Source organism: Burkholderia sp. BCC0097 (assembly GCF_902832985.1).
GTDB classification, from domain to species: Bacteria; Pseudomonadota; Gammaproteobacteria; order Burkholderiales; family Burkholderiaceae; genus Burkholderia; species Burkholderia orbicola.
Map to the genome: position 1 here is coordinate 684273 of NZ_CADFDM010000003.1, position 113479 is coordinate 797751.

Here is a 113479-nt window from a genome sequence, read left to right on the forward strand (position 1 = left end):
GACGACAGCGTGAAGGTGCTCGAAGGCCTCGCGGAGTCGGTGAAGGCACGGCGCGTCGCACGCGGCAGCGGGAACTGACCGATCGCCTGCGTCGCAACGAAAAAGCCCGGCTCGCGCCGGGCTTTTTATTGGCCGGAAATCGTCCGTGCGCGCGTCACTCGAGCGCGCCCGACCCGAAGATCTCGGTATTCACGCGTTCCGGCGCGACGCCGAGCGCGACGAGCGCGTCGCGCTGCGCCTTCATGAACGCGACCGGCCCGCAGATGTAGTAATCGGCATCCGGCACCAGCGCGTACTGCCGCACGCGCTCCGGCGTGAGGCGCCCTTCGAGGTCGTGGTCGATGCCGACGCGATCGTTCGGACCGACCAGCTCATACAGCACCGTGCGCTTGACGTTCGCGTGCTCGCCGACGGTATCGTTCAGCCAGTCGCGAAACGCGTGCGCGGCGCCCGAACGACATGCGTGGATGAACCGCACGTCGCGCGGGCTGCCCGCCGCGATCAGCGTCGACGCCATCGACATCATCGGCGTGATGCCGACCCCGCCCGAGATCAGCACGACGGGCGTATCCACGTCGCGCTTCAGCGAGAAGTCGCCCATCGGCGCGGTCATTTCGACGATCGCGCCCTCTTCGACGCCGTCATGCATCAGCGTCGATACCTTGCCGGCCGGAATCGCTTCCGGCTTGCCGGCCTCGCGCTTCACCGAGATGCGCAGCCACTTGCCATGCGGCGCATCCGAGAGACTGTACTGGCGCGGCTGGTCGACACCGAGATCGCCGACGAAGCGCTTCACCGTGATGTACTGGCCCGGCTCGAACGACGGCGCCGCGCCGCCATCGGCAGGCGTCAGGTAGAACGACGTGATCTCGTCGCTTTCACGCACCTTGCGCGCGACCTTGAACGGGCGAAAGCCGCTCCAAGCGGCGTTCGCGTACAGATCGGCCTCGGCGCCGATCATGATCCGCGCAAGCTGGCCGTACGCGACGCGCCATGCCTCGAGCGTGTCGGCATCTACCGCGTCGCCGAGCACTTCGACGATCGATGCGAGCAGGTTCTCGCCGACGATCGGGTAATGCTCGGGACGGATGTTCAGGCTCGCGTGCTTGTGCGAGATGCGCGACACCGCGCCGCCCAGCGCGCCAAGGTTGTCGATGTTCGCCGCATACGCATAGACAGCCTTCGCGAGCGTCTCGGGCTGGCTGCCGGTCTTCTGGTGCGTCTGGTTGAACAGGTTCTTCAGTTCCGGATGACGCGCGAACATGCGCTGGTAGAAGTGCTTCGTGATCGTCGCGCCGTGCTCGGCGAGGACGGGGGCGGTGGCCTTCACACGGGCCCTCTGGTCAGCGGTGAGGTGGGTCATGTTCGTTCTCCGTTAAACATGCACACACAATACATGTTTAAAAACAAACGCTCACCCGGCAAATTGTCGCAGTGCGCAAAAACGCGACGGCAGGCTAGCGGACGCGCCCGCGCTCCCATAGCACGTCGGTGCCGCCGTCGGCGCGGTTCAGCACGCGCGCCAGCACGAACAGCAGGTCGGACAGCCGGTTCACGTACCGCCGCGGTGCATCATTGAGCGTGTCGCCACGCCCGAGCGCGACGATCGAACGCTCCGCGCGGCGGCACACGGTCCGGCAGACGTGCGCGAGCGACGCCGCGCGCGAGCCGGCCGGCAGGATGAACTCCTTCAGCGGCGGCAGCGTCGCGTTGTAGTGGGCGAGCCACTGGTCGACGCGCGCGAGGTGCGTGTCGTCGATCACCGTATGGCCAGGAATGCACAGCTCGCCGCCGAGATCGAACAGGTCGTGCTGAATCGTGACGAGCGCCGTGCGCACGTCGTCCGGCAGCGTCTCGGCCAGCAGCACGCCGAGATTCGAGTTCAGTTCGTCGACGTCGCCGATCGCGGCGATCCGCGCGTCGTCCTTGCCGATCCGCCGCCCGTCGCCGAGGCCGGTGGTGCCGTCGTCGCCCGTGCGCGTCGCGATCTTGCTCAAGCGGTTGCCCATGCGAATGTCCTCTCGTGCGCGGCCGCCATGCGGCCCGGTTGGCTGGAACGCGATTATCGCAGCCCGCGGCGGGAGGCGCAGCGGACGTTACAGCGTAGAATGGGCCGACAGTTCGACAAGCAGTCAGGAGACATTCGTGAATCACCCTGCCCCGCCGGCCGCCACGCGCCGCCCGCTGCCTCCCGCCATGCTCGATGCGCTGCGCGCCGCCTTCGGCGAGCGCGTGTCGACCGCCGACGCGGTCCGCACCCATCACGGCCGCGACGAATCCCCGTTCGATCCGCAACTCCCCGACGCCGTCGTGTTCGCGCGCAGCACCGACGACGTGCGCGAAGTCGTGTCGCTGTGCTCGCTCTACAGCGTGCCGCTGATCCCGTACGGCGCCGGCTCGTCGCTCGAAGGCCACCTGCTGGCGGTGCGCGGCGGCGTGTCACTCGACCTGTCGGAAATGAACCGCGTGCTGTCGATCAACGCCGAAGACCTGACCGTGACGGTCGAGCCCGGCATCACGCGCAAGGGGCTCAACGAAGCGCTGCGCGACACCGGCCTGTTCTTCCCGATCGATCCGGGCGCCGACGCCAGTATCGGCGGGATGACCGCGACCCGTGCATCGGGCACCAACGCCGTCCGCTACGGCACGATGCGCGAGAACGTGCTCGGCCTGACCGCGGTGCTCGCGGACGGCCGCGTGGTCAAAACCGGTTCCCGCGCGCGCAAGTCGTCGGCCGGCTACGACCTCACGCGCCTGTTCGTCGGGTCCGAAGGCACGCTCGGCGTGATCACCGAAATCACGCTGCGCCTGCACCCGCTGCCCGAAGCCGTGTCGGCCGCGATCTGCACGTTCCCGACGATGGGCGACGCGGTGCGCACGGTGATCGAGACGATCCAGATCGGCGTGCCGATCGCGCGCGTCGAATTTGTCGATGCGCTCGCGGTGCGCTCGATCAACCGCCACTCGAACCTGACGCTGACCGAAGCGCCGACGCTGTTCTTCGAATTCCACGGCACCGAGGCCGGCGTAAAGGAACAGGCCGAGCTCGTGCAGGCGCTCGCCGGGCAGAACGCCGGTCAGGGCTTCGAATGGGCGACCCGCCCCGAGGATCGCACGCGGCTCTGGTCCGCACGTCACAACGCGTACTTCGCGATGCTGCAGCTGAAGCCCGGCTGCCGCGCGGTGACGACCGACGTGTGCGTGCCGATCTCGCAGCTCGCCGCGTGCGTCGAGGAAACCGAGGTCGACCTGCGCGCGTCGTCGCTGCCCTGCCCAATCGTCGGCCACGTCGGCGACGGCAATTTCCACGTCGCGATCCTGATCGATCCCGACAAGCCCGAGGAACTCGCCGAAGCCGAACACATCAACGACCGGATCGTCGAGCGCGCGCTGCGGCTGGGCGGCACCTGCACGGGCGAGCATGGCGTCGGGCTGCACAAGATGCGCTTCCTGCCGAAGGAGCACGGCGACAACGCGATCGACACGATGCGCGCGATCAAGCTCGCGCTCGATCCGCGCAACCTGATGAATCCAGGCAAGATTTTCACGTGCTGACCCGGCGGCGCGAGCACGCGCCGCACGCAGGAGACCTCATGAACGCTCCCGTCGAACTGTCGAGCGCCGCACGCGCGCAGCGTCAGCGCGAAGTCGTGCAGGCGCTGATGGCCGTACTGCCCACGCACTGCCTGCTGTACCGCGACGAGGACACCGCGCCGTACGAATGCGACGGCCTGTCGGCGTACCGCCGGCTGCCGCTCGCGGTCGCGCTGCCCGAGACGGAATCGCAGGTGCAGCGGATCGTGCAGATCTGCCGCCGCATGGAAGTGCCGATCGTGCCGCGTGGCGCCGGCACGAGCCTGTCGGGCGGCGCGCTGCCGATCGCGCTCGGCGTCGTGCTGTCGCTCGCGCGCTTCACGCGCATCGTCGAAGTCGATCCGTACGCGCGCACGGCGACCGTGCAGCCCGGCGTGCGCAACCTCGCGATCTCGGAGGCGGCCGCGCCGTACGGCCTGTATTACGCGCCTGATCCGTCGTCGCAGATCGCCTGCACGATCGGCGGCAACGTCGCGGAAAACTCCGGCGGCGTCCACTGCCTGAAATACGGCCTGACCGTGCACAACGTGATGCGCGTGCGCGCGGTGACGATCGATGGCGAGGTCGTCGAATTCGGCTCGCTCGCGCTCGACATGCCGGGCCTCGACCTGCTCGCCGTGATGATCGGCAGCGAAGGGATGTTCGCGATCGTCACCGAGGTCACGGTACGGCTGATTCCGAAGCCGCAGACCGCGCAGCTCGTGATGGCGAGCTTCGACGACGTCGTCAAGGGCGGCGAGGCGGTGGCGGCGATCATCGCGTCGGGCATCATCCCGGCCGGGCTCGAGATGATGGACAAGCCCGCCACGCAAGCGGTCGAGGCGTTCACGCACGCGGGCTACGACCTCGACGCGAAGGCGATCCTGCTGTGCGAATCGGACGGCACGCCGGAAGAAGTCGCCGAGGAAATCGTCCGGATGACGGCCGTGCTGCGCGAACACGGCGCGACGCGCATCCAGGTGTCGCGCAACGAACACGAGCGGCTGCGCTTCTGGTCCGGCCGCAAGAACGCGTTTCCGGCCGCCGGCCGCATTTCCGCCGATTACTACTGCATGGACGGCACCGTGCCGCGCCGCGCGATCGGCCCGCTGCTCGCACGCATCGAGCAGCTCGAAACGCGCTACGGGCTGCGCTGCATCAACGTGTTCCATGCGGGCGACGGCAACATGCATCCGCTGATCCTGTACAACGCGAACGACCCGGACGAGTTGCACCGCGCCGAGCAGTTCGGCGCGGAAATCCTCGAATGCTGCGTGGAATTCGGCGGCAGCGTGACCGGCGAGCACGGTGTCGGCATCGAAAAACTCAATTCGATGTGCGTGCAATTCTCGCCGCAGGAGCGCGATGCGTTCTTCGCGGTCAAGCGCGCATTCGATCCGGCCGGGCTGCTGAATCCGGACAAGGGCATCCCGACCCGCGCGCGCTGCGCCGAATACGGTCGCCAGCACGTGCGCGGCGGGCTGCTGCCGCACCCCGACCTGCCGCGCTTCTGAGCGGCGCGCGCGGGTCGCGCCCCGCACCGGCGGCCGTGGTGCGGGGGTCTGCCGTGCCCGCGCGGCGCGTTCGGGCGCCGGCGCCGGCAGGCCGCATCCGATACGGGGCTTAGGGATAGTCGCGATGTGGAATCGCGCCACCCCGGTACAATCGACCGAACAACGAGACGAGAAAGCAACAGGACATGGAAGAGGACGACATCGTCGCCGGATGGGCCGAGCGCATCCGCGCCGCCAGTGCCGACGGCCGGCCGCTGCGGATTCGCGGCGGCGGCACCAAGGACTGGTACGGCCAGGCGCTCGAGGGCGAAATACTCGATACGCGCGCATTTCAGGGCATCGTGTCGTACGACCCGGCCGAACTCGTCGTCACGGCCCGCGCGGGCACGCCGCTCGCGCAACTGGAAACCGTCCTCGCCGAGTGCGGCCAGATGCTGCCGTTCGAGCCGCCGCACTTCGGCCGCACGGCCACCGTCGGCGGCTGCGTCGCGGCCGGCCTCGCGGGCCCGCGCCGCGCCACCTGCGGCGCCCCGCGCGATTTCGTGCTCGGCACCACGCTGATGAACGGCCGCGGCGAAATGCTGCGCTTCGGCGGGCAGGTCGTGAAGAACGTCGCAGGCTACGACGTGTCGCGGCTGATGGCCGGCGCGCTCGGCACGCTCGGGCTGATGCTCGACCTGTCGATCAAGGTGCTGCCGATGCCTGTCGCCGAGGTCACGCTGAAGTTCGAGATGACCGCGACCGACGCGGTGCGCAAGCTCAACGAATGGGGCGGCCATCCGCTGCCGGTCAGCGCGAGCGCGTGGCGTAACGGCACGCTCGTGCTGCGCCTGTCGGGCGCGGAAGCCGCGGTGAAATCCGCGAAAACGCTGCTCGGCGGCGAAGTCGTCGACGCGGTCGAGGCCGAGCGCTTCTGGTCCGGCCTGCGCGAGCATACCGACCCGTTCTTCAACGGCATCCCGCCCGGCTATGCGCTGTGGCGCCTGTCGCTGCCGTCGATCACCGAACCGATGCACCTGCCCGGCACCCAGTTGATGGAATGGGGCGGCGCGCAGCGCTGGTGGATCACCGACGCCGACGCGCAAACCGTGCGCATGAGCGCGAAGCAGGCCGGCGGCCATGCGACGCTGTTCCGCGCGGGCGACACCTACGACCGCAGCGCGGGCGTGTTCACGCCGCTGCCCGCGCCGATGATGAAAATCCACCGCGGACTGAAGAGCGCGTTCGATCCCGCGCGCATCTTCAATCGCGGTCGGCTTTACCCAGAGCTCTGAGGGCTGGATGCAAACGAATCTCGCCGATTTCATCCGCAATACGCCCGACGGCGACGAGGCCGACGCGATCCTGCGCAAATGCGTGCACTGCGGGTTCTGCACCGCGACCTGCCCGACCTATCAACTGCTCGGCGACGAACTCGACGGCCCGCGCGGCCGCATCTACCTGATCAAGCAGATGGTCGAAGGCGCGCCCGTCACGCGCAGCACGCAACAGCATCTCGACCGTTGCCTCACGTGCCGCAGTTGCGAGACGACCTGCCCGTCCGGCGTCCAGTACGGCCGGCTCGTCGAGATCGGGCGCAAGCACGTCGAGGCGCAGGTGGAGCGCCCCGCGCAGCAGCGGCTGATGCGCCGCGTGCTCGCGAGCGTCGTGCCGAACGCGGCGCTGTTCTCGCCGATGATGCGGCTCGGCCAGCACGTGCGGCCACTGCTGCCGAAGCGGCTGCGCGACAAGGTGCCGCCGCGCACGCGGCTGCTCGAATGGCCGCACCGCACGCATCCGCGCAAGATGCTGATGCTCGGCGGCTGCGTGCAGCCGTCGATGCTGCCGAACATCAACATCGCGACCGCGCGCGTGCTCGACGCGCTCGGCATCGAGACGGTCGTCGCGCCCGACGCGGGCTGCTGCGGCGCGATCCGCCTGCACCTGAACTATCACGACGACGCGCTCGACGACGCACGCCGCAACATCGACGCGTGGTGGCCCCACGTCGAACAGGGCGTCGAGGCGATCGTGATGAACGCGTCGGGCTGCGGCGCGACGGTGCTCGAATACGCGCACCTGCTGCGCGACGATCCCGCCTACGCGGAGAAGGCGCAGCGCATCGTGTCGCTGACGCGCGACATCTCCGACGTGCTGCTCGCGTTCGAGGCCGAACTTGCGACGATCGCGCGGCGCCGCGCGATCCATACGGTCGCCTATCACCCGCCGTGCACGCTGCAGCATGGCCAGCAGTCGCGCGGCAAGGTCGAGCGCCTGCTGGAGACGCTCGGCATCGACGTGCGGCTGCCGGCCGACAGCCACCTGTGCTGCGGCTCGGCCGGCACCTACTCGCTGACGCAGCCGTCGCTGTCGTACCGGTTGCGCAAGCAGAAGCTGCTGAAGCTGCAGGCGCTCGAGCCGCAGATGATCGTGTCCGGCAACATCGGCTGCATCGCGCACTTGCAGAGCGGCACGCAGGTGCCGGTCGCCCACTGGGTCCAGCTCGTCGAGCATTTGCTGTACGGCTAGGGCCTGTTCCCGCGTAACGGCCGGGAGCGCGGCGTCCGTATAATGAGCGGATCGATGCGCCGCGTGTCGCGGCGCATCGGCTTCATGCCCGCTTCCCGTGCTGCTTCCGTGCCTGCTTCCGTGCCCGTCATGTCCGATCTCGCCGCCCGCCTCGCCTCCGTTCACCGCCGCATCGCCGACGCCGCCCGCGCGGCCGGCCGCGATCCCGCCACCGTCTCGCTGCTCGCCGTGTCGAAGACGTTCCCGGCCGACGACGTGCGCGCCGCGCATGCGGCCGGGCAGCGCGCGTTCGGCGAGAACTACGTGCAGGAGTCGATCGACAAGATCGACGCGCTCGCCGACCTGCGCGCGAGCCTCGAATGGCATTTCATCGGGCCGCTGCAATCGAACAAGACGCGCCCCGTCGCCGAGCGCTTCGACTGGGTCCATTCGGTCGACCGGCTGAAGATCGCGCAGCGCCTGTCGGAACAGCGCCCCGCGCACCTGCCGCCGCTCAACGTGTGCGTGCAGGTCAACATCAGCGGCGAGGCGTCGAAGAGCGGCGTCGCGCCGGCCGACGTGGCCGAGGTCGCGCGGGCGGTCGCCGCGCTGCCGTCGCTGCGGCTGCGCGGCCTGATGGCGATTCCCGAACCGGCCGACGACACCGATGCGCAACGCGCGCCGCATCGCGCACTGCGCGCGTTGTTCGACACGTTGCGCGCCGACGGCCTGCCGCTCGACACGCTGTCGATGGGCATGTCCGCCGATCTCGACGCGGCCGTGCTCGAAGGCGCGACGATCGTGCGCGTCGGCACCGCGATCTTCGGCGCGCGCGATTACGCGCACTGAACGCCGCGCCCTTTTCCGCCTTTCCGTTCACTCACTCGCTCATTCCCGACATCATGAAAATCGCATTCATCGGCGGCGGCAACATGGCCGCGGCCCTGATCGGCGGCCTGATCAAGCGCGGCGTCGCCGCGGACGGCCTGTATGCCATCGACGTCAACGAAGACGTCCGCGCGCGCGCCGCGCAACAGTTCGGCATCCGGACCGGCGCGGCCATCGACGCGACGCTCGCCGACTACGACGCGATCGTGCTCGCGGTGAAGCCGCAGGTGCTGCACGACGTCGCGCAGGCGCTCGCGCCGCACCTGAAGTCGCAGCTCGTGATCAGCATCGCGGCCGGCATCCGCGGCACGGATCTGGCCCGCTGGCTCGGCGGCTACGCGCGCGTCGTGCGCACGATGCCGAACACGCCCGCGCTGGTCGGCATGGGCGTGACGGGCCTGGCCGCGCTGCCGGGCGTCGACGCCGCCGGCCGCGAACTCGCGTCGAGCGTGCTCGGCGCGGTCGGCGAGATCGTGTGGTTCGACGACGAAGCGCAGCTCGACGCGGTCACCGCGATTTCGGGCAGCGGCCCTGCGTACGTGTTCTATTTCATCGAAGCGCTGCAGGAAGCCGCGCGCCGCCTCGGCATGAACGACGAGCAGGGCCGCGCGCTCGCCGTCGCGACGTTCACCGGCGCCGCGCAACTCGCCGCGCAGTCGGGCGAACCGGCGAGCGTGCTGCGCGAACGCGTGACGTCGAAGGGCGGCACGACGGCCGCCGCGCTCGCGGCGTTCGACGCGCAGGGCGTGAAGGAAGCGATCGTGCGCGGCGCCCTCGCGGCCGAAGCGCGCGCGAAGGAAATGGGCGACGAGCTCGGCCGCGCGTAAGCGTGACGGCGGCGCCGGTCGTGCCGGCGCGAGACGTAAAAAAAGCGACCGTCAGGTCGCTTTTTCGTTGGCGCCGCGCGCAAGCACGCGCGGTGTGCCGTTCAGTTGCCGGCCAGCAGGTAATGCGCGGCAATCCCCGCGAACAGCACGCCGCCGAGCCAGTTGTTGTGGCGGAACGCCGCGAAGCACGGCATCCGTTCGCGATCCTTGATCAGCGTGTAGTGATAGAGCGCGCAGCCGACCGCCGCCGCCCAGCCCGCCCAGTACGCGAGGCCGAAGCCGAGCGTCACGCCGATCCACACGTAGATGCCGAGCGTCACCGCGTAGCACGCCATCACGGCCGCGACGTCGAAACGGCCGAACGTCAGCGCGGACGTGCGGATGCCGATCTTGATGTCGTCGTCGCGATCGACCATCGCGTATTCGGTGTCGTACGCGACCGACCAGAAGATGTTCGCGACCAGCATCACCCACGCCAGCATCGGCACCGTGTCCTGCACGGCCGCGAACGCCATCGGGATGCCGAAGCCGAACGCGATGCCCAGATACGCCTGCGGAATCGCGAAGAAGCGCTTCATGAACGGGTAGGAGCCGGCGACGAACAGCGCGACGACGGACAATTCCTTCGTCAGCGTATTGAGCGGCAGGATCAGCAGGAACGCGATGAACGACAGCCCGACCGCGATCGCGACGGCTTCCCATGCGCGGATCTTGCCCGATGTAAGCGGCCGGTCGGCCGTGCGCTTCACGTGGCGGTCGAAATCGCGGTCGGCGTAGTCGTTCATCGCGCAGCCGGCCGAGCGCATCAGCAGCGTGCCGAGCGTGAAGATCACGAGCAGCGGCCAGCGCGGGTGGCCGTCCGACGCGATCCACAGCGCGTTGAGCGTCGGCCACAGCAGCAGCAGGCTGCCGATCGGCTTGTCCATCCGGACGAGCCGCAGATACAGGGGAAAGCGGGCAAGCATGGCGAAGCACCGGGAAGAGAATCCCGGCATTTTAGAGCCGAGCGGTGCTTCGCGTCATGTCGGCGCGACCCTCAGCCGGCGGCCGCGGCGGGCCGGCGGGCCGCCGCAGCCCGCTATGCTCGGCCGGCAGCGACGTGCATTAATCAGGGGACAGATTCAGTGCCGCCGCCAATCGGGCCGGCCTGCCGTCCCCGGCCGCACCGGGCTTACGCGAGCAGCGACCGCAACATCCATGCGGTCTTTTCATGCGTCTGCAGGCGCTGCGTCAGCAGGTCGGCGGTCGGCTCGTCGCTCGCCGCATCGGCGATCGGGAAGATTTCGCGCGCGGTGCGCACGACCGTCTCGTGCCCTTCGACGAGCTGGCGGATCATCTCCTCGGCGGCCGGCACGCCCTTCGCTTCCTGCACCGACGACAGTTTCGCGAATTCGCCGAACGTACCGGGCGCGACGACGCCCAGCGTGCGAATGCGCTCGGCGACGGAATCGACCGCGAGCCATAGCTCGTTGTACTGCTCCTCGAACATCAGGTGCAACGTGTTGAACATCGGTCCGGTCACGTTCCAGTGGAAATTGTGGGTCTTCAGGTACAGCGAAAACGTATCGGCGAGCAGGCGCGACAGGCCGTCCGCGATGTTCTTGCGGTCCTTGTCGCTGATACCGATGTTGATCTGCGTGGCGTTGCCTTTCTTGGCCATCTTCGGGACTCCTCATTCGAAATGTTGAACCGGCGAAAATGTGTCCAGCAATCCGCATGCCGCGCCGTGCGGCATCCGTTCGCGACTCGCCAGTCTAGCGCCGCGAATCCATCGTCGCACTACGCGAGCGCGTGCAGCGCCTGCGAGACCAGCTCCACCGCCCCGCCGACGACGATCGCGAAGCCGACGGCGTAGCGCGCCAGCTCGCCCGGCGAGCGCAGAATGGGCGATGCGGCCGCGCGCATGTCGAGCATCATTTGCGTCATGGTCGTCACTCCTTTGACAAGACATCGTTCAGAGAAGAAACGGCCGGTCGCTGGACCGGCCGTTTTACGTTACTGCGTTACTGCATCACCGCGCCGGGATCCGGCCCGGTTCATGCGAGGTCGAAGCGGTCGAGGTTCATCACCTTGTTCCAGGCGGCGACGAAGTCGCGCACGAACTTCTCCTGCGCATCCGCGCTGCCGTACACCTCGGCCAGCGCGCGCAACTGCGAGTGCGAGCCGAAGATCAGGTCGACGCGCGTGCCGGTCCACTTGACTGCGCCCGTCGCACGATCGCGCCCTTCGAACACGTCGTTCGCGGCCGACACCGGCTTCCACTCCGTGCCCATGTCGAGCAGGTTCGCGAAGAAGTCGTTCGACAGCGTGCCCGGACGGGCGGTGAACACCCCGTGCTTCGAGTCGCCGACGTTCGCGCCGAGCACGCGCAGGCCGCCGACCAGCACGGTCATCTCCGGCGCCGTCAACGTCAGCAGTTGGGCCTTGTCGACCAGCAGCGCCTCGGCCGGCGTCTTGTACGCGCTCTTCAGGTAGTTGCGGAACCCGTCCGCCACCGGCTCGAGCACGGCCATCGCGTCGACGTCGGTTTCTTCCTGCGACGCATCCATCCGGCCCGGCGCGAACGGCACCGTGATCGCGATACCCGCGTTCTTCGCCGCCTGCTCGACGCCGGCCGCACCGGCCAGCACGATCAGGTCGGCCAGCGACACCTTCTTGCCGTCCGTCTGCGCATCGTTGAACGCCTTCTGCACGCCTTCGAGCGTTTCGAGCACCGCCGCGAGCGCCGCCGGCTGGTTCACTTCCCAGTCTTTCTGCGGCGCGAGGCGGATGCGCGCACCGTTCGCGCCGCCGCGCTTGTCCGAGCCGCGGAACGTCGCCGCCGATGCCCATGCGGTCGACACGAGCTGCGACACCGTCAGGCCGCTGGCCAGCACCTTCGCCTTCAGCGCGGCGACGTCCGCGTCGTCGATCAGCGGGTGATCGACGGCCGGGATCGGGTCCTGCCACAGCAGGTGTTCAGCCGGCACTTCCGGGCCGAGATAGCGCGCACGCGGACCCATGTCGCGGTGCGTGAGCTTGAACCAGGCACGCGCAAACGCGTCGGCGAACTCGGCCGGGTTCTCGTAGAAGCGGCGCGAGATCTTTTCGTAGGCCGGGTCGAAGCGCAGCGACAGGTCGGTCGTCAGCATCGTCGGACGATGCTTCTTCGACGCGTCGTACGCATCGGGAATCACCTCGTCCGCGTCCTTCGCGACCCACTGGTGCGCGCCGGCCGGGCTCTTCGTGAGCTCCCACTCGTAGCTGAACAGGTGCTTGAAGAAGTCGTTGCTCCACTTCGTCGGCGTCGAGGTCCACGTGACTTCGAGGCCGCTCGTGATCGTGTCCTTGCCCTTGCCCGTGCCGAACGTGCTCTTCCAGCCGAGACCCTGCTGCTCGATGCCCGCGGCTTCCGGCTCGGGGCCGACGTTCGACGCCGGGCCGGCGCCGTGCGTCTTGCCGAACGTGTGGCCGCCCGCGATCAGCGCGACCGTTTCCTCGTCGTTCATCGCCATCCGCGCGAACGTCTCGCGGATGTCGTGCGCGGCGGCGACCGGATCAGGGTTGCCGTCCGGGCCTTCCGGGTTCACGTAGATCAGGCCCATCTGCACCGCGGCGAGCGGGCTTTCGAGCTCGCGCTTGCCCGTGTAGCGGCTGTTCGGGCCGCCGCGCAGTTCCAGCCAGATCTTTTCCGAGCCCCAGTAGACGTCGTCCGGTTCCCACGTGTCGGCACGGCCGCCCGCATAGCCGAACGTCTTGAAGCCCATCGATTCGAGCGCGACGTTGCCGGTCAGGATCAGCAGGTCGGCCCACGAGATGTTGCGGCCGTACTTCTGCTTGATCGGCCACAGCAGGCGGCGCGCCTTGTCGAGGCTGACGTTGTCCGGCCAGCTGTTGAGCGGCGCGAAGCGCTGCTGCCCGCCGCCCGCGCCGCCGCGGCCGTCGGCCGTGCGGTACGTGCCGGCGCTATGCCATGCCATGCGCACGAACAGGCCGCCGTAGTGGCCGAAGTCGGCCGGCCACCAGTCCTGCGACGTCGTCATCAGCGCGTGCAGGTCCTGCTTCACCGCGGCGAGATCCAGCTTCTTGAACGCCTCGGCGTAGTCGAAATCCGGGTCCATCGGATCGGACAGCGCCGAATGCCGATGCAGGACGTTGAGGTTCAGCTGATTCGGCCACCAGTCCTTGTTCGTCGTGCCGCTGCCTGCGGTGTGGTTGAACGGGCACTTCGTTTCGTTCGACATGCTTTTTCTCCTTTACTTGCTCGTAGGCCCCCACGTGCCGGGCGCGGTTCGTGGAGCATTGCGGGGGTAAGAAACGGAACAGGCGGGTCCTCCTGTCGTACTACGGGACGTCGTGCGCGGCGATCGGCACGCGTTCCCGCTGCGACGCGCCGCAGGGGGGGCGCTCGGGGAAGCGGCGGCCGGCGGTCGTCGTACCGGCGAGGCGGGTGGTTTTGCGTGTATCGGACATGCAATGCTCCCTCATGGCTCGACGGCAGGTGAATCGGGGGAACACAGGACCGGTGCGGCGGCACTCACCCGCCATACACACGGTCCGCCAAGTACGCGAACGCAATCGGACGCAGGCTGCGAACCGCCGCCCTGGCGCGATGTACGACCGTATCGCGCGACGGGACGTTCCGCTGCGCGTGCTGCAATACCGACCGCATCATGACATCCTCCTTTGACGCTTGCATTCATCGTGCATCCCGCACGTCGACTCGACGCCGATCCATGTAGAGGATTCTATCTATATCTATCAATTATTTGAATTTGATAAATTTCATCTATGCGATAGGAAAAAATAAACGGGGTCGCAAGACCCCGTTCATCACGCTGCCACGTGTACATACGCGGCCCCGTCAGTGTCAGTTCATCGTGGCCGGCATGTCGAGCTTCGCGACGCCCGGCAGCTCGCATGCGGCAATCGCGTCGCTGATCGCGTCGATCGCGGGCATCCGCGTGAAGCTCTTGCGCCATACCAGCACCACGCGGCGATCGGGCACCGGCTCGTTGAACGGCACGTACGACAGCAGCTCGGCATCCGGGCCGTTCGCGCGCGGGCCGACTTCGGCGACCGACATCCGCGGCAGCACGGTGATGCCGACGCCGCTCGCGACCATGTGGCGAATGGTTTCGAGCGACGAGCCCTCGAAGGTCTTCTGGATGCCGTCGGCCGTCTGCGAGAAGCGCATCAGTTCCGGACACACGCCGAGCACGTGATCGCGGAAGCAGTGACCGTTGCCGAGCAGCAGCATGGTTTCCTGCTTCAGGTCCTCGGCGTCGATTTCGTCGCGCTTCTCCCACGGATGGCCGGCCGGCAGCGCGACGACGAACGGCTCGTCGTACAGCGGCCGCACCATCAGGCCGGTTTCGGGGAACGGCAGCGCCATGATCGCGGCGTCGATCTCGCCCTGCTTCAGCAGTTCGAGCAGCTTCAGCGTGTAGTTCTCCTGCAGCATCAGCGGCATCTGCGGAACACGCTGGATCATCTGCTTGACGAGCGTCGGCAGCAGGTACGGCCCGATCGTGTAGATCACGCCGAGGCGGAACGGGCCGACGAGCGGGTCCTTGCCCTGCTTCGCGATCTCCTTGATCGCGAAGGTCTGCTCGAGCACGCGCTGCGCCTGGGTCACGATCTGGTCGCCGATCGGCGTCACGCTCACTTCGCTCGCGCCGCGCTCGAAAATCTGCACGTTGAGCTCGTCCTCGAGCTTCTTGATCGCCACCGACAGCGTCGGCTGGCTCACGAAGCATGCTTCGGCCGCGCGGCCGAAATGCCGCTCGCGCGCAACCGCGACGATGTATTTCAATTCAGTCAGCGTCATTGTGGGTCAATCAGAGATATACAGGCGATAGGTTTAATTTATACACCTGTTGGCACCGGTTCGCCAAGTTTCTCTGCATCGGGATGCGTCGATTGGCGTCGAATTGGCGTCGACTGGCGGCTTTCGATCCGGCCCCGAGCCGGTCGATCAGGCCTTCAGATACTGTTCGCGCGCACCGAGCCAGCGCGCGAGATGCTGCGTGACGACCTCGGGGTACGCGGCAATCAGCCGCGCCGCGGCCTCGCGGGCCGGGTCGATCAGCCAGCCGTCGGTCTCGAGGTTCGCAAAGCGCAGCATCGCCGCCCCCGACTGGCGCGCGCCGAGGAATTCGCCGGGGCCGCGGATTTCGAGGTCGCGCCGGGCGATCTCAAAGCCGTCGGTCGTCTCGCGCATCGTCTTCAGCCGCTCGCGGCCGGTGAGCGACAGCGGCCCGGTATACAGCAGCACGCACACCGACGCCGCGGTACCGCGCCCGACCCGGCCGCGCAACTGGTGCAACTGCGCGAGGCCGAAGCGCTCCGCGTGCTCGATCACCATCAGCGACGCGTTCGGCACGTCGACGCCGACCTCGATCACCGTCGTCGCGACCAGCAGCTGCACTTCGTTGCGCGTGAACGCCTCCATCACGGCCGCCTTGTCGGCCGGCGACAGCCGGCCGTGCACGAGCCCCACCTTCAGTTCGGGCAACGCCGCGGCGAGCGTCTCGTAGGTTTCGACGGCCGTCTGCAGCTGCAGCGTCTCGCTCTCCTCGATCAGCGGGCACACCCAGTACACCTGACGCCCGGTCAGCGCGGCCTCGCGCACGCGGGCGATCACTTCTTCGCGCCGCGCGTCGCCGACGAGGCGCGTCAGCACCGGCGTGCGGCCGGGCGGCAACTCGTCGATCGTCGACACCTCGAGATCGGCGTAGTACGTCATCGCGAGCGTGCGCGGGATCGGCGTGGCCGACATCATCAGCTGGTGCGGCTGAAAGTCGCGTGCGCCGTTGGCGGTGTTCGCGGCCTTCGCGCGCAGCGCGAGACGCTGCTCGACGCCGAAGCGGTGCTGCTCGTCGACGATCACGAGGCCGAGCCGCGCGAATTCGACCGTGTCCTGGATGATCGCGTGCGTGCCGATCACGAGTTGCGCGGTGCCGAGCGCGGCCGCCTCGATCGCCGCGCGTTTCTCCTTCGCCTTCAGGCTGCCCGCGAGCCACGCGACCGTGACGCCGAGCGGCTCGAGCCACGCGCGCAGCTTGCGCGCATGCTGTTCCGCGAGGATTTCGGTGGGCGCCATCAGCGCGGCCTGGTAGCCGGCGTCGATCGCCTGCGTGGCGGCCAGCGCCGCGACGACCGTCTTGCCGCTGCCGACGTCGCCCTGCAGCAGCCGCTGCATCGGATGCGCGAGCGTGAGGTCGTGCGCGATCTCGTCGACGACGCGCGCCTGCGCGCCCGTCAGCGTGAACGGCAGCGCCGCGTACAGGCGCGTGGTCAGCGCGTCGGCATCGCTCGCCGCGCGGCGCGGCATCGCGGGCGCGGCGCGCGTGCGGCGCTCTTCGTGCGCGCGCTTCAGCGACAACTGCTGCGCGAGCAGTTCCTCGAACTTGATGCGCGTCCACGCCGGGTGCGAGCCGTCCATCAGCGCCGCTTCGTCGGAATCGACGCGCGGGTGATGCAGGATGCGCACCGCCTGTTCGAGCGTCGGCACGTCGAGCGGCTTCAGGTAATCGCGCTGGATCTCGGGCGGCAGCAGTTCGGGCAGCGGCGTGCGCTCGACCGCGTTCTCGATCGCCTTGCGCAGGTAGGCCTGCGACACGCCGGCCGTGCTCGGGTAGACGGGCGTGAGCACCTGCGGCAGCGGCGCATCGGCTTCGACGACGCGCACGGCCGGATGCACCATCTCCATCCCGAAGAAGCCGCCGCGCACGTCGCCGCGCACGCGCAGCCGCTGGCCGACGGCCATCTGCTTGACCTGCGATCCGTAGAAGTTCAGGAAGCGCAGCACGAGCTGCTCGCCGTCGTCGTCCTGGATCTTCACGACGAGCTGGCGGCGCGGCCGGTACGCGACCTCGTTGTCGAACACGACGCCTTCGGTCTGCGCGATGCCGCCCGGCAGCAACTCGCCGATCGGCGTGAGCGTGGTTTCGTCCTCGTAGCGCATCGGCAGATGCAGCACGAGATCGATCGAACGCGTGAGGCCGAGCTTCGCGAGCTTGTCGGCGGTTTTCACGGGCTTGTCGGCGGCCGGCTTCTTCTTGCGCTTCGTGCCGGATGCGCCGGGTGCGCCGGCTTCGTCGCCGTCCGCGCCCGGTTCGACGCCGGGCGCGGCGGCCGCGGGCTGCGCGAGCCGGCCGTCGGCGCCGCGCTTCGGGCCGGCGCGGCGCGCGCCGGCGCCCGACGCGGACGGCGCGGGCGACGTGGGCGCGGCGGCATCGTCCGCGTCGAACGGATCGGCGGAATCGGCAACGGCAGCGGGGGAACGGCGTGGTGACACAGGCATCGGATCGTCTGGGTGCTTCGCAAGGCAAGTACAATAGCGGCTTTCACGTCGTCCGAACGAACGACGCCGGCCAGGCCGCGCATCCCGTCATCATAGCGGCTCGCGCGCCCCGATTACGCGTTTCCGCCCTGCCGGCGACGCCCGCCGGCCGCTTCGAACCAGCCCGCATGTTCACGCTTTCCGATTTCGATTTCAATCTGCCGCCCGAGCTGATTGCCCAAACCGCGCTGCCCGATCGCACCGCGAGCCGCCTGCTCGAGGTCGACGGCAGCGTCGCGCCCGCACGCCTCGTCGACCGCCATTTCGCCGAGCTGCCGTCGTGCATCGCGCCCGGCGACCTGCTCGTGTTCAACGATACCAAGGTGCTGAAGGCGCGTTTCTTCGGCCAGAAGGCCAGCGGCGGCAAGATCGAGGTGCTGATCGAGCGCGTGATCGGCACGCACACGGCGCTCGCGCAGATCCGCGCGAGCAAGTCGCCGGGCGCCGGCACGACGCTGCGCCTGGCCGATGCGTTCGACGTGACGGTCGGCGAGCGCGTCGAGCCGTTCTTCACGCTGCACTTTCCCGCGCCGTGCCTCGACCTGATCGAGCAGCACGGCCGGCTGCCGCTGCCGCCGTATATCGAGCACGACGCCGATGCGACCGACGAGACGCGCTACCAGACCGTCTATGCGAGCAACCCGGGCGCGGTCGCCGCGCCCACGGCCGGGCTCCATTTCGACCAGCCGCTGCTGGAGAAACTCGACGCGATGGGCGTCGAGCGCGCGACGCTGACGCTGCACGTCGGCGCCGGCACGTTCCAGCCGGTGCGCGTCGAGAACATCGCCGAACACAAGATGCACAGCGAGTGGTACGACCTGCCGCAGTCGCTGGTCGACAAGATCGCCGCGACCCGCGCGCGCGGCGGCAACGTGATCGCGGTCGGCACGACGTCGATGCGCGCGCTCGAAGCCGCGGCGCGCAGCGCCGACGAAGCCGGCCGCCCGCTCGCGGCGACGCAGGCCGAAACCGACATCTTCATCACGCCCGGCTACCGTTTCCGCGTGGTCGACCGGCTCGTCACGAATTTCCACCTGCCGAAGTCGACGCTGCTGATGCTGGTGTCCGCGTTCGCGGGCGTCGAGACGATCCGCGCCGCGTACCGGCACGCGATCGAGGAACGCTACCGGTTCTTCAGCTACGGCGACGCGATGCTGCTCACGCGGCGCGACACGCCGGAGGCGTCGGGCGCGTAAGCGCAGTCGACGGCCTCGGCTCGATGCGCACGATGGCCGGCGCGTCGCACTGCCGCCGTGCCGTTTTTTACGTTGTGCGCGCTACGCTGGCGCGCACCCGCTTTTCCCCGCCGCCGATTTCCCGGGCGGCGTTTCCAACATGCGCCGGACTGTTTTCCGGTAGCAAGGAGCACGACACGATGACCGAAGGTTCATCCCACGATCCGCACGCCCCCGTGCAGGACCGCCCGGCCAACGGGCTCGAATTCGAATTGCTGACGACCGACGGCCACGCGCGCCGCGGCCGCGTGAAGCTCAACCACGGCACGGTCGAGACGCCGATCTTCATGCCGGTCGGCACGTACGGCACCGTGAAGGCGATCCAGCCGCGCGAGCTGCACGAGATCAAGGCCCAGATCATCCTCGGCAACACGTTCCACCTGTGGCTGCGCCCGGGCCTCGACACGATCGACGCGCACGGCGGCCTGCACGGTTTCATGGGCTGGAACAAGCCGATCCTGACCGATTCGGGCGGCTTCCAGGTGTTCTCGCTCGGCGACCTGCGCAAGATCACCGAGGACGGCGTCACGTTCGCGTCGCCGATCAACGGCGACAAGCTGTTCCTGTCGCCGGAAGTATCGATGCAGATCCAGAAGGTGCTGAACTCGGACATCGTGATGCAGTTCGACGAGTGCACGCCGTACGCGACCAACGGCGTGCCGACGACGCACCAGGAAGCGGCCGACTCGATGCGCATGTCGCTGCGCTGGGCGAAGCGCTCGCTCGACGAATTCGACCGGCTCGGCAACCCGAACGCGCTGTTCGGGATCGTCCAGGGCGGGATGTTCGAGGACCTGCGCGACGAATCGCTCGCGGGCCTCGCGGAACTCGGCTTCCACGGTCTCGCGATCGGCGGGCTGTCGGTGGGCGAGCCGAAGGAAGACATGATGCGCGTGCTGCGGCACGTGGGCCCGAAGCTGCCGGCCAACAAGCCGCACTACCTGATGGGCGTGGGCACGCCGGAGGATCTGGTCGAGGGCGTCGCGAACGGCATCGACATGTTCGACTGCGTGATGCCGACCCGCAACGCACGCAACGGCTGGCTCTTCACGCGCTTCGGCGACGTGAAGATCCGCAACGCGACGCACAAGAACTCGCTGAAGCCGCTCGATTCGACCTGCACCTGCTACACGTGCCAGAACTTCTCGCGCGGCTACCTGCATCACCTGCACCGGGTCGGCGAAATCCTCGGCGCGCAACTGAACACGATCCACAACCTGCACTACTACCTGCAGTTGATGAGCGAGATTCGCGACGCGATCGAAACGCATACCTTCGACGCATTCCGCCAGCGCTTCGCGGAGGATCGCGCGAGAGGGGTCGACTGACGGGCGGGACGCACCGCCGAATAGGACAAGTACTAAATAATGCGTCCCAAGTGCCGGTCACGACCGCCAAACATTACAATTGCCTTTCCAAACAAGTCGCAACGGTATCGGTTCGTGCTTTAACAGCTTGATCCGAAAGCGCATTTGCCGATCCGTTCGCGCATGGGGCCGGTGGTAGAATAACCGGCTTATTTTTCGATCTTCCCCTACGGAGAGACCAACGTGCCGTTCATTTCCAATGCCTTCGCGCAAGGCGCCGGTGGCGCCGAATCGAGCCTGATGAGCTTCCTGCCGCTCATCCTGATGTTCGCGGTGCTGTACTTCATCATGATCCGTCCGCAGATGAAGCGTCAGAAGGAACACCGCAACATGCTCGCGGCCATGGCGAAGGGCGACGAAGTCGTCACGAGCGGCGGCCTCGTCGGCAAGGTGACGAAGGTCACCGAAGGCTACATCGGCGTCGAAATCGCCGAAGGCACCGAAATCACCGTGCAGAAGGCTGCCGTCACGACCATTCTGCCGAAGGGCACGATCAAGTCGCTGTAAGGCTTTCACCGAGCGTCCGGCTCCCCGCGCCGTGCCCGCCTGAGAGAGCGGGCCGCCGCGGCGCCGGACGCGACGCTTTCACGCCAACCACCCGTTCGGCCCCCTCATGAATCGTTATCCACTCTGGAAATATGTCGTGATGGTCGTGGCGCTCGCCATCGGCCTTCTGTACACATTGCCCAACTTCTTCGGCGAAGCGCCGGCGGTGCAGGTGTCGAGCGGCAAGGCCACGGTCAAGCTCGACTCGACCACGCTGACCCAGGTCGAATCGGCACTCGCGTCCGCGCAGATCAAGCCGGACGACGTCACCTTCGAGAACACGGCGACCAGCGCGAACATCCGCGTGCGCCTGAAGGACACCGATACGCAGCTGCGCGTCAAGGACCTGCTGCAGAAGTCGCTGAATGCCGACCCGAACGATCCGCAGTACGTCGTCGCACTGAACCTGCAGAGCGCGTCGCCGCGCTGGCTGACCGCCCTGCACGCGCTGCCGATGTATCTCGGCCTCGACCTGCGCGGCGGGGTGCACTTCCTGCTCCAGGTCGACATGACGGGCGCGCTCACGAAGAAGCTCGACTCCGACGCCTCCGACGCGCGCTCGCTGCTGCGCGACAAGAACATCCGCGACGGCGGCGTGAGCCGCGTCGAGCAGTCCGTGGTCGTCAACTTCAGCGATGCGCAGACGGCGGAAGACGCCCGCAAGGTGCTCGCCGCGTCGATCACCGAGCTGCAATGGGCGACCCAGCCCGGCGGCGGCGGCACGCAAGTCGTCGGCACCTTCACGCCGGCCGTGCAGAAGTCGGTCGAGGACGCCGCGCTCAAGCAGAACCTGACGACGCTCCACAACCGTGTGAACGAACTCGGCGTGTCCGAGCCGATCCTGCAGCAGCAAGGCAGCGACCGCATCGTCGTCGAACTGCCGGGCGTGCAGGACACCGCGAAGGCGAAGGACATCATCGGTCGCACCGCGACGCTCGAGGCGCGCCTGGCCGACCCGATCAACACGCACCCGAACCCGAACGACCCCGTGCCCCCGGGCGAGGAGCTGTTTACGCAAGGCAACCAGGCGCCCGTGCTGCTGAAGAAGGACGTGATCTTCACCGGCGACCGCATCATCGACGCCTCGGCCGGCTTCGACGAACACCAGCGTCCGTCGGTCAACATCCGCCTCGATTCGGCGGGCGGCCGCGCGGTGCGCACGGTGTCGCGCGACAACATCGGCAAGCCGATGGCGATGGTGCTGTTCGAGAAGGGCAAGGGCGAAGTGCTGACGGTCGCGACGATCCAGTCCGAACTCGGCGACCGCTTCCAGATCACGGGCCAGCCGACGCCGCAGGCCGCGGCCGATCTCGCGCTGCTGCTGCGCGCCGGCTCGCTCGCCGCGCCGATGGACATCATCGAGGAACGCACGATCGGCCCGAGCCTCGGCGCCGACAACATCAAGATGGGCGTGCACTCGGTGATCTGGGGCTTCTGCGCGATCGCCGTGTTCATGGTCGCGTACTACATGCTGTTCGGCGTGGTGTCGGTGATCGGGCTGTCGGTGAACCTGCTGCTGCTCGTCGCCGTGCTGTCGCTGATGCAGGCGACGCTGACGCTGCCCGGTATCGCGGCCATCGCGCTCGCGCTGGGTATGGCAATCGACTCGAACGTGCTGATCAACGAGCGCGTGCGTGAAGAACTGCGTGCCGGCCAGCCGCCGCAGCTCGCGATCCAGGCCGGCTACGCGCATGCGTGGGCGACGATTCTCGACTCGAACGTCACGACGCTGATCGCCGGCCTCGCGCTGCTTGCGTTCGGTTCGGGCCCGGTTCGCGCGTTCGCGATCGTGCACTGCCTCGGCATCCTGACGTCGATGTTCTCCGCGGTGTTCTTCTCGCGCGGGCTCGTCAACCTCTGGTACGGCGGCCGCAAGAAGCTGAAGTCGCTCGCGATCGGCCAGGTGTGGAAGCCGGAAGGCGCCGCTGCCGCCGCGTCGTTCACCGACGAGGACGAATCGACCGACACCGCGCGCGCCGCGAAGCTCGCCGCCCCGGCGAAGGGCAACGCGCCGCGCGCCGGCAAGCCTCAGTTGCGCAACCGCGCGCAGCAAGGCGTGTCGCCGAAGAAACCGGGCTCGACCCAATAAGGCCCCGGAGACGAAGCCATGGAATTTTTCCGCATCCGTAAAGACATTCCGTTCATGCGGCACGCGCTGGTGTTCAACGTGATCTCGCTGGTCACGTTCCTCGCCGCCGTGTTCTTCCTGTTCCACCGCGGGCTGCACCTGTCCGTCGAATTCACCGGCGGGACGGTGATCGAGGTGCAGTACCAGCAGGCCGCGGAGCTCGAGCCCGTGCGCGCGACGCTCGGCAAGCTCGGCTACGCCGACGCGCAGGTGCAGAACTTCGGCACGTCGCGCAACGTGCTGATCCGCCTGCAGCTGAAGGAAGGCCTCACGTCCGCGCAGCAGAGCGACCAGGTGATGGGCGCGCTGAAGGCGCAGAGCCCGGACGTCACGCTGCAGCGCGTCGAGTTCGTCGGCCCGCAGGTGGGCCGCGAGCTCGCGACCGACGGTCTGCTCGCGCTCGCGTGCGTCGTGATCGGCATCGTGATCTACCTGTCGTTCCGCTTCGAATGGAAGTACGCGGTGGCGGGCATCATCGCCAACCTGCACGACGTCGTGATCATTCTCGGCTTCTTCGCGTTCTTCCAGTGGGAGTTCTCGCTGGCGGTGCTCGCGGCGATCCTCGCGGTGCTCGGCTACTCGGTCAACGAGTCGGTCGTCATCTTCGACCGGATCCGCGAGACGTTCCGCCGCGAACGCAAGATGAGCGTGCAGGAAGTGATCAACCACGCGATCACGACCACGATGTCGCGCACGATCATCACGCACACGTCGACGGAAATGATGGTGCTGTCGATGTTCTTCTTCGGCGGCCCGACGCTGCACTACTTCGCGCTCGCGCTGACGGTCGGCATCATGTTCGGCATCTACTCGTCGGTGTTCGTCGCGGGCTCGCTCGCGATGTGGCTCGGCATCAAGCGCGAAGACCTGGTCAAGGAAAAGAAGACCGCGCACGATCCGGACGATCCGAACGCGGGCGCGCAGGTTTAAGCGCCACGCCGTTTCGGCATCGAAGCAAAGCCGGCCCGTCTGGGTCGGCTTTTTTTATGTGCGGGTCGCCGCCGGGCGGTACGCAAACGGCTCGATCGGCGCCGCCGCGGGTGTCGGCTACAATCGTCACCGCCCTGCCCCGTCGCATGCCGGCCGCGCGCCGGCCGGGCAAACCCCTCCCTCGCCATCCGTCCGAACGTGCGGTCCCGATGATGCTTCCCATGCGTGTCGTTCGTCGCCTCGCCGCCTGCGCAGCCGTCGCGGCCGCGTTCCCGTATGCGTCGCTCGTCGGTGCGCAACCGGCATCCGCGCCGCCCGCCGCTTCGCCGCCTGCCGTTGCACCTGCCGCCGCTTCACTGCCCGCCACCCAGCCACCGTCGCCCTGCCCGCCCGACTGGGAACCGCAGCTCTGCGAACTCAAAGCGGCCGTCGAAGTGCTGAAGCGGCAACATCTGACCGACGTCGACATCGGCGCGCTGCTCGACGCCGCGACCCACGAAGGCATCAAGACGCTGCCGTACGCGCGCTTCTTCAACGCGAAGGAAGAGCAGGAACGGCGCGACGACGAGCGGCGCGCACGCGACGGCACGCCGGGCATCGGCATCGTGTTCGAGACGCGGCCCGACGGGCTGCACATCATCGACGTGATTCCCGATGCGCCGGCCGAAAAGGCCGGTGTGCGGCCCGACGATCTCGTCGTCGCGATGAACGACAGGAGCGTCGTCGGCATCGACGGCGGCGAGTTGATGAAGCTCGCGAAGGGCGACACGGGCGTGCCGCTGAAACTCACGGTGCAGCGCGGCCCGCAGCATGCGGTGCTGACCTTCGCGCCCGTGCGCGCGATCGTCAAGCCGCATCCGGCGACCGCGAAGCGGCTCGACGGCGACATCCTGTACACGCGGCTGTCGAGCTTTCCGGAGCCGGCGGTCGGCGACTATATCGACGCGGTGCAGACCGCGCGCCGCGCGGGCCCGCCGGTGAAGCAGATGATCCTCGACCTGCGCATCAACGGCGGCGGCGCGCTCAATGCGGCGATCGGCATCACCGCGCTGTTCGCGGGACGCGACCGCACCGCGATGGTGACGGTCGAGCGCGGCGACACGCACCGCCGCCGCTACACGACCAACTGGCCCGACTACGAACTGCCCGTCATGCACGGCCAGGACCCGCTCGCGCCGCTACAGGCCGACGACTGGTGGCGCACCGTACCGCTCGTGGTGCTCGTCGACGGCCAGAGCGCGTCGGCCGCCGAAGCGACCGCGGCGGCGCTGAAGGATCTCGGCCGCGCGACACTGCTCGGCATGCCGACCTATGGGAAAGGGCTCGCGCAGACGGGCGTCGACCTGCTCGACGGCACGCGCCTGAATTTCACGTTCGCGCGCAACCTGCGGCCGAGCGGCTGCCCGATGGACGGTTACGGCGTCGTGCCGGACTGGCTCGTGCCGCCGCGCCGCGATGCGGACGTCGACGGCGTGCTGCTGTGGTACCGGGAAGTCGATCTCGCCCGCGCGCCCTATGCCGACCGGCAGGCGCCCGACCCGTTCGCGCAGGTGCGCAAGGCCCGCCAGAAGCTGCGCGAAGCGCGCGTGCGCGCAAAGGTCGATACGGCGAGAAGCGCGGCGCTGCCGCAGCGCGCATTCGGCACGGCGGCCGACTGGCAGCTCCGTCAGGCGCTCAATGCCCTCGCCGGCCGCCCGGTGCAGACCATCGCCGCGCCCGCGCAACTGATGCCGGCGCAGCCGGTCTGCGAGCGCGGCGGCAACTGACGCGCGGCCCGCCCCTCACCGAAACCCGAACCGCCGCCGCAGCACGACCAGCGCCGCGAGGCTCAGCACGGCCGCGAACATCAGATAGAAGCTCGGCGCGGTCTTCATCCCGGTCTCGCGGATCAGCCACGCGATGATGAACGGCCCGAAGCCGCCGAAGATCGTCACCGCGACGTTATACGCGAGCGACATCCCGGTCGTGCGCGTCTGCACCGGAAACACCTCGGACAACAGGCCCGGCAGCGCCGCGAAGTAACCGGTCATCAGGAACGCGAGCAGCACCTGCAGCGCGATCAGCGTGCCGAAGCCCGGATGCGCGACGAGATACGCGAACGCCGGATAGATCAGCACGAGGATGCCGACGGCCGGCGCGATCATCACGCGCACGCGGCCGTAGCGATCCGACCAGTGGCCGACGAGCGGCGCGAACGCCATCTGGATCACGCCGACCACGAGGATCGCGGCGAATGCGGCGGAAGGCGCGAGGCCGAGCTGCTTCACGCCGTAGGTCGGCATGAACAGCACGAGATAGGTGGCGACGGTGCCGAGCACGACCACGCCCATGGCGGCGACGAGGCGCACCTTGTGCGACGCGAACGTATCGCGCAGCGGGTTCGCGGTGCCTTCGGCCGCGAGGAATTCGGGCGTCTCGTCGACCTTGGTGCGGATGTAGTACGCGACGGGCCCGAGCAGCAGCCCGAAGAAGAACGGCACGCGCCAGCCCCACGACGCCATCTGGTCGGCCGTAAGCTGCGCGTTCAGCACGGTGCCGAAGCCCGCGGCGAGCAGTGTCGTGAGCCCCTGGCTCGCGACCTGCCAGCTCGCGAAGAAGCCGCGCCGGCCCGGCACGTGCTCGGCGAGGAACGCGGTCGCGCTGCCGAACTCGCCGCCGGCCGAGAAGCCCTGCATCAGCCGCGCGGCGACGAGGATCACCGGCGCGGCGACGCCGATCGTCCCGTAGGTCGGCAGCACCGCGATGATCAGCGTGCCGGCCATCATCAGCAGGATCGACAGCGTGAGCGCGGCCTTGCGACCCGCGCGGTCGGCATACGCGCCGAGCACGATCGCGCCGAGCGGGCGCATGAAGAACGACACGCCAAACGTGCCGAGCGTGAGCAGCAGCGACACGGTGTCGTTGCCGGCCGGGAAGAAAAGCTTCGAGATCGTCACCGCGAAAAAGCCGTAGACGACGAGATCGAACCACTCGAGCGCGTTGCCGATCGACGCGGCGACCACCGCGCGCCACACGCGCGGCGACGAGGCAATGGAGCTGGACTGCGTGACGGCATGCATCGGCGATCTCCTTGTCGTTGTACGTTCTGTTCGAGGCGGCCGCCGTCGCGCCGTCGGCCTGCCCGGCGCCGCATGGCCACATGCGGCGCTCGGGCGATTATAGGCGCGCAAAAAAAACCGCCGCGCCCCGGTCACGGGAGCGCGGCGGTTTGCCCGCGGGGCCGGCGCGAGCGCCGGCCCCGCCGGGGAGTCTTACTGCTGCTTGACCGCTTCGGCCGTGATCAACAGCTTCGTCTTCATCTTGAAGCCGTACTGCTTGCCGTAGTCGAGGCCGAAGTCGTCGCGGCTGAATTCGCCGACCGCGTCGACGCCGCACACTTCACGCTTGAGCATCGGGTGCGGCATGCACTTGAACGAATCGATCTTCAGCGTGAGCGGCTTCGTGACGCCGTGCAGCGTCAGGTTGCCGACCACCGACACCGGCTTGTCGCCGTCGAACTTGATCGTGCCCTTGTAGTTCGCCTGCGGGAACTTCGCCACATCGAAGAACTCGGCCGTCTGCAGGTGCTCGTCGAGCTTCGCGCTGCCCGTGTGGATCGACGCGATGTCGGTCGTCACGTCGACCGTGCCCGTCTTCGCCGCGCGATCGAGCGTCACGGTGCCGCTCGACTTGTCGAACTTGCCGCGCCAGACCGACAGGCCGCCGAAGTGGTCGGCCTCGAAGCTCGGGTACGTGTGGCTCGGATCGAACTGGTAGGTTGCGCTTTCGGCGAAGGCCGAGAACGACAGCGAAGCGGCCAGCGCGCCGGCAGCGATGATCAGATGCTTTTTCAAACTTTTTCTCCTGGAAACGGCGCCGCGCCCTCGCGCGGCATTCAGTTGAGGCGGCAACCTGCCGCTTACTTCGTGGCGACGAGATGGAACTTGATCTGCACTTCGTCCGCGACGACCGACGTGTCCTTCCATTCGCCGGTGCCGACGTTGAAGGTCGAACGCTTGATCGGCAGCACGCCGTCGAACGTCTGCGTCGCGCCGTTCTGCGCGACCGTGACGGGCACCGTGACGGTCTCGGCCTTGCCCTTGATCGTCAGCTTGCCGGTCACGTTGTACTTGTTGCCGCCGGCCGGCGCGATCGCCGACGACACGAAGGTCGCCTGCGGGTAGGTCTTCGCGTCGAACCAGTCCTTGCCGGCGACCTGGTCGTTGTACATCTTGTCGCCGAGGTCGAAGCTCGCGACGTCGATCGTCATTTGCGCGCTGCCCTGCGCGGCTTTCGCCGGGTCGAACTTCACCTGCGCGGAAAACTTCTTGAACGCGCCTTCGGTCGGCACGTTCATCTGCTTCGACACGGCGGACACCTTGCTCTTCGCGAGATCGACGTCGGCATGCGCCGCGCCCGTCGCGACGAGCGCCGCCGCGGCGAACGCGGTCAGCATGGAGCGGGAGAAAGACACTTTCATGGGATCCTTCATTTGGCAAAGGGAAGCATGCGCGACAGCAGGCCGTCGCGGTCCAACAGCTGATGCTTGAGCGCCGCGAGCACGTGCATCGCAACGAGCGCAAGCAGAATGTAATTCAAGGAGACGTGCAGCGTCTTGAAGGTTTCCTTGAGCGCCGGATCGGGGTCGATCAGGCGCGGCAGCGGCACGATGCCGAGATAGACGACCGGAATGTTCGACGCCGAGCTGTACAGGTAGCCCGTCACCGGGATCGCGATCATCAGCAAGTACAGCAACATGTGCACGCCGTGCGACGCCGCGCGCTGCCACGCCGGCGTGCCGCCCGGCAGCGGCGGCGGCACGTGGGTCGCACGCCAGAGCACGCGCACGACGGCCAGCGCGAACACCGTCACGCCGATCCACTTGTGCCACGAGAAGTACTTCAGCTTGGTCGGCGTGAAGCCGGGAATGTCCGTCATCACCCAGCCGAGCGCGAAACCGCAGATGATCAGCAGCGCGATCAGCCAGTGCAGTGCGATCGCGGTGTGCGCGTAGCGTGCCGGCACGGCCGGCGGCGATTTCGATGCCATCTTGGATTCCTCAGTTCAGCGAACGGCCGCGCCGGTAAATTCGTCCGACGCATGTCAAGGGCGCCATGCTACCGCAACCTTTTGACGTGCGCGGACTCTGAGGACAGGCGCGCCAGCCGGCTGACGGCTTCCCGCCATGTTACCGATCGGTCACGAAACTCACGATCCTTGACGCATCGAAAAAGCCCTTTTGGTAAGATTGGCGCGGGTTCCGGCCCCGTCGACGTGTTCCCCCAGCCGTCGCAACACCGCCTTTTCCATGCAACGATACGACCTGATTGCCTGCCACGAATGCGACGCACTGTTGCATAAACCGCGCCTGAGCGGCCGCCAGATCGCGCGCTGTCCGCGCTGCGACGCGCTGCTCTATCGCAACAGCACCACGCAGATCGAGCGCATCACCGCGCTCGCGGTCGCCGCGCTCGTCACGTTCATCATCGCGCAGACGTTCCCGATCCTCGAAATGGACCTGAACGGCACGCGCGTGCAAACGACGCTGATCGGCGCGATCGACACGCTGTGGCATCAGGACATGGAGATCGTCGGCGTGATGGTGTTCTGCTCGACCGTGCTGTTCCCGCTCGTCGAGATGGCCGCGCTGCTGTACGTCCTGCTGCCGATCCGCCGCGGCGTCGTGCCGCCCGGCCTCAACCTCGTGCTGCGCACGATCCAGCTCGTGCGGCCGTGGGGGATGATCGAGGTGTTCATGCTCGGCATCCTGGTCACGATCGTGAAGATGGTGAGCCTCGCACGCGTCGTCCCGGACGCGGCGCTGTTCGCGTTCGGCGCGCTCACGCTGATGACCGCCGTCGTGCTGATGTTCGACCCGCGCACGGTGTGGGACATCGCCGACGACCTGCGCGCCGGCCGCGCGCCGGCGCGGCCCGACCCCGCCGCGCCGCTGCCGGACGCACCCCGCCGATGACGAGCCCCACGCCGACCGCCGCCCGCGAGGGCTATGCCAGCTGCCACGCGTGCGGGCTCGTGCAGACGATCGACCAGCCGCACGCGCATTGCGCGCGCTGCGGCAGCGCGCTGCACGTGCGCACCCCGAACAGCATCATGCGCACGTGGGCGCTGCTGCTCGCGGCCGCGATCCTCTACATTCCGGCGAATCTGCTGCCGATCATGCGCACGTCGTCGATCGTCGGCTCGCAGCAGGACACGATCATGAGCGGCGTCATCTATTTCTGGACGTCCGGCGACTGGCCGCTCGCCGTGGTCGTGTTCGTCGCCAGCATTCTCGTGCCGATGCTCAAGCTCGGCGTGCTGACGATCCTCGTCACCAGCGCGCAGCGCCGCGCCGCCTGGCGGCCGCTGCAGCGCACGCGCCTCTACCGGATCGTCGAGCGTATCGGCCGCTGGTCGATGCTCGACATCTTCGTCGTGACGCTGACCGTCGCGCTCGTCCATTTCCGTTCGCTCGCCGTCATCACGGCCGGCCCCGGCGCACTCGCGTTCGGCTCGGTCGTGATCCTGACGATGCTCGCGTCGATGCAGTTCGATCCCCGTCTGATCTGGGATCCAGTCGAAACCTCAGGGAATCACCATGAATAGTCCACAAGGCCCGCAGCACGACGCGCCCCGGCCGCCCGATCCGACGATCTCGACGAAAAGCGGCTGGCTGCCGTCGCTCGTCTGGCTCGTGCCGCTGATCGCCGCGCTGATCGGCATCGGCCTCGTGATCAAGTCCGTGCGCGAGCGCGGTCCGGAAATCACGATCAGCTTCCACAGCGCCGAAGGGCTCGAGCCGGGCAAGACCCAGGTCAAGTACAAGGACGTCGAGATCGGCACGGTCAAGACGATCAAGTTGTCGAAGGACCTGTCGCGCGTGCTGGTCCAGGTGCAGCTCAAGAAGGAAGCGGAAGACTTCGCGGTCAAGGGCTCGCGCTTCTGGATCGTGCGGCCGCGCGTCGGCGCGACGGGCGTATCGGGGCTCGGCACGCTGCTGTCCGGCGCGTACATCGGCGTCGACGCCGGCCACGGCCAGGACACGCTGACCGACTTCACCGGCCTCGAAACGCCGCCCGCCGTCACGGGCGACCAGAAAGGCACGCAATACGTGCTGCGCGGCGATTCGCTCGGCTCGGTGGACATCGGCTCGCCGGTCTACTACCGCCGCGTCCAGGTCGGCCAGGTGGTCGGCTTCTCGCTCGACAAGGACGGCACGGGCGTCACGTTCAACGTGTTCGTCAATGCGCCGTACGACCAGTACGTCGGCATGAATACGCGCTGGTGGCAGGCGAGCGGCGTCGATCTGCGGCTCGATTCGAGCGGCCTGAAGCTGAACACGCAGTCGCTCGCGACGGTGATCCTCGGCGGCATCGCGTTCCAGACGCCGCCGAACCAGGGCAGCGGCACGACCGCGCCGAACAACACGACGTTCCGCCTCGGCTCCGACGAGGGCGACGCGATGCGCGACCCGGACGGCCAGCCGCTGCAGGTCGTGATGAACTTCAACCAGTCGCTGCGCGGGCTCGCCGTCGGCGCGCCGGTCGACTTCCGCGGCATCGTGCTCGGCGAAGTGACGAACATCGGCATCGATTTCGATCCGAAGACGAAGAACTTCCTGATGCCGGTGACGATGAACGTCTATCCGGAACGCCTCGGCCGCCGCTTCCGCGAGACGATCGAAAGCAAGGGCGAACCGGCGCGCCGCGAGATCGTCGAGCGGCTCGTCCAGCACGGGCTGCGCGGCCAGTTGCGCACCGGCAACCTGCTGACGAGCCAGCTGTACGTCGCGCTCGACTTCTTCCCGAAGGCGCCGCCCGTGAAGATCGACACCGCCCACCTGCCGTTCGAGCTGCCGACCGTGCCGAACACGCTCGACGAGCTGCAGCTGCAAGTCGCCGACATCGCGAAGAAGCTCGACAAGGTGCCGTTCGACCAGATCGGCGCGAACCTGAACAGCGCGCTCGCGAACGCCGACAAGCTGTTCAAGCAGCTCGACACGCAGGTCGCGCCGGAAGCACGCGACACGCTGTCGGCCGCGAAGCAGACCTTCTCGACCGCCGAGGCAACGCTGCAGCAGGATTCGCCGCTGCAATCCGACGTGCGCGGCGCGCTGAAGGAGCTCACGCGCACGCTGCAATCGCTGAACGCGCTCGCCGACTATCTGGAGCGCCACCCCGAATCGCTGCTCAAGGGCAAGCCAGGAGATAAACAATGACGACACGCGTGAACGGTTTCGCGAGCGGCGCGGCGGCGCTGCTCGCCGCACTCGCGCTCGCCGCGTGCAGCTCGCCGCCCGCGCGGTTCTACACGCTCAGCCCGGCCGACGCCGCGGCGCCGCTGCGCACCGCGCCGGCCAACCCGGCGTTCCTCATCGAGGTGCCGTCGGTCGGCGTGCCCGAGCAGGTCGCGAAGAGCCAGCTGGTCGTGCAGAAGAACGCCGCGCAGGTCGACGTGCTCGAGCAGGAACGCTGGGCATCGCCGCCCGCCGACGAGATCCGCCGCGCGCTGTCGGACGATCTGGCCGCGCAGCTCGGCACGATCGACGTCGCGAATTCCGCGTATCCGGCCGGCGTGCCCGTGTACCGCATCAGCGTGAACGTGCAGCGCTTCGAATCGTGGCCGGGCAAGCGCGCCGCGGTCGATGCCGTCTGGAGCGTGCGCTCGCTCGCCACGCAGGCCGTGATGACCTGCCGCACGAGCGTCGCGGAACCGGTCGCCGACGGCTACGACGCGCTCGTCGCCGGCCACCGGCGCGCGCTCGACGTGATTGCCACGCAGGCCGCGGCCGGCGTGCGCGCGATGGCCGCCCGCCGCGGCGCGCCGGCGCCCGCTGCCGGCGGCAAGACGGCCGCCGCGCCGGTCGTGCCGTGCCCGGCCAACCCGACGTCCGGCGGCGACGCCGGCGCGACGGGCAAGTCCGGCGCCTAAGCGAACGCGCACGGCGCGCGGACGAACGTTCGACACGACGTTCGCCTGCGCGGTGTGGAATGGCGCCGTGCGGGCGGCAGCATGCGCCGCCCGTCGTCGGCTACACGCCGCTGCAACCGGCCGCGCTCGCCAGCCATAGTCGGCAGGACACCGCCTTTACCGGCCGAACGGCCATGACATTCTTTGTCAAAGCTGCCGGAACCCGCGCCATGCAATGCGGTCGGCTTGCGTTTTCCGGCCCGATTGACGATCCTACGCACTTTCAGGCTCGCGCCGTTCGTCGTGCGCGCGAGCCAGCGGCGCCGGGCCGCGCTCGGCCCGACCGCCGTGGCTCCCGGCGCCCGCACGCGAATCGCGTGCACCGCGGCGGGGCAGCCGCATCGCGGGTCGCCGTGCCCGTCCGGCACCGGCCCCGTCTCACCCGTTCTCACCGGCGCCGCGCCGTTTCCCCGGCCGGCATCCCGAACCCGCCCGTCCCGGGCTTTCGCTATCCCGTTTATGTTTCGTTCCCTGACGACCCTGATCAAGAAGTGGCGCGCGTCGCGCAATGCCGGTCACCAGCTCGATGCGCTGCTCGCCAACGCCGACGCCGACGCGTCGTATGCCGAGCGCAGCGAATGGCTGATCGAGCTCGCGCACTGGCTGCGCCGCAACGGTACGGTGCAGGACACGCCGGCCGAGCGCGACGCCGACACGCGCACGTATCCGGCCCATGCGCGGCTGCGCTACCTGTTCCACGTGCTCGACCGCAACCCTGCGTGGAAAGCGCACGCGGCGCGCATCCTGCGCGGCATCCTGCGCGAGTGCGACGGCATCTCGCTGCTGTGCGACGCCGGCATGCCGGTGCATTCGGGCTTCTTCGGCGCGCTGTTCGAGCGGATCGATTCGTCGCTGATCCCGCCCGCACCGAACCGCCGCGAGCTGTCGGCGCTGTTCACGCTGATGTTCCCCGCGCCCGAGGACGCGAAATGGATCGACGCGCTGCCCGACGACCTGCTCGCGCGCCTCGCCGCCCTGATCTCGTTCGACGTCACCGAGGAAGAGCGCCACGAGCCCGGCTCGTTCTCGCGCGACCTGCTGGCCGCGCTGCACAACCTGACTTGCCAGATCAGCTCGACCGGCCTGTCGCAGACGGTGCGCAGCCGGCTGTCCGACGACGATGCGCGCAAGCCGCTGGAACGCCAGCCGCTCGAATCGCAGCCGTTCTACCGCCTCACCCGCGCGATGCTCGCGGTCGAGACCGCGCATGCGGCCGTCGAGGACGGCGGCGACCCGAGCAAGCTGCTGCACGAGGTGAACTACCTGCGCGTGCTGCTCGACGAATGCCGGACCGCCGTCGACGACGTGTTCGCCCACCTGTACCGCAACGGCGTGTCGGTCGACATCGTGTTCCAGGTCGAGCGGATGCGCATGCGCATCCTGCGCGCGGAAACGCTGCTGAACGCGTGGATGGCGCGCGACGACCTGCACGGGATGGCGCACCTCACCGCCGAGCTGGTCGACGCGAACCAGAACAGCCAGAGCGTCGCGCACCTCGTGCGCAGCAACTTCTCGCTGTTCGCGCGCAAGCTCGTCGAGACCAACGCGGACACCGGCGAGCACTACATCTCGCGCGGCCGCACCGAGTACCTGAAGATGCTGCGGATGGCCGCGGGCGGCGGCCTCGTCACCGTCGTGACCGTGTGCGTGAAGTTCGCGATCACGGGCGCGCACCTGCAGTCGATGCTCGAAGGGCTGCTCGCGGGCATCAACTACGCGGCCAGCTTCATGCTGATGCACTTCCTGCACTTCACGCTCGCGACCAAGCAGCCCGCGATGACCGCGCCGACGCTCGCGCGCGAGCTCGACGACACCGGCCACGAGGAAGGCGTGAAGACGTTCGTCGCGTCGGTGATCGCGCTGATCCGCACGCAGGCGGCCGCGATTTCCGGCAACGTGCTCGTCGTGCTGCCCGTGTGCCTGCTCGTGCAGCTGTTCGCGAGCAACGTGCTGCACGCGAACCTGATCTCGCCGGAGAAGGCGCACGCGACGCTGCATTCGTTCTCGCTGCTCGGCCCGACGCCGTTCTATGCCGCGCTCACCGGCGTGCTGCTGTGGGCGTCGAGCCTGCTCGCGGGCTGGGCCGACAACTGGTTCGTGCTGCACCGGGTCGGCGACGCGCTCACGTACAACCGCCGGCTGCGCCTGACGCTCGGCGCGGCCGGCGCCGCGAAGCTCGCGCATTTCTGCCGCTCGAACGTCGCCGGCGTGGTCGCGAACGTCGGCCTCGGCCTGATGCTCGGCCTCGTGCCGGCGATCGTCACCGTGTTCCTGTTCCCGTTCGAGGTGCGGCACGTGACGCTGTCGGCCGGCTCGATCGGGGTCGCGCTCGGCGTGCTGGGCAAAGGTGCGCTTGGCACGCCGGAGCTGTGGTGGGCCGCCGCCGGCGTGCTCAGCATGGCGATCCTCAACGTGCTCGTGAGCTTCGCGCTCGCGTTCACGATGGCCGTGCGCTCGCGCAGCCTGCGTCCGACCAAGGTGCGCGCGCTCGTCGCGGCGATCGTCCGCACGGTGCTGTCGAACCCGCTCGCGCTGTTCTGGCCGGCGGCCAACCCCGCCGCGCGCGCCGGCCAGCCGGGCACGCATTGACCGGCGGCGGGGTGGCGGCGCCTGCCCGGCCGCCCCTCGCCACCCTTCTCGCCCCTCCAGGCCTTCCGGCACGCGCGAGCGGCGGCCGCGCCGGCGCTTCCGCGCCGAAACGCCGGCCCCGGTCGCCCGCGCCGCGTACAATAGTGGACTTTTGCACGTCCTCACCCGCCTTATGTCCTCGCCCACCCTGTTCGAATTCTTCGCCCCCTGCCCGCGCGGCCTCGAAGCGGCGCTTGCCGCCGAGCTGGCCGAAATCGCCGGCCGCCACCTGAACGGCGCGCCGTTCACCGCGGGCGCGCAGGTGCCGGGCGGCGTCCATTTCAGCGGCGGCTGGGCCGCCGGCATGGCCGCGAACCTCCATTCGCGCATCGCGAGCCGCATTCTGCTGAAGATCGCGCACGGCCCGTACCGCAACGAACAGGACGTCTACGCGCTCGCGCTCGAGCAGCCGTGGGAACGCTGGTTCGCGTCGACGCAGACGCTGCGTATCGACATCACCGCGATCAAGTCGCCGCTGAAAAGCCTCGAATTCACGACGCTGCGCGTGAAGGATGCGATCTGCGACCGGATGCGGGAGAAAACCGGCTCGCGCCCGAGCATCGACACCGGTGCGCCGGACGTGCGCGTGTTCGCGTTCCTGACCGTCAACGAGTGCACGCTGTATCTCGACACGTCGGGCGAGCCGCTGTTCAAGCGCGGCTGGCGTCTCGACAAGGGGGCCGCGCCGCTGCGCGAGAACCTCGCGGCCGGCATCCTGCGCCTGACGGGCTGGACGCCCGGCACCGCGCTGTACGACCCGATGTGCGGCAGCGGCACGTTCCTCGCGGAAGCCGCGCAGATCGCGCTCGGCGTGGCGCCCGGCGTCGAGCGCCGGTTCGGCTTCGAAAAGCTCAAGCAGTACGACATCACCGCGTGGCAGGGGCTGAAGGTCCCGGCACTCGACGCGAAGCGGGCGGCGCGTGCCAAGCGCGGCGAAGCGCTCGGCGTGTACGGCAGCGACATTTCCGGCGACATGCTCGAAAAGGCGCGCGCGAACCTCGAGCGCGCGGGCGTGCCGTCGGTGTGGCTCAAGCAGGTCGACGCGCGCGGGATGACGCCGCCGTGCGACGGGCCGGGCATCCTCCTCGCGAACCCGCCGTACGGCGAGCGGATCGAAGTGCGCGGCCGCAGCGCGCGCGGCGAGGTGCGCGAAACCGGCCGCAACCGCGGCAACGACGACGCATTCCGCCGCACGCACACCGACGCGCCGGACAGCGAGTTCTTCAACGCGCTCGGCGATGCGCTGAAGCAGCGCTTCACGGGCTGGCAGGCGTTCCTGCTGACGTCCGACCGTTCGCTGCCGGGCCAGTTGCGCCTGCGCGAATCGGCCAAGACGCCGCTGTTCAACGGCGCGCTCGAATGCCGGCTGTTCCGCTTCGACCTGATCGCCGGCAGCGTGAAGGCACGCCCGGCGGCAGCGGAAGGCGACGACGCGTAAGCCAGCCGTTCGCTTTCACGCGCAACGACTTCCAGGGGCCGCCATCGCGGCCCCTGTGCTTTTCCGGAGCCGGTCAGGGCTTCGAGTGCAACCAGCGCGCCATCGTGAACGGCAGCGCGTGCCCCGTCTCGAGCAGCGGCTTCAGGCTCGACGGCACGACCGGCCAGCCGCCGCGAATCCCGCGATCCCTCTCCGAACCGGGCGCGAGCCCGTCCTGCGCGACGGTCAGCTTCACGACGCCCTCGAGCGGCTCGACCCGATAGATGACAACTCTACTGACAATACGGTGTCAGCAGCCCGCGATCACACTGCAATCCCGGCGCAATGCAGGCTGGTTTCCACACCGAATCCGCATAACAACGCAAACAACGCAACAAGGAGCTCGTCATGACGTCAGCAACCGCCACTGCCATCCCGGAACGCGCGATCGCCTGGTTCGACATTCCGTCCCTCGATTTCGACCGCGCGATCCGCTTCTACGAAACCGTGCTGCAAACCACGTTGCAGCGCGCGGTCATCGGCGGCGTGCCGATGGCGACGTTCGATCGCGACGCGTCGAGCACGGGCGGCAGCATCGTGTTCGATCCGCAGCAGATCAAGCCGAGCGCGAACGGCGTGCTCGTCTACCTGAACGCCGGCGAATCGGTCGTCGCGGCGCTCGAACGCGCGAAGCGCGCGGGCGGCGTCGTGCAGGGCTCGGTCGTCGAGCTGCCGAACAACTACGGCTACGTCGGCTACCTGATCGACACGGAAGGCAACCGCGTCGGCCTGCACGCGCCGAAATGCCACTGAGCGCAGCAGTCAGCGCGCCGGCGCGGCGCTATCATCGCGACGTCCCCGTCGCCAGAGGAATCGAGGTGCTGTCATGACCCGCCGTGCCGACCGCCTGTTCCAGATCGCCGAGCTGTTGCGCGGGCGTCGTCTCACGACCGCGCAGCAACTGGCCGACTGGCTGTCGGTGTCGCCGCGCACGGTCTATCGCGACGTGCGCGACCTGCAACTGTCAGGGGTGCCGATCGAAGGCGAAGCCGGCATCGGCTACCGGCTGAACCGCAACGCGAGCCTGCCGCCGCTCACGTTCACGGCCGAGGAGCTGGCGGCGCTCGCCACCGGCGCGCGCATGCTCGAGACCTGGGGCGGGGCGCGCTTCGCGAGCGGCGCGCGCTCGGCGCTCGCGAAGATCGCGTCGGCGATGCCGGCCGACAAGCGCACGGCGCTCGACCGGCTGCCCGTGTTCGCGCCGTCGTTCCACATCGACGAGACGTTTTGCGCGAAAGTCGACGCGATCCACCAGGCGATCGACACGCGCCACATCGTCAGCTTCGACTATCGCGACCGGCTCGGCGCGCATTCGCAGCGCCGCGTCTGGCCGCTCGGGCTCGTCTACTGGGGCGGGCGCTGGACGATCGGCGCGTGGTGCGAGCTGCGCGGCGATTTCCGCACCTTCGACATCGCGCGGATGGGCGACATCACCGTGCACGAGCAGTTTCCGGACATGGAAGGCCGGCGGATCGCCGACTACATGCGGATCGCGGAAGCGCCGATGCGCTGACGCGGCAAGGCGGTGGGCGTACGCCGCCGCCCTTCATGTTCCGGGCGCCGTATGGCGCCCGGCCCTGCTTTCGTCACCCGCCGAACACCACCGGCCGCTTCGGCCGCTCGTCGACGTGCAGTGAAAACACGTCCGCACGCGCGTAGTGGCCGACGACGTCGAAGTCGTAGCGCGCCTTCACGAGCTCGTCGGTGTCGATGCACGCGGTCACGAGCCCGGCCTCGCCGATCAACGGCTCCGTCAGCAGGTCGCCGAGCGGCCCGACGATCACGCTGCCGCCGCGAATCAGCGGCCGCTCGGGGTCCCAGCCCGGCACGTCGATGCCGAGCGCGCGCGGCGACGGCTGCACCTGGCACGCGCTCACGACGAAGCAGCGCCCCTCGTGCGCGATGTGCCGCATCGAGCTCTGCCACACCTCGCGCTCGTCGACGGTCGGCGCACACCAGATCTGCACGCCTTTCGCGTACATCGCGCAGCGCAGCAGCGGCATGTGGTTCTCCCAGCAGATCGCGGCGCCCGCGCGGCCCGCGGCCGTGTCGACGACCGGCAGCGTCGAGCCGTCGCCCTGCCCCCAGATCAGCCGCTCGGTGCCGGTCGGCATCAGCTTGCGGAGCTTCGCGACGAGCCCGTCGCGCGGATCGAAGAACAGCGCCGTGCAGTACAGCGTGCTGCCGCCGCGCTCGATCACGCCGACCACGAGGCTCGCGCCGGTGCGCTGCGACAGCGCGGCCAGCTCGTCGGTTTCCGGCCCCGGCACGTCGATCGCCTGCGCGGCGTAGCGCGCATACGCGTCGCGCCCCTCGGGCAGCCGGTAGCCGAGCCGCGTGCCGAAGATTTCGCCTTTCGGATAGCCGCCGAGCACGGCCTCGGGCAGCACGACCAGCGACGCGCCGCTGTCGCGGATCGCGGTTTCGTAGCCGAGGATCGTGTCGAGCGTGGCGCGTGTGCCGGCGGGCGATGCGCCGATCTGCAGCGCGGCGATGACTGAGGTGGACATGGTGGCGTCTCCGGTAAATGCGGTGAATGGGATGCCATCTTTGTCGATATCATTTCATCGATCAAATCGATATAACGATAACTGACATGAATGCGGATGATATCGCCGGCCTCGACCTGAACCTGCTGAAGGTGTTCGAGGCGCTGTACGAGGAAGGCGGCGCGAGCCGCGCGGCGCTGCGGCTCGACCTCACGCAGTCGGCGGTCAGCGCGGCGCTCGGGCGGCTGCGCGTGATCTATGCCGATCCGCTGTTCGTGCGAACCGGGCGCGGGCTCGCGCCGACGCCGCGCGCGGACGAACTGAAGCCGATCCTGTCCGATGCGCTCGACCGCTGCCGCGAAAGTCTCGCGATTGCCGCCGACGGCGGCGACCGCGTCGGCCGCACGATCTCGATCGGGCTGTCCGACGATTTCGAGATCGCGCTCGGCCGTGCGTTGATCGACGCGGTCGCGCACGAAGCCGCCGGCATCCGGCTGATCTTCCGGCAGACCCACAGCGGCATCGCCGGCGACGCGCTGCTCCGGCACGGCGTCGACCTCGCGATCGCGTCGGGCGGATTCTCGGCGAACGGGCTCAGCCGGCGCGCGGTCGCGACCGGCGGCTATGCGTGCCTGATCGATCCGGCCGGCCGCGCGCGGGCGCCGCGCACGCTGACGCTCGCCGATTTCCTGCGGCGCGACCATTTGCTCGTGTCGTCGGGCGGCGTGATCGGGATCGTCGACGAGGCGCTGGCCGCGCTCGGCCACAAGCGGCGCGTCGCGGCATCGACCACGCATTTCGCCGCGCTGCCGTACCTGCTCGCCGGCTCCGACGCGGTCGCGACGATTCCCGCGCATGCGGCGCATGCGATCGCGCAAGCAACCTCGCTGCGTGCGCTCGCGTGCCCGGTCGACCTGCCGCGCTATCCGGTCGAAATCGGCTGGCGCACGAGCACGCAGCGCGACCCGGCGATCGTGCGCGTACGCGACGCGATCGCCGCCTGCGTCGCACGCCTCGTCGCCCCATGAAAAAGGCCCGACCGGCTTCTTGTACCGGTCGGGCCTGTCCGGAGGCACGGCGCCCGCGCATCGAAGCGGGCGCCGCGTAGCCGGTGCCTGCGTTACTCGACGGCCTTCACCATGTCCTCGATGACCTTCTTCGCATCGCCGAACACCATCATCGTCTTGTCCATGTAGAACAGGTCGTTGTCGAGGCCCGCGTAGCCGGCCGCCATCGAGCGCTTGTTGACGATCACCGTGCGCGCCTTGTACGCCTCGATGATCGGCATCCCCGCGATCGGCGATTTCGGATCGTTCTTCGCGGCCGGGTTCACGACGTCGTTCGCGCCGAGCACGAGCACCACGTCCACCTGGCCGAATTCGCCGTTGATGTCCTCCATCTCGTGCACGATCTCGTACGGCACTTCCGCTTCCGCGAGCAGCACGTTCATGTGGCCCGGCATCCGCCCCGCGACCGGGTGGATCGCGTACTTCACGTCGATGCCTTTCTCGACCAGCTTGTCGGTCAGCTCCTTCAGCGCGTGCTGCGCACGGGCGACGGCGAGCCCGTAACCGGGCACGATCACGACCGATTCCGCGTTGCCGAGCATGAACGCCGCGTCGTCGGCCGAGCCCGACTTCACCGGCCGCTGCTCCTGCGCGCCCGCCGCGCCGCCGGCCGCCGCTTCCCCGCCGAACCCGCCGAGGATCACGTTGAAGAACGAGCGGTTCATCGCGTGGCACATGATGTACGACAGGATCGCGCCCGACGAGCCGACCAGCGAGCCGGCGATGATCAGCATCGCGTTGTTCAGCGAGAAGCCGATGCCGGCCGCGGCCCACCCCGAGTACGAGTTCAGCATCGACACGACCACCGGCATGTCCGCGCCGCCGATCGGGATGATGATCAGCACGCCGAGCACGAACGCGATCGCCGTCATGATGATGAACGGCAGCCACGCCTGCGTGATGAAGAACAGGATGCCGAAGCCGAGCATCGCGATCGCGAGCATCAGGTTGATCAGGTGCTGGCCGGCATACACGACCGGTGCGCCCTGGAACAGCCGGAACTTGTACTTGCCCGACAGCTTGCCGAACGCGATCACCGACCCGGAGAACGTGATCGCGCCGACGAACGTGCCGATGAACAGCTCGACGCGGTTGCCGTACGGGATGAAGCTCGACGACACCGCGTCCTGCGGCACGAGCCCGAAGGCTTCCGGCTCCGACACCACCGCATACGCGATGCACACGGCCGCGAGACCGATCAGCGAGTGCATCGCCGCGACGAGTTCCGGCATCTTCGTCATCTCGACGCGGGCGGCGACGAATGCCCCGACGCCCCCGCCGACGATCAGCGCGCCGAGCACCAGCGCGAGGCCGAGCGGCAGGTTCGCGCCGAGCCACGCGGCCTGCTTGACGATCAGCGCGATCGTCGTGAGGATCGCGATGGCCATCCCGACCATCCCGAACAGGTTGCCGCGCCGCGCGCTCTTCGGGTTCGACAGCCCCTTGAGCGCCTGGATGAAGCACACCGACGCGACGAGGTACAACAGCGTGACGACGTTCATGCTCATCGCGCGCCCTCCTTGCCGCCCTCGACACGCTTGGGCTCCTTCTTGCGGAACATCTCGAGCATTCGCCTCGTCACGAGGAAGCCGCCGAACACGTTGACGGCCGCGAGCGCGACCGCGAGCGTGCCGAAGAACTTGCCGGTCGCACCGACGGTGAGCGCCGCCGCGAGCATCGCGCCGACGATCACGATCGCCGAGATCGCGTTGGTCACGGCCATCAGCGGCGTATGCAGCGCCGGCGTGACGTTCCAGACGACGTGGTAGCCGACGTACACCGCCAGCACGAAGATGATCACGTTGATCACCGTGTGATTGATGACTTCCATGGTCTCCTCCGTTATTTGCGCGTGAGCTCGCCGTCGCGGCACAGCAGCGTCGCGGCGACGATGTCGTCGGTCAGGTCGATGTTCAGCGTGCCTTCCTTCGTGACGATCAGTTTCAGGAAATCGAGCAGGTTGCGTGCGTACAGTGCCGACGCGTCCGACGCGACCATCGAGGCCAGGTTCGTGTAGCCGGCGATCGTCACGCCGTTGTGCACGACCACCTGGTCGGCGACGGTCAGCGGGCAGTTGCCGCCCCTGCGGCCGTCGATTTCGGGGCCGCGGCCGGCCGCGAGATCGACGAGCACCGAGCCCGGCTTCATCGACTGCGCGGTGTCGACCGAGATCAGCGTCGGCGCCGGGCGGCCGGGAATCAGCGCGGTCGTGATCACGATGTCGGCCTGCTTCGCGCGCTCGTGCACGAGCGCGGCCTGGCGGCCGAGCCACGACGGCGGCATCGGGCGCGCATAGCCGCCGACACCCTGCGCGGCTTCGCGCTCTTCGTCGGTTTCGAACGGGACGTCGAGGAATTTCGCGCCGAGCGACTCGATCTGCTCCTTCACGGCCGGCCGCACGTCGGATGCCTCGATCACGGCGCCCAGCCGCTTCGCGGTCGCGATCGCCTGCAGGCCCGCGACGCCCGCGCCGAGAATCAGCACGCGTGCCGCTTTCACGGTGCCCGCGGCCGTCATCAGCATCGGCATGAAGCGCGGATACAGCGACGCGGCCACCAGCACGGCCTTGTAGCCGGCAATGTTCGCCTGCGACGACAGCACGTCGAGACTCTGCGCGCGGGTCGTGCGCGGCGCGGCCTCGAGCGCGAAACCGGTCACGCCGGCCGCGGCGAGTTTCGCCGCCTGCTCGCCGTTGAACGGCTCGAGCATGCCGACCAGCACGGCGCCGCGCTTGAGCAACGGCAGTTCGGCGTCGGTGGGCGCCTGGACCTTCAGCACGAGATCGGCGGCAAAAGCGGCCGACTGGTCGGTCAATTCGGCGCCGGCGGCCACATAGGCTTCATCGGGATAGCTGGCGGCACTGCCGGCCCCTTTCGCGATACTGACCCGATGGCCGGCCGCCGCGTATTTCTTCACGGTTTCCGGCGTCGCGGCCACGCGCGCCTCGTTGGCCCGCGTTTCAGCAGGCACTCCAATATGCATCGTCAGTTCCTCCAGTCATTGTCAGTATTTCTTTTCTTGCATTCTTTACTGTGCAACGAGCCGGACAGGCTGACTTACCGGCTCACGAGCAACGGCTTTCACGCTGCACTTTAACCGAAAGCGATGCCCCCGCCAGCACTTTCCGCACGACCGTGCTCGAATGCGACATCCGTTTGGTCCGTGCCGTCGCGCCGCGCCGGGACGGATGAATTCCGAGGGTCGGATTCGTCTAACCAGACAGCCGGCAGCGTTCGGGCGCAACCGGTAAAATGCCGGCCATGAAACCCGAACTCTGGACCCCGCATGTGACGGTCGCCGCGCTCGTCGAGCGCGCCGGCCGCTTTCTCGTGATCGAGGAAGAAACCTCGACGGGCCTGCGCATCAATCAGCCGGCCGGTCATCTCGAAGCCGGCGAGACGCTGGCCGACGCCGTGATCCGCGAAACGCTCGAGGAAACCGCGCATCCGTTCACGCCCGACGCGCTCGTCGGCGTCTATCTCGCGCACTACGATCGCCCCGGCAGCGCCGGCGCGACCTACCTGCGCTTCACGTTCTGCGGCACGGCCGGCGAACCGGTCGCGGGCCACGTGCTCGACGACGGCATCGTGCGCACGCTGTGGATGACGGCCGACGAACTGCGCGCATGCAGCGAACGCCATCGTTCGCCCGCGGTGATGCGCTGCGTCGACGACTATCTCGCCGGGCGGCGCGTTCCGCTCGATTTCGTGCACACGCATTCGGTCGCTCCGCGCCCCGAGGCATTCGAACGTCAGGCGGTCGGCAAATGAGCAAGCGTCGTGTAGTGGTGGGCATGTCGGGCGGCGTCGATTCGTCGGTGACCGCATGGCTGCTGAAGGAACAGGGCTACGACGTGGTCGGCCTGTTCATGAAGAACTGGGAAGACGACGACGACGGCGAATACTGCTCGACGCGCCAGGACTGGATCGACGTCGTGTCGGTGGCCGACCTGATCGGCATCGATGTGGAAGCCGTCAACTTCGCGGCGGAATACAAGGATCGGGTATTCGCCGAGTTCCTGCGCGAATACTCGGCCGGCCGCACGCCGAACCCCGACGTGCTGTGCAACGCCGAGATCAAGTTCAAGGCGTTCCTCGATCACGCGATGTCGCTCGACGCGGAAATGATCGCGACCGGCCACTATGCGCGCGTGCGCGAGCGCGACGGGCGTTTCGAACTGCTGAAGGCGTTCGATCACACGAAAGACCAGTCGTACTTCCTGCACCGGCTGAACCAGGCGCAATTGTCGAAGACGATGTTCCCGCTCGGCCAGATCCCGAAGACGAAGGTGCGCGAGATCGCCGCGCAGATCGGGCTGCCGAATGCGAAGAAGAAGGATTCGACCGGCATCTGCTTCATCGGCGAACGGCCGTTCCGCGATTTCCTGAATCGCTACCTTCCGACGAAACCGGGCCCGATGAAGACACCCGACGGCAAGGTGGTCGGCGAGCACATCGGCCTCGCGTTCTACACGTTCGGCCAACGCAAGGGCATCGGCCTCGGCGGCAGCAAGAGCGGCAGCGGCGAGCCGTGGTTCGTCGCCGCGAAGGACATCGCGTCGAACACGCTGTACGTCGTGCAGGGCCACGATCATCCGTGGCTGCTGTCGCGCGAGCTCGTCGCCGGCAACGTGAGCTGGGTCGCCGGCGAGCCGCCGGCGGACGGCTTCGCGTGCGGCGCGAAGACGCGCTACCGGCAGGCCGATGCGGCGTGCGTGGTCGGCGCCGCGGCAGCCGGCCCGGCAGGTGAAGCGCGCTTCTCGCTCGCGTTCGACGATGCGCAGTGGGCGGTCACGCCCGGCCAGTCGGCCGTGCTGTACGACGGCGAGATCTGTCTCGGCGGCGGCATCATCGAATCCGCGGTAACCGGCCAACCCGGTCAGGCTGCAGCCCACGCTCCGGCGCTCGCCGAAGCACGCTGACATCCATTCGGTTTAGACTTGCGGCACCCGCGCCCGGCAGAACACGATTCCGCCGGGCGAGGATGCCGTCTTCGCAGCGTACGCATGGCGGCATTTCAGAATTCTTACGGAGTCCCCATGCTTTCAAGACGCTACCTCGCGATGTGGTGCGCCGTACTGCTGCTCGTCGCGGCGGCCGTGCTCGCGTCGGTCCACATCCTTTCCTGGCTCTGGATCATCATCCCCATCGCCCTCGTCGCGCTCGGCCTGTACGACCTGAACCAGGACCGCCACGCGATCCTGCGGAACTACCCGCTCTGGGGCCACTTCCGCTTCCTGTTCGAATTCATCCGACCTGAAATCCGCCAGTACTTCGTCGAGGACGATACCGACGAAAAGCCGTTCTCGCGTGCGCAGCGCAGCCTCGTCTACCAGCGCGCGAAGAACGTCGCCGACAACCGTCCGTACGGCACCGAGCTGAACGTGAAGGCCGTCGCGCACGAATGGATCAGCCATTCGCTCGCGCCGACGAAGCTGCCGAACCACGATTTCCGCATCCGCGTCGGCGCGACGCGCGCGCAACCGTACGACATTTCGATCTTCAACATCTCGGCGATGAGCTTCGGCTCGCTGTCCGCCAACGCGATCCGCTCGCTGAACCTCGGCGCGAAGAAAGGCGGCTTCGCGCACGACACCGGCGAAGGCTCGCTGTCGAAGTACCACCGCGAGAACGGCGGCGACATCATCTGGGAAATCGCGTCCGGCTACTTCGGCTGCCGCAACGACGACGGCACGTTCAACCCCGACAAGTTCGCGAAGCAGGCCGCCGATCCGCAGGTCAAGATGATCGAGGTGAAGCTGTCGCAGGGCGCGAAGCCCGGCCACGGCGGCGTGCTGCCGGCCGCGAAGATCACGCCGGAAATCGCCGAGACGCGCGGCGTGCCGATGGGCAAGGACTGCATCTCGCCCGCGACGCACTCGGAATTCTCGACGCCGCGCGGGCTGCTCGAATTCGTCGAGCGGCTGCGCACGCTGTCCGGCGGCAAGCCGACCGGCTTCAAGCTGTGCATCGGCCATCCGTGGGAATTCTTCGGGATCGCGAAAGCGATGCTCGAGACGGGCATCGTGCCCGACTTCATCGTCGTCGACGGCGCGGAAGGCGGCACCGGCGCGGCGCCGCTCGAATTCACCGACCACGTCGGCGTGCCGCTGCAGGAAGGGCTGCTGCTGGTGCACAACACGCTCGTCGGCATCGGCGTGCGCGACCGCGTGAAGCTCGGCGCGAGCGGCAAGATCATCACCGCGTTCGACATCGCGCGCACGCTCGCGATCGGCGCGGACTGGGTGAATTCGGCGCGCGGCTTCATGTTCGCGGTCGGCTGCATCCAGGCGCAGCACTGCCACACCGACCGCTGCCCGACCGGCGTCGCGACGCAGGACCCGGTGCGCCAGCGTGCGCTCGTCGTGCCCGACAAGGCCGAGCGCGTGTACAACTTCCACCGCAATACGCTGCATGCGCTGCAGGAACTCGTGCAGGCGGCCGGCCTCGCCCATCCGTCCGAGTTGCGCGCGCATCACATCGTGCAGCGGGTCGCGCCGCACGAGGTGCGGCTGATGTCGCAACTGCTGAAGTACCTGAAACCCGGTGCGCTGCTCGACGGCCAGACCTGCGGCTTCTCGCTGTACGACAAGTGGTGGCCGATCGCCCGCAGCGACTCGTTCACGCTCGGCGAAGCGGTGTACGCGTCGATCGACTGATGCAGGCGGCCGCCCCGCTCCGGCGGCGGGCGGCCTGCGCCGCAAAAAGAAAAGCGCCCCGCGGGGCGCTTTTCTTTCGTCTGCCGAATGCGTGAGGACCGGGCCGCGGCTCAGCTCTGCGGCGGCAGCGTATCGGCGAAGGATTGCCGCTGCAGCAGCTTCACGAAGTGCTTGTCGAGGTTCGGGTGGCGATCGCGCCAGTTGAGCTCGGGCATCCGGAAGTCGAGGTAGCCGAGCGCGCAGCCGAGTGCGATGTCGGCGAGCGTGTAGTGATTGCCGACGCACCACGCCTTGCCGCCGAGACCCTGCGACATCGCGACGAGCGCGTCGTCGATCTTGCGTTGCTGGCGCGCGATCCAGCTCGCGCTGCGCTGCGCCTCGTCGCGCATCGTGTGTTCGAGACGGATCGCGACGGCTGCGTCGAGCACACCGTCGCCCAGCGCTTCCCAGCAGCGCACTTCGACGCGCTCGCGGCCCGACGGCGGAATCAGCTTGCCGACCGGCGACAGCGTATCGACGTATTCGCAGATCACGCGGGAATCGAACACCGCGGCACCATCCTCCATCACGAGGCACGGGACCTTGCCGAGCGGATTCGATGCATGAATATCCGTCTCCGGCGCCCACACGTCCTCGAGCTCCAGCTTGTAGTCGATCTTCTTTTCAGCAAGCACGATCCGCGCCTTTCGGACGTACGGGCTGCTGAGCGAACCGATTAATTTCATCATCTGCCTTTTCAAGGGAACTGCCGAGAGTATACGTTGTCGTCGATCATAACCGGCCGGTGCAGCCGGGTAGAAAATCGCCCGTCCGGCCTGTGGATGGTTTGCAACAGCCGCCGCGCGGGCCTTGGCCGGTGCGGCTTCGGGCCCTGCTCTCACGCACCGCGTCGCGCGGCGCTACAATCGCACGATGAATGCGCCCCTCGATACCGCCATCGCCGTCGACGTCTACCGCCAGCGCCGTGAACGCGTGCTTGCCGCACTGCGTGCCGCGGGCGGCGGCGTCGCCATCGTCCCCACCGCGCCCGAAATGCTGCGCAACCGCGATACGGCCTACCCGTACCGGTTCGACAGCTACTTCCATTACCTGACGGGCTTCACCGAGCCGGATGCCGTGCTCGTGCTGAACGCGGCCGCGCCGCACGGCGCGCCGGAATCGATCCTGTTCTGCCGCGCCAAGAACGTCGACCGCGAGATCTGGGAAGGCTTTCACTACGGGCCCGACGCCGCGCGCGACGCGTTCGGCTTCGACGCGGCCTTCGCGACCGACGTGATCGACACCGAGATGCCGCGCCTGCTCGCCGATGCGGGCACCGTGCATTACCGGTTCGGCGCATCGGCCGACTTCGAGCGCCAGCTCGCCGGCTGGATCGACGCGGTGCGCGCGCAGGCACGCGCGGGCGTCGCCGCACCGGACGCGCTGCTCGACCTCACGCCGCTGCTCGACGACATGCGGCTCGTGAAGGACGAACACGAACTCGCGATCATGATGCGCGCCGCGCACATCTCCGCGCTCGCGCACCGCCGCGCGATGCAGGCGTGCCGCCCCGGCATCCGCGAATACGAACTCGAGGCCGAGCTGCTGTACCTGTTCCGCAAGCACGGCGCGCAGGCGCCCGCGTACGGTTCGATCGTCGCGGCCGGCGCGAATGCGTGCGTGCTGCACTATCCGGCCGGCAACGCGGCCGCACGGGACGGCGACCTGATCCTGATCGACGCCGCGTGCGAACTCGACGGCTATGCGTCGGACATCACGCGCACGTTCCCGGCCAACGGCCGCTTCTCGCCCGCGCAGCGTACGCTGTACGACATCGTGCTCGCCGCGCAGCAGGCCGCGATCGATGCGACGCGCGCCGGCGTGCCGTTCGAGGCGCCGCACGACGCGGCCGTACGCGTGCTCGCGCAGGGGCTGCTCGACACCGGCATCATCCCGAAAACGCGCTTCTCGAACGTCGACGACGTGATCGCCGAGCGCGCGTACACGCGCTTCTACATGCACCGCACCGGCCACTGGCTCGGAATGGACGTGCACGACTGCGGCGACTATCGCGAGCGGCTCGCCGCGCGCGATGCCAACGGCGCGCTGCCGTGGCGCACGCTGAAGCCGGGCATGACGCTCACCGTCGAGCCCGGCCTGTACGTGCGCGCGGCCGACGACGTGCCGCCCGAGTACTGGAACATCGGCATCCGCATCGAGGACGACGCGATCGTGCGCGAGCACGGCTGCGAACTGATCACGCGCGGCGTGCCGGTCGCGGCCGACGAGATCGAGGCGCTGATGCGCGCGGACGCATGACCGGGCGCCGACCGTTACCTCCGTTTCACGAATCAAGATGACGACCGCTTCCTCCCCGCCCACGCCGGATTACGACCTCGCCATCGTCGGCGCCGGCCCCGTCGGGCTCGCGATCGCCGGCTGGCTCGCGCGCCGCAGCGCGACGCGGCACGCATCGATCGCGCTGATCGATGCGCGCGAACCGGCCGCGAGCGCGAACGACCCGCGCGCGATCGCCGTGTCGCACGGCAGCCGCGTGCTGCTCGACACGCTCGCGTGGCCTGCCGACGCCACGCCGATCGAACATATCCACGTGTCGCAGCGCGGCCATTTCGGCCGCACGCTGATCGACCGCGACGAACACGCGCTCGCGGCGCTCGGCTACGTCGTGCGCTACGGCTCGATCGTGCAGGCGCTCGCGAGCGCCGTGCGCGGCACGCGGGTCGACTGGCTCACGTCGACCACCGCGCACACGCCGCAGCAGGACGCCGACGGCGTCACGCTGACGCTCGACGGCCCGCAAGGCGGGCGCGCGTTGCGCGCGCGCATCGTCATCAATGCCGAAGGCGGCCTGTTCCACCAGCAGCAGGCCGACGCGGGCAAGCATCGCCGCGACTACGGACAGACCGCGCTCGTCGGCACGGTCACGGTGTCGGCGCCGCGCCCGAACGTCGCGTGGGAACGCTTCACGCACGAAGGCCCGCTCGCGCTGCTGCCGCTCGGCGGGCCGCGCCAGGCCGACTACTCGCTCGTCTGGTGCTGTACGCCCGACGAAGCGGCGCGACGGGCCGCGCTGCCCGACGATGCGTTCCTGCGCGAGCTCGGCAGCGTGTTCGGCGAACGCATGGGCGAATTCGTCGCGATCGCCGGGCGCGCGTCGTTCCCGCTCGGCCTGAACGCGGCGCAGACGCTCGTCAGCGGCCGCATCGCGATCGTCGGCAATGCCGCGCAGACGCTGCACCCGGTTGCCGGCCAGGGGCTCAACCTCGGGCTGCGCGACGCGCACACGCTCGTCGACACGCTGTCCGCGCAAGGCTTCGAAGCGACCGCGCTCGCGACCTTCAACGCGCGCCGCGCGCTTGACCGGCGCTTCACGATCGGCGCGACCGACACGCTTGCGCGCCTGTTTACGATCGACGCGGGCCCGCTTCCGCTGCTGCGCGGCGCGGCGCTCACCGCGCTCGAATTCGTGCCGCCGCTTAAAAAGGTGATCGCGCGCCAGATGATGTTCGGTCAGCGCAACTGACGCGCGACGCACCGCACAGCCTCTCTAAGCAAACCAGCCAAACCGGGTCAAATCTGCGGGGCATGGGAATACGGTAAAATGCCCGTTTTCCGTCTTTCCTTCCCCTGCCCGCGCGTGTCGTGGGCGGCGCCATTGCGATGCCCGTTATCGGCCCTCACGTATTGCGTAACAACCTGTTCGTCGCCCCGATGGCCGGGGTGACGGATCGTCCGTTCCGCCAGCTGTGCAAGCGGCTCGGGGCCGGTTACGCCGTGTCCGAGATGGTCGCGTCCAACGCGCAGCTGTGGAAAAGCGCGAAGACGATGCGGCGCGCGAACCACGAAGGCGAAGTCGAGCCGATCGCGGTGCAGATCGCCGGCGCCGACCCGGCGATGATGGCCGAAGCGGCCCGCTACAACGTCGACAACGGCGCGCAGATCATCGACATCAACATGGGCTGCCCGGCGAAGAAGGTCTGCAACGTCGCGGCCGGCTCCGCGCTGCTGCAGAACGAGCCGCTCGTGCAGCGGATCGTCGAGGCGGTCGTCGCGGCGGTCGGCACAGGCCCCGATGCGGTGCCCGTCACGTTGAAGATCCGCACCGGCTGGGACCGCGAGCACAAGAACGCGATCACGGTCGCGCGCCTGGCCGAAGCGGCCGGCATCTCGATGCTCACCGTGCATGGCCGCACGCGCGCCGACCTCTACCGCGGCGACGCCGAGTACGACACCATCGCGGCCGTGAAGGCGGCCGTGCGGATTCCGGTCGTCGCGAACGGTGACATCACGTCGCCCGCCAAGGCGAAGGCCGTGCTCGATGCAACCGGCGCCGACGCGCTGATGATCGGTCGTGCCGCGCAAGGCCGGCCGTGGCTGTTCCGCGAAATCGATCATTTCCTGCAAACCGGCGAGCTGCTGCCCCCGCCGCGGATCGACGAGATCCAGCACGTGATGAACGAACACCTGGAAGACCACTACGCTTTCTATGGCGAATTCACCGGTGTGCGTACTGCGCGCAAGCACATCGGCTGGTACACTCGCGGCCTTTCCGGTGCCAACGGGTTCCGGCACCGAATGAACACGCTCGATTCCACCCGCGAGCAGCTCGCCGCCGTCAATGCTTTCTTCGAGGCGCAAAAGGCGCTGTCGGACCACCTCGTCTACGTCGATGACGAAGCGGAAAACAGCCAGGGCGAGTCGGACGACCATAACCAGTTAGCAGCATGAGCAAGCACAACATCGAACAATGTGTCCGCGAGAGCCTGGACGTGTATTTCCGGGATCTAGACGGCTCCAATCCGCACGACGTCTATGAAATGGTGATGTCCTGCGTCGAAAAGCCGATGCTCGAGGTCGTGCTCGTACAGGCCGGCGGCAACCAGTCGCTCGCCGCGGAGTACCTCGGCATCAATCGCAATACGCTGCGCAAGAAGCTGCAGCAGCACGGCCTGCTGTAGGCGGCCGTCCCGTCCCCGTTTCCCTGGCTATTGGTGGTTCCATCATGATCAAGCAAGCGCTCATTTCCGTTTCCGACAAGACCGGCATCGTCGACTTCGCGAAGTCGCTGTCCGACCTCGGCGTCAAGCTGCTGTCGACGGGCGGCACCGCGAAACTCCTCGCCGACGCCGGCCTGCCCGTGACCGAAGTGGCCGATTACACGGGTTTCCCGGAAATGCTCGATGGGCGCGTGAAGACGCTCCACCCGAAGGTGCACGGCGGCATCCTCGCCCGCCGCGACCTGCCCGAGCACATGCAGGCGCTGGAACAACACGGCATCCCGACGATCGACCTGCTCGTCGTGAACCTGTATCCGTTCGTCGCGACGATCGCGAAGGACGACTGCACGCTCGCCGACGCGATCGAGAACATCGACATCGGCGGCCCGACGATGCTGCGCTCGGCCGCGAAGAACCACCGCGACGTGACGGTCGTGGTCGACCCGGCCGACTACGCGGTCGTGCTCGACGAAATGAAGGCAAACGGCAACACGGTCGGCTACCCAACCAACTTCCGCCTCGCGACGAAGGTGTTCGCGCACACCGCGCAATACGACGGCGCGATCACGAACTACCTGACGAGTCTGACCGACGAGCTGAAGCACGCATCGCGCAGCACGTACCCGGCCACGCTGAACCTGGCGTTCGACAAGGTGCAGGATCTGCGCTACGGCGAAAACCCGCACCAGAGCGCAGCGTTCTACCGCGACCTGGCGACGCCGGCCGGCGCGCTGGCGAACTACCGCCAGCTGCAGGGCAAGGAACTGTCGTACAACAACATCGCGGATTCGGACGCGGCGTGGGAATGCGTGAAGACGTTCGACGCGCCGGCCTGCGTGATCATCAAGCATGCGAACCCGTGCGGCGTCGCGGTGGGCAACGACTCGGCCGACGCATACGCGAAGGCGTTCCAGACCGATCCGACCTCGGCATTCGGCGGCATCATCGCGTTCAACCGCGAAGTCGACGAAGCGGCCGCGCAGGCGGTGGCGAAGCAGTTCGTCGAAGTGCTGATCGCCCCGTCGTTCTCGGACGCCGCGAAGCAGGTGTTCGCCGCGAAGCAGAACGTGCGCCTGCTCGAGATTGCACTGGGTGACGGCCACAACGCATTCGACCTGAAGCGCGTCGGCGGCGGCCTGCTCGTACAATCGCTCGATTCGCGCAACGTGCAGCCGAGCGAACTGCGCGTCGTCACGAAGCGCCAGCCGACCGCGAAGGAAATGGACGATCTGCTGTTCGCGTGGCGCGTCGCGAAGTACGTGAAGTCGAACGCGATCGTGTTCTGCGGCAACGGCATGACGCTCGGCGTCGGCGCCGGCCAGATGAGCCGCGTCGATTCCGCGCGCATCGCGAGCATCAAGGCGCAGAACGCGGGCCTGACGCTGGCCGGCTCGGCCGTCGCGTCGGATGCGTTCTTCCCGTTCCGCGACGGCCTCGACGTGGTCGTGGCGGCCGGCGCGACCTGCGTGATCCAGCCGGGCGGCTCGATGCGCGACGACGAAGTGATCGCGGCGGCCGACGAGCACGGTATCGCGATGGTCCTGACGGGCGTGCGTCACTTCCGTCACTGATCGCGGCATGCGGCCCGTGAGGCCGCTGCACGGGAACCCGGCGGCATCACCCCCGCCGGGTTTTTTATTGCGCGGCGCCTTCGCGCGCGACCGGGCGACCGGCTGGCCGCACCATTCGTTGTAGTATCGCTGCATCACGCCACTCTCCTCACTCATGCGAATTCTCGGCATCGACCCCGGCCTGCGCGTCACCGGCTTCGGCGTCATCGACGTCAGCGGCCACCGGCTCGCCTATGTCACGAGCGGCGTGATCCGCACACCGACGGCCGACCTGGCCACCCGGCTCGGCACGATTTTCCAGGGCGTCTCGACGATCGTGCGCGAACACGCGCCCGATCAGGCCGCGATCGAAAAGGTGTTCGTCAACGTGAACCCGCAGTCGACGCTGCTGCTCGGCCAGGCGCGCGGCGCCGCGATCTGCGGCCTTGTCGCAGGCGGACTGCCGGTCGCCGAATACACGGCGCTGCAGCTCAAGCAGGCCGTGGTCGGCTACGGCCGCGCGACCAAGACGCAGATGCAGGAAATGGTCACGCGGCTGCTCAACCTGTCCGGCCAACCCGGCTCCGACGCGGCCGACGCGCTCGGCATGGCGATCTGCCACGCGCACGGCGGCAATACGCTCAGCACGCTGGGCGGCCTCGCGCCGGCGCTCGCGCAGAAAGGGTTGCGCGTGCGGCGCGGCCGGCTGGTCGGCTGACGCTGCCGCGCACTGTGGCCCCGCACGTCGGCTCGACCGCGTTGGCCGCCTGGACCGGGTTGGCCACTTGACCGTTTCACCCTCGCCCGAGATACCCGCGACACGCGCCGCGTCGGCCTGACGGCCGCGCCCATCGGCATTGCGCCGCGCGTGCGCTACACTCGCGCTTTCTTCCTCGCATCCCGTCCTCCATGATCGGTCGCATCGCCGGCATCCTGCTCGAAAAGAACCCGCCTCATCTGCTCGTCGACTGCAACGGCGTCGGCTACGAAATCGACGTGCCGATGAGCACCTTCTACAACCTGCCGCAAACGGGCGAACGCATCGTGCTGCTCACGCAGCAGATCGTCCGCGAGGACGCGCACCTGCTGTATGGCTTCCTGACGCCGCAGGAGCGCACGACCTTCCGCGAGCTGCTGAAGATCACCGGCATCGGCGCGCGCATGGCGCTCGCCGTGCTGTCCGGCATGAGCGTGCAGGAGCTCGCGCAGGCCGTGACGATGCAGGATGCCGCCCGCCTCACGCGCCTGCCCGGCATCGGCAAGAAAACGGCCGAGCGCCTGCTGCTCGAGCTGAAGGGCAAGCTCGGCGCCGACCTCGGCGCGCTCGCCGGCGCCGCGTCGGCGTCCGACCATGCGACCGACATCCTCAACGCGCTGCTTGCGCTCGGCTACTCCGAGAAGGAAGGCCTCGCCGCGATCAAGAACGTGCCGGCCGGCTCCGGCGTGTCCGAAGGCATCAAGCTCGCGCTGAAGGCGCTGTCGAAGGCGTAACGCACGTTCGATCCGGCCGTCGAAGCCAGTGTCGCGCCGCCGCGCGGCGCTCGCCAGTCGGCCGTTCGGCCAGGTGGTCCGGGCTGCGCCGCGCGGTACAATGGCCGCATGATTGAAACCGACAAACTCGCCACCGAGCAGCGGATCATCGCCGCCACGCCCGCCTCTTCGCACGAGGAGGTGTTCGAACGTGCGTTGCGGCCGCGCCAGCTCGACGACTACGTCGGCCAGGAAAAGGTGCGCGGCCAGCTCGAGATCTTCATCGAAGCCGCGAAGCGCCGCTCCGAGCCGCTCGATCACGTGCTGCTGTTCGGGCCGCCGGGTCTCGGCAAGACGACGCTCGCACACATCATCGCGCGCGAGATGGGCGTGAACCTGCGTCAGACGTCGGGCCCCGTGCTCGAGCGCGCGGGCGATCTCGCCGCGCTGCTGACGAACCTCGAAGCGAACGACGTGCTGTTCATCGACGAGATCCACCGGCTGTCGCCGGTCGTCGAGGAAATCCTGTATCCGGCGCTCGAGGATTACCAGATCGACATCATGATCGGCGAAGGCCCGGCCGCGCGCAGCGTGAAGCTCGACCTGCAACCGTTCACGCTGGTCGGCGCGACCACCCGCGCCGGGATGCTGACCAACCCGCTGCGCGATCGTTTCGGGATCGTCGCGCGGCTCGAGTTCTACGACGCCGAACAACTGTCGCGCATCGTGCGCCGCTCGGCGTCGCTGCTGAATGCGCAGATCGATCCGAACGGCGCGCTGGAAATCGCGAAGCGCGCGCGCGGCACGCCGCGGATCGCGAACCGGCTGCTGCGTCGCGTGCGCGACTTCGCGGAAGTGAAGGCCGACGGCCAGATCACCGCGGCCGTTGCCGACGCCGCGCTCGCGATGCTCGACGTCGATCCGGTCGGCTTCGACCTGATGGACCGCAAGCTGCTCGAAGCGATCCTGTACAAGTTCGATGGCGGTCCGGTCGGCATCGACAACCTCGCGGCGGCGATCGGCGAGGAGCGCGACACGATCGAGGACGTGCTCGAACCGTACCTGATCCAGCAGGGCTTCCTGCAGCGTACGCCACGCGGGCGCGTCGCGACACTGCTCACGTATCGCCACTTCGGGCTATCGGTGCCCGATGCGCGCCGCACCGAACGCGACGAGTGGGATACCCCCGACGGCAAGTAATCCACCACCCGAGCCGCCCCCGCCATGACGACGCCGCCCAGCCGCCACCCCACCGCACCCGCGCCGGGCCCACGCTGGGCCGAGCCGATCCGCAAGCGGCTCGTGGCCGGCATCACGCACCTGACGGCCGGCGGCGGCGGCCCGTCGATCGATCTCTCTTCACCGCTTGGCGACCCGGGCCTGTTCGGCCCCGACGCCGTCTGCTGGCGCGTGCATGCCGATTTCACGTCGATGATGACGGGCGGCATCGCCGCGCTGCTGCTGCAAGCGCTCCACCCGCTCGCGCTCGCGGGTGTGTGGGATCATTCGTCGTTCCGCACCGACATCTTCGGCCGCTTGCGGCGCACCGCCACGTTCATCACGGGGACGACGTTCGGCAGCCGCGCGGACGCGCTGGCGCTGATCGAGCGCGTGAAAGCGATCCATGCGCACGTCTCGGGTAGCGCGCCGGACGGGCGGCCGTACCGCGCCGACGATCCCGCGTTGCTCACCTGGGTGCACGTCGCGGAAGTGTCGAGCTTCCTCGCCGCGCATCTGCGTTACGTGAATCCCGCGCTGCCGGGCGAGTTGCAGGACCGCTATTACGCGGAGACGGCACTGATCGCCGAACTGCTCGGCGCCCACGAGGTGCCGCGTTCGCGCGCCGACGTAGCGGCCTATCTCGCGCGCATGCTGCCCGAGCTCGAAGCCGGGCCGCGTACCTTCGACGTGATGTCCATCCTGCTGAACGTGCCGGTCGCGAGGCCCGCACTGCGGCCTGCCGCGTCGCTGGTGATGCATGCCGGGATCGACTTGCTGCCGCCGTGGGCGCAGCGCATGCTCGGCGTGTCGACGTTCGCGCCGTTGCGGCGCGCGGTGGTCCGGCCGGGCATCCGCGCCGTCGCCCCCGTGCTGCGCTGGGCGCTCGTCAACGGCGCGTCGAAGCGTGCGCGCCGCCGCGCGACGGCTGCCCCGTCCGACGGCACCCCGCCTGCCTGACGATCCGCTTCCTCGGATCATTTCAATTTCCTGTCAAATACCTGTGACAAGCTGACGGGCTTACCCCCGCGCACGGTCGCACGCCCTGCCCGTCACGCCCGCCCGTGGCCCGCGCGGAGTCCCGCCCACCCGCTACCGACACCCGATGCCCGCGATGCCACACCTGCCGATCCGTTTCGCCCTTGCCGCCAGCCTGTCCACCGTCTTCGCTCTCGCCGCGTGCGGAGGCGACGATGTCGTCGCCGTCGCACGCACGGACGCGCAACCGCCGTCCGGCGGCACGACGACGACGCCGGCCCCGACGCCGCCCGCCACCACCGCGCCGCAACCGGGCAAATGGAAAGCCGCGCGCGCCGGCGACCTGATCGACGTGACGCTCGGCGATCTCCATCCGACGCAGGGTGCGATCGGCTACGACCAGATCTACTACAAGCTCGGCCGCTACGAATTGCAGCCCGACAAGAAGTTCGACGACTTCTGCGCGGACGAAGGCCTCGGCGGCGTCGCATCGAGCGGCTACACGGCCCGATCGTCGCTGCGCGAACCGGCCAGCTACACGTGCGCGACGACCGACGCGAACGCCCGCGACCGCTCGGTGCTGAATCCCGTCGTGATCGGCCCGAACGGCGATGCGCTGTACCTGACCGACGGCCACCACGGCCTGTCGACCTATTACGAGACGCCCGACGGCGGCCCGTCGCTGCATGTGCACGTCGTCGTCAAGGACAACCTCAGCGACTACTCGGGCGACGCGTTCTGGCAGCAGATGCAAAGCCGCGGCTATCTGCGCCTGAAGAACGGCGAAGGCAAGCCGATCACGACCGCGCAACTGCCGAGCGGCCTCGGCCTGAAACTCGGGATGACGAACGACCGCTACCGCTCGCTCGTCTATTTCACGCGCGACATCGGCTACAGCAAGCCCGCACAAGCGACCGACTACCTCGAGTTCTACTGGGCCGACTGGCTGCGCGCGCAGCCCGGCAGGTTCGCGCTGGCGAACTACGACCTCACGCGCGGCGGCACGACCGATCCCGATCCGGCGAAGGCCGACACGGGCTACCTGAATGCGGTCTGGAATGCGTCGACGCGGATGGTCGCGGCCACCGACCCCGTGATCGACGGCAAGACGGGCGCCGACCTCGGGCGCGCCGATGCGATCAACGGCGGGAAGAAATACAACAAGGGGGAATTCGACAAGCTGCGCCAGCCGATCACGGCCGACAAGCCAGGCAAGATCGCGTACGCGCTCGACTACAAGACGCGCCACGCGCTGCCGCAGTAAGCGTCACGCAGTAAAAAGGCGAACCCCGGGCCGGCCATGCCGGACGGGGTTGGCGTGCTCAGAGCACCTTGCGGTACCCGTCGTCATCGTCGCTCGCCGCTTCGAGATGCGACACGTCGGCCCACCGCACGACCTGCGCGCGGCCATCCACGTAATCGACGACGTTGATGCTGGTGTTGAGCAGCTGATAGGTACGCGGCGCCGACAGCTCGATCCCGTTCGCGAAGCGATACACGCAATCGAGCACGCCGCCGTGCGCGACGCACGCGATCCGGCCGCCCGGATGCGCGGCGACGATCGGTTCGAGCGCATGCAGCACGCGGTGATAGAACTCACGCTGCGACTCGCCACCCTCCGGCGCGAAGCCCGGGTCGCGCGTTTGCCACGCCGCATACGCGTCCGGAAACAGCGCCTCGATCTCGGTGCTGTCGTGCCCCTGGAACGCGCCGTACGAGCGTTCGCGCAACCCTTCGCGCAGCAGCAGCGGCAGCCCGAGCGCATCGGCGAACGGTTGGGCGGTCTGTTGTGCACGCATCAGGTCGCTCGAATACACCGCGTCGATCCGCGCGCCGTCGCGCGCCTCGCGCCCGAGCCGCGCCGCCAGCCGCTGCGCCTGCGCGAGCCCCGTATCGGCCAGCGGGATGTCGATATGCCCCTGGATGCGCTTGATGCGGTTCCAGGCCGTCTCGCCATGGCGGATGAAAAGAATCTGCGTGGTGGCCATCGCGGCGCGCCTCCGGGAAAGAATCAGGGCCGCACTTGCAGCCAGAACGTCACGGGGCCATCGTTGACGAGCGACACCTGCATGTCGGCGCCGAACTCGCCCGTCTCGACGATCGGGTGCCGCGCCCGCGCGGCCGCGACGAAATAGTCGAACAACCGCGCGCCTTCGTCGGGCGGCGCGGCCGGCGTGAAGCTCGGACGCAGCCCACTGTTGGTATCGGCCGCCAGCGTGAACTGCGACACGAGCAGCAGGCCACCCGCGCGGCCTTCGCCGTCGATGTTCGACACCGGCAGGTTCATCTTGCCGGCTGTGTCGCTGAAGACGCGGTAGCCGAGCAGCTTCGCGAGCAGCTTGTCGGCGGCGGCCTCGGTATCGCCGCGTTCCGCGCAGACCAGCGCGAGCAGGCCCGCGCCGATCTCGCCCGTCGTGCGCTCGCCGACGCGCACGTCGGCACGCGTCACGCGCTGGATCAGCGCGATCATGCGGTCAGCGTGACGCGCGCGAAGCGGCGCTTGCCGACCTGCACGACGAACTCGCCGGCCTCGACCTTCAGGCCCTTGTCCGACACGGTCGCGCCATCGATCTTCACGCCGCCCTGCTCGATGTTGCGCAGCGCTTCGCTGGTCGACGGCACGAGGCCGGCCTGCTTCAGCAACTGGCCGATCGCGAGCGGCGCACCGGCGAGCGTGACCGACGGAATGTCGTCCGGCACGCCGCCCTTCGCGCGATGGTTGAAGTCCTCGAGCGCGCGCTCGGCGTCGGGCTGCGAATGGAACCGCGCGACGATTTCCTGCGCGAGCAGCACCTTGAAATCGCGTGGATTGCGGCCGCCTTCGGCCTCGCGCTTGAAGCCGGCGATCTCGTCGAGGCTGCGGAACGACAGCAGCTCGAAGTAACGCCACATGAGCGTGTCCGAGATGCTCATCAGCTTGCCGAACATGTCGGTCGGCTTCTCGCTGATGCCGACGTAGTTGCCCTTCGACTTCGACATCTTCTCGACGCCGTCGAGGCCTTCGAGCAGCGGCATCGTCAGGATGCACTGCTGTTCCTGGCCGTACTGCTTCTGCAGTTCGCGGCCGACCAGCAGGTTGAATTTCTGGTCGGTGCCGCCGAGTTCGAGATCCGCGTTCAGCGCGACCGAATCGTAGCCCTGCATCAGCGGGTACAGGAATTCGTGGATCGAGATCGGCACGCCGCCCTGGAAGCGCTTCGTGAAATCCTCGCGCTCGAGGATCCGCGCGACCGTGTAGCGCGACGCGAGCTTGATCATCCCGTCCGCGCCGAGCGGCATCGACCATTCGCTGTTGTAACGGATCTCGGTCTTGTCGCGATCGAGCACGAGGGCGGCCTGCTCGAAGTAGGTCTTCGCGTTCGACTCGATCTGCTCGCGCGTGAGCGGCGGACGCGTCGCGTTGCGGCCCGACGGATCGCCGATCAGCGACGTGAAATCGCCGATCAGGAAGATCACCGTATGGCCGAGGTCCTGCAACTGGCGCATCTTGTTCAGCACGACCGTATGGCCGATGTGGATGTCCGGTGCGGTCGGATCGAGGCCGAGCTTGATGCGCAGCGGCGTGCCGGTGGCCGCGCTGCGCGCGAGCTTCTGCGCGAACTCTTCCTCGATCAGCAGCTCGTCGACGCCGCGCTTCGTGACGGCGAGCGCATGCCGGACTTCGTCGGTGATCGGGAAAACGGGCTTGGAACTGGGTTCGGTGCTCATCGGTGCCAGGAAGAATGTCGCAAAAACAGGGATTTTCCCATAACTTGCGCGCGCATCGCTTAACGACGCGTCACGTTGCGCGGATAATCGGGCGCAAGGCGCGCGGCACCGGCCCGCGCCGCACGATCGAGGAGAACCCAACGTGCCGCAACGACAGCCGCAGCCTGCCCATCCGGCAGACGGCATCTACTTCGGGCTGATGTCGGGAACCAGCATGGACGGCGTCGACGGTGTCGCCGTGCGTTTCGAGGCCGGCCGCGCGCCAGTCGTGCTCGCGGAAGCGTTCGTCGGCTTCGCGCAATCGCTGCGCGACGCGCTGTTCGCGCTGCAGCAGCCCGGCGACAACGAAATCGACCGCGAATCGCTCGCGGCGAATGCGCTCGTCGCACGCTATGCCGTGTGCTGCCATGAATTGCAGCGCACGGCCGGGCTGTCGCGCGACGAGATCCGCGCGATCGGCGTGCACGGCCAGACGGTGCGCCATCGCCCCGAGCGCGGCTACACGCGCCAGCTCAACAATCCGGCGCTGCTCGCGGAGCTGACGCAGGTCGACGTGATCGCCGATTTCCGCAGCCGCGATGTGGCCGCCGGCGGTCACGGCGCGCCGCTCGCGCCCGCGTTCCATGCGACGGTGTTCGGCGCGCCGGGCGAAACGCGGGTCGTCTGCAATCTCGGCGGAATCAGCAACATCACGATCCTGCCCGGCGCGGAGGGCGACGTGCGCGGCTTCGACTGCGGCCCCGCGAACGCACTGATCGATGCCTGGGCGACCCGCCATCTGGGCAAGCCGTACGACGACGGCGGGAAGTTCGCCGCACGCGGCACCGTACAGGCATCGCTGCTCGACGCCCTGCTCGACGAACCGTATTTCACCGCGCCGCCGCCAAAGAGCACCGGACGCGATCTGTTCAATCCCGCATGGCTCGAGGCCAAGCTCGCGGCGTTCCCGCAAGTTGCACCGGAGGACGTGCAGGCCACGCTCACCGCGCTCACCGCCGTATCGGTGGCGCGCGAAATCGCGCAGCACGCACCGGGCTGCAAGGCCGTGTTCGTTTGCGGCGGCGGCGCACGCAATCCGGTGCTGCTCGACGCGCTTCGGCACGCACTGCGCGAGGCCGGTGTGCCGGCCACCGTCGATACGACGGCCGCGCTCGGCGTGCCGCCGCAGCAGGTCGAAGCGCTCGCGTTCGCGTGGCTCGCGTACCGCTTCACCGCGCGCCAGCCCGGCAATCTCGCGACGGTCACCGGCGCAGCCGGCAACCGCGTGCTCGGCGCGCTCTATCCGCGCTGACGCGATATCCGCCGCGCGATGAGCGCCGCGGGCCGAGTTCGCATAAAAAAACGGGGCATGAAGCCCCGTTTTTCATTCCGGCGAGCCGGCGCGGATCTGCCGTGCGCTCAGACCGAGAACGACGAACCGCACCCGCAGGTGGTGGTCGCGTTCGGGTTCTTGATCACGAACTGGGCGCCGTTGAGGTCGTCCTTGTAGTCGATCTCGGCGCCGACCAGGTACTGGTAGCTCATCGAGTCGATCAGGAGCTGGACGCCGTTCTTGTTCATCACGGTGTCGTCCTCGTTGACTTCCTCGTCGAACGTGAAGCCATACTGGAAGCCCGAGCAGCCGCCACCCTGCACGAACACGCGCAGCTTCAGGTCGGGATTGCCCTCTTCGTCGATCAGTTGCTTGACCTTGTCGGCCGCGGCGTCGGTGAAGACGAAGGGCAGCGGCATATCGGTCGTCGTTGCTGCGGTTTCGGTAACAGCGTTCATTCGAACTCTCCAAAAAGCTTTAGCCGCTATTGTAGGGCCGATCAGAAGATCGTGCTGATGTCCATGAAATCAATAGGTTCTTGTCGATTTCATCAAGCGCGCCCGCGCGGATGGGCGCCGCAGCGGCCCGGAAGCGGACATAAAAAAACCGCCAGCATGAAAGCTGGCGGTTTTTCCGGCGGACGCCGCTCGAGAGCGGCGAGGCCATGAAGCGGAATTAACGCTTCGAGAACTGCTTTGCGCGGCGTGCCTTGCGCAGACCGACCTTCTTACGCTCGACTTCACGCGCATCGCGCGTGACGAAGCCTGCGCTCGACAGCGACGGCTTCAGCGTCGCATCGTAGTCGATCAGTGCACGGGTGATGCCGTGACGCACTGCGCCTGCCTGACCCGTTTCGCCGCCGCCGTTGACGTTGACCTTGATGTCGAACGTCTGGCCGTGGTTCGTGAGTTCCAGCGGTTGACGCACGATCATCAGCGACGTTTCGCGCGAGAAGTAGTCAGCGATGGGCTTGCCGTTGACGATGATGTCGCCCTTGCCAGCCTTGATGAAGACACGTGCGACTGCGCTCTTGCGGCGGCCCGTACCGTAGTTCCAGTTACCGATCATGTGGGTCCCCTTAGATCTCGAGCGCCTTCGGCTGTTGAGCCGAGTGCGGATGCGTCGCTTCTGCGTAGACCTTCAGCTTCTTGATCATCGCGTAGCCGAGCGGGCCCTTCGGCAGCATGCCCTTGACCGCCTTCTCGAGCGCGCGGCCCGGGAAGCGCTCTTGCATCTTGCCGAACGTCGTTTCATAGATACCGCCCGGGTAGCCCGAGTGACGGTAGTACTTCTTGTCCAGCGTCTTGTTGCCCGTGACCTTCAACTTGCTCGCGTTGATGATGATGATGAAATCACCAGTGTCGACGTGCGGGGTGAACTCAGGCTTGTGCTTGCCGCGCAGACGGCGTGCCACTTCGCTGGCAACACGGCCGAGAACCTTATCCGTCGCGTCAATCACGTACCATTCGCGCGTCACCTCATGGGCTTTTGCGGAAAACGTCTTCATGATCGATCCAAAAAAATTGCTTTGCCCGATGTGTTCTTCCTGCTTGTCTGTGTGCGCTTCGAGGCGCGGTGCAGGCTCTCCCTGTTCTTTTTCCGTGGGCATGAATGCGGAAAAGCCCTGAATTATAAAGGAAATACGGCTACGTGGTCAAAGAGAATCCACGTCCCGTGTTCGCGGCGGCCGAAATGAGCCAAAATCCGGTCGTGCCCCACCAAGCCAGGCGAACCGAGCGCCTGGGGAGGCACCCATCGACGCGCGGCACATGACCTTGCCGCGCCAGACCGGTCGAACCCGAAAAACAACAAACCAGCATGATGAAACAACGACTTACGCCCTTTCTGGCGGCCGCACTGCTGGCCGTCGCGGCGCCCGCCGTCGCCGCCCGCTCCGGCTGCGAAGCCAAGCTCGACGCGCTCGACGCGCGCATCGCCGAAGCCCGGACCGTCCATGCCGAAGACCGCATCGCGCGCCTGCGTGCGGTGCGCGAACGCGTCCGCCACTTCTGCGCACGCGGCCACGGCCACGCGTCGGCCGCCCGTGCGCCGGCGCCCGATGCCGACTCGCGCGGCACGCCGCCCGACGCCAGTTCGCTGCCGGCTGCGCGACAGCCCGCGTGACGGTGCCGACGCCCGCAAGCCGCGCGCCGATGCTTGCATAAGACGAAAAAAAGCCCGAACGGCTGGTTCGGGCTTAATCCACCATAGGAGGAGGTGGAGGAGACATGCGGAGGTTGCCGCAGCGCGGCAACCAATGAGGATCATTATACGAATGCCCGGCCGACTTCACAAGAAAATTTGCATTGCGAAATCGAATACCACGATATGAGATTTAGCCAGGAAAGCTCATTCTGACGCATTTCCCTTTTAAATCAATTACCTAAATGCCTCTGACACGACCTAAAGCTGCCCTCGCCTAGAGCAAAACCCCTAAATCCAACAGGGAAATCGTCGCTCGCCGCCCTGCCCGCCCGGCCCCGGCGTTGCGCGTCGTGCAGCGCATCAGCCGACCGTTGCGTCGCGGGCTACAATGCCGGATCGAATCCGAATCAGGCAACGCTGGAGTGCAAGCATGGAATGCAAAGTAAGCTGGATGGGCCAGGACGGCATGGCGTTTTCCGCCGAGACCGGCAGCGGCCATCTCGTCACGATGGATGGCGCGCCCGAAGGCGGCGGCCACAACCTCGCGCCGCGTCCGATGGAAATGGTGCTGCTCGGCACCGGCGGCTGCACGGCCTATGACGTCGTGCTGATCCTGAAGAAGAGCCGCCAGGAAGTGAGCGGCTGCTCGGTCACGCTGAAGGCCGAGCGTGCGAGCGAGGATCCGAAGGTGTTCACGAAGGTGCACTTCCACTTCACGGTCACCGGCCGCAACCTGAACCCGGCCACGGTCGAGCGCGCGATCAACCTGTCGCACGACAAGTACTGCTCCGCGTCGATCATGATCGCGAAGACCGCCGAACTCACGCATTCGTTCGACATCGTCGCCGCCTGAGCGCACGGCGCGCGCATGAAAAAAGGGCCGGCGCTCCGCAGGGAGCGCCGGCCCTTTCGCATTCGAACGGCAAAGCAGGCCGATAAGCCGGATTCTGTGCACGCTGCACGCCGAAGCGCCCAGCGCGTGGCAGTCATTCCTCTAGGCGCGCCATTGCTGACGCGCTCAAGCTTCCTACCCGCAGACGAGACGGGGGCCCCGTCCTGCATCCGAAAATGCGCGCCTGCCTACTTGGAATTGCTCCGGGTGGAGGTTACCGTGCCGGCGAACGTCGCCGTCGCCGCGGTGCGCTCTTACCGCACCGTTTCACCCTTACCTGATCCCGGCTTGCGCCGGGCCATCGGCGGTTTGCTTTCTGTTGCCCTGTTCCGCGTGTCGCCACGGATGGCCGTTAGCCATCACCCTGCCCTGTGGAGTCCGGACTTTCCTCGCCCCCGCGCGCCCGAAGGCGCCGAGGCCGCGACTGCCTGGCCTGCTTTGCGACGCGCATTCTAGCACTGCGCGCCGCCGCCGGCAGCGCGCGAGCGGCGGCCATGGCGAAACACGGCCGGATCGTCGTAGAACGCGGGGTCGGCGTTCGCCGCGCACCAGCCCGGCACGCCGAGCACCGGCAGCGGCGCGAAATCGCGGCTCGTCAGCGCGCGCGTCGCGAGTTCGGCGGCGATTCGTGCGTCGACGTGCGCGCGCCGTTGCACATCGGGCCACGAAAAATAGTCGGCGCTCACTTCGACGATCCACGCATGCGCGGTGCAGGATTTGTACGGCGAGACGAGCTGTTCGAGCAGCGCATGGCCGACGAGTCGCGCCTCGCAGCGCGTGCCCCACGCATCGCGCGCGGCCACCAGCAGCCGCGGCCAGTCGAAGCCGCGCAGCGCGTCGGCGAGCGCGCGGTCGGCTGTGACGAACAGCGCGGCGTTCTCGTCGAACAACGTAAGCGCATCGCGCAACGTCCCGCGCACGGGGCCGACTCCGCCCGCCGTGTCGATCGCGGCGGCCTGGCGCGCGTTCAGCGCGGCCTTGATGCACGGGTACGCGAACCAGACGAGCGCATTGAAGAAGTCGTGAAGATGGTGGCGGGTCGGCACGTTGCCGGTGTCCGCAATATGGGTCTCGTACGCGACGCCGGGCGGCAGCTCGGCCTGCGGCACGAAGCGCAGCGGCCTGCCGCGGCCGGTGACGCGATCGCCGCCTCGTGACACGCCATCCAACGCGCTGTTCAACGCATCGAGCAGCGCGGCCTGGCCCGCACGGGCGGCCGCCTGCCACGCGCGGCCCGGCTCCGCGTAAGGCGCGAGCCACGGCGCGGACCAGTCGATCCGCGCGAAATCCGCCGCCGCGCGACCGGCCCCGGAGCCGGGTTCGCGCGGCAGCGCGCCGGTCACGCCAGCTTCCAGCCGATCGTCTCGCCGCCGCGCAGCGGCACGACCGGCGTATCGCCCGCGAAAATCTCGCGCGGCAGCTCCCACGGCTCGCGGCGCAGCGTCACCGTCTCGGCGCTGCGCGGCAGCCCGTAGAAATCGGCGCCGAAGAAGCTCGCGAACCCTTCCAGCTTGTCGAGCGCCCCGGCCGTGTCGAACGCTTCCGCGTACAGTTCGAGCGCGTGCAGCGCCGTGTAGCAGCCCGCGCAGCCGCACGCGGTTTCCTTCGCGTCGCGCGCATGCGGCGCGCTGTCGGTGCCGAGGAAGAAGCGCGGATTGCCCGACGTCGCGGCCTCCACCAGCGCCACGCGATGCGTCTCGCGCTTGAGCACCGGCAGGCAGTAGTAATGCGGGCGAATCCCGCCGACGAACAGCGCGTTGCGGTTGTACAGCAGGTGATGCGCGGTGATCGTCGCGCCGAGCAGGCCAGGCGCCGCGTCGGCATCGCGCACGTAGTCGGCCGCGTCCTTCGTCGTGATGTGCTCGAACACGACCTTCAGGCCCGGGAAATCGCGGCGCAGCGGCGTCATCACGCGGTCGATGAACACCTTCTCGCGGTCGAACAGGTCGATCGACGCATCGGTCACCTCGCCGTGCACGAGCAGCGGCATGCCGGTGTCCTGCATCGCCTCGAGCGTCTTCGCGCATTTCGCGAGATCGGTGACGCCGTGGTCGGAGTTCGTCGTCGCACCTGCCGGATACAGCTTCACGCCGTGCACGAAGCCGCTTTCGCGCGCGCGGCGGATTTCGTCGGGCGGCGTGTTGTCGGTCAGGTACAGCGTCATCAGCGGCTCGAACGTCATCCCGGCCGGCAGCGCGGCAAGAATGCGCTCGCGATACGCCTGCGCCTGCGCGGTGGTCGTGACCGGCGGCTTCAGGTTCGGCATGACGATGGCGCGGCCGAACTGGCGGGCGGTGTGCGGCAGCACGGCGGCGAGCATGTCGCCGTCTCGCAGGTGCAGGTGCCAGTCGTCGGGACGGGCGAGCGAAAGCGTCGCCGGGGAAGAAGCGTTCGAGGCAGTCATAGGAGGCGTCGTGAGGAACGGGCTTGCCATCGGCGGGGCCGGAACGCGCGTGCCGCGGGCCGACTGACGGCAAACCGCAACACGGGGCCTTTGGCCAGCGGAATCCGCTTTTTACCGCTCAGGGCTCGGTGATATGCTAGAAGCCGCATTGTACCGGGGTTCGCCCGGTTCGTTACCCCGCTTCAGCCTGCCGCCCCACGTAAAATGTGCCAACTCCTTGGAATGAACTGCGCCGCGCCGACGGACGTCACATTCTCCTTCACAGGTTTCGCGGCCCGGGGCGGGCTCACCGATCACCATGCCGACGGCTGGGGCATCGCGTTCTTCGAAGACAAGGCCTGCCGCCTCTTCATCGATCACCAGGCATCGGCCACGTCGCCGATCGCCGAAATGGTGAAGCGCTACCCGATCAAGTCCAAGAACACGATCGCGCATATCCGCAAGGCGACGCAAGGGCACATCCTGCTCGAGAACAGCCATCCGTTCATGCGCGAGCTGTGGGGCCGGCACTGGATCTTCGCGCATAACGGCGACCTGCAGGACTACGCGCCGGACATGGACGGCAGCGTCTACCACCCGGTCGGCACGACCGACAGCGAACAGGCGTTCTGCGTGCTGATGCAGGGGCTGCGCGAGGCCTTTCCCGGCGCGCAGCCGCCGCTGCCCGAGCTGTTCGAGCGGGTTGGCGAACTCACGCGCGGCATCACCGATCACGGCGTGTTCAACTTCCTGATGTCGAATGGCCAGGCGCTCTTCGCGCACTGCTCGACGCGGCTGCACTACCTCGTGCGGCGCTGGCCGTTCTCGACCGCGCATCTCGTCGACGAAGACCTGTCGATCGACTTCGCGAAATACACGACCCCCGAGGATCGCGTCGCGGTGATCGCAACGCAGCCGCTCACCGACAACGAAGTCTGGACCGCGTTCGAGCCGGGCGAGCTGATCATGTTCCAGTGCGGCGACGTCGCCGCGCGGATGCAGATTCCGGTGCCCGAGCGTGTGCTCGAGAAGCTGCGCAACCCGTCGCTCGATGCGTCGGCATCCGCGCCGCGCGCGGTGGTTCGCGAAGCGCTCGCCACCGCGGCCGACGGCGATGCCGACGACGCGATCGACTTCTGAAGCCCGGCGCGGCATCGGCCGCGCCTGCTTTCCGCTCGCTTCCGGACTGCTGCGCGAACTTCATGCGGCACGGTCGACGGCGCCCGTCATCGGCGCAAATCGCCTCGCCGCGGTCAATACGGTTTGATTTCGACCGCCACCCGACGCAATCGATTGACGTCACGCAACATTCGCTTGATTTTATTAATCAGCAAGTAAAAATAAATAAAAGATGGAATCAGAAAATAACCATCAATTAAAACAAGAACTCCGCACCCGGATTTTAACGTACCGCCCTAGCCGGAACCGTTCGCTACCCCACCTACTCCGGCAGCCGTTCCGGATCTTCACGAAACCCCTCCAAGCCTGCCCCCGGCCATAGCCTTCGGTTCGATTAACCACACAAATCAAAAATACCACGCACTACGGTTCGCATCATTACAGTTTCCAGTTTCTCGATAATCAACGACCACCCGAATCAGTAGACTCCGCCCATCCTCGGTGTAACGAAACACGATTGGCGCGACACGTAGCCATAGCCGCCGCACGCCCCTTCGGATCATTTCCCCACCGCGGAATGCGAATTCGCCGAATAGCGGCGAATGCCACGTCAAAAAGAAGAAAGAGGGGTATGTCGTGAATCACTCATTTCGATCGATATGGAGCGAGGCCGCCGGCTGCTGGGTCGCGGTCGCGGAAACGACCCGGGCGCACGGCAAGCGCTCGAGCGGTGCATCGGGGTCAAGTCAGCGCACTGCCCGCAAGGCAACGCACCACGCAGCGCGCCGCTCGCCGCTTCGTGTCGCGGCGCTCGGCGCCGCACTGGCAGCACTGTCGGCCGGCGTCGCGCACGCATCGACCTGCGGCAACGGCGCGGCCGTCGCGAACGGCGCCACCTGCGCGCTCGGCAGTTTCAGCCCGACCGTCAACAACGATCTCGTCGGCGCCACGACCGTGTCGGGCGGCGACCGGGTCGGCCTGACCGGCGCCTGGACGGGCGCGACCGGCGACATGGGCTACACGTTGACGCCGCTCGGCAGCGCCTCCGTGGTATCGGGCAACCCTAACCAGCCGCTGCTGTCGATCGGCGGCAAGACGCAAAGCGTCAGCACGCCCGACTCGATCACTGGCAGCCATGCGTCGGTCGCGACCTACGATTCGGGCGCGTTCGCCGCATCGAGCGCCGGCTCGACCAACGTGCCGGTCTATCACGACGTGAACGGCAACCAGTACGTGAACACGCGGATCGGCACCGTCGAGCGCTCCGGCGGCACGCTCGACGTGTCGATCGGCGATCCGGCGGGCGCGCCGACGGCGGCCGGCAACGCGATCACGATGGCCCCGAAGCAGACCGACCTGTTCGTCGCGGACGGCACGGGCACGGCGCAAAGCGTCATCAACTGGAACTCGCGCAACCAGATCTGGCTCGGCACCGGCGACTATCTCGCGAGCGGCGGCCCCGTCAGCCACGTGCTGCTCGACGTGCCGGCGTATACCGGCACCTTCACGGCCTTCGACGGCAGCACGTGGACGGTCACCGACGCCGCGTCGCTCGCCGCGTACAACACCTTTCTCGTGCGCTCGGTTCAGAGCGGCGCGCTCGGCTCGCAGGCCGCCTACGACCACGCGTTCAGCCAGGCCGTCACGTTCTCCACGCAATCGTTCGAGTATGCGAACAACGTGTCGCCAGGCGACAAGAACACGCTGCAAATGGACTACCTGACGGTCATGCACGGCACTGGCGCAAACGCAACGCTGCATATCGGCAAGGACGGCCAGATCGACTTCCGCGGCACCAACACGATCGACTCGAGCTCGGCGGTCCTCGCGGAAAACGGCGCGCACTTCGTCAACGACGGGCGGCTGTCGGGCGACTTCACGCTCGCGCGCCTGCTGACCGGCGCGAGCGGCGTGAATAACGGCGTGATCTCGTCGGGCTACGCAGCCGGCGACAACTTCAATACGGGCGGCGCCGCGTTGCCCTACAACTTCAGTCTCAACACGTACACCGAGGGCAGCGGTATCTATGCGAACGGCGCGGGCACGACCTTCGTCAACAACGGCGTGATGAACGTCGGCGCCTGGACCTTCAACAGCACGCGCCCCGACCTGCAGAACTACGCGGTAGCCGCGACGGACGGCGCGCGCGCGTCGAACGCCGGCACGATCAACGTCGGCGTCAACGCGACGACCCTCGACAGCCAGGTGATCGGCGGCCTCGTCGCCGGCGGCAGCTTCACGAACGAAGCCGGCGGCACGATTTATCTCGGCCGCGCCGCGCAGTACGACCCCACCGCCCCCGAAGCCGCGAACGACGTCGCGCTGTCCGCGCACGGGTACGGCATCCTGCTCGGCGCGTCGGGCACCGCGAGCAACCTCGGCACGATCGTGATCGGCACGCAGACGCAGAACGGCGCCGCGCTGGCGAGCATCGGCTCGAGCTCCGGCACGCTGACCAACGCGGGCGCGATCGTCGTCAACGGCGCCGCGCCCGGCACGCCGCTCGCCAACGTCGGCATGCTCGCGGCCGACACCGCCGCGACCGTGACCAATACGGGCACGATCACGCTGAATGGCGTGAACGGCATCGGCATCATGGTCGTCGGGACCGGCACGAACGCGACGGCCGCGACGTCGACCGGCGCGATCGACGTGGCCGGCGGCCTCGATCCCGCGTCGGGCACGCGCAACTACGGCGTCTGGGCCGAAGGGCCGCTCGCGAAAGCCACGCTCGACGGTGCGCTGAACCTGACGGGCACCGGCGCGATCGGCGTGCACGCGCGTTCGGGCGCGACGATCGACGTCGGCGCGAACGCCGTGCCGGCCTTCATGTCCGGCACCCACCAGATCGGCTTCTATGCATACGGCGCAGGCTCGAAAATCAACGTCGCCGCGCAGCACCTGAGTGTCGACACCGACGATTCGACGCTGTTCCGTGTCGCGGGCGGCGCGGCCTACACGGGCGCGTCGGCGGCCGGCGCACTGACGACCGACGTCAACGGCCAGCGCTCGCGCGGCGTGCTCGCGACCGACGCCGGCACCACGCTGTCGACCGGCAACGCGATCTATGACGTCAACGGCGCGAACGGCATCGCGATCGCGGTCGAAGGCGGCGCGACAGGCACGATCGACCCGGGCACGACGATCAACCTGAACGCGGCCGGCGCAACCGCGGGCATCGTCGACGGCCAGGCGCACGACCTCGCCGGCGCGGCTGCCGGCGCACCGGTCGCGACGACGCTGACCAATCACGCCGCCGTCACGTCGTCGACCGCCGGCGTGACCGGCTTCATCGCGCAGAACCTCGGCACGCTCGAGAACCGCAGCACGGTATTGCTGACCGGCGCCGGCTCGACGGGCGTCGTGGCCGGCACGCTCGGCACGGTGAACAACGCGTCGACGATCCGCGTCTCCGACGGCACCGGCGCGCTCGTGCAGGGTGCGTCGGCCACGCTCGCCAATGCGGGTTCGATCGAAGCCGACGACGGTATCGCGGGCGTGCGTCTCACGGGGGCCGGCGCATCGGTCGCGCTGTCGGGCGCGGGCACCGTCGTCGCGAACGGCAGCGCCGACGGCATGCTGATCGACTCGACCGTCACGGGCGGCGGGATCGCGGCCGGCGCGACGTCGATCGCGGTCGGCGGTTCGGGCAGCGGCATCCGCAACCTCGGTGCGAATGCAACGATCGCACTGTCCGGCACGCAGGTCGCCACGACCGGCAACGGCGCCGCCGGCCTCGCGTCGACCGGCGCGGGTGCGCGTATCGCGACCGATGCGGCCACGGTCGTCCGCACGGCGGGGGCCGACGCGCTCGGCCTGTCCGTGTCGGGAGCCGACTCCACGCTTACGGCCAACGGGACGACCGTCGCGACGACCGGCGCGAACGCGCATGCGATCGTCATCGACGGTGGCGCGACAGCCCTGCTGTCGGCGGCGAAAGTCACCGCATCGGGCAAGGCGGCCGATGGCGTCGTCGCGCAAAACGGCGGCCGCATCGCCGATACGGGTTCGTCGCTCGCCAGCGCGGCCGGCAACGGCGCCACCGCGAACAGCGGCGGCGTGCTCGCGTTGACCGGCACGGCGCTCACCGGCGCGACGGCCGGCGTGCTGACGTCGGACACGCTCGCGAACGGCGCGACCAGCTCGGTACTCGTCGACGGCGGCAGCGTGACGTCCGCCACCGGGCCGGCGTTCGCCGCGCGCGGCGGCACGGCCGACATCGCGGTACGCAACGGCACGGTCGTGACGGCCGGCAACGGCACGCTGCTGAACCTCGCGAACGGCAGCAACGTGGCGTTCAGCGCATCGGCGGTCAACCTCGCGGGCGACATCGTGTCGGACGCGTCGAGCACCGGCAACGTGTTCCTCGCGAACGGCACGACGCTGACCGGGAAGATCGACCCGGTCGCGCTGAGCGTCGACGGCACGAGCACGTGGCGCATGACGGGCAGTTCAGTCCTGAGCAGCCTGAACAACGCGGGCCTCGTCGCGTTCGCCGCGCCGACCGGCTCGCCGACGCTGGCCGGCAGCTACAAGACGCTGACGACGGGCGGCTACGTCGGCAACGGCGGCACGATCGCGCTGAACACGTATCTCGGTGCCGACGCGTCGCCGACCGACCGGCTGATCGTGAACGGCGGCACGGCGAGCGGCACGACCGGCCTGAAGATCGCCAACACGGCCGGCACCGGCGCGCAGACGACCGGCGACGGGATTCCCGTGGTCGTCACGGCCAACGGCGGCACGACCGCCGCGTCGGCATTCCATCTCGCGGGCGCGGTACAGGCCGGCGCGTACGAATACCGGCTCTATCGCGGCGGGCAAGGTGACGCGAACGGCTGGTACCTGCGCTCGCAACTCGACCAGACCGATCCCGGCGACCCGATCCACCCGTCCGGCGGCGGCGACGGCGGCAACAACGGGAATGGAAACGCAAATGGCAACGGCGGCCCGCTCGCGTATCGTCCGGGCGTCTCCGGCTACGCGATGACGCCGCTGCTGAACGCCGACTACGGCTTCTCGACGCTCGGCAGGCTGCACGAGCGCGTCGGCGACATCTACAACGTCGAGAAACAGCAGCCCGGCAATCGCGACGGCGTGTGGGGGCGCATCGGCGGCCAGAGCCTCGATGCGAACGCGGGCCGTTTCTCGGCCGACGAACGCACGTTCTTCGCGCAGTTCGGCAAGGACTGGACCCTCGACCAGGCGCCGGACGGCGCCGGCAGCACGCACGCGGGCGTGACGGCCAGCATCGGCGTGTCGAACGCGAGCTTCAGCGACATGGCGCGCGCAGGCTCGCCCGACCTGTCGACGTCGACCGGCTCGGTCGAAATGCACGCGCAGAGCGTCGGCGGCTACTGGACGCGCTATCTGCGTGACGGCACCTACTTCGACAGCGTCGGGCAGGTCACGCACTACGGCAACCGCTATCGCGACAGCTACGGCAACGAGGCGTCGCAGAACGGCTTCGGCGTCGCGCTGTCGCAGGAAGTCGGCAAGCCGTTCGCGATCGGCACGTTGCCGGTCGCGGTCGAGCCGCAGGCGCAACTGATGTATCAGTACCTGAACCTGAACGGGTTCAACGACAACGTGTCGGCCGTGTCGGGCACGACGACGAATGCGCTGCGCGGCCGCGTCGGCGTGCGTATCTTCCGGCCGAACCTCCAGTCGGACGCGGGCGGCGGCGCCGCGACGCCGTACTTCACGGCCGACGTGCTGCACGACTTCCTGTCGCCGGGGCAGACCGTGGTCGGCGGCACGCCGTTCGCGACGCATCTCGGGCGCACCTGGTACGAGCTCGGCATCGGCGTGACCGCCGGCTTCGGCAAGTCGGGCGAGCTGTACGCGAATGCGAAGATCGCACGCAACATCGGCGGCGATTACCGGCGCGGGATCGTCGGGCAGGTCGGCTACCGGTACAGCTGGTAACGCCCGGCGGCGGACGAAAAAAAACCGCCCGGCGGCATGCCGGGCGGTTTTCGCATGGGGTGCGCGCAAGACGCGCGAACGCTCAGTGCAGGATCTTCGCGAGGAAGTCCTTCGCGCGGTCCGATTTCGGATTCGAGAAGAAATCGTCCTTGCGGTCGTCCTCGACGATCGCGCCCTTGTCCATGAAGATCACGCGATGCGCGACCTTCTTCGCGAAGCCCATCTCGTGCGTGACGACCATCATCGTCATCCCTTCCTGCGCGAGTTCGACCATCACGTCGAGCACTTCGTTGATCATCTCGGGATCGAGCGCGGACGTCGGCTCGTCGAACAGCATCGCGATCGGATCCATCGACAGCGCGCGCGCGATCGCGACACGCTGCTGCTGGCCGCCCGACAACTGGCCCGGATACTTGTGCGCATGCGCCTTCAGGCCGACGCGATCGAGCAGCTTCATGCCCTTCTCGTTCGCTTCGTCCTTGCCGCGGCCGAGCACCTTGATCTGCGCGAGCGTCAGGTTCTCGGTGATCGACAGGTGCGGGAACAGCTCGAAATGCTGGAACACCATCCCGACCTTCGAGCGCAGCTTCGACAGGTTCGTCTTCTTGTCGCCGACCGACTGGCCGTTCACGAGGATCTCGCCCTGCTGGAACGGCTCCAGGCCGTTCACGGTCTTGATCAGCGTCGACTTGCCGGAGCCCGACGGGCCGCACACGACGACCACTTCGCCTTTCTTCACCTCGGTCGTGCATTCGGTGAGGACCTGAAACTGGCCGTACCACTTCGAAACGTTCTTGATGGAAATCATCTTGTGACCTTTTTCTGGAGACCCTTGACGAGAGCAGACGCCAACGAGCAAATCACGAAATAGCATGCGCCGGCGAACAGGACCATCTCGACGGTCGTGCCGTCGCGATCGCCGACGTTGGCGGCCGTGCGGAAGAAGTCCGCGAGACTGATCACGTACACGAGCGACGTATCCTGGAACAGGACGATCGCCTGCGTGAGCAGCAGCGGGACCATCGCGCGGAACGCCTGCGGCAGGATCACGAGGCGCATCGCCTGCGCGTAGTTCATGCCGAGCGCGAACGCGGCATTCACCTGCCCGCGCGGCACCGCCTGGATGCCGGCGCGGATGATCTCGGAATAATACGCGGCTTCGAACAACGAGAACGCGACCATGGCCGACGCGAGGCGGATGTCGATCGTCGGCGACAGCCCGAGCACGCCCTGCAGCAGCTGCGGCACGATCAGGAAGAACCACAGCAGCACCATCACGAGCGGGATCGAGCGGAACACCGTCACGTACGCTTTCGCGAACCATGCGAGCGGCTTCACGCCGGACAGCCGCAGCAGCGCGAGCAGCGTGCCCCAGACGATCCCGATCACGATCGCGATCAGCGTGATCTTGAACGTGACGACCGCCCCCGACCACAGCGTCGGCAGCGCGCCGGGAATACTACTCCAGTCGAACTGATGCATCACTTGCCTCCGATATAGCCGGGCAGCCGCGTGCGGCCTTCGATCCAGCGCATGAACGCCATCACGACGAGGTTGATCAGCACGTAGGCGAGCGTGACCGCGATGAACGACTCGTAAGTCTGCGCCGTGTAGTCGACGAGCTGGCGCGCCTGCGCGGACAGGTCGAGCAGGCCGATCGTCGACGCGACGGCGGAGTTCTTGAAGATGTTCAGGAATTCCGACGTGAGCGGCGGCACGATGATCCGGTACGCGACGGGCAGCAGTACGTAGCGATACGTCTGCCATTGCGTGAAGCCCATCGCGAGGCCGGCCGCGCGCTGGCCCTTCGGCAGCGCGTTGATCCCCGAGCGCACCTGTTCGCACACGCGCGCGCCCGTGAACAGGCCGAGACAGATGATCGACGCGGTAAAGAACTGCGTGCCGGGCGGCAACTGCTTGATCCAGGTGCCGATCGACGCAGGCAGCAACTCGGGTATCACGAGATACCAGACGAAGAACTGCACGATCAGCGGGATGTTCCGGAAGATCGACACGTACACGGTGCCGATCGCGGCGAGCCACTTGTTCGGCACGGTGCGCAGCACGCCGAACAGCGACCCGACGATCAGCGCGATGACCCAGGCGACGAGCGACACTTCGATCGTCACCCAGAAGCCGGACATCAGCCATCCGAAATAAGTCGTCGGCTCGCCGGTCGACACGGGGCTCAGGAAGATGCCCCAGTTCCAGTGGTAAGACATGGGCAAGACTCCAGCAAAAAGAAACGGAAGAAGCGTGGCCTCTTCCGTCTCATTAGCGTCATTTCTGCATCAACGGCCGTGCGGTCAGTCGAGCGCCTTGTCGTTCGGGTTCGCGTACAGCTTCTTCATCGAATCGGACAGCGGGAAGTTCAGGTTCAGCCCCTTCGGCGGAATCGGGTTCTCGAACCACTTCGCGTAGATCTTCGCGGCTTCGCCCGACTTCTCCACTTGCGAGATCGCGTCGTCGACGACCTTCTTGAAATCGGCGTCACCCTTGCGCATCATGCAGCCGTAAGCCTCTTCCGATTGCGGCGTGCCGACGATCACCCACTCGCCCGGCTGCTTCGCCTTCGCGCGCTCGCCCGCGAGCAGCGCGTCGTCCATCATGAACGCGACCGCGCGGCCCGATTCCAGCGTGTTGAACGAATCGCCGTGATCCTTCGCGCTGATGATGTTCATGCCGAGCTGCTTGTCGTTGTTCATCTTGCGCAGCAGGCGCTCCGACGTCGTGCCGGCGGTCGTCACGACCGTCTTGCCCTTCAGGTCGGCGAAATCCTTGACGCCCGAATCCTTCTTCGTCATCAGGCGCGTGCCGATCACGAAGATCGTGTCGGAGAACGCGGCTTGCTGCTGACGCTCGAGGTTGTTGGTGGTCGAGCCGCACTCGATGTCGACCGTGCCGTTCTGCACCAGCGGAATGCGGTTCTGCGACGTGACGGGGATGTTCTTCACCTGCAGGTTCGGCAGGTTCAGCTTCTTCTTCACCGCGTCCACGATCTTCAGCTGGAACTCGCGCGAATAGCCGACCACCTGCTGGTTCTGGTCGTAGTAGGAGAACGGAATCGACGATTCGCGGTGGCCCAGCGCGATCACGCCCGTGTCCTTGATCTTCTTCAGCGTGCCAGTCTCCTGAGCGTACGCGCCGCTTGCGAACGCGCACAGCGCCGCGGCCATCAGGACTGCCTTGTGGTATTTCATTTTGGTCATCTCCTTGGCTAAAACCCGCGCCAGTGTATCAAAGTAATATTTTTGAAAGTACTGGTTGTTTACCGCACTACGAATCGCCCTGTGCGATGCCTTCCTCCCGGCTCCGGGCGCTCCAGATGCGCGCGCGGGCGGTGCCGGATTCGGCACCGCCCGCGCGGGTTCATATCCACAATCGGGTGGATTGCGTCATGAATCGATCATGGTCGTCGATCGGGGACGCCCGGTTAGGGACGCCCGGTTAGGGACGCCCGGTTAGGGACGCCCGGTCGGGGACGCCCGATCAGGGGTAGAGGCCGCGCATTTCGCGCGCCATCAGGATGCGCTTGCACGCGACGATGAACGCCGCCGTACGCACCGTCACCTTGTGCTCTTCCGCGACCGCCCACACGCCGGCGAACGCTTCGCGCATCACGCGCTCGAGACGATGGTTGATCTCGTCTTCCGTCCAGAAGAAGCTCGAGAAATCCTGCACCCACTCGAAGTACGACACGGTCACGCCACCCGCGTTCGCGATCACGTCGGGAATCACGAGCACGCCGTTCGCGCTCAGGATGTCGTCCGCCGCCGTCGTCGTCGGGCCGTTCGCGCCTTCGACGATGATCTTCGTGCGGATCTTCGCCGCGTTCTTCTCGGTGATCTGGTTTTCCAGCGCCGCCGGGATCAGGATGTCGGTCTCGACCGTCCAGAACTCGTCGTTCGGCATCGGCTCGGCGCCTTCGAAGCCCGCGACGCCGCCCGTGCGTGCGACGTGGTCGAGCAGCTTGTTCGAATCGAGGCCGGCCGGCTGGTAGATCGTGCCCGTGTGATCCTGCACCGCGATCACCTTCGCGCCCGCTTCCTGGAACAGCTTCGCCGCGATGCCGCCGACGTTGCCGAAGCCCTGCACCACGATGCGCGCGCCTTCGATTTCCAGGCCCTTCTTCTTCGCCGCTTCCGAACCGACGACGAACACGCCGCGGCCCGTTGCTTCCTTGCGGCCGAGCGAACCGCCGAGCGCGATCGGCTTGCCGGTCACGACGCCGGTCGACGTCTGGCCCTGGTTCATCGAGTACGTGTCCATCATCCACGCCATCACCTGTTCGTTGGTGTTGACGTCCGGCGCCGGGATGTCCGTGTTCGGCCCGATGATGATGCCGATTTCGCTGGTGTAGCGGCGCGTCACGCGCTCGAGCTCACCACGCGACAGCTTGCGCGGGTCGACGCGGATACCGCCCTTCGCGCCGCCGTACGGCACGTTCACGGCCGCGTTCTTCACCGACATCCATGCCGACAGCGCCATCACTTCCGACAGCGTCACGTCCTGGTGGTAGCGCACGCCGCCCTTGCCCGGACCGCGCGACACGTTGTGCTGCACGCGATAGCCTTCGAAGTGCGCGACGGTGCCGTTGTCGAGCTCGATCGGGCAGTCGACGATCAGGATGCGCTTCGGACGCTTCAGCGTTTCGAGCCAGCGCGACAGCGAACCGAGGTACGGCGCGACGCGATCGACCTGCTGAAGGTAGTTGCCCCACGGGCCGAGATCGTCGGCGTGCAGGTAGGACGGGATGGACTGCTGTTGCGAAGACATGGAAGCTCCAACGTTCAACGGATTGCGCACATTGTCGAAAAACCCGTTTTTTTTATCCAATGCCGTTTGTTTATTCGATTATGCGTTTCTTGCATGATCGCGATTTTTCGCAAATCCGCGGTCGATTTGCGCAAGAACGCCCGCGATCGGCCGTGCATCGCGTTCGTGAAAAATCGGATTGCGTGAATGCGGGCCAGCCGCCGGACAGCCGTCCGTCAGGCGCTGCAAGGCCGTCGTCAGTTGGGTGAGCCGGTCGGCCGGATTAACTGCCGGTAGTTAACCCGTGGTGTCGCCGGTGGTCTCGCGCAGTTCGTCGCGCACGACGTCCCACAGCGCACGCACGAGCTTCTGGCGCGGGTCGTCGCCCTGCAGCGCGAGCTTGTCGCAGTACAGCCGGATCTCCATCGTCAGCGTGAATGGATGCGCGCCGCCGCGCGCCGACCGGTCGAGCCGGATCAGCCGGCCGCCCGCGACCGCATCGTCGACCGCGCTGTGCGGCAGGAACGCGACGCCGTGGCCGGCGAGCGCCATCGCCTTCAGCCCTTCGGCCATGTCGGTTTCGTACACGCGATCGAGGAACAGCCGCGTCGGCGCGTTCGCGATGATGACTTCGGTCATCCGGCCGAGATACGCGTTCGGCGTATACGACAGGTACGGCACGCGCGCGTCGGCCGCGCCCGGCAGCGTGTGGCGCGGCCGGCCCGCGCGGCCGGGCGCGGAGAACGGGCTGATCGGCTCGCTGCCGAGGACGAGCATGTCGTAGCGGGCCGGATCGAGCGCGACCGGGTGGCTCGGGTGGTGGTAGCCCATCACGAGATCGCAGCCGCCCTCGACCAGCGACAGCACCGCGTCGTGCACGTTCAGCGCGCGCAGCCGCGTGTGGACCTGGCCCATCTTCGCCTCGATCCGCTCGAGCCAGCGCGGGAAATACGTGAGCGACAGCGTGTGCGGCACCGCGAATTCGATCGTCGGCACCGGCGCGCCGACGTGGCCGCGCAGCAGCGTGCGCGCCTCGTGCGCCTGCGACAGCATCGTCAGTGCCTGCTCGTAGAAGATCTGTCCGGCCTGCGTGAGCCGCGTCGGATAGACCGAACGGTCGATCAGCTCGGTCGCGAGCCACGCCTCGAGCGCCTGGATGCGCCGAGAAAACGCCGGCTGCGATACGTGCCGCAGCTCGGCGGACCGGCTAAAGCTGCGCGTTTCCGCGAGCGAGACGAAGTCTTCGAGCCATTTCAGTTCCATGCAGGCGGGCGCGGCGGGCGGCGGTCGGGAAGAAGCCTGCATTCTACCGGCGGGCGGGCCCGGCCGGCGGCGTCGAACGCGGCCCGGCAAGCCGGCGCGGGCACCCGCCGGCCCGCCATTCGCGCAACGCCCCGATGCCGCCCGAACCGCGCGCGCCCGCGGCAGCCGCGGCCGGACCGGTTCGGCCGGAATCGACGCGCGCCGATGGTAAAATGCCGGATTCTCCTCCCCTCGTTCGCCCCGGCCCCAAAAGGCCCTGCCCGATCATGTCCGACACTCGTCCCGATACGCTTTTCGCCCTCACCGCGCTCTCGCCCATCGACGGCCGCTACGCCAGCAAGACCGAAGCGCTGCGCGACTGGCTCTCCGAAGCCGCCTTCATGCGCCACCGCGTCACCGTGGAGGTGCACTGGCTGATCGCGCTGTCGCGCGCCGGCTTCGCGGAAGTCCCGCGCTTCTCGGAAGCCTCCGAGCAGTTCCTGCTGCAGCTCGCCGAGCGCTTCACCGCGCACGACGCCGCACGCATCAAGGAAATCGAGCGCGTGACGAACCACGACGTGAAGGCCGTCGAATACTGGCTGAAGGAATCGGTGAAGGGCCAGGCCGAACTCGAGAAGGCGAGCGAATTCATCCACTTCGCGTGCACGTCCGAGGACATCAACAACACGTCGCACGGCATGATGCTCGCCGGCGCGCGCGAACACGTGATCCTGCCGGCACTGCGCACGGTCTACCAGCGCCTCGTCGCACTCGCGCACGCGCACGCCGAGCAGCCGATGCTGTCGCGCACGCACGGCCAGCCGGCCAGCCCGACGACGCTCGGCAAGGAACTCGCGAACGTCGCCGCGCGCCTCGCCCGCGCGATCACGCGCATCGAGAAGGTCGAGATCCTCGGCAAGATGAACGGCGCGGTCGGCAACTTCAACGCGCATCTGTCCGCGTATCCGGAATTCGACTGGGAAGCGTTCTCGCGCGACGTGATCGAGAACCGCCTGAAGCTCACGTTCAACCCGTACACGATCCAGATCGAGCCGCACGACTACATGGCCGAACTGTTCGACGCGGTCGCCCGCGCGAACACGATCCTGCTCGACCTCGACCGCGACGTGTGGGGCTACATCTCGGTCGGCTACTTCAAGCAGAAGACGAAGGCCGGCGAAATCGGCTCGTCGACGATGCCGCACAAGGTCAACCCGATCGACTTCGAGAACTCGGAAGGCAACCTCGGCCTCGCGAACGCGACGCTGCGCCACCTCGCCGACAAGCTGCCGGTGTCGCGCTGGCAGCGCGACCTGACCGACTCGACGGTGCTGCGCAACATGGGCGTCGCGCTCGGCTACTCGCTGCTCGCGTACGACTCGCTGATCCGCGGCCTCGACAAGCTCGAAGTGAATCCGCAGCGCCTGAACGAAGATCTCGACAACTGCTGGGAAGTGCTCGCCGAGCCGGTGCAGACGGTGATGCGCCGCTACGGCATCGAGAACCCGTACGAGCAGTTGAAGGAACTGACGCGCGGCAAGGGCATCACGCGCGAAGCGCTGCAGGAATTCGTCGGCACGCTCGCGATCCCGCAGGATGCGAAGAACCGCCTGCTCGCGATGACCCCGGCGTCGTACATCGGCAAGGCCGTCGAACTCGCGAAGCGGATCGCGTAAGCACCGCCGTCGCCCCGACGAAAAAAGCCCGATGCGAAGCGATTCGCATCGGGCTTTTTATTGCCTGCCGCAGCCGATCAGAACGAGATCATCCGCCCCGGGTTCAGCGCGCTCATCACGCTCATCGCCGCCTTCGCGGCCGGAATCGCGATCGGCGACAACTGCCGGCCGAGCGGAATCGCGCGGTGATCGATGCCCGTGAGCATCGAGAAATCGTCGTTGCGGCCGACGAAATCGTCGCAGATCGCCTTGCCGATTCGCACCGTCTGCGCGACGCCGTGCCCGCTCCAGCCTTGCACCATGTACATCGGCACGCGGCCGTCGGTCTTGCGGCTGTCGGTCGCGCCGTTCAGCGTGAAGTCGCTCACGCCGCTCCAGCAGTAGTCGAGCGCGAAGCGGCCGTCGTGCTGCGCAAACACCGTGTTCAGCCGCGTCAGCAAATACGCGTTGACGTCGGGCTGCGCCCAGCAGCTGCCGGTGCCCTGCCCGCCGAACAGCAGGCGGTTGCCGCGCACCGGCCGGTAGTAGTCGATCTGGAACTGCGTGTCGTACACCGGCATGCCGGCCGGCAGCAGCGTCGCGACGTCGACGTCGAGCGGCGCCGTCACGCTCACGTATGTGAAGAACGGCACCGTGGTCGCCGCGCCGTCGTCGAGCAGCCGGAACGTCGTGTTGTGCAGCGCGAGCACCACACCCTTGCGCGCGGTGATGGTGCCGCCCGGCGTCGTCGCGACGACGCCGGCGGGCGTCTCGTCGAGCTCGAGCACTTCGGTGCCTTCGAACAGGGCACCGCCGTTCAGCCGGAAGCCGTGCACGAGGCCGCGCACCAGCGCGAGCGGATGGATCTGCCCGCCGATCGCGTCGATCGCCGCGCCGTGATACAGCCCCGAGCGCACGTATTCGTCGTGCAGCTGATGACGGCCGACGAGCGTCACGCCCGCGTCGCCGAGATGGCGGCGCGCATCCGCGCCGTCGAGCAGCGCACTCATGTGGCCGGGGTGAACCGCCGCCGTGACGTGGCCGCGCTTGCGGTCGAGATCGAGCGCGTAGCGGGCGCCGATTTCGTCGATCAGGTCCATCGACTCGGCCGACGCGAAGCGCCACAGCCGCTTCGCATCGGCGTGCGACAGGTTCTCGATCATGTCGGCCGCTTCCCAGCGCGCGAGGCCGGGCGTGAGTTGCCCGCCGTTGCGGCCGGACGCGGCCGAACCGACGTGATGCTTGTCGACGAGAATCGTGTCGACGCCCGCTTGCGCGAGATGCAGCGCGGCCGATGCGCCGAGCAGCCCGGCGCCGATCACGAGCACGTCGCACACGATGTCGTGCGCGAGCGGCGCGCTGTTTTCATGGCGCGACAACGACGCCTCGTACCAGTTGGCCGGGCGTTCGCCGTCGTAGCGGGCCGGATCGCACCAGTTCCAGTTGTCTTTTTCGATGTTCAGTTGCGTTTGCGCGAAACGCGCTTCGCCCTGGATCAAGGGCTTGTTGTTGGACGTCATGATTGCACTTGCATGGTCTTGGGCCGCCTGTCGAAGAGCCTGTCGGCTTCGCGGGTGGGGGCAGCCGGTTCCACATGGGTGTCAACGAGAAAAGAGGCGCGATGGCCCGTGTTGACGGCGGGCACGCTCGTGCCGCCTGGATCCCGGACTGTGCGAAAGCACGTCTTGAAAGGTGCCGGGACACCCAATTTCTACACCGCAGAAATAATTCTACAGTGTAGAATAAGCTTTCGTCAAGTTTACAGCCGGCACCGTGCCGGCCTGCCAGCCCACCTCGATGAAAGACAAACCCGCCCAAGGGCCGCGCGGCCTCGACAAGGACGCGCTCGTCGCGGCCGCGCTCGCGCTGCTCGAAGACGTCGGCGAAGCCTCGTTCAGCGTGCGCAAGCTCGCGCAATCGGTCGGCTGCGACCCGATGAGCGTGCTGTATCACTTCAAGTCGAAGGACGGCCTGAGCCGCGCGATCGCGAATGCGCTGTCGCGCTCGCTCGTGCCGGTCGATCCGTCACTGCCGTGGCGCGAACGGCTGCGCGACCTCGCGCGCCAGTACCGCACGCTCGCGTTGCGCTACCCCGCCGCGTTCGCGCTGCTGCAGCGGCACATGAGCACCGGCCCGGCCGATCTCGCGCACATCGAGGCCGTGCATCGCGCGCTGACCGATGCCGGCATCCCGCGCGCGGCGCTGCCGTCGGTATGCGTCGGCTGGTACGCGAGCGTGATCGGGCTCGCCGCCGCCGAAGCGGGCGGCCTCACGCGGCCCGCGAACGAGGTCGAGCTCGCGGAAATGCACGCGCTGTCCGACGCCGCGCATCCGCTCGTCAAGTCGGCCGCTCCGCTCTACGCACAGCTCGATCCGGCCGTCGTGTACGACACGATGCTCGACGTGCTGCTCGACGGCATCGCACAACGCGCGCGCATGGCCTGACCGGCTTGCGCATCGCCAACGAAAAAGGCGCCCGAAGGCGCCTTTTTCATGACGATGACCGCGAACCGCGCTCAGTGCTGCTGCGCGTGGCCGATCTTCAGCATGACCTGATCGACGATCTGCTCGGGCGTCAGTTCGATGCTGAGCTCGATCGCTTCGTCCGGGCCCGGCTCCTCGAGCGTGTCGAGCTGGCTCTTCAGCAGCGACGGATCGAAGAAATGGCCGGTGCGGCTCTTCAGACGCTCCTGCAGCACCTCGAACGAACCCTTCAGGTACACGAACCGCACGTCGGTGTCGGTGCCGCGCAGCACGTCGCGGTACGACCGCTTCAGCGACGAGCACGTGAACACGGCGGTTTCGCCGGCGCGCTGCTTTTCCTCGATGGCCGCGCGGATCGTGCGCAGCCACGGCCAGCGGTCTTCATCGGTCAGCGGAATGCCGTGGTGCATCTTTTCCTTGTTCGCCGCGCTGTGAAACGCGTCGCCATCGGTATAGCTGCACGACAGGCGTTCCGCCAGCATTTCGCCGATCAGCGACTTGCCCGCGCCCGACACGCCCATTGCGATCAGAATCATTGACTACCCCTTGTTACAGAACCACGCTCAGCAACAGCGTAAAACTCAGACCGAGCACCGAGATGATGGTTTCAAGCAGCGACCAGGTCTTGAACGTCTGACCGACCGTCATCCCGAAATATTCCTTGATCAGCCAGAAGCCGCCGTCGTTCACGTGCGAGAAGATCAGCGAGCCCGAGCCCGTCGCGAGCACGAGCAGCTCCGGCCGGACCGACGCGCCCGACGCCGCCGCGATCGGCGCGACGATACCGCAGGCCGTCGTCATCGCGACCGTGGCCGAACCCGTCGCGAGACGCATCAGCGCCGCGACGAACCAGCCGAGCAGCAGCGGCGACAGGTGCGCATGCTTCGCGGTCTCGACGATCTGCTGCGAGATCCCGCTGTCGCGCAGGACGCCGCCGAAGCCGCCGCCCGCGCCGACGATCAGCGTGATCCCGGCGATCGGCGCCAGGCACTCGCCGCAGAATTTCTGGATCTGGTCGCGGTTGAAGCCCTGCTTCGCGCCGAAGGTCCAGAAGCTCACGAGCACGGCGATCAGCAGCGCGACGTCCGAGTTGCCCGCAAAGCGCAGCAGGTTGTTGGGCAGCGACTTCGGCGTGAACACCAGGTCGGCCCAGCTGCCGACGAGCATCAGCACGACGGGCAGCAGGATCGTGAACAGCGTGATGCCGAAGCTCGGCAGTTCGCGCTTGCGGCCGTCCGCGTTCGAATCGACGAATTGCGACGCGAGCGGGTTGTTTTCCGGCAGCTTCACGAACTTCGAGATCATCAGCGCGAACAGCGGGCCCGCGATGATCGCGGTCGGCACGCCGACGACCAGGCCGAAGGCGATCGTCTTGCCGATATCGGCGCCGTATTGCTGGACGGCCAGCAGCGCGGCCGGGTGCGGCGGGATCAGCCCGTGCACGACCGACAGGCCGGCCACCATCGGCAGGCCGACGACGAGCAGCGACTTGCCGGTGCGCTTCGCGACGTTGAACGCGATCGGGATCAGCAGCACGAAGCCGACTTCGAAGAACACCGGCAGGCCGACGATGATCGCGACGAACATCATCGCCCAGTGGATGTTCTTTTCACCGAACCAGTCGATCAGCGTGGTCGCGATCCGTTCGGCGCCACCCGATTCGGCCATCATCTTGCCGAGCATCGTGCCGAGGCCGACGACGATCGCGATGTGGCCGAGCGTGCCGCCGGTGCCCGTTTCGAACGACTTGACGATCTTGTCCATCGGCATGCCGACGACGAGGCCGAGGCCGAGCGAAACGATGATCAGCACCAGGAACGGGTAGATCTTGTAGCGCGCGATCATCAGGATCAGCGCGGCAATCGCGATCAGCGTGAATACGAGCAGCATGCTGCCTTGGACGGCCCCCATGTGGCACTCCTCCTAGAATTGTTCGAACCGGGCGAGTCGTTGCGAGTATGCCCGGCTATGCGAGTCTCCGAAACACGGGGGTACCCCCCGTCAGGACGCTGAATTTTACTTATCTTTGCGATCCGCGGATAGAACCGGTTCCATCAGCAAAAACCCTCGGTAAAACAAGCACTAACGCTTGCTTTCCGAGGGCCAAACCGTCATCTGGTACAAGTCTTAACGGGGCAGCTGGCTCGCCGCTTGCGCGAGGCGCGTGACTTCGGCCCAGTCCTGCGCGGCGAGCGCGGCCTTCGGCGTGAGCCACGAGCCGCCGACGCACACGACGTTCGGCAGTTTCAGGAAGTTCGGCGCGGTGTCGACCGTGATGCCGCCGGTCGGGCAGAACTTCAGCGCCGGGAACGGGCCGTGGAACGCCTGCAACATCGGCACGCCGCCCGCCTGCTGCGCGGGGAAGAACTTCACGATCTCGTAGCCGAATTCGAGCGCCTGGATGATGTCGCTCGGCGTCATCACGCCCGGCAGCAGCGGCAGGCCCGCGTCGAGCGACGCGAGGTGCAGCTCCTTCGTCAGGCCCGGCGACACGCCGAACTTCGCGCCCGCGCGCTTCGCCTGCGCGCAGTGCTCGGGCTTCGTGATCGTGCCGACGCCGACGACGATGTCGTCCGCGAGCTGGCTCGCGCGCTGGATCGCTTCCAGCCCGGCCGGCGTGCGCAGCGTGATCTCGAGCACCTTCACGCCGCCCGCGTGCAACGCGCGCGACACGTTTTCGCCCTGCTCGACCGAGTCGAACGCGAGCACCGGAATGACCGGGCCCAGCTTCACGATTTCAGCAATCGTCTTCATTGAATTGGCTCCTTGAAATTCATGCGGCGACGTGGGCGGCCGTTTCGCCGACCAGCGTCCCGAAAACCGATGCGCCCTGCTCGGCCGGTGCGGCCGCCGCACGGAACACGCCGAACAGTTCGCGCCCGAAACCGACTTCGTTCTCGGCCTGGTGCCGCGGCTGCGCGACCGGGCGCGCATGCCACTCGGCGTCGTCGACCTCGATGTCAAGCACGCCGGCTTCGGCGTCGATCACGAGCATGTCGCCCGTCTTCACCTTGCCGATCGGGCCGGCCAGCAGCGCCTCCGGCGACACGTGGATCACGGCCGGCACCTTGCCCGATGCGCCCGACATGCGGCCGTCGGTCACCAGCGCGACGTGGAAGCCCTGATCCTGCAGCACGCCGAGCAGCGGCGTCAAACGGTGCAGCTCGGGCATGCCGTTCGCGCGCGCGCCCTGGAAGCGCACCACCGCGACGAAATCGCGCTTCAGCTCACCGCGATCGAACGCTTCCTGCACGGCTTCCTGCGAGTCGAACACGATCGCCGGCGCCTTCACCTTGCGGTGCTCGGGCGCGACGGCCGAGATCTTGATCACGCCGCGGCCGAGCCGGCCCTGCATCAGGCGCAGGCCGCCGTCCGGCTGGAACGGCTCGCGAATGCCGCGCAGCACCTTCGTGTCGTGGCTCTCCGCCGCGCCGTCGACCCACGTCAGCTTGCCGTCGATCAGCTTCGGCTCCTTCGTGTAGTGCGCGAGCCCCTTGCCTGCGACCGTCGTCACGTCCTCGTGCAGCAGCCCGCCTTCGAGCAGGTTGCGTACCAGGAACGCGACACCGCCCGCCGCGTGGAAATGGTTCACGTCGGCCTTGCCGTTCGGGTAGATCTTCGCGAGCAGCGGCACGACGGCCGACAGCTCGTCGAAGTCGTTCCAGTCGATCAGGATGCCGGCCGCGCGGGCGATCGCGACGAGGTGCAGCGTGTGGTTGGTCGAGCCGCCCGTCGCGAGTAGCGCGACGATCCCGTTGACGATCGCCTTCTCGTCGATCACATGGCCGATCGGCGTGTAGTGGCCGCGCTCGACGGTGAGGTCGAGCACGCGGCGCGCGGCCTCGGCCGTCAGCGCGGTGCGCAGCGGCGTGTGCGGATGAACGAAGGCCGAGCCCGGCAGGTGCAGCCCCATCAGCTCCATCAGCATCTGGTTGCTGTTCGCGGTGCCGTAGAACGTGCAGGTACCGTGGCCGTGATATGCGGCCGATTCGGCTTCGAGCAGCGCGTCGCGGCCGACCTGGCCGGTCGCGAACTGCTGGCGGATCTTCGCCTTGTCGTCGTTCGACAGGCCGCTCGTCATCGGGCCGGCCGGCACGAAGATCGTCGGCAGGTGGCCGAACTGCAGCGCGCCGATCAAGAGGCCCGGCACGATCTTGTCGCAGATGCCGAGGCAGAGCGCCGCGTCGAACATGTTGTGCGTGAGCGCGATCGCCGTGCCCATCGCGATCGCCTCGCGCGAGAACAGCGACAGCTCCATCCCCGGGTTGCCCTGCGTGACGCCGTCGCACATCGCGGGCACGCCGCCCGCGAACTGCGCGACCCCGCCGTTCTCGCGCGCGGCGGCCTTGATGATCTCGGGGAAATCCTTGTACGGCGCGTGCGCGGACAGCATCTCGTTGTACGAGGACACGATGCCGATGTTCGGCTCGCGGATCGCCTTGATCGCGAACTTGTCGTTACCCTCGAGGCCCGCGAAGCCGTGCGCGAGGTTCGCGCACGACAGCGCGCCGCGTGCCGGGAACTTGCCTTGCGCGCCGTCGATGCGCTGCAGATAGGCGGAACGGGTCGATTGGCTGCGGGCGATCACGCGTTCGGTGACCTTCGCCAGAGTGGGGTGCAGCGACGTCATGCTGGGCGCTCCTGTATGCCGGCCGACACCGGCGGTTGGAATCGTGGGGACGGTCGAGCTTCGTCGATCGAACGAAGGCAGTCTAGTAGAAAAACTACAAGCACGCAATGCTGATTAACACGTTCGCAACTGCCATTCCCGCCACCAGCAAGGCTTTAATTAGTAAAAACCCTAACTCGCACCGTTAACCTGACGTCGGAATCGTTGCGGTTACGCTAGTATTTTCATGTAGATTTTCTACAATTCGATTGCGATACACTCGCTCATCCGAACCCGATTTCCACCTGCCGCCCCATGCTGCCCCGCATTGAAGCGATCCGCGCCGAGTTGCGCCCGTCCGAGCGCAAGCTCGCCGACTACATTCTCGCCGCGCCGCGCGAGGTGCTCGACCTCGCGATGACCGAGCTGTCGATGCGCGCCGGCGTCAGCCAGCCGACCATCGCGCGCTTCTGCCAGGCGCTCGGCTGCAGCGGCTTTCGCGAATTCAAGATCCGGCTCGCGCAGAGCGTCGCGCCGGGCGTATCGTCGGTGTACCGCGACGTCGAGCCGAACGAACCGGCGCCCGGCATCATCGGCAAGGTGTTCGACCGCACGATCGGCGCGCTGATCGAAGTGCGCAACAGCCTGTCCGCCGGCAGCGTCGCCGACGCGATCGCGCTGCTGTCGAACGCGTCGCGCATCGAGTTCTACGGCGCCGGCGGCTCGGGCATCGCCGCGCAGGACATCCAGCACAAGTTCTTCCGGCTCGGCGTGCCGAGCGTCGCGTATTCGGACCCGCACACGTTCTCGATGTCGTCGGCGCTGCTCGGGCCGCACGACGTCGTCGTCGCGATCTCGAACACCGGCCGCACGCGCGACATCGTCGACGCCGCGCGCTCCGCGCTCGCGTGCGGCGCGAAAGTCGTCGCGATCACGCAGAGCCATTCGCCGCTCGCGAAGCTCGCGACGGTCAGCCTCGCGTCGAACGTCGCCGAGGAAACGGACGTGTTCTCGCCGATGACGTCGCGGATGTCGCATCTCGCGATCGGCGACATCCTCGCGGTCGGCGTCGCGCTGTCGCGCGGGCCGGCGCTGATGGAGCGCGTCGGGCGCGCGAAGGAGGCGATCACGCGCAGGCGGATCGACGACGGCACGAAGGATTGATTCGGGCACCGCGCCCCGCCGGCGAGTGACCGACTCGCGATCCGGCGAATCAGCCGCTAGCTGGCACGTACGTAAACGACGAACGGCGCCCTGAGGGGCGCCGTTGCACATCGACCGCCGGCCGTGCGTTGCCGCGAACTCAGAACGGCTTGATCACCACCAGCGCGACCGCCGCGAGCATGCCGAGCACCGGCAGTTCGTTGAACACGCGATACCACTTGTCGGTGCGGCGGTTCTCGCCGCGTTCGAACACCCGCAGCAGGTGCCCGCAATACGCGTGATAGACGATCAGCAGCAGCACGACCGTCACCTTCGCGTGAATCCAGCCCTGCCCCTGGCCGATGCCGATCACGAGCCACAGCCACAGCCCGCACGCGAGCGCGGGCACCGCGATCATCGTCATGAAACGGAACAGCTTGCGCGCCATCAGCAGCAGGCGCCGCACCGCGGCCGGATCGGTCTCCATGGCCAGGTTCACGTAGATGCGCGGCAGGTAGAACAGCCCCGCGAACCACGCGGCGATCAGAACGATATGGAACGTCTTGACCCAGAGCATTGCCATCGGTTGTGCGCCTCGCTGTTGACTTACTGACGGCCTTCGCCGTGCCCGAGCACCACGTACTTCAGCGACGTGAGCCCTTCCAGGCCGACCGGGCCGCGTGCGTGCAGCTTGTCGTTCGAGATGCCGATTTCCGCGCCGAGGCCGAATTCGAAGCCATCCGCGAAACGCGTCGACGCATTGACCATCACGCTCGCCGAATCGACTTCGCGCAGGAACCGCATCGCGCGGTCGTGATCCTCGGTGACGATCGCATCCGTGTGATGCGAGCCGTAATGGTTGATGTGCTCGATCGCGGCGTCGAGGCCGTCGACGACCTTGATCGCGAGCACCGGCGCGAGATATTCGGTGTGCCAGTCTTCTTCCGTCGCGTCGACGAGCGGGCCGACGCCCGCATCGGCGAGCACCGCGCGCGCGGCCGCATCGACGCGCAGTTCGACCTGCTTGTCGCGATACAGCTTGCCCAGCGGCGGCAGCAGCTTCGCGGCGATGCCGCTCGCGACGAGCAGCGTCTCCATCGTGTTGCAGGTGCCGTAGCGGTGCGTCTTCGCGTTGTCGCAGACGGTCAGCGCCTTCGCGAGATCGGCGCGATCGTCGACGTACACGTGGCAGATGCCGTCGAGATGCTTGATCATCGGCACGCGCGCCTCGTTGATCAGCCGTTCGATCAGGCTCTTGCCGCCGCGCGGCACGATCACGTCGACGTATTCGGTCATCGTGATCAGCTTGCCGACCGCCGCGCGATCGGCCGTCGCGACGACCTGCACCGCGTCCTGCGGGAGACCTGCCGCCTCGAGCCCCTCGCCGATCAGCTTCGCGAGCGCCGCGTTCGATTCGAGCGCCTCGGAACCACCGCGCAGGATCGTCGCGTTGCCCGACTTCAGGCACAGCGCGGCCGCGTCGATCGTCACGTTCGGGCGCGACTCGTAGATGATGCCGATCACGCCGAGCGGCACGCGCATCTGGCCGACCTGAATCCCGCTCGGGCGGAACTTGAGGTTGCCGATCTCGCCGATCGGATCGGCCAGCGACGCGACCTGGCGCAGCCCTTCGACCATCGTGTTCAGCGCCTTGTCCGACAGCGTCAGGCGGTCGACGAACGCCGCATCGAGCCCCTTTTCACGGGCGCGGGCGACGTCGCGCGCATTCGCGTCCTTCAGCGCCTGCGCGTCGCGTTCGATCGCGCGGGCCACGGCGTCGAGCGCCGCGTTCTTCGCAGCCGTGCTGGCGCGCGCCATCGCGCGGGAAGCGTGCCGGGCGCGACGGCCCAGGTCGGTCATGTACTGATCGATATCCATCGTGTGACTCGAGAAGCGAGCCGCGCGGGGCGGCATGAATTCGTGGGGAAGCGGGACGGCCATCCGGGGAGGCGATCCGGGAGTAACGATCCGCGGGACAGCCGTCCGTGCAGGGCAGCGGCCGATATGCCGCGCCAGCTATCGAAGCATTGTAAGCGGGTTGCGCAGCGCGCGCTGAAGGCCCGAACGGGACTTAGCGTCGCACGCGACCCGCGGTCGGCGGTCGTTCGCCGCGGGCGCCCGCGACCGTCATCGCGAGCTGGAACAGCCCGTCCCACGGGTCGGGCGGCGGTTCGTCCTGCGTGCGGCGGCCCGGCGTGACGGCGGACAAGCCCTTGACCTGCCGGTCGAGCTTCGCGGCGAACGCGAGCGCCTTTTCGAGCATCGCTTCCGACACGCGATTCAGCGCGGGCGCGATCAGCCGCTCGCGCGGCCCCCATACGCGGTTCTCGCGCAGCAGCGTCGCGAGCGGCTTGCCGGCCGTCGTGCCGCGCTTGATCCGCAGCAGCGTGCGCAGTTCCTCGACGACGGCCCACATCACGAGCACGATCGCCTCGCCCTCGCCCTTCAGCCCGTCGATCATCCGCGCGAGCCGCGCGGCGTCGCCGGCGAGCATCGCCTCGTTCAGCTTGAACACGTCGTAGCGCGCGACGTTCAGCACCGCGTCGTGCACCTGCTCGAACGACAGCGCGCCCTGCGGATACAGCAGCCCGAGCTTCTGGATTTCCTGGTGCGCGGCAAGCAGGTTGCCCTCGACGCGCTCCGCGATGAACTGCAGCGCGCGGCGCCCGTCGTCGCCGGATGCGACGCGCTGGCCCTGCATCGACAGTCGCTGGCCGATCCAGTTCGGCAATTGCGCGCGATCGACCGGATCGATCTTCAGCGCGACGCCGCCGTTCTGCAGCGCGGTGAACCACGCGGATTTCTGCGTGGCCGCGTCGAGGCGCGGCAACGTGACGAGCATCAGCGCGTCGGGGTTGGGTGTGGCCGCAAGCGTCTTCAACGCGTCGGCGCCTTCCTTGCCGGGCTTGCCCGACGGAATGCGCAGTTCGATCAGCTGACGCTCGCCGAACAGCGACATCGCCTGGGTCGCGCCAAGCAGCACGCTCCAGTCGAAGCCGCGCTCGACCGTATGCACCGAACGCTCGGTAAAGCCGGCCGCGCGCGCGGCCGCACGAATGCGGTCGCACGCTTCCTGCGCGAGCAGCGGCTCGTCGCCGTACACGGTATAGAGCCCGGCCAACCCCTTCGCGAGGTGCGGCTCCAGCGCATCAAGTCGCAATTGCATCGCTGCGTGCGCCCGCGATCAGAGCGGCGGCGGCGGCAGCGGCGCGCGCGGCGCCACGCCCGGCACCACGTCCTCCGGCGCCGGCGTCAGCGAGTGAACGATCGCGAGACGCCGCATCAGCTGATCGACCGCGTCGTTCTGCATGTCGCCGTACAGGATGTCGGCTTCTTGCGCCTTCGCGTTCGTGTACTGGTCGCTGTACGTCATCGCGCGGTTCAGCGCGATCGCGCTCGGCGGGATCAGCACGGTGCCGTCCTTGCTCGTCAGCGTGTAGTTCAGCGTGTAGAACAGCGCGTACTCCTGCGCGGAGCCGTACTTGTTGAGCGTCAGCGTGTTCTGGCCACGCGACTCCCACATGCGCAGCACGGCGTCGGCGTCGTCCGCCGACTTGACGATCTTCGTGTCGCTGCCGGCCTGGACGAGGCGCGTGAGCCGCGCCTCGACGGGCGCCGGCGCACCGGCCACGAACAGGTGCTTGAACGCGTAGTCCTGCTGGCCGCGCAACTGGAAGCCGCATGCCGACAGCGCGACCGCGCTGCCGACGAGCATCAAAAACGATCTGCGGATCACCTTCGCTCCTTCTGGGTACGTCCGACGGCCGGCGGCCGTCAGACGACGATGTTCACGAGGCGGCCCGGCACGACGACGATCTTCTTCGCCGGCTTGCCGTCGCTGAATTTCGCGAATGCCTCGTCGGCCACCGCCGCCGCTTCGATCGCGTCGCGGCTCGCGTCCTTCGCGACCTTCAGCGCGCCGCGCACCTTGCCGTTCACCTGCAGCACGAGTTCGATCTCGGCCTGCTCGAGCGCGGCCTCGTCGACCTTCGGCCACGGCGCATCGAGCAGCGGGCCGAATTCGTCCGCGTAGCCGAGCGTCTTCCACAGCTCGAACGTGACGTGCGGCACGACCGGGTACAGCACGCGCAGCAGCACGCCGTACGTCTCGCGCAGCACGGCGGGCGTCGCGCCCTTCGCGCCGTCGATCGCGTTCAGCATCTTCATCGCGGCCGACACGACCGTGTTGTACTGCAGACGCTGGTAGTCGAAATCGGCCTGCTTCAGCACGCTGTAGATCTCGCGGCGCAACGCCTTGTCGGCATCGCCGAGCGTCGCGGCGTCGAAACCGGCGCGCGCGGCGAGCGCTTCGCGGTTGCCGTAGCCGAAGCTCCACACGCGGCGCAGGAAGCGGCTCGCGCCCTCGACGCCCGCGCCCGACCACTCGAGCTGCTGCTCGGGCGGTGCGGCGAACATCGTGAACAGGCGCGCGGTATCGGCGCCGTACTGGTCGATCAGCAGTTGCGGATCGACGCCGTTGTTCTTCGACTTCGACATCTTCTCGATGCCGCCGAGCACGACCGGCTGGCCGTCCGCATTCAGCGTCGCGCCGACCGGGCGGCCCTTGTCGTCGTGCGTCACCGTCACGTCGAGCGGGTTGTACCAGGTCTTCTTGCCCGCCGCGTCCTCGCGGTAGTACGTCTCGTTCAGCACCATCCCCTGCGTGAGCAGGTTCTTCGCCGGCTCGCCGAACTTCACGAGGCCGAGGTCGCGCATCACCTTGGTCCAGAAGCGCGAATACAGCAAGTGCAGGATCGCGTGCTCGATGCCGCCGATGTACTGATCCATCGGCATCCAGTAGTCGGTGCGCGCATCGACCATCGTCGCGGCGTCCGGCGCCGTGTAGCGCGAGAAGTACCACGACGAATCGACGAAGGTGTCCATCGTGTCGGTTTCGCGCTTCGCGGCCGCGCCGCACTTCGGGCACGTGCAGTTCAGGAACGCTTCCGACTTCGCGAGCGGGTTGCCCGAGCCGTCCGGCACGAGGTCTTCCGGCAGTACGACCGGCAGGTCCTGCTCCGGCACCGGCACGTCGCCGCACGACGGGCAGTGGATGATCGGGATCGGCGTGCCCCAGTAGCGCTGGCGCGACACGCCCCAGTCGCGCAGGCGCCACGTGACCTGCTTGTCGCCGAAGCCGCCGGCCTTCAGGTCGGCCGCGACCGCGTCGACCGCTTCCGCGTAGCGCAGGCCGTCGTACTTGCCGCTGTTCACGCAGACCGCGGTTTCCTTGTCGCCGTACCACTCCTGCCATGCGTCGAGCGAGTACGTCTGCCCTTCGCTCGCGATCACCTGCCTGATCGGCAGGTCGTATTTCTTCGCGAACGCGAAATCGCGCTCGTCGTGGCCCGGCACGCCCATCACCGCGCCTTCGCCATAGCTCATCAGCACGTAGTTGCCGATCCACACCTCGACCGGCTCGCCGGTCAGCGGGTGCTTGACCGAGAAGCCGGTCGCGACGCCCTTCTTCTCCATCGTCGCGACGTCGGCCTCGGCGACGCCGCCGCGCTTGCATTCCTCGATGAACGCGAGCAGTTCCGGCTTGTCCTGCGCGAGGCGCGTGGCGAGCGGGTGCTCGGCCGCGATCGCGCAGAACGTGACGCCCATGATCGTGTCGGCGCGCGTCGTGAACACGCGCAGCAGCTTCTGCTCGCCGTCGAGTTCGTACGGGAAGCCGAAGTTCACGCCGAAGCTCTTGCCGATCCAGTTCTGCTGCATGATCTTCACGCGCTCGGGCCAGCCGAGGCCGTCGAGATCGTTGAGCAGCTCATCCGCGTACTGCGTGATGCGCAGGTAGTACATCGGGATCTCGCGCTTCTCGACGAGCGCGCCCGAGCGCCAGCCGCGACCGTCGATCACCTGCTCGTTCGCGAGCACGGTCTGGTCGACCGGGTCCCAGTTCACGGTGCCCGTCTTCTTGTACGCGATGCCCTTCTCGAGCATCTTCAGGAACAGCCACTGGTTCCACTTGTAGTAGTCGGGCTTGCACGTCGCGATTTCGCGCGACCAGTCGATCGCGAGACCCATCGACTGCATCTGGCCCTTCATGTAGTCGATGTTGTCGTAGGTCCACTTCGCGGGCGGCACGCCGTTCGCCATCGCGGCGTTCTCGGCCGGCATCCCGAACGCGTCCCAGCCCATCGGCATCAGCGTGTTGTAGCCGTTCATCCGCAGATAGCGGTACATCACGTCGTTGATCGTGTAGTTGCGCACGTGACCCATGTGCAGCTTGCCGGACGGGTACGGCAGCATCGATACGCAGTAGAACTTCGGCTTCTGCGAATCTTCCTTCGTCTTGTAGGCATCGGCTGCGCGCCAGTCGCCCTGGGCGGCGGCTTCGACGTCGGCGGGTACGTATCTCTCGTGCATGGTGTGGTTCGGGCTAGGCTTTAAGCGGCGCGACGGCTCGCGCGCAGGATTGGATCGGAAATCGTGCTGGCCCGGCGGCGCTGCAGGTTCGCTGTGGCGGGACCTGTTCGGGGTTTCGGATATTTTCCGGGTGACCTGGAAAATTCCGGGTGACCTGGACAAAACCTGCCAACCGGGAAAAACAATGATTATACCGTCAGCGCCGGCCCATCCGGCCGGTCTTGCGGCGTGCGGCCCGCCCCCGCGACGGGCGGGAACTTATCTGACGATTGGCGCGGCGGCCCGGCGGCGCGTCAGGGTTTCGCGCCGGTGGCGGCGGGCGCCGCGGCACCCGCCGGCGGCACGTCGGTCACGAAACCGATCCGCGTGAGACCCGCGGCCTGCGCGGCGCCCATCACCTGCGCGATCACGTCGTAGCGCGTCGCGCGCGACGCGCGCAGCCGCAGCTCGGGCGGCGCGGCGCCCGCGGCGGCGGCCTTGAACCGCGCGGGCAGCGCGTCGAGCGCCACGGGCGCGTCGTCCCAGTAGAGCTTGCCCGCGTCGTCGATCGACAAGGTGACGGATTGCGGCGTGTCGCGCGCGACGCTGGCCGCGACCTTCGGCAGATCGAGCCGGATCGCGTGCGTCATCAGCGGCGCGGTGATGATGAAGATGACGAGCAGCACGAGCATCACGTCGATCAGCGGCGTCATGTTGATCTCCGCCATCGGCGCGGACGTCTTGTGGTGCTCGAGCCCGCCGAATGCCATGGTCGTTCCTCCGGAGCCGGCGCGTCAGGCGCCCTGCGCGCACACGAAGACGTGCAGATCGCGTGCGAAGCCGTCGAGTTCCTCGGCGAGCTGCCGGACGAGCCGGCCGAGAATGTTGTACGCGAGCACCGCGGGAATCGCGACGACCAGCCCGAACGCGGTCATGATCAGCGCCTCGCCGACCGGCCCCGCGACGTTCTCGATCTGCGCCTGCCCGCTCGCGGCGATGCTGCCGAGCGCGTGATAGATGCCCCATACGGTGCCGAGCAGCCCGACGAACGGCGCGGTGCTGCCGATCGACGCGAGCAGCACCTGGCCGAATTCGAGGCGCCGCTGCGAGTGCAGCATCGCGTGACGCAACGCGCGCAGCACGCGTTCGCTACGCTCGACGCGCGCGGCCAGCGCGGTGGGGTCGTGGTCGTCGGCCGCATCGCGCGCGGCTTCGGCGAGCGGCACGAACACGCGCTCGCGATCGGCGCCGGCCAGCGCGGCAATGCCCGCGTCGAGCGACGGCGCGCGCCAGAACGCGGCGAGCGCGCGCGGCCCCTGCCGCTTCGCGCGGACCAGCAGCCAGGCTTTCATGAAGAGGAAGCACCAGCTGGCGACCGACATCGCCAGCAGCACATAGGAGACGGCGTGCGTGATCGCATCGCCGCTTTCGAGGTAGTGGACAACGCCGGTGGGAATCGCCATCGGAGTTTCCTCGCGGTGTCAGCGCAGGCCGAGCACGTCCTGCATGTCGAACAGGCCGGCGCCGCGCGCCGACAGGAAGCGGACCGCACGCAACGCGCCCTGCGCGTACGACACGCGGCTCGACGACTTGTGCGTGATCTCGATGCGCTCGCCGATCCCGGCGAACAGCACGGTGTGGTCGCCGACGATGTCGCCGCCGCGCACCGCGGCAAAGCCGATCGACGACGGGTCGCGCTCGCCCGTCACGCCGTGACGGCCGTACACCGCGCAGTCGTCGAGCGAGCGGCCGAGCGCGCCGGCGACGGCTTCGCCCATCATCAGCGCGGTGCCCGACGGCGCATCGACCTTGTGGCGGTGGTGCGCTTCGATGATCTCGATGTCGTAGCCGTGCGAGAAATGCTTCGCCGCGAATTCGAGCAGCTTCAGCGTGACGTTCACGCCGACGCTCATGTTCGCCGCGAACACGATGCCGATCTTCGCCGCCGCGGCCTGCAGTTCGGCCTTCTGCTCGGCGGTGAAGCCGGTCGTGCCGATCACGAGCTTCACGTCGTGGCGCAGCGCGGCCTCGATATGAGCCATCGTGCCTTCCGGACGCGTGAAATCGATCAGGTACTCGGCCTGCGCGAACACGGCGTCGAGATCGTCGGTCAGCTTGACGCCGGTGTCCTTGCCGAGGAACGCACCGGCATCCTGGCCGAGGAACGGCGAACCGGCCCGGTCGAGCGCGCCGACGAGCTGCGCGTCGGCATCGTTGAGAACGGCTTCGATCAGCATCCGGCCCATTCGGCCCGATGCGCCGGCAATCGCAATCTTCATGGCTTTCTACACGACAGGTCTAAAGGCGGGCGGCGCATGCCGCCCCGTTTCCGCACGCCGGCCGCTTACTGCGCCGGTGCGGTGAGCGGCTGGTTCTGCAGGTTGTCCGAGCCTTGCGGGCCGACCGGCGGCGACGCTTCGTTCGACACGTTCGGCTGCGGCGGACGATGGAACTGGAACTGCGGCTGGATCGCCGGCGCGGCGCCCGGCGGCTGCCCGCCCGGCACCGGCGCGCCGCCCGAGGCCTGCGCGGCCGGCGTGAACCGGCGCGAACCCGAACCTTGCCCCGACACCTGGTTGGTCGCGCGGTTCGCCGCGCGCGCCGCCTGGGCGTTCGCATCCTGGTCGACCACAGCGCCGGATGCCGGCACGGTGGCCGGGCTCGCGGCAGCGGCAGCCTGCGCGGCGCTTGCGGCACTCGCGGCCGCTGCGGCTTCGGAAGCCTTCTTCGCCGCGGCAGCGGCCTTTGCCTTCTTGCCGCCGCGGTCGCCGTCGATGTCGGCCAGCAGGTCGAGTTCGGACGGCAGGTTGTCGGCGCCGGTCCAGCTCGCGACGCGATCGCCGGAGAAGTTGACCACAAGGTCACGCTGCTGGACGATCGACGTCGAGCCGCGCTTGAAGTAGAAGAGGTAATCCCAGCGATCCGCGTGGAACATGTCCGCCAGCAGCGGCGTGCCGAGCAGCGCGCGGACCTGCTCGCGCGTCATGCCGGCCTGCAACTGTGCGGCTTTCTCCTGCGACACGAAGTTGCCTTGCACGACGGTGATCCGATACGGCGTGATGCTCTGCGCAATGCGCTGCGTCACGCTGTCGTACGACGAACAACCCGCCAGCGCGACAACGGCGGCGGCAGCGATGATGGCACTCCGCATGCGACTCCTCTGAAAGTGCGAAAGCGATTCTGGGATCATTTCCTTCACCGTGCTGGCCCGCGTGCAGGCCGCGCGTATATCTGGAACGGCGAAAAGCCGGTAACATTGAAGCCCTGCATTGTACTCTAGGGATGCCTAGCCATGACCAATCCGACGGATCTCAAGAATATCGGGCTAAAGGCCACCCTACCGCGCCTCAAGATTCTCGAGATCTTCCAGCAGAGCCCCGTGCGCCACCTGACGGCCGAAGACGTCTACCGCAACCTGCTCAACGAGCAGCTCGACATCGGGCTCGCCACCGTCTACCGCGTGCTCACGCAGTTCGAGCAGGCCGGCCTGCTGTCGCGCAGCAACTTCGAATCCGGCAAGGCGGTGTTCGAGCTGAACGAAGGTTCGCACCACGACCACCTCGTGTGCCTCGATTGCGGCCGCGTCGAGGAATTCTTCGACGCCGAGATCGAGAGCCGCCAGCAGGCGATCGCGAAGGAGCGCGGCTTCCGGCTCCAGGAGCATTCGCTCGCGATGTACGGTTCGTGCACGACCGAGAACTGCCCGCACCGCAAGCACTGAAGCGCGCCACCCGCACACGCAGCACGGCCCGGCCGGCATCTCGCCGCCCGGGCCGTGTGCTTTTTCGGCGCGCCTGCCGCGCGACCGGCATGCTTACGAAAGCCCTTCGGCACCCGCGCAGGCCGGCTCGAACTCGAGCGCCCACGCGCGTTCCAGCGGGATCTCGTCGCAGTTCGGCTGCGGGCCGCCGCGATCGACGATCACGAAATCGCTGACCGCGTCGAGCGCGAGCAGCGGATGATGCCAGACGCCCTTCGCATAATTGACGCCCTGCCAGCCCTCGGCCAGGAACGCGCGCATCGCGTCGGGCCGGAATTCGCCGGCCGGCGCGACGACGATCGCGTAGCGCGACACCGCGGCCAGCGGGATGAACGCCTGGCTGCCGTGCGGATGACGCTCCATCAGCGTGACCGCGACCGGCAACGCGCGCGGCTGCGCGCGAAACACGCTGACGAGCGGCCGGCCGCCGTCCGCGCAGACGTCGATCGTCGCGAGATCGTGAAAGCGCTCGGTCGTGCCGCCGTTGATCGGGAAATGCCGCGCGCCTTCGAGCGCGATCACGTCGCCGAACGGCGCGAATGCTTCGCGGGTCAGGCGCTCGACGCGCAGGATCGGAGTTCCGCTCATGCCGCTGCCCTCCTTCAAGCCGGCTCGCCCCACAGACGCAGGCGCGACACGCCGCCGTCCGGGAAGATGTTCAAGCGCACGTGCGTGACGGGGCCGAGCGCCGCGAGCTGGTCGAACGTGTGCACGTAATCCATCTGCAGCTTCTGCTCGCCGAGCAGTTCGGCCCAGAACATCGCCTGCGTGACGAGCGAATCGTCGGTGCCGCCCGTGACGTGCGCGGCCTGCAGCGAGCAGCGGTCGGGGAAGTTGCCCTTGAAGAAGGCCGTATCGACCTCGACGCGCCGGATGATGCCCGGCCGCGCGAGCGCGACGATCGCCCAGTCGTTGCCGGGCTCGCGGCGGCGCCGCGTTTCCCAGCCGTCGCCCATGTTCACGCCGCGCCCCGGCATCAGCATCTGCGAGGCCGGGCCGAAGTGCTGGTTGTTCGCGGCCACCAGATAGCCGCCGTTCTCGATCGCCGCGAGATCGACGAGTTCGCCGGCCGGCACGTGGCGCCAGTCGCGCTGCGGCTGGCCGTACACGCGCAGCCGCGCGAGCCCGCCGTCCGGGTACAGGTTCACGCGCAGGTGCGTGACCGGCCGCGCGTCGTCGACGCTCACGTAGTGATGCGAATTGCCCTGCAGCGTCGTCGCGGGGACGATCGTGCGCCATTCGGCGTCGTCCGGCGGCGTGTCGCCGTCCACGGCGCAGACCTCGATCGACGCGGCCGGCGGGAAGTTGCCGGTGAAGTGGCTCGTATCGAGATCGACGCCGTGGATCACGCCGGGCCGCGCGAGACGCACCACGCAGAAGTCGTGGCCGGTCGTGCGCTTGCGGCGCGTTTCCCAGCCGTCCATCCACTTGCCGTGGTCGTCGTACTTGCCGGGAATGAACACGGCCGGCTCGGGATTGAGCATGCGCTCCTTCGGCGCGAAGAATTCGTCGCTGGCGAAGAGCGCCTGCGCGCCCAGGCGCGGATCGGCGAGGTTCATGTAGCGCCGCGTGAAAGCCGGCGCGTTCGGATCGAGGATGGGGGCTGCCATGTCGTCTCCATTATTTTGAGAAGCGCCGGCGCGTCATCGCGCCGGTCGCAGGAAATTCGGTCGCGCGACGCGGCCGGGGAAGCCGCGCCGCGCGGGCATCGGGTTCAGAGCGCGTGGGCCTGATCGCCGGCAACCGGGGCGGTGCCGCCCGGCACGTCGGCCACGTAGCGCAGTTCGCGGTTCAGCACGCGCTTCGCGCGGGCACGGTCGATGTCGTTCTCCCACACCGCGACCACCACCGTCGCGACGCAGTTGCCGATCAGGTTGGTCAGCGCGCGGGCGATGCCGACGAACCAGTCGACCGGCAGGATCAGCACGAGGCCGAGCACCGGAATCGCGGGGATCGCCGACAGCGTCGCCGCGAGAATCACGATCGCCGAGCCGGGAATCCCGTGCGCGCCCTTCGACGTGACGAGCGACACGAGCAGCACGACGATCAGGTCGTGCGTGGACAGCGGCGTGTTGGTGGCCTGCGCGATGAACAGCACGGCGAGCGTCAGGTAGATCGAGAAGCCGTCGAGGTTGAACGAATAGCCGGTCGGGATCACGAGGCCGACCGTCGAATCCTTGATCCCCATGTATTCGAGCTTGCTCATCACCTGCGGCAGCACCGCGTCAGACGACGCCGTGCCGAGCACGATCGACAGTTCCTCGCGCAGGTAGCGGATCAGCTTGAACACCGAGAAGCCCGCGAGCCGCATCACCGCGCCGAGCACGACCGTGACGAACACGAAGCAGCTCAGGTAGAACACCGCGACCAGGTAGCCGAGCTGCTTGAGCGACGCGACGCCGTACTTGCCGGTCGTGAACGCGATCGCGCCGAGCACGCCGAGCGGCGCGAGCTTGATGATGAAGCCGATGATCTTGAAGAACACGTGCGACAGCTCCTCGATCAGGCTGTTCACGCGCTGCGCCTTGTCGCCGAGCAGCGACAGCGCGGAGCCGAACAGCACCGCGAACACGAGGATCTGCAGGATGTCGCCCTTCGCGAACGCGTCGATCGCGGTCTCGGGGATGATCTTCATCAGGTAGCCGGCCGTGTCCTTCAGGCTTTCGGCGTTCTTCGCGTACGTCGACAGCGACGCCGCGTCGAGCGAGCGCAGGTCGATGTTCATCCCGACGCCCGGGCGCGTGACCCACGCGAGCACGAGCCCGATGCCGAGCGCGAGCGTCGTCATCACCTCGAAGTAGACGACGGCCTTCAGGCCGACCCGGCCGACCTTCTTCAGATCGCCCGCATTGGCCATTCCGCTGACCACGACGCAGAACACGATCGGGCCGATCACCATCTTGATCAGCTTCAGGAAGCCGTCGCCGAGCGGACGCAGCGACTCGGCGAAGTGCGGGAAGAACGCGCCGAGCGCGACCCCCAGTATCAATGCGACGACTACCCGGCCAAACAGCGAATTAAGGAATTTCGACACGGCGCTCTCCCGATCCAACGGTTGCAGTTTCGTCTGTTCATACTGGTAAGACCAGTGATGTTATGGTGGATAGTAGGAAGCCGATATAGTGGCGTCAAGGACGGACAAAATAGGGATTTCCCGCCCCGGTGCGGTCTGTTGCCGCTCCCACAAAGGGGCGGATCGTGGCTTTCCCGTAGGGCGGTCGTGCGCCGCCTGCATGCGGATTACAATGCCGGTCAGACCGGCCATCGTTCACATCATGAAAAATGTTCCGCATACCGTGACCGACGCCGCCATCGCGACGATCCGCGACCGGATCGAGGCAGGCGTGTATCCGGTCGGCAGTCTGCTGCCGGCCCAGCGCCAGCTCTCCGAGGAGCTGGAGATCAGCCGCGCGTCGCTGCGCGAGGCGCTGTCGACGCTAGAGGCGCTCGGGATGCTGCGCATCCGCGCGGGCAAGGGCGTGTACGTCGAAAGCGCGCAGGCGTCGGCCGCGCATCCGTGGCAATTCGCCGAGCAGTCGTCGCCGCCCGATACGTACCAGATGCGCTATGCACTCGAAGGCTTCGCCGCGCGGATGGCCGCGCACGTCGTCAGCGACGAAGACATCGCGTGGTTCGAGGACAATCTCGCCGATCTGCACGTCGCGCTGACCGAAAGCGCGCTCGACGAGGCATCGCGGCTCGACTTCGACTTCCACATGCGGATCATCCATCTGGCCGGCAACGCGGCGATCGAATCGATCCTGCGCAGCAGCGCAGACATCATGAAGGAAAGCCAGCGCATGCCGTTCTACCGGCGCGAGCTGCTGCTGTCGACGTGGCACGAGCACCGAGCGATCGTCGACGCGCTGATCGCGCGCGATGCGGCGGCCGCCGGCACCGCGATCGAAACGCACATCGCGAACGCGGCGCAGCGCGCGGGCGTCTTCTTCCCGACGCCCGGCGCGTAATCCTCCCGCGCGGCGGTCCGGCCTTCCGCCCGGCCGGTCCGGTCACCGTTCCGACGGATCTCGATACGCGAGCACGTGCTCGATGAATGCGCGCGCCGCGACGCTGCGGTACGCGCCCTTGCGCGTGAGCAGCGCGGCCGTGCGCGTCGGCAACGGCGGATCGATCTCGAGCGCGCACAGGTCGCCGCTCTCGCGCGCGACCGCGTCCGGCAGCACCGTCGCGAGCCGGCCGCGCCGCACGAGCGCCAGCACCGAAGTGACCGTATTCGTCTCGATGGCGACCAACGGCCGCGCGCCGTGCTCGACGAAATACCGGTCGATGCGCTCGCGTGTCGCGAACGCGCGGCTCAGCAGCACCAGCGGCTCGCCGCCGAGCTCGGCCGGCGTGAGCGCACGGCGCCGGCGCGCGAGAAGGTGCGTGCGGCTCGTCACCAGCGCGAGCGGCTCGTCCCACAGCGGCAGCGCATCGATGTCCGGCACACGCGGCGGCATGAACGCGAAGCCGGCGTCGAGCCGGTCGTCGGCGAGCAACGCCTCGATGCGCTCCTGCGGCATCGCGTCGATCGTCAGCGCGACGTTCGGATGGTCGGCATGGAACGCGTCGATCAGCGAGCCGCTCAGGTAGGCCGCGAAAGTCGGCATCATCGCGAGCCGCAACGAGCCGCTGCCAAGCTCGGCGACGTCGTTCAGCGCGCGCTGCCCCATATCGAGCGCGTGCAGGGCGGCGCGCGCATGGCGTGCATAGACCTCACCGAATTCGGTGAGCTGCACCGTGCGTCCCGAGCGGTCGAACAGTTGCACGCCGAGCGTGTCCTCGAGCTGGCGGACCTGCTGCGACAGCGTCGGCTGCGATACGTGCAGCGCGTCGGCCGCGCGCGTGAAGCTGCGCTCGTCGGCGACGGCCAGGAAATAGCGGATGTGGCGGAGAAGCATCGCGGCCAACGTATTGGTTTTGCCAATGGAGACCATAACGATCCAGTCTTGGACGCTATGAGTCGATGCCCGCATCATACGCACATCCGCTTCCGTGCAACGCCGCTGCCGGCGCACCGGAGCGGCACGCCCGGGCCTAACCTGCCGCGGCCCGCCGCACGACGATCCGCCGCCCGCCCGATCCGGGTCCGGCCGCGATCCGCCCGGCGCGCATCGGCTCACCGCCGATCCGTCGACGCCGGCCCCGATTTCAGTCACCCCGCGCAGCCGACGGCTCCATGCCGCCGGCCGGCGCCGCCGTTTTTCGCGAACATGGAACCGCATCACGACAACCACCCTCCCCTCACCCGCGGCATGACGCTGCTGTTCGCGTGCGCGTGCGGCATCGTCATCGGCAACATCTACTACGCGCAGCCGCTGCTCGCCGCGATCGCGCACAGCTTCGGGCGGGCGCCGACCGAACTCGGCTACCTCGTCACACTGACGCAGCTCGGCTATGCGGCCAGCCTGCTGCTGATCGTGCCGCTCGGCGATGCGGTCAACCGCCATACGCTGATCGTGCGGCTGCTGATGCTCAACGTCGTCGCGCTGGTCGCGGTCACGTTCAGCACCAACTTCACGATGTTCGTCGTCGCGAACGTCGCGGTCGGCTTCGTCACCTGTTCGACGCAGCTGCTCGTGCCGTTCGCGGCGTCGCTCGCCGATGCGCGCTCGCGCGGCCGCGCGGTCGGCACCGTGATGAGCGGGCTCCTGCTCGGCATCCTGCTCGCGCGCGTCGCGGCCGGCGCGATCGCCGACGGGTTCGGCTGGCGCGCGGTGTACGGCATCGCCGCGGCGATGGTGCTCGCGCTGACCGTCGTGCTCGCCGTGAAGCTGCCGAAGGATCGCCGCGACGCGCGCGTCGACTATCCGGCGCTGATGACCTCGCTCATCGCGCTGGTGCGCGCGCAGCCCCTGATCGCGCTGCGCTCGACCTACGGCGCGCTCGTGTTCGCGTGCTTCAGCCTGTTGTGGACCGGCCTCACGTTTCTGCTGAGCCAGCCGCCGTACAGCTATTCCGAAGGGCAGATCGGCCTGTTCGGCATCGTCGGCGCGGTCGGTGCGCTCGCGGCGACGTCGGCCGGCCGGCTCGTCGATCGCGGCCACGGCAATGCGGCCACCGGCCTGTTCGCGGCGGCCGTGCTCGGCTCGTTCGCGCTGATCGCGACCGGCGCGCATTCGCTCGCGGCGCTGATCGTCGGCATCCTGCTGCTCGACGTCGGCGTGCAGGGCATGCACATCTCGAACCAGAGCGTGATCTATGCGCTCGCCGGCCATGCGCGCAGCCGCGTGACGACGATCTACCTGACGAGCTACTTCATCGGCGGCGCGCTCGGCTCGTTCGCGGCGAGCGTCGCGTACGGCCTCGACGGCTGGCGCGGCGTGTGCCTCGCAGGCGCCGCGTTGTCGGGCATGCTGATCGCGCTGTGGCTCGCGTCGCAGCGCGTCGGCTCGCGGCAGGTCACGCAGTGAGGCGGTAGACCGGCAATCCGGCAATCGGTTTGCGCCGCACGACGAAAAAGGCACGCGCCGCGCATCGCGGGCGTGCCTTTGTGCCAGGGGCGTCGCTGCCGTCGCGACGCGCTAGCGCCGCACCGTCACGCGGCCTCGTTCGCGAAATCGATCAGCACCTTCATCGCACGCTGGCGGTCGCCCGCCAGTTCGAATGCGAGGTTCGCGTCGCGCATCGGGAACACGCGCGTGACGGCCGGCCGCAGGTCGACGCGCCCCGCATTGATCAACTGCACCGCGAGCGCGAATTCCGCATGGAACCGGAACGAGCCGCAGATCGACAATTCCTTCGCGACCACCACGTTCTGTGGCAGGCTCACGTCGCCGCCCAGCCCGAGCTGCACGACGACGCCGCGCGGACGCATCACGTCCAGCCCGTCGCGCAGCGCGCGCGCATTGCCCGAACACTCGATCATCACGTCGAACGTGCCCTTGTCCGCGCTGTAGCGCTCGACCCAGCCGGCATCGGCCGCCGCATTGATCGTGCGATCCGCGCCGAGCGCGCTCGCCACGGCCAGCGGCGCCTCGACGACGTCGGTCGCGACGATCTCCGCGGCACCGTGCACGCGCGCCGCCGCGACCGCCAGCACGCCGATCGGCCCGCACCCCGACACCAGCACGCGCTTGCCGATCAGCGGGCCTGCCCGCGACACCGCGTGCAGCCCGACCGCGAACGGCTCGGCGAGCGCCGCGAGCGACAGCGGCACGTGGTCCGCCACCTTCACGCACTGCACCGCGTCGCACACGAGCGCGTTGCGGAACGCGCCCTGCACGTGCGGCATCCGCATCGCGCTGCCGTAGAAGCGCATGTCGAGACACTGGTTCGGCAGCCCTTCGAGACAGTAGCGGCACGCGCCGCACGGCCGGCTCGGATTGACCGCGACGCGATCGCCGACCTTCACCGAGCTCACGTCCGGCGCCACTTCGGCGACCGTGCCGGCGACCTCGTGGCCGAGCACCATCGGCTGCTGCAGGCGGATCGCGCCGAAGCCGCCATGCCGGAAGTAATGCAGGTCGGAGCCGCAGATGCCGCCCATCGCGACGTCGACGCGCACCTGGCCCGGGCCGATCTCGCCCGCGTCCTGCTCCTCGACCCGCAGGTCGTTCGGCCCGTGGATCACTACACACATGCAACGCATACGCACGACATTCTCCTTGTCAGACGGCACTCGTCAGCCCGCCGTCGACGAACAGCGTCTGGCCGTTCACGAAATCGGACGCGGCCGACGCGAGGAAGATCGCCGCGCCGCACAGCTCGTCGACCTGCCCCCAGCGGCCGGCCGGCGTGCGCTTGCACAGCCAGTCCGAAAACGCCGCGTCGTCGACCAGCGCGCGATTCAGTTCGGTTTCGAAATAGCCGGGCGCGAGGCCGTTCGCCTGGATGCCGTGGCGCGCCCAGTCGGCGCACATCCCTTTGGTCAGCATCCGCACCGCGCCCTTGGTCGCCGCATACGGCGCGATCGTCGGCCGCGCGAGTTCGCTCTGCACCGAGCAGATGTTGATGATCTTGCCGTGGCCCCGCGCGATCATGTGCCGCGCGACGGCCTGCGCGACGTTGAACACGCCGTCGAGGTTCACGCGCATCAGCGCATGCCAGTCGTCCGGGTCGAAAGCGTCGAGCGGCGCGCGGCGCTGGATGCCCGCGTTGTTCACGAGGATGTCGATCGCGCCGACGCGCGCCTCGAAATCGTCGATCGCCGCACGTACCTGCGCGTGCTCGGCCACGTCGAACACCGCATGGTCGGCCGCGAAGCCTTCGTCGCGGAATTGGCGCGCGAGCGTCGCGGCCTTCTCTTCATTGCGATCGTTGATGACGATCGCCGCGCCCGCTTCCGCGAGCCCGCGGGCGAGCGTCAGCCCGATCCCGCGGCCGGAACCGGTAATCAGCGCGCGGCGGCCGTCGAGGCGGAAGCGGTCAAGCGCATGGGTCATGGATGTCTCCTCGTGCCAGTCGAGCCGGCCGCCTGTCGCGGCCGGTCTCGCGTTCACGCTATCTTCGGTCGCCGGCCCGGCCCGCGCCAATGGTCTTTTTTGATCCGGTTATCATGAAAATTGATTACCGCTCTCTCGTGCCCGCCGCCACATGGAACTCAAGCAATTGCGCGCCTTCGTCACGCTCGCGGAAGAACTGCATTTCGGGCGCGCCGCGCAGCGCCTGTGCATCGTGCAGCCCGCGCTGAGCATGCAGATCAAGGCGCTGGAGGCGGAACTCGGTGCGCGCCTGTTCGAGCGCGACCGGCACAAGGTCGAACTGAGCGACACGGGGCGCGTGTTCCTGCCGGAAGCGCGCGCGACGCTGCAGCAGGCCGCGCGCGCGGAGCAGCTGGCGCGGCTGTCGAGCCGCGGCGAAATCGGCACGCTGCGGATCGCGTTCGTTTCGTCGGTGTTGCCCACGCTGCTGCCGGCCGTGCTGCGCACGATGCGCGAGCGCTATCCGCTGATCGCGCTCGAACTGAAGGACATGCCGACGCCCGACCAGATCGCCGCGCTGCGCGACCGGCGGATCGATTTCGGGATGATCCGGCTGCCGGCCGCGTATGCGGGCATCGACACGCGCGTGGTGCTCGAGGAAGGCTTCGTGGTCGCGCTGCCGCTGGACCATCCGCTCGCCGCGCACGATACGATCGCGCCGGCCGCGTTGCGCGGCCACCCCGCGTTCGTGCTCGCGCGCCGCTACGCGCCCGGCTTTCACGACGACATGCTGCTCGCGCTGAGCCGCGCGGGCACGACGCTCGAGATCGCGCAGGAATTCGGCGAATTCACGACGATGCTCGCGCTCGTCGCGGCGGGGATGGGGATCGGGCTGATTCCGGCGCAGGCGGCCAGTGCGCTGCCGCCGAACGTGCTCGCGCGACCGCTCGACCTGGCCGGTCACCGCAGCGGCATCGGGCTCGCGTGGACCGATCTCGACAGTCCGCTGAAGCGCGCGTTCGTCGATGCGGTCGAGCACGTGACGGCGCACGCCGGGCAATAAAAAACCCGGCCGGGAAACCCCGGGCCGGGTTCGTTCGCCACGCCGGCCGCGTTGCGGCGGCCGCGCGACGTGCGGGATTACTTCGCGTTCGCGAATGCGATTGCCGTATCCAGCATGCGGTTCGAGAAACCCCACTCGTTGTCGTACCAGCTCGACACCTTCACGAGGCGGCCCGACACTTTGGTCAGCGTCGCGTCGAACGTCGACGAAGCCGGGTTGTGGTTGAAGTCGATCGACACCAGCGGTGCGTCGTTGTAGCCGAGGATGCCCTTCAGCGCGCCTTCCGATGCTTCCTTCATGATCGCGTTCACTTCCTCGACCGTCGTGTCGCGCTTCGCGATGAACGACAGGTCGACGATCGACACGTTGATCGTCGGGACGCGGATCGCGTAACCGTCGAGCTTGCCGTTCAGCTCCGGCAGCACGAGGCCGACGGCCGATGCGGCACCCGTCTTCGTCGGGATCTGGCTGTGGGTGGCCGAACGCGCGCGGCGCAGGTCTTCGTGATAGACGTCCGTCAGCACCTGGTCGTTCGTGTACGCGTGGATCGTCGTCATCAGGCCGGTTTCGAGGCCGATCTTGTCGTTCAGCGGCTTGACGAGCGGCGCGAGGCAATTCGTCGTGCACGATGCGTTCGAGATGACCGTGTGCTCGGCCTTCAGCACGTCGTGGTTCACGCCATAGACGATCGTCGCGTCGACGTCCTTGCCGCCCGGCGCCGAGATGATCACCTTCTTCGCGCCGCCCTTCAGGTGCGCGCTCGCCTTTTCCTTCGTCGTGAAGAAGCCCGTGCATTCCATCACGACGTCGACGCCCAGCTCGCCCCACGGCAGTTCGGCCGGGTTGCGGTTCGCCAGCACGCGGATCTTGTCGCCGTTCACGACGAGGTAGTCGCCGTCGACCGACACTTCGCCCGGGAACTTGCCGTGCGCGGTGTCGTACTGGGTCAGGTGCGCGTTGGTCTTCGCATCGCCCAGGTCGTTGATCGCGACGATCTCGAGATCGTGCTTCTTGCCGTTTTCATAGAACGCGCGCAGCGTGTTGCGGCCGATACGGCCGTAGCCGTTGATTGCGACGCGAATCGTCATGGTCTATCTCCTGATGGCTGAAAAAATTCGTTTCGTGCAGCTTCACGGTGCGGCGCGCGCAACGGGTGGCGCGCGCCGCGTATGCTTTTATTTAGGCCAGCACGGCCTTCGCGGTCTCGACGACGTGCTCGACGGTGAAGCCGAAGTACTTGAACAGCACGCCGGCCGGCGCCGACTCGCCGAACGTGTCGATCCCGACGACGCCGCCGTCGAGGCCGACGTACTTGTGCCAGAAGCTCGTCACGCCCGCTTCGATCGCGACGCGGCGCACGCCGTGCGGCAGCACGCGTTCGCGGTATTCGGCGTCCTGGCGGTCGAACACGTTGGTCGACGGCATCGACACGACGCGGGCCGCGATGCCCTGCTGCGCGAGCGGCTCGACGGCCTTCATCGCGAGTTCGACTTCCGAGCCCGTCGCGATCAGGATGATCTTGCGCGCGACGATTTCCTCGTCCCAGTCCTTCAGCACGTAACCGCCCTTCTCGATGTTGGCGATCTGCGCATCGGTACGCGGGTTGAACGCGAGGTTCTGGCGGCTGAAGATCAGGCTCGACGGACGATCCGCGGCGACCGCGTGGGTCCACGCAACGGCCGTCTCGACCGTGTCGGCCGGGCGCCAGACGTCGTGGTTCGGGATCAGGCGCAGGCTCGACACGTGCTCGATCGACTGGTGCGTCGGGCCGTCTTCGCCGAGGCCGATCGAATCGTGCGTGAACACGAAGATCGACGGCACCTTCATCAGCGCGGCCACGCGCAGCGCGTTGCGGCTGTAGTCGGAGAACGTCAGGAACGTGCCGCCGAACGGCTTGTGGCCGCCGTGCAGCGCGAGGCCGTTGATCGCCGCGCTCATGCCGAATTCGCGCACGCCGTAGTTGATGTGGTTGCCGAGCAGCACGCCCGCGCCTTCGGGATTCGCGCGCACCGCCTTCGACGCCTTCCAGTTGGTCAGGTTCGAGCCGGTCAGGTCGGCCGAGCCGCCGAGCAGCTCGGGCAGCGCGGCGGCGAGGCCCTCGATCGCCTGCTGCGACGCCTTGCGGGTCGCGACCGTCTCGGCGCGCTCGTTCGCGCCGGCGATGATCGCCGCAGCCTTCTCGGCCCAGTCGGCCGGCAGCTTGTTGGCCATCCGGCGCTCGAATTCGGCGGCTTCCGCCGGGAACTTCGCGCGATACGCGGCGAACGTCGCGTCCCATTCGGACTCGGCGCGCTTGCCGGCTTCCTTCGCGTCCCAGGCCGCATAGACTTCCTGCGGAATCACGAACGGCTCCCACTTCCAGCCGAGCGCTTCGCGCGTCTTCGCGATTTCTTCCGCGCCGAGCGCCGCGCCGTGCACGTCGTGGCCGCCGGCCTTGGTGGCCGCGCCCTTGCCGATCACCGTCTTGCAGCAGATCAGCGTCGGCTTGTCCGACAGCTTCGCCTTCGCGATGGCCGCGTCGACCGCATCGACGTCGTGGCCGTTCACGTTCGGGATCACGTTCCAGCCGTACGCTTCGAAGCGCTTCGGCGTGTCGTCGTGGAACCAGTTGACGACGTCGCCGTCGATCGAGATGCCGTTGTCGTCGTACAGCGCGATCAGCTTGTTCAGCTTCAGCGTGCCCGCGAGCGAGCAGGCTTCGTGCGAGATGCCTTCCATCAGGCAGCCGTCGCCGAGGAACACGTACGTGTGGTGATCGACGATCTTCGCACCGTCACGGTTGAACTCGTCGGCCATCAGCGCTTCGCCGAGCGCCATGCCGACCGCGTTGGCGAGACCCTGGCCGAGCGGGCCGGTGGTCGTCTCGACGCCCGGCGTGATCCCGTATTCCGGGTGGCCCGGCGTCTTCGAGTGCAGTTGGCGGAAATTCTTCAGCTCTTCGATCGGCAGGTCGTAGCCGGTCAGGTGCAGCAGCGAGTACAGCAGCATCGAGCCATGGCCGTTCGACAGCACGAAACGGTCGCGATCGGCCCAGTGCGGGTTCGTCGGGTTGTGCTTCAGATGGCGCGACCAGAGTGCGACGCCGATTTCGGCCATGCCCATCGGCATGCCGGGGTGGCCGGAGTTCGCTTGCTGGACGGCGTCCATCGCGAGCGCACGGATCGCGTTGGCCATCAGGGTGGTGGAGGCGGGAGACGAAGTCGTCATGTCGAGTCCGGAGAACGAGTCGAGGAAACGGGGGCACGGCGGCATCCGGAAGCTCGAGCGT

General features: G+C 67.9%; 102 protein-coding genes and 1 other RNA gene (1 of these 103 running past the window's edge). 47 read left to right on the forward strand and 56 right to left on the reverse strand.

Annotated features, from left to right (window positions below; genetic code table 11):
* Positions 1-78: the 3' portion of a 3-deoxy-7-phosphoheptulonate synthase AroG gene (aroG, locus tag HWX07_RS12845; protein ID WP_006476851.1), read on the forward strand. The gene continues 996 nt to the left of window position 1, outside the view; 78 of the gene's 1074 nt are visible here — the last part of the coding sequence; its start codon lies beyond the left edge, outside the window; it ends in the stop codon at positions 76-78.
* Between the two features lie 76 nt (positions 79-154).
* Here the strand turns inward: aroG and hmpA are convergent, their stop codons facing one another.
* Both hmpA and HWX07_RS12855 read right to left on the reverse strand, forming a co-directional pair.
* Entirely contained in the window at positions 155-1363 is a 1209-nt protein-coding gene (gene hmpA / locus HWX07_RS12850) for an NO-inducible flavohemoprotein (protein WP_175876488.1), read from the reverse strand.
* Between the two features lie 94 nt (positions 1364-1457).
* Entirely contained in the window at positions 1458-2009 is a 552-nt protein-coding gene (locus tag HWX07_RS12855; protein WP_175876489.1) for a cob(I)yrinic acid a,c-diamide adenosyltransferase, read from the reverse strand.
* A 136-nt stretch (positions 2010-2145) separates the two neighbouring features.
* On the opposite strand from HWX07_RS12855, the gene HWX07_RS12860 reads away from it, so the two are divergent.
* The 6 genes from HWX07_RS12860 to proC all read left to right on the forward strand — a co-directional run bounded on the left by HWX07_RS12860 (position 2146) and on the right by proC (position 9289).
* Complete coding sequence (locus HWX07_RS12860) at positions 2146-3555, forward strand: FAD-linked oxidase C-terminal domain-containing protein (RefSeq protein ID WP_175876490.1); 1410 nt, start codon at positions 2146-2148, stop codon at positions 3553-3555.
* 38 nt (positions 3556-3593) lie between these two features.
* Positions 3594-5087, forward strand: a complete 1494-nt coding sequence (locus tag HWX07_RS12865) for an FAD-linked oxidase C-terminal domain-containing protein (RefSeq protein WP_006497501.1) — start codon at positions 3594-3596, stop codon at positions 5085-5087.
* A 185-nt stretch (positions 5088-5272) separates the two neighbouring features.
* The gene (glcE, locus tag HWX07_RS12870) at positions 5273-6361 is read left to right on the forward strand and encodes a glycolate oxidase subunit GlcE (protein WP_175876491.1); all 1089 of its coding nucleotides are present in this window, start codon (positions 5273-5275) and stop codon (positions 6359-6361) included.
* 7 nt (positions 6362-6368) lie between these two features.
* A complete protein-coding gene (gene glcF / locus HWX07_RS12875; RefSeq protein ID WP_175876492.1) occupies positions 6369-7595 on the forward strand; it encodes a glycolate oxidase subunit GlcF in 1227 nt (408 codons plus the stop codon).
* A 129-nt stretch (positions 7596-7724) separates the two neighbouring features.
* Complete coding sequence (locus tag HWX07_RS12880; RefSeq protein ID WP_124464381.1) at positions 7725-8423, forward strand: YggS family pyridoxal phosphate-dependent enzyme; 699 nt, start codon at positions 7725-7727, stop codon at positions 8421-8423.
* 53 nt (positions 8424-8476) lie between these two features.
* Positions 8477-9289, forward strand: a complete 813-nt coding sequence (gene proC, locus HWX07_RS12885) for a pyrroline-5-carboxylate reductase (protein WP_012327931.1) — start codon at positions 8477-8479, stop codon at positions 9287-9289.
* Between the two features lie 101 nt (positions 9290-9390).
* Here proC and ubiA read toward each other — a convergent pair whose 3' ends face one another.
* From ubiA to recG, 7 genes are all read right to left on the reverse strand, one after another.
* Positions 9391-10254 (reverse strand): 4-hydroxybenzoate octaprenyltransferase, encoded by an 864-nt coding sequence (ubiA, locus tag HWX07_RS12890; RefSeq protein ID WP_175876493.1) that lies wholly within the window; start codon positions 10252-10254, stop codon positions 9391-9393.
* Positions 10255-10460: 206 nt separating this feature from the next.
* Complete coding sequence (gene dpsA / locus HWX07_RS12895; RefSeq protein ID WP_074801211.1) at positions 10461-10949, reverse strand: non-specific DNA-binding protein DpsA; 489 nt, start codon at positions 10947-10949, stop codon at positions 10461-10463.
* 119 nt (positions 10950-11068) lie between these two features.
* Positions 11069-11215: a hypothetical protein gene (locus HWX07_RS12900; protein ID WP_175876494.1), complete on the reverse strand. Its 147-nt coding sequence runs from the start codon at positions 11213-11215 to the stop codon at positions 11069-11071.
* A gap of 110 nt (positions 11216-11325) precedes the next feature.
* Positions 11326-13512: a catalase/peroxidase HPI gene (katG, locus tag HWX07_RS12905; RefSeq protein WP_175876495.1), complete on the reverse strand. Its 2187-nt coding sequence runs from the start codon at positions 13510-13512 to the stop codon at positions 11326-11328.
* A 100-nt stretch (positions 13513-13612) separates the two neighbouring features.
* The gene (locus HWX07_RS37170; protein WP_264170263.1) at positions 13613-13741 is read right to left on the reverse strand and encodes a hypothetical protein; all 129 of its coding nucleotides are present in this window, start codon (positions 13739-13741) and stop codon (positions 13613-13615) included.
* A gap of 397 nt (positions 13742-14138) precedes the next feature.
* On the reverse strand, positions 14139-15098 hold the full coding sequence (locus HWX07_RS12910; RefSeq protein WP_006476864.1) for a LysR substrate-binding domain-containing protein: 960 nt from the start codon (positions 15096-15098) through the stop codon (positions 14139-14141).
* Positions 15099-15245: 147 nt separating this feature from the next.
* Entirely contained in the window at positions 15246-17576 is a 2331-nt protein-coding gene (recG, locus tag HWX07_RS12915) for an ATP-dependent DNA helicase RecG (protein ID WP_175876496.1), read from the reverse strand.
* Between the two features lie 167 nt (positions 17577-17743).
* Here recG and queA point away from each other — a divergent pair, with 167 nt between their 5' ends.
* The 6 genes from queA (at position 17744) to HWX07_RS12945 (ending at position 25587) form a co-directional block, all read left to right on the forward strand.
* Complete coding sequence (gene queA / locus HWX07_RS12920) at positions 17744-18811, forward strand: tRNA preQ1(34) S-adenosylmethionine ribosyltransferase-isomerase QueA (RefSeq protein ID WP_175876497.1); 1068 nt, start codon at positions 17744-17746, stop codon at positions 18809-18811.
* Between the two features lie 179 nt (positions 18812-18990).
* The gene (tgt, locus tag HWX07_RS12925; RefSeq protein WP_175876498.1) at positions 18991-20178 is read left to right on the forward strand and encodes a tRNA guanosine(34) transglycosylase Tgt; all 1188 of its coding nucleotides are present in this window, start codon (positions 18991-18993) and stop codon (positions 20176-20178) included.
* Positions 20179-20400: 222 nt separating this feature from the next.
* Positions 20401-20724 (forward strand): preprotein translocase subunit YajC, encoded by a 324-nt coding sequence (gene yajC, locus HWX07_RS12930; protein WP_006476868.1) that lies wholly within the window; start codon positions 20401-20403, stop codon positions 20722-20724.
* 106 nt (positions 20725-20830) lie between these two features.
* Positions 20831-22852: a protein translocase subunit SecD gene (gene secD, locus HWX07_RS12935; RefSeq protein ID WP_175876499.1), complete on the forward strand. Its 2022-nt coding sequence runs from the start codon at positions 20831-20833 to the stop codon at positions 22850-22852.
* 18 nt (positions 22853-22870) lie between these two features.
* Entirely contained in the window at positions 22871-23821 is a 951-nt protein-coding gene (gene secF, locus HWX07_RS12940; RefSeq protein WP_006476870.1) for a protein translocase subunit SecF, read from the forward strand.
* A 221-nt stretch (positions 23822-24042) separates the two neighbouring features.
* A complete protein-coding gene (locus tag HWX07_RS12945) occupies positions 24043-25587 on the forward strand; it encodes a S41 family peptidase (RefSeq protein ID WP_244129975.1) in 1545 nt (514 codons plus the stop codon).
* Between the two features lie 15 nt (positions 25588-25602).
* Here HWX07_RS12945 and HWX07_RS12950 read toward each other — a convergent pair whose 3' ends face one another.
* From HWX07_RS12950 to HWX07_RS12965, 4 genes are all read right to left on the reverse strand, one after another.
* On the reverse strand, positions 25603-26880 hold the full coding sequence (locus HWX07_RS12950) for an MFS transporter (protein WP_175876500.1): 1278 nt from the start codon (positions 26878-26880) through the stop codon (positions 25603-25605).
* Between the two features lie 192 nt (positions 26881-27072).
* Positions 27073-27654, reverse strand: a complete 582-nt coding sequence (locus HWX07_RS12955) for a YceI family protein (RefSeq protein WP_034187441.1) — start codon at positions 27652-27654, stop codon at positions 27073-27075.
* Between the two features lie 65 nt (positions 27655-27719).
* Positions 27720-28280, reverse strand: coding sequence for a YceI family protein (locus tag HWX07_RS12960; protein ID WP_175876501.1), 561 nt, complete (start codon positions 28278-28280; stop codon positions 27720-27722).
* Between the two features lie 8 nt (positions 28281-28288).
* Positions 28289-28849, reverse strand: a complete 561-nt coding sequence (locus tag HWX07_RS12965; protein ID WP_175876502.1) for a cytochrome b — start codon at positions 28847-28849, stop codon at positions 28289-28291.
* A 259-nt stretch (positions 28850-29108) separates the two neighbouring features.
* On the opposite strand from HWX07_RS12965, the gene HWX07_RS12970 reads away from it, so the two are divergent.
* The 6 genes from HWX07_RS12970 to HWX07_RS12995 all read left to right on the forward strand — a co-directional run bounded on the left by HWX07_RS12970 (position 29109) and on the right by HWX07_RS12995 (position 36836).
* Complete coding sequence (locus HWX07_RS12970) at positions 29109-29774, forward strand: paraquat-inducible protein A (protein ID WP_011544616.1); 666 nt, start codon at positions 29109-29111, stop codon at positions 29772-29774.
* Entirely contained in the window at positions 29771-30406 is a 636-nt protein-coding gene (locus HWX07_RS12975) for a paraquat-inducible protein A (RefSeq protein WP_006476876.1), read from the forward strand. Before HWX07_RS12970 ends, HWX07_RS12975 begins: the two co-directional genes overlap by 4 nt.
* The gene (locus tag HWX07_RS12980; protein ID WP_175808047.1) at positions 30399-32018 is read left to right on the forward strand and encodes an MlaD family protein; all 1620 of its coding nucleotides are present in this window, start codon (positions 30399-30401) and stop codon (positions 32016-32018) included. The genes HWX07_RS12975 and HWX07_RS12980 overlap by 8 nt, the downstream gene beginning before the upstream one ends.
* Positions 32015-32731 carry a PqiC family protein gene (locus tag HWX07_RS12985; protein ID WP_175808048.1) on the forward strand — a complete coding sequence of 239 codons (717 nt, stop codon included), beginning with the start codon at positions 32015-32017 and terminating at the stop codon, positions 32729-32731. The genes HWX07_RS12980 and HWX07_RS12985 overlap by 4 nt, the downstream gene beginning before the upstream one ends.
* Before the next feature lie 498 nt (positions 32732-33229).
* On the forward strand, positions 33230-35359 hold the full coding sequence (locus HWX07_RS12990; protein WP_175876503.1) for a site-specific recombinase: 2130 nt from the start codon (positions 33230-33232) through the stop codon (positions 35357-35359).
* 172 nt (positions 35360-35531) lie between these two features.
* Complete coding sequence (locus HWX07_RS12995) at positions 35532-36836, forward strand: class I SAM-dependent RNA methyltransferase (protein WP_006476879.1); 1305 nt, start codon at positions 35532-35534, stop codon at positions 36834-36836.
* A 73-nt stretch (positions 36837-36909) separates the two neighbouring features.
* Here HWX07_RS12995 and HWX07_RS13000 read toward each other — a convergent pair whose 3' ends face one another.
* Entirely contained in the window at positions 36910-37071 is a 162-nt protein-coding gene (locus HWX07_RS13000; RefSeq protein ID WP_175876504.1) for a toxin-antitoxin system, toxin component, read from the reverse strand.
* Positions 37072-37223: 152 nt separating this feature from the next.
* Here HWX07_RS13000 and HWX07_RS13005 point away from each other — a divergent pair, with 152 nt between their 5' ends.
* Together HWX07_RS13005 and HWX07_RS13010 are read left to right on the forward strand one after the other, a co-directional pair.
* Positions 37224-37628, forward strand: coding sequence for a glyoxalase (locus HWX07_RS13005; protein ID WP_074801233.1), 405 nt, complete (start codon positions 37224-37226; stop codon positions 37626-37628).
* Between the two features lie 73 nt (positions 37629-37701).
* Entirely contained in the window at positions 37702-38388 is a 687-nt protein-coding gene (locus HWX07_RS13010) for a YafY family protein (protein WP_011544611.1), read from the forward strand.
* A gap of 73 nt (positions 38389-38461) precedes the next feature.
* Here the strand turns inward: HWX07_RS13010 and HWX07_RS13015 are convergent, their stop codons facing one another.
* Positions 38462-39385, reverse strand: a complete 924-nt coding sequence (locus HWX07_RS13015; protein ID WP_175876505.1) for a carbon-nitrogen hydrolase family protein — start codon at positions 39383-39385, stop codon at positions 38462-38464.
* Positions 39386-39471: 86 nt separating this feature from the next.
* Here HWX07_RS13015 and HWX07_RS13020 point away from each other — a divergent pair, with 86 nt between their 5' ends.
* On the forward strand, positions 39472-40392 hold the full coding sequence (locus HWX07_RS13020) for a LysR family transcriptional regulator (RefSeq protein ID WP_175876506.1): 921 nt from the start codon (positions 39472-39474) through the stop codon (positions 40390-40392).
* 92 nt (positions 40393-40484) lie between these two features.
* Here the strand turns inward: HWX07_RS13020 and HWX07_RS13025 are convergent, their stop codons facing one another.
* The 3 genes from HWX07_RS13025 to HWX07_RS13035 are packed head-to-tail and all read right to left on the reverse strand — an operon-like array spanning position 40485 to position 43413.
* Positions 40485-41939 (reverse strand): NAD(P)(+) transhydrogenase (Re/Si-specific) subunit beta, encoded by a 1455-nt coding sequence (locus tag HWX07_RS13025; protein WP_006483443.1) that lies wholly within the window; start codon positions 41937-41939, stop codon positions 40485-40487.
* Entirely contained in the window at positions 41936-42262 is a 327-nt protein-coding gene (locus tag HWX07_RS13030) for an NAD(P) transhydrogenase subunit alpha (protein ID WP_006476884.1), read from the reverse strand. The genes HWX07_RS13025 and HWX07_RS13030 overlap by 4 nt, the downstream gene beginning before the upstream one ends.
* 11 nt (positions 42263-42273) lie before the next feature.
* Positions 42274-43413 (reverse strand): Re/Si-specific NAD(P)(+) transhydrogenase subunit alpha, encoded by a 1140-nt coding sequence (locus HWX07_RS13035; RefSeq protein WP_175876507.1) that lies wholly within the window; start codon positions 43411-43413, stop codon positions 42274-42276.
* 278 nt (positions 43414-43691) lie between these two features.
* Here HWX07_RS13035 and HWX07_RS13040 point away from each other — a divergent pair, with 278 nt between their 5' ends.
* The 3 genes from HWX07_RS13040 to HWX07_RS13050 all read left to right on the forward strand — a co-directional run bounded on the left by HWX07_RS13040 (position 43692) and on the right by HWX07_RS13050 (position 47089).
* Entirely contained in the window at positions 43692-44201 is a 510-nt protein-coding gene (locus HWX07_RS13040) for an NUDIX hydrolase (protein WP_175876508.1), read from the forward strand.
* Positions 44198-45352: a tRNA 2-thiouridine(34) synthase MnmA gene (gene mnmA, locus HWX07_RS13045; RefSeq protein WP_175876509.1), complete on the forward strand. Its 1155-nt coding sequence runs from the start codon at positions 44198-44200 to the stop codon at positions 45350-45352. Before HWX07_RS13040 ends, mnmA begins: the two co-directional genes overlap by 4 nt.
* Before the next feature lie 117 nt (positions 45353-45469).
* On the forward strand, positions 45470-47089 hold the full coding sequence (locus HWX07_RS13050) for an FMN-binding glutamate synthase family protein (RefSeq protein ID WP_175876510.1): 1620 nt from the start codon (positions 45470-45472) through the stop codon (positions 47087-47089).
* Positions 47090-47199: 110 nt separating this feature from the next.
* Here HWX07_RS13050 and HWX07_RS13055 read toward each other — a convergent pair whose 3' ends face one another.
* Positions 47200-47814: a glutathione S-transferase N-terminal domain-containing protein gene (locus tag HWX07_RS13055; protein WP_027813221.1), complete on the reverse strand. Its 615-nt coding sequence runs from the start codon at positions 47812-47814 to the stop codon at positions 47200-47202.
* Between the two features lie 187 nt (positions 47815-48001).
* On the opposite strand from HWX07_RS13055, the gene HWX07_RS13060 reads away from it, so the two are divergent.
* The 10 genes from HWX07_RS13060 to HWX07_RS13105 all read left to right on the forward strand — a co-directional run bounded on the left by HWX07_RS13060 (position 48002) and on the right by HWX07_RS13105 (position 58566).
* Complete coding sequence (locus HWX07_RS13060; RefSeq protein WP_175876511.1) at positions 48002-49387, forward strand: aminopeptidase P N-terminal domain-containing protein; 1386 nt, start codon at positions 48002-48004, stop codon at positions 49385-49387.
* Positions 49388-49424: 37 nt separating this feature from the next.
* Positions 49425-50612, forward strand: coding sequence for a UbiH/UbiF/VisC/COQ6 family ubiquinone biosynthesis hydroxylase (locus HWX07_RS13065; RefSeq protein ID WP_175808051.1), 1188 nt, complete (start codon positions 49425-49427; stop codon positions 50610-50612).
* 137 nt (positions 50613-50749) lie between these two features.
* Positions 50750-51817, forward strand: a complete 1068-nt coding sequence (dusB, locus tag HWX07_RS13070; RefSeq protein ID WP_006476891.1) for a tRNA dihydrouridine synthase DusB — start codon at positions 50750-50752, stop codon at positions 51815-51817.
* Complete coding sequence (locus HWX07_RS13075) at positions 51814-52047, forward strand: Fis family transcriptional regulator (protein WP_006476892.1); 234 nt, start codon at positions 51814-51816, stop codon at positions 52045-52047. The genes dusB and HWX07_RS13075 overlap by 4 nt, the downstream gene beginning before the upstream one ends.
* 44 nt (positions 52048-52091) lie before the next feature.
* Positions 52092-53657, forward strand: coding sequence for a bifunctional phosphoribosylaminoimidazolecarboxamide formyltransferase/IMP cyclohydrolase (gene purH / locus HWX07_RS13080; RefSeq protein ID WP_011694149.1), 1566 nt, complete (start codon positions 52092-52094; stop codon positions 53655-53657).
* Between the two features lie 154 nt (positions 53658-53811).
* On the forward strand, positions 53812-54354 hold the full coding sequence (gene ruvC, locus HWX07_RS13085; RefSeq protein ID WP_006476894.1) for a crossover junction endodeoxyribonuclease RuvC: 543 nt from the start codon (positions 53812-53814) through the stop codon (positions 54352-54354).
* A gap of 191 nt (positions 54355-54545) precedes the next feature.
* Entirely contained in the window at positions 54546-55127 is a 582-nt protein-coding gene (gene ruvA / locus HWX07_RS13090; protein WP_175876512.1) for a Holliday junction branch migration protein RuvA, read from the forward strand.
* A 108-nt stretch (positions 55128-55235) separates the two neighbouring features.
* Positions 55236-56306, forward strand: coding sequence for a Holliday junction branch migration DNA helicase RuvB (gene ruvB, locus HWX07_RS13095; protein WP_006476896.1), 1071 nt, complete (start codon positions 55236-55238; stop codon positions 56304-56306).
* 24 nt (positions 56307-56330) lie between these two features.
* On the forward strand, positions 56331-57284 hold the full coding sequence (locus HWX07_RS13100) for an oxygenase MpaB family protein (RefSeq protein WP_175876513.1): 954 nt from the start codon (positions 56331-56333) through the stop codon (positions 57282-57284).
* Positions 57285-57438: 154 nt separating this feature from the next.
* A complete protein-coding gene (locus HWX07_RS13105; RefSeq protein ID WP_175876514.1) occupies positions 57439-58566 on the forward strand; it encodes a ParB/Srx family N-terminal domain-containing protein in 1128 nt (375 codons plus the stop codon).
* Between the two features lie 58 nt (positions 58567-58624).
* On the opposite strand, the gene HWX07_RS13110 is transcribed toward HWX07_RS13105, so the two are convergent.
* The 3 genes from HWX07_RS13110 to tyrS are packed head-to-tail and all read right to left on the reverse strand — an operon-like array spanning position 58625 to position 61010.
* Positions 58625-59290 (reverse strand): histidine phosphatase family protein, encoded by a 666-nt coding sequence (locus tag HWX07_RS13110; RefSeq protein WP_006476899.1) that lies wholly within the window; start codon positions 59288-59290, stop codon positions 58625-58627.
* A gap of 23 nt (positions 59291-59313) precedes the next feature.
* Positions 59314-59772, reverse strand: coding sequence for a D-aminoacyl-tRNA deacylase (gene dtd, locus HWX07_RS13115; protein ID WP_175876515.1), 459 nt, complete (start codon positions 59770-59772; stop codon positions 59314-59316).
* Positions 59769-61010 (reverse strand): tyrosine--tRNA ligase, encoded by a 1242-nt coding sequence (gene tyrS, locus HWX07_RS13120; protein ID WP_006483424.1) that lies wholly within the window; start codon positions 61008-61010, stop codon positions 59769-59771. The genes dtd and tyrS overlap by 4 nt, the downstream gene beginning before the upstream one ends.
* A 142-nt stretch (positions 61011-61152) precedes the next feature.
* Between tyrS and HWX07_RS13125 the strand changes: the two genes are divergently transcribed.
* Positions 61153-62301 carry an anhydro-N-acetylmuramic acid kinase gene (locus HWX07_RS13125; protein ID WP_175876516.1) on the forward strand — a complete coding sequence of 383 codons (1149 nt, stop codon included), beginning with the start codon at positions 61153-61155 and terminating at the stop codon, positions 62299-62301.
* Positions 62302-62408: 107 nt separating this feature from the next.
* Here the strand turns inward: HWX07_RS13125 and erpA are convergent, their stop codons facing one another.
* From erpA to rplM, 3 genes are all read right to left on the reverse strand, one after another.
* Positions 62409-62780 (reverse strand): iron-sulfur cluster insertion protein ErpA, encoded by a 372-nt coding sequence (gene erpA / locus HWX07_RS13130; protein WP_006476903.1) that lies wholly within the window; start codon positions 62778-62780, stop codon positions 62409-62411.
* A 217-nt stretch (positions 62781-62997) separates the two neighbouring features.
* Complete coding sequence (gene rpsI / locus HWX07_RS13135) at positions 62998-63390, reverse strand: 30S ribosomal protein S9 (protein ID WP_006476904.1); 393 nt, start codon at positions 63388-63390, stop codon at positions 62998-63000.
* 10 nt (positions 63391-63400) lie between these two features.
* Entirely contained in the window at positions 63401-63829 is a 429-nt protein-coding gene (gene rplM, locus HWX07_RS13140) for a 50S ribosomal protein L13 (protein ID WP_009687896.1), read from the reverse strand.
* A 311-nt stretch (positions 63830-64140) separates the two neighbouring features.
* On the opposite strand from rplM, the gene HWX07_RS13145 reads away from it, so the two are divergent.
* Positions 64141-64446: a DUF1090 family protein gene (locus tag HWX07_RS13145; RefSeq protein ID WP_105798465.1), complete on the forward strand. Its 306-nt coding sequence runs from the start codon at positions 64141-64143 to the stop codon at positions 64444-64446.
* Between the two features lie 409 nt (positions 64447-64855).
* A complete protein-coding gene (locus HWX07_RS13150; RefSeq protein ID WP_074801272.1) occupies positions 64856-65320 on the forward strand; it encodes an OsmC family protein in 465 nt (154 codons plus the stop codon).
* 67 nt (positions 65321-65387) lie between these two features.
* Here the strand turns inward: HWX07_RS13150 and rnpB are convergent.
* From rnpB to pyrC, 3 genes are all read right to left on the reverse strand, one after another.
* An RNA gene (gene rnpB / locus HWX07_RS13155) (RNase P RNA component class A) lies at positions 65388-65799 on the reverse strand.
* Positions 65800-65811: 12 nt separating this feature from the next.
* Entirely contained in the window at positions 65812-66702 is an 891-nt protein-coding gene (locus tag HWX07_RS13160) for a DUF3025 domain-containing protein (RefSeq protein ID WP_175876517.1), read from the reverse strand.
* The gene (gene pyrC, locus HWX07_RS13165; RefSeq protein WP_012327899.1) at positions 66699-67763 is read right to left on the reverse strand and encodes a dihydroorotase; all 1065 of its coding nucleotides are present in this window, start codon (positions 67761-67763) and stop codon (positions 66699-66701) included. The genes HWX07_RS13160 and pyrC overlap by 4 nt, the downstream gene beginning before the upstream one ends.
* 204 nt (positions 67764-67967) lie before the next feature.
* On the opposite strand from pyrC, the gene HWX07_RS13170 reads away from it, so the two are divergent.
* Together HWX07_RS13170 and HWX07_RS13175 are read left to right on the forward strand one after the other, a co-directional pair.
* Positions 67968-68882 (forward strand): class II glutamine amidotransferase, encoded by a 915-nt coding sequence (locus HWX07_RS13170; protein WP_006476906.1) that lies wholly within the window; start codon positions 67968-67970, stop codon positions 68880-68882.
* A 615-nt stretch (positions 68883-69497) separates the two neighbouring features.
* Positions 69498-74789, forward strand: a complete 5292-nt coding sequence (locus tag HWX07_RS13175; RefSeq protein ID WP_175876518.1) for an autotransporter outer membrane beta-barrel domain-containing protein — start codon at positions 69498-69500, stop codon at positions 74787-74789.
* Between the two features lie 82 nt (positions 74790-74871).
* Here the strand turns inward: HWX07_RS13175 and HWX07_RS13180 are convergent, their stop codons facing one another.
* From HWX07_RS13180 to HWX07_RS13205, 6 genes are all read right to left on the reverse strand, one after another.
* Positions 74872-75597, reverse strand: a complete 726-nt coding sequence (locus HWX07_RS13180) for an amino acid ABC transporter ATP-binding protein (RefSeq protein WP_175876519.1) — start codon at positions 75595-75597, stop codon at positions 74872-74874.
* Positions 75594-76271: a glutamate/aspartate ABC transporter permease GltK gene (gene gltK / locus HWX07_RS13185; protein ID WP_011544586.1), complete on the reverse strand. Its 678-nt coding sequence runs from the start codon at positions 76269-76271 to the stop codon at positions 75594-75596. Before gltK ends, HWX07_RS13180 begins: the two co-directional genes overlap by 4 nt.
* Positions 76271-77011 (reverse strand): amino acid ABC transporter permease, encoded by a 741-nt coding sequence (locus HWX07_RS13190; RefSeq protein WP_077179112.1) that lies wholly within the window; start codon positions 77009-77011, stop codon positions 76271-76273. The genes gltK and HWX07_RS13190 overlap by 1 nt, the downstream gene beginning before the upstream one ends.
* A gap of 84 nt (positions 77012-77095) precedes the next feature.
* On the reverse strand, positions 77096-77989 hold the full coding sequence (locus HWX07_RS13195) for a glutamate/aspartate ABC transporter substrate-binding protein (RefSeq protein WP_011544585.1): 894 nt from the start codon (positions 77987-77989) through the stop codon (positions 77096-77098).
* A gap of 289 nt (positions 77990-78278) precedes the next feature.
* Complete coding sequence (locus HWX07_RS13200) at positions 78279-79565, reverse strand: Glu/Leu/Phe/Val dehydrogenase (RefSeq protein ID WP_175876520.1); 1287 nt, start codon at positions 79563-79565, stop codon at positions 78279-78281.
* A 276-nt stretch (positions 79566-79841) separates the two neighbouring features.
* The gene (locus HWX07_RS13205; RefSeq protein ID WP_175876521.1) at positions 79842-80807 is read right to left on the reverse strand and encodes a LysR substrate-binding domain-containing protein; all 966 of its coding nucleotides are present in this window, start codon (positions 80805-80807) and stop codon (positions 79842-79844) included.
* A 266-nt stretch (positions 80808-81073) separates the two neighbouring features.
* On the opposite strand from HWX07_RS13205, the gene purB reads away from it, so the two are divergent.
* On the forward strand, positions 81074-82462 hold the full coding sequence (gene purB / locus HWX07_RS13210; protein WP_011544582.1) for an adenylosuccinate lyase: 1389 nt from the start codon (positions 81074-81076) through the stop codon (positions 82460-82462).
* 77 nt (positions 82463-82539) lie between these two features.
* Here the strand turns inward: purB and HWX07_RS13215 are convergent, their stop codons facing one another.
* On the reverse strand, positions 82540-83961 hold the full coding sequence (locus HWX07_RS13215; protein WP_175876522.1) for an FAD-dependent oxidoreductase: 1422 nt from the start codon (positions 83959-83961) through the stop codon (positions 82540-82542).
* A gap of 277 nt (positions 83962-84238) precedes the next feature.
* On the opposite strand from HWX07_RS13215, the gene HWX07_RS13220 reads away from it, so the two are divergent.
* On the forward strand, positions 84239-84886 hold the full coding sequence (locus tag HWX07_RS13220; RefSeq protein WP_175876523.1) for a TetR/AcrR family transcriptional regulator C-terminal domain-containing protein: 648 nt from the start codon (positions 84239-84241) through the stop codon (positions 84884-84886).
* A 71-nt stretch (positions 84887-84957) separates the two neighbouring features.
* On the opposite strand, the gene HWX07_RS13225 is transcribed toward HWX07_RS13220, so the two are convergent.
* The 4 genes from HWX07_RS13225 to edd form a co-directional block, all read right to left on the reverse strand.
* A complete protein-coding gene (locus HWX07_RS13225; protein WP_006476915.1) occupies positions 84958-85461 on the reverse strand; it encodes a gluconokinase in 504 nt (167 codons plus the stop codon).
* Between the two features lie 13 nt (positions 85462-85474).
* The gene (locus HWX07_RS13230; RefSeq protein WP_077179109.1) at positions 85475-86836 is read right to left on the reverse strand and encodes a GntP family permease; all 1362 of its coding nucleotides are present in this window, start codon (positions 86834-86836) and stop codon (positions 85475-85477) included.
* 216 nt (positions 86837-87052) lie between these two features.
* Positions 87053-87679 carry a bifunctional 4-hydroxy-2-oxoglutarate aldolase/2-dehydro-3-deoxy-phosphogluconate aldolase gene (gene eda, locus HWX07_RS13235; RefSeq protein WP_069232184.1) on the reverse strand — a complete coding sequence of 209 codons (627 nt, stop codon included), beginning with the start codon at positions 87677-87679 and terminating at the stop codon, positions 87053-87055.
* A gap of 19 nt (positions 87680-87698) precedes the next feature.
* Positions 87699-89555, reverse strand: a complete 1857-nt coding sequence (gene edd / locus HWX07_RS13240) for a phosphogluconate dehydratase (protein ID WP_175876524.1) — start codon at positions 89553-89555, stop codon at positions 87699-87701.
* 294 nt (positions 89556-89849) lie between these two features.
* Here edd and HWX07_RS13245 point away from each other — a divergent pair, with 294 nt between their 5' ends.
* Positions 89850-90698, forward strand: coding sequence for a MurR/RpiR family transcriptional regulator (locus HWX07_RS13245; RefSeq protein WP_124675215.1), 849 nt, complete (start codon positions 89850-89852; stop codon positions 90696-90698).
* Between the two features lie 139 nt (positions 90699-90837).
* Here HWX07_RS13245 and HWX07_RS13250 read toward each other — a convergent pair whose 3' ends face one another.
* The 9 genes from HWX07_RS13250 to HWX07_RS13290 all read right to left on the reverse strand — a co-directional run bounded on the left by HWX07_RS13250 (position 90838) and on the right by HWX07_RS13290 (position 100176).
* A complete protein-coding gene (locus tag HWX07_RS13250; RefSeq protein WP_089464534.1) occupies positions 90838-91260 on the reverse strand; it encodes a CopD family protein in 423 nt (140 codons plus the stop codon).
* 23 nt (positions 91261-91283) lie between these two features.
* A complete protein-coding gene (locus tag HWX07_RS13255; protein ID WP_027811046.1) occupies positions 91284-92555 on the reverse strand; it encodes a glutamate-5-semialdehyde dehydrogenase in 1272 nt (423 codons plus the stop codon).
* A gap of 193 nt (positions 92556-92748) precedes the next feature.
* A complete protein-coding gene (holA, locus tag HWX07_RS13260; RefSeq protein WP_175876525.1) occupies positions 92749-93843 on the reverse strand; it encodes a DNA polymerase III subunit delta in 1095 nt (364 codons plus the stop codon).
* 18 nt (positions 93844-93861) lie between these two features.
* Positions 93862-94413, reverse strand: coding sequence for an LPS assembly lipoprotein LptE (lptE, locus tag HWX07_RS13265; RefSeq protein ID WP_006483412.1), 552 nt, complete (start codon positions 94411-94413; stop codon positions 93862-93864).
* Between the two features lie 38 nt (positions 94414-94451).
* A complete protein-coding gene (leuS, locus tag HWX07_RS13270; protein ID WP_175876526.1) occupies positions 94452-97046 on the reverse strand; it encodes a leucine--tRNA ligase in 2595 nt (864 codons plus the stop codon).
* A 293-nt stretch (positions 97047-97339) separates the two neighbouring features.
* The gene (locus HWX07_RS13275; RefSeq protein ID WP_006476925.1) at positions 97340-97795 is read right to left on the reverse strand and encodes a biopolymer transporter ExbD; all 456 of its coding nucleotides are present in this window, start codon (positions 97793-97795) and stop codon (positions 97340-97342) included.
* Positions 97796-97819: 24 nt separating this feature from the next.
* Positions 97820-98488 (reverse strand): MotA/TolQ/ExbB proton channel family protein, encoded by a 669-nt coding sequence (locus tag HWX07_RS13280; protein ID WP_006476926.1) that lies wholly within the window; start codon positions 98486-98488, stop codon positions 97820-97822.
* 18 nt (positions 98489-98506) lie between these two features.
* Positions 98507-99304: a 4-hydroxy-tetrahydrodipicolinate reductase gene (gene dapB / locus HWX07_RS13285; protein WP_174434851.1), complete on the reverse strand. Its 798-nt coding sequence runs from the start codon at positions 99302-99304 to the stop codon at positions 98507-98509.
* A 65-nt stretch (positions 99305-99369) separates the two neighbouring features.
* Positions 99370-100176: an outer membrane protein assembly factor BamE gene (locus tag HWX07_RS13290; protein WP_011544567.1), complete on the reverse strand. Its 807-nt coding sequence runs from the start codon at positions 100174-100176 to the stop codon at positions 99370-99372.
* A 141-nt stretch (positions 100177-100317) separates the two neighbouring features.
* Between HWX07_RS13290 and fur the strand changes: the two genes are divergently transcribed.
* Positions 100318-100746: a ferric iron uptake transcriptional regulator gene (fur, locus tag HWX07_RS13295; protein WP_006400349.1), complete on the forward strand. Its 429-nt coding sequence runs from the start codon at positions 100318-100320 to the stop codon at positions 100744-100746.
* A gap of 93 nt (positions 100747-100839) precedes the next feature.
* Here fur and HWX07_RS13300 read toward each other — a convergent pair whose 3' ends face one another.
* The 3 genes from HWX07_RS13300 to HWX07_RS13310 all read right to left on the reverse strand — a co-directional run bounded on the left by HWX07_RS13300 (position 100840) and on the right by HWX07_RS13310 (position 103819).
* Positions 100840-101373: an ureidoglycolate lyase gene (locus tag HWX07_RS13300; protein WP_175876527.1), complete on the reverse strand. Its 534-nt coding sequence runs from the start codon at positions 101371-101373 to the stop codon at positions 100840-100842.
* A 14-nt stretch (positions 101374-101387) separates the two neighbouring features.
* Complete coding sequence (gene alc, locus HWX07_RS13305; protein ID WP_175876528.1) at positions 101388-102395, reverse strand: allantoicase; 1008 nt, start codon at positions 102393-102395, stop codon at positions 101388-101390.
* A 104-nt stretch (positions 102396-102499) separates the two neighbouring features.
* Positions 102500-103819: a C4-dicarboxylate transporter DctA gene (locus HWX07_RS13310; RefSeq protein ID WP_077219427.1), complete on the reverse strand. Its 1320-nt coding sequence runs from the start codon at positions 103817-103819 to the stop codon at positions 102500-102502.
* A gap of 211 nt (positions 103820-104030) precedes the next feature.
* Between HWX07_RS13310 and HWX07_RS13315 the strand changes: the two genes are divergently transcribed.
* Positions 104031-104753, forward strand: coding sequence for an FCD domain-containing protein (locus tag HWX07_RS13315; protein ID WP_012327888.1), 723 nt, complete (start codon positions 104031-104033; stop codon positions 104751-104753).
* A gap of 42 nt (positions 104754-104795) precedes the next feature.
* On the opposite strand, the gene cynR is transcribed toward HWX07_RS13315, so the two are convergent.
* Positions 104796-105686, reverse strand: coding sequence for a transcriptional regulator CynR (gene cynR, locus HWX07_RS13320; RefSeq protein ID WP_175876529.1), 891 nt, complete (start codon positions 105684-105686; stop codon positions 104796-104798).
* A 312-nt stretch (positions 105687-105998) separates the two neighbouring features.
* Between cynR and HWX07_RS13325 the strand changes: the two genes are divergently transcribed.
* The gene (locus tag HWX07_RS13325; RefSeq protein WP_175876530.1) at positions 105999-107198 is read left to right on the forward strand and encodes an MFS transporter; all 1200 of its coding nucleotides are present in this window, start codon (positions 105999-106001) and stop codon (positions 107196-107198) included.
* A gap of 125 nt (positions 107199-107323) precedes the next feature.
* Here the strand turns inward: HWX07_RS13325 and HWX07_RS13330 are convergent, their stop codons facing one another.
* Positions 107324-108382: an L-idonate 5-dehydrogenase gene (locus HWX07_RS13330; protein WP_175876531.1), complete on the reverse strand. Its 1059-nt coding sequence runs from the start codon at positions 108380-108382 to the stop codon at positions 107324-107326.
* 13 nt (positions 108383-108395) lie between these two features.
* Positions 108396-109169 (reverse strand): SDR family NAD(P)-dependent oxidoreductase, encoded by a 774-nt coding sequence (locus HWX07_RS13335; protein WP_060966869.1) that lies wholly within the window; start codon positions 109167-109169, stop codon positions 108396-108398.
* 151 nt (positions 109170-109320) lie between these two features.
* Here HWX07_RS13335 and HWX07_RS13340 point away from each other — a divergent pair, with 151 nt between their 5' ends.
* Positions 109321-110211 (forward strand): LysR family transcriptional regulator, encoded by an 891-nt coding sequence (locus tag HWX07_RS13340; protein WP_175876532.1) that lies wholly within the window; start codon positions 109321-109323, stop codon positions 110209-110211.
* A gap of 77 nt (positions 110212-110288) precedes the next feature.
* Here the strand turns inward: HWX07_RS13340 and gap are convergent, their stop codons facing one another.
* Positions 110289-111299, reverse strand: coding sequence for a type I glyceraldehyde-3-phosphate dehydrogenase (gene gap, locus HWX07_RS13345; RefSeq protein ID WP_006476940.1), 1011 nt, complete (start codon positions 111297-111299; stop codon positions 110289-110291).
* Positions 111300-111390: 91 nt separating this feature from the next.
* Positions 111391-113463, reverse strand: a complete 2073-nt coding sequence (gene tkt / locus HWX07_RS13350) for a transketolase (RefSeq protein ID WP_175876533.1) — start codon at positions 113461-113463, stop codon at positions 111391-111393.
* Positions 113464-113479: the final 16 nt, after the last annotated feature.

Excerpts from the sequence above, each read along its gene's own strand:
- HWX07_RS13220 (WP_175876523.1), top strand. The coding sequence starts at position 84,239 with ATGAAAGACAAACCCGCCCAAGGGCCGCGCGGCCTCGACAAGGACGCG.
- HWX07_RS13005 (WP_074801233.1), top strand. The coding sequence starts at position 37,224 with ATGACGTCAGCAACCGCCACTGCCATCCCGGAACGCGCGATCGCCTGG.
- glcF (WP_175876492.1), top strand. The coding sequence starts at position 6,369 with ATGCAAACGAATCTCGCCGATTTCATCCGCAATACGCCCGACGGCGAC.
- HWX07_RS13190 (WP_077179112.1), bottom strand. The coding sequence starts at position 77,011 with ATGTCTTACCACTGGAACTGGGGCATCTTCCTGAGCCCCGTGTCGACC.
- eda (WP_069232184.1), bottom strand. The coding sequence starts at position 87,679 with ATGAAGACGATTGCTGAAATCGTGAAGCTGGGCCCGGTCATTCCGGTG.
- HWX07_RS13300 (WP_175876527.1), bottom strand. The coding sequence starts at position 101,373 with ATGAGCGGAACTCCGATCCTGCGCGTCGAGCGCCTGACCCGCGAAGCA.
- HWX07_RS13340 (WP_175876532.1), top strand. The coding sequence starts at position 109,321 with ATGGAACTCAAGCAATTGCGCGCCTTCGTCACGCTCGCGGAAGAACTG.
- leuS (WP_175876526.1), bottom strand. The coding sequence starts at position 97,046 with ATGCACGAGAGATACGTACCCGCCGACGTCGAAGCCGCCGCCCAGGGC.
- HWX07_RS13335 (WP_060966869.1), bottom strand. The coding sequence starts at position 109,169 with ATGACCCATGCGCTTGACCGCTTCCGCCTCGACGGCCGCCGCGCGCTG.
- HWX07_RS12945 (WP_244129975.1), top strand. The coding sequence starts at position 24,043 with ATGCGTGTCGTTCGTCGCCTCGCCGCCTGCGCAGCCGTCGCGGCCGCG.
- katG (WP_175876495.1), bottom strand. The coding sequence starts at position 13,512 with ATGTCGAACGAAACGAAGTGCCCGTTCAACCACACCGCAGGCAGCGGC.
- HWX07_RS13315 (WP_012327888.1), top strand. The coding sequence starts at position 104,031 with ATGCCGGTCAGACCGGCCATCGTTCACATCATGAAAAATGTTCCGCAT.
- HWX07_RS13075 (WP_006476892.1), top strand. The coding sequence starts at position 51,814 with ATGAGCAAGCACAACATCGAACAATGTGTCCGCGAGAGCCTGGACGTG.
- HWX07_RS13020 (WP_175876506.1), top strand. The coding sequence starts at position 39,472 with ATGAATGCGGATGATATCGCCGGCCTCGACCTGAACCTGCTGAAGGTG.
- HWX07_RS13145 (WP_105798465.1), top strand. The coding sequence starts at position 64,141 with ATGATGAAACAACGACTTACGCCCTTTCTGGCGGCCGCACTGCTGGCC.
- HWX07_RS13195 (WP_011544585.1), bottom strand. The coding sequence starts at position 77,989 with ATGAAATACCACAAGGCAGTCCTGATGGCCGCGGCGCTGTGCGCGTTC.
- HWX07_RS13275 (WP_006476925.1), bottom strand. The coding sequence starts at position 97,795 with ATGGCATTCGGCGGGCTCGAGCACCACAAGACGTCCGCGCCGATGGCG.
- dapB (WP_174434851.1), bottom strand. The coding sequence starts at position 99,304 with ATGAAGATTGCGATTGCCGGCGCATCGGGCCGAATGGGCCGGATGCTG.
- holA (WP_175876525.1), bottom strand. The coding sequence starts at position 93,843 with ATGCAATTGCGACTTGATGCGCTGGAGCCGCACCTCGCGAAGGGGTTG.
- secD (WP_175876499.1), top strand. The coding sequence starts at position 20,831 with ATGAATCGTTATCCACTCTGGAAATATGTCGTGATGGTCGTGGCGCTC.
- HWX07_RS12880 (WP_124464381.1), top strand. The coding sequence starts at position 7,725 with ATGTCCGATCTCGCCGCCCGCCTCGCCTCCGTTCACCGCCGCATCGCC.
- HWX07_RS12975 (WP_006476876.1), top strand. The coding sequence starts at position 29,771 with ATGACGAGCCCCACGCCGACCGCCGCCCGCGAGGGCTATGCCAGCTGC.
- mnmA (WP_175876509.1), top strand. The coding sequence starts at position 44,198 with ATGAGCAAGCGTCGTGTAGTGGTGGGCATGTCGGGCGGCGTCGATTCG.
- HWX07_RS13025 (WP_006483443.1), bottom strand. The coding sequence starts at position 41,939 with ATGAGCATGAACGTCGTCACGCTGTTGTACCTCGTCGCGTCGGTGTGC.
- HWX07_RS13280 (WP_006476926.1), bottom strand. The coding sequence starts at position 98,488 with ATGGCGATTCCCACCGGCGTTGTCCACTACCTCGAAAGCGGCGATGCG.
- HWX07_RS12980 (WP_175808047.1), top strand. The coding sequence starts at position 30,399 with ATGAATAGTCCACAAGGCCCGCAGCACGACGCGCCCCGGCCGCCCGAT.
- gap (WP_006476940.1), bottom strand. The coding sequence starts at position 111,299 with ATGACGATTCGCGTCGCAATCAACGGCTACGGCCGTATCGGCCGCAAC.
- tkt (WP_175876533.1), bottom strand. The coding sequence starts at position 113,463 with ATGCCGCCGTGCCCCCGTTTCCTCGACTCGTTCTCCGGACTCGACATG.
- HWX07_RS13245 (WP_124675215.1), top strand. The coding sequence starts at position 89,850 with ATGCTGCCCCGCATTGAAGCGATCCGCGCCGAGTTGCGCCCGTCCGAG.
- cynR (WP_175876529.1), bottom strand. The coding sequence starts at position 105,686 with ATGCTTCTCCGCCACATCCGCTATTTCCTGGCCGTCGCCGACGAGCGC.
- alc (WP_175876528.1), bottom strand. The coding sequence starts at position 102,395 with ATGGCAGCCCCCATCCTCGATCCGAACGCGCCGGCTTTCACGCGGCGC.
- HWX07_RS13040 (WP_175876508.1), top strand. The coding sequence starts at position 43,692 with ATGAAACCCGAACTCTGGACCCCGCATGTGACGGTCGCCGCGCTCGTC.
- HWX07_RS13180 (WP_175876519.1), bottom strand. The coding sequence starts at position 75,597 with ATGATTTCCATCAAGAACGTTTCGAAGTGGTACGGCCAGTTTCAGGTC.
- HWX07_RS13060 (WP_175876511.1), top strand. The coding sequence starts at position 48,002 with ATGAATGCGCCCCTCGATACCGCCATCGCCGTCGACGTCTACCGCCAG.
- HWX07_RS13065 (WP_175808051.1), top strand. The coding sequence starts at position 49,425 with ATGACGACCGCTTCCTCCCCGCCCACGCCGGATTACGACCTCGCCATC.
- HWX07_RS13200 (WP_175876520.1), bottom strand. The coding sequence starts at position 79,565 with ATGTCTTCGCAACAGCAGTCCATCCCGTCCTACCTGCACGCCGACGAT.
- HWX07_RS12950 (WP_175876500.1), bottom strand. The coding sequence starts at position 26,880 with ATGCATGCCGTCACGCAGTCCAGCTCCATTGCCTCGTCGCCGCGCGTG.
- HWX07_RS13290 (WP_011544567.1), bottom strand. The coding sequence starts at position 100,176 with ATGCGGAGTGCCATCATCGCTGCCGCCGCCGTTGTCGCGCTGGCGGGT.
- fur (WP_006400349.1), top strand. The coding sequence starts at position 100,318 with ATGACCAATCCGACGGATCTCAAGAATATCGGGCTAAAGGCCACCCTA.
- rplM (WP_009687896.1), bottom strand. The coding sequence starts at position 63,829 with ATGAAGACGTTTTCCGCAAAAGCCCATGAGGTGACGCGCGAATGGTAC.
- HWX07_RS13150 (WP_074801272.1), top strand. The coding sequence starts at position 64,856 with ATGCCGGATCGAATCCGAATCAGGCAACGCTGGAGTGCAAGCATGGAA.
- HWX07_RS13110 (WP_006476899.1), bottom strand. The coding sequence starts at position 59,290 with ATGGCCACCACGCAGATTCTTTTCATCCGCCATGGCGAGACGGCCTGG.
- dtd (WP_175876515.1), bottom strand. The coding sequence starts at position 59,772 with ATGATCGCGCTGATCCAGCGCGTGACGCGTGCCGACGTGCGCGTCGGC.
- ruvB (WP_006476896.1), top strand. The coding sequence starts at position 55,236 with ATGATTGAAACCGACAAACTCGCCACCGAGCAGCGGATCATCGCCGCC.
- HWX07_RS12995 (WP_006476879.1), top strand. The coding sequence starts at position 35,532 with ATGTCCTCGCCCACCCTGTTCGAATTCTTCGCCCCCTGCCCGCGCGGC.
- HWX07_RS13205 (WP_175876521.1), bottom strand. The coding sequence starts at position 80,807 with ATGGAACTGAAATGGCTCGAAGACTTCGTCTCGCTCGCGGAAACGCGC.
- purB (WP_011544582.1), top strand. The coding sequence starts at position 81,074 with ATGTCCGACACTCGTCCCGATACGCTTTTCGCCCTCACCGCGCTCTCG.
- HWX07_RS13105 (WP_175876514.1), top strand. The coding sequence starts at position 57,439 with ATGCCACACCTGCCGATCCGTTTCGCCCTTGCCGCCAGCCTGTCCACC.
- HWX07_RS13250 (WP_089464534.1), bottom strand. The coding sequence starts at position 91,260 with ATGGCAATGCTCTGGGTCAAGACGTTCCATATCGTTCTGATCGCCGCG.
- HWX07_RS13030 (WP_006476884.1), bottom strand. The coding sequence starts at position 42,262 with ATGGAAGTCATCAATCACACGGTGATCAACGTGATCATCTTCGTGCTG.
- ruvA (WP_175876512.1), top strand. The coding sequence starts at position 54,546 with ATGATCGGTCGCATCGCCGGCATCCTGCTCGAAAAGAACCCGCCTCAT.
- HWX07_RS13230 (WP_077179109.1), bottom strand. The coding sequence starts at position 86,836 with ATGGGGGCCGTCCAAGGCAGCATGCTGCTCGTATTCACGCTGATCGCG.
- tgt (WP_175876498.1), top strand. The coding sequence starts at position 18,991 with ATGACCGAAGGTTCATCCCACGATCCGCACGCCCCCGTGCAGGACCGC.
- HWX07_RS13170 (WP_006476906.1), top strand. The coding sequence starts at position 67,968 with ATGTGCCAACTCCTTGGAATGAACTGCGCCGCGCCGACGGACGTCACA.
- HWX07_RS13010 (WP_011544611.1), top strand. The coding sequence starts at position 37,702 with ATGACCCGCCGTGCCGACCGCCTGTTCCAGATCGCCGAGCTGTTGCGC.
- tyrS (WP_006483424.1), bottom strand. The coding sequence starts at position 61,010 with ATGAGCACCGAACCCAGTTCCAAGCCCGTTTTCCCGATCACCGACGAA.
- HWX07_RS12990 (WP_175876503.1), top strand. The coding sequence starts at position 33,230 with ATGTTTCGTTCCCTGACGACCCTGATCAAGAAGTGGCGCGCGTCGCGC.
- HWX07_RS13225 (WP_006476915.1), bottom strand. The coding sequence starts at position 85,461 with ATGATTCTGATCGCAATGGGCGTGTCGGGCGCGGGCAAGTCGCTGATC.
- glcE (WP_175876491.1), top strand. The coding sequence starts at position 5,273 with ATGGAAGAGGACGACATCGTCGCCGGATGGGCCGAGCGCATCCGCGCC.
- recG (WP_175876496.1), bottom strand. The coding sequence starts at position 17,576 with ATGCCTGTGTCACCACGCCGTTCCCCCGCTGCCGTTGCCGATTCCGCC.
- HWX07_RS13255 (WP_027811046.1), bottom strand. The coding sequence starts at position 92,555 with ATGGATATCGATCAGTACATGACCGACCTGGGCCGTCGCGCCCGGCAC.
- dpsA (WP_074801211.1), bottom strand. The coding sequence starts at position 10,949 with ATGGCCAAGAAAGGCAACGCCACGCAGATCAACATCGGTATCAGCGAC.
- HWX07_RS12985 (WP_175808048.1), top strand. The coding sequence starts at position 32,015 with ATGACGACACGCGTGAACGGTTTCGCGAGCGGCGCGGCGGCGCTGCTC.
- HWX07_RS12855 (WP_175876489.1), bottom strand. The coding sequence starts at position 2,009 with ATGGGCAACCGCTTGAGCAAGATCGCGACGCGCACGGGCGACGACGGC.
- ruvC (WP_006476894.1), top strand. The coding sequence starts at position 53,812 with ATGCGAATTCTCGGCATCGACCCCGGCCTGCGCGTCACCGGCTTCGGC.
- HWX07_RS12910 (WP_006476864.1), bottom strand. The coding sequence starts at position 15,098 with ATGACGCTGACTGAATTGAAATACATCGTCGCGGTTGCGCGCGAGCGG.
- proC (WP_012327931.1), top strand. The coding sequence starts at position 8,477 with ATGAAAATCGCATTCATCGGCGGCGGCAACATGGCCGCGGCCCTGATC.
- purH (WP_011694149.1), top strand. The coding sequence starts at position 52,092 with ATGATCAAGCAAGCGCTCATTTCCGTTTCCGACAAGACCGGCATCGTC.
- HWX07_RS12865 (WP_006497501.1), top strand. The coding sequence starts at position 3,594 with ATGAACGCTCCCGTCGAACTGTCGAGCGCCGCACGCGCGCAGCGTCAG.
- edd (WP_175876524.1), bottom strand. The coding sequence starts at position 89,555 with ATGACGTCGCTGCACCCCACTCTGGCGAAGGTCACCGAACGCGTGATC.
- erpA (WP_006476903.1), bottom strand. The coding sequence starts at position 62,780 with ATGAACGCTGTTACCGAAACCGCAGCAACGACGACCGATATGCCGCTG.
- HWX07_RS37170 (WP_264170263.1), bottom strand. The coding sequence starts at position 13,741 with ATGTCCGATACACGCAAAACCACCCGCCTCGCCGGTACGACGACCGCC.
- pyrC (WP_012327899.1), bottom strand. The coding sequence starts at position 67,763 with ATGACTGCCTCGAACGCTTCTTCCCCGGCGACGCTTTCGCTCGCCCGT.
- queA (WP_175876497.1), top strand. The coding sequence starts at position 17,744 with ATGTTCACGCTTTCCGATTTCGATTTCAATCTGCCGCCCGAGCTGATT.
- HWX07_RS13325 (WP_175876530.1), top strand. The coding sequence starts at position 105,999 with ATGGAACCGCATCACGACAACCACCCTCCCCTCACCCGCGGCATGACG.
- ubiA (WP_175876493.1), bottom strand. The coding sequence starts at position 10,254 with ATGCTTGCCCGCTTTCCCCTGTATCTGCGGCTCGTCCGGATGGACAAG.
- HWX07_RS13015 (WP_175876505.1), bottom strand. The coding sequence starts at position 39,385 with ATGTCCACCTCAGTCATCGCCGCGCTGCAGATCGGCGCATCGCCCGCC.
- HWX07_RS12970 (WP_011544616.1), top strand. The coding sequence starts at position 29,109 with ATGCAACGATACGACCTGATTGCCTGCCACGAATGCGACGCACTGTTG.
- HWX07_RS13055 (WP_027813221.1), bottom strand. The coding sequence starts at position 47,814 with ATGAAATTAATCGGTTCGCTCAGCAGCCCGTACGTCCGAAAGGCGCGG.
- HWX07_RS13215 (WP_175876522.1), bottom strand. The coding sequence starts at position 83,961 with ATGACGTCCAACAACAAGCCCTTGATCCAGGGCGAAGCGCGTTTCGCG.
- hmpA (WP_175876488.1), bottom strand. The coding sequence starts at position 1,363 with ATGACCCACCTCACCGCTGACCAGAGGGCCCGTGTGAAGGCCACCGCC.
- HWX07_RS12960 (WP_175876501.1), bottom strand. The coding sequence starts at position 28,280 with ATGAAAGTGTCTTTCTCCCGCTCCATGCTGACCGCGTTCGCCGCGGCG.
- rpsI (WP_006476904.1), bottom strand. The coding sequence starts at position 63,390 with ATGATCGGTAACTGGAACTACGGTACGGGCCGCCGCAAGAGCGCAGTC.
- HWX07_RS12965 (WP_175876502.1), bottom strand. The coding sequence starts at position 28,849 with ATGGCATCGAAATCGCCGCCGGCCGTGCCGGCACGCTACGCGCACACC.
- secF (WP_006476870.1), top strand. The coding sequence starts at position 22,871 with ATGGAATTTTTCCGCATCCGTAAAGACATTCCGTTCATGCGGCACGCG.
- dusB (WP_006476891.1), top strand. The coding sequence starts at position 50,750 with ATGCCCGTTATCGGCCCTCACGTATTGCGTAACAACCTGTTCGTCGCC.
- HWX07_RS13100 (WP_175876513.1), top strand. The coding sequence starts at position 56,331 with ATGACGACGCCGCCCAGCCGCCACCCCACCGCACCCGCGCCGGGCCCA.
- gltK (WP_011544586.1), bottom strand. The coding sequence starts at position 76,271 with ATGCATCAGTTCGACTGGAGTAGTATTCCCGGCGCGCTGCCGACGCTG.
- HWX07_RS13050 (WP_175876510.1), top strand. The coding sequence starts at position 45,470 with ATGCTTTCAAGACGCTACCTCGCGATGTGGTGCGCCGTACTGCTGCTC.
- HWX07_RS12900 (WP_175876494.1), bottom strand. The coding sequence starts at position 11,215 with ATGACGCAAATGATGCTCGACATGCGCGCGGCCGCATCGCCCATTCTG.
- HWX07_RS13035 (WP_175876507.1), bottom strand. The coding sequence starts at position 43,413 with ATGCATATTGGAGTGCCTGCTGAAACGCGGGCCAACGAGGCGCGCGTG.